Origin of the sequence: Tunturibacter gelidoferens (genome assembly GCF_040358255.1) — a bacterium.
Taxonomy (GTDB): Bacteria; Acidobacteriota; Terriglobia; order Terriglobales; family Acidobacteriaceae; genus Edaphobacter; species Edaphobacter gelidiferens.
Genome location: NZ_CP132937.1, coordinates 1 through 115,343, shown reverse-complemented (window position 1 = coordinate 115,343; position 115,343 = coordinate 1). Strand labels below are relative to the sequence as shown.

The window sequence follows — 115,343 nt, the reverse complement described above, 5'->3', positions numbered from 1 at the left end:
GGAGGAACGGACCCGACGGACTGGTTCTATGCGCAACACGGGCCGAGTTTCTTTAGCACCAATACGACGGGCGTGTTTGAGCTGGGAGCGATGGACAATGGCGATGACCGCCAGTTTCCGGCCGGAGTCATGTGCGGGGTTGGCGGAGTCGCCCCCTGTCTGTATTCGACGGCGTCGGTACTGCAGGTGAATGAGTCTGGTATGTCGGCAAGCTTGTTGAAACGCTATGTTCCGCCGGGTTCGATATATAGCTTCTTCGGCGGTAACGTCAATCCACTGGCCGACGGCGATTTGGAGGTGAATTTCTGCGGGGCTACCACAGGCACGTTAGTTCAGGAGTTGCGAGAGGAGGATGGAATCGAAGAGGTCGTGTGGCAGGCCGTGACGAAGGGAACCAACCAGTATCGTGCGGATCGGCTGCCCAGCTTGTATCCAGGAGTTCAGTGGTAACCGTTTCAACCGGGAGCGGATGCCGACTGATGGACAGGATTGTCAGCGCAAGGGTACGGGTCTAACATATGCCGCGTATTGACCCCGCCACTTCCAGTTCTATCGCGTTGGCAACCAGGTCGCCGGTTCAGAGTGCCGATCAGGGCCAGAAATCTTATTGAAGATCAACAACGGCATCTTGCAAGCAACGTACTGTCTCTTGGGTATTATCAATTCATTTTCAATTACTTGGCCAATTTTTGCCCTATCCTTGTACGTCGCTACTAAAGGTAATTCGTCGCTTTAAGACCTCGATGTCAAGATGGAGAGTCAGAAATGCTCAAAGGATCATGGGTCAGCCTGGCGATGTTTCTAACACTGGGATCTTATGGGCAGACAATTGCACCTATCAATAGCGGAACAGTCTGGGTTCCCGCACTTGTCGAATTAAAGTCGGGAAAGATCGCGTACGATCTCTCCGTGGATGATTTTTCCATCAAAGACAACGGCATTGAGCAGCAAATCGTCTTGCAGTCTGATATGGGTGCTCAACCAATTTCTCTTCTCTTTGTGATTCAGACTGGTCACAACTCGGCCACCCAATTAGGAAAAATTTCACGCCTCCCCGATTTGCTGGATAGCATTCTGACCAGCCCGCAGGACCAGATTGCAATCGTAACCTTCGACAGCAGCCCGCATTTTCTCCAAGCCTTCACCGCGAACTCAGACACAGTTTCCAGTTCTTTCGCATCGATTTTGCCAGGAAACTCGGCCGCTGCGTTATTCGATGCCATGCACATGGCTATTAGTTCTCTTTCTAAAGCAGCTCCGGAGAATCACAAAGTCATTGTCCTGATATCCGGCGAGCATGACCATGGCAGCGTTGGCTCCGATAGCGGCTCTCTCATTCGCGAGGTCTCATCCAGCAACGCGTCGGTGTACAGTTTGTCATTTACGCCAGGCAGAAAGGAGCTCTTTGGTAAGCTTCGATCGCTCAATCCGCTGGCGGTGACAGGAGGCGTCATGCAACGGAACGCTGGCGAAGCATTGGCGCAACTCACGGGTGGAGATTTTTTCCGCTTCGACAACGAACGGGATTTTGAAGATCGCATCGGTGACATCGGGAATCATATTCACAACCGGTACAACCTTGCCTTTCAACCAAGCAATCCGCGGCCGGGTTTCCATTCTTTACAGGTCGAAGTACGGCAGTCGAGAGTTAACATTATCTCGGCGCGAGGAGGCTATTGGGCGTCGGACGATAGCCGCTTTGGAAGCGCAGGCGGATCAAAATGAGGCTGCGATCGAAATACGCGATCAAAGACCTTGTTGCAGGTTTTGGCATTGACTCCATCGTCCAGATGACAGTGCAGGGCGAAGATCAGGGCGCCAGAAGCCATCGGGGTTGGCGCTGTATCGTGCGGCCTTTCAGTCTCGGTCTTGTCGGATTGGCCGTCGCGGTATTTTTATGGGGCCTGGCATACAAGCTGTCTCTGTATCACTCTCAACAGAACAACGGGGCACGGACAATAGTCGCAAAAATGTGGGTAGGCCCGCGGCCAAACCTGGTTGCCCCAAGAAGCGAGAGGTCCTCCGATCGGCCAACGTCAAATCCGCAGCTGATCCTAATCGTGGCGAGCCAACCATTTCCCCGCACTCACACCACAGCCTACGCTGCGGCCGTGCTTCCTATTGACAGCAGGTCTCGCCACCTACTGACTGCGCTTCGCTCGCCTCCTCCGCAATCTATCGAAGTAGGTCTATGACCTACTTTCTGGTTCCGTTGGATTCTCGTCCCTCGGAGCCGCCAAACTATCGATTGGATTTGCCCCACGGAGGTTCAGCGATGCTCTTCATTTTGATATTTTTTGCGATGCCCGTTCTAGCTCTTTCCTATACTGTCTACGTGATCAGCAGAGAGGGCAAAGCGAAGCTGCCCCTTTACGTCACGCCGCTACCACCGGGGACCTTCTACTCGACGGCCAACTTTGCACCGTATAGCCAGAGAAGACGTGAGATTAAATGGATCTCGACGAAAGAGTTCGAGGCTCTTCTCCGAAGCTCCGACGAAGTCATCTTCATCGATCTTAGACCTCAGGCAAAAAAAGAGCCTCTTCCATTCACCCTAACTCATGTCATCCAAGTTGACTCGAGCGAAGTTCTGGAAATATTGAAGTGGCTTCCTGCTGCAAGCAGTGCTGTTTTGTATGGGACGTCTGATTTGTGCGCTTCTGTACTTTGGACAGCTCGTAATATTTCGGGGTTCGCGCCTTTCTATATTCTCACAGAGGTTCCGATGCACTCCGAGGTGACTTGAATGGTCCGCATAATGAAGATGAGGCTCCTAAGATGAATCTGTTCACCCATGTAATTGCTTTCAACTTATCTAAGACGGCGCATATGCGTTACAGCCATTTCTAGGGGAATTCGGACGTGCTGATAGTCGTAAAGAGCTATCGCGAGGTTTGAGGGGTGGTCGCCCCGATAGGTACGCGTCTTGTTCGCCGCCCCCGTGGCTTGTGGGCTGCTGGATGCGCCTGCGCCTGGAAGAAGAGACCGTTTCAGGCAGGCACGCGCCGCAGCCATGCGAGTGGCAAGTCCGGCATTCATCCCGCGCAATCACGTTGTAAAGCACTTAGACCTGACAGCCACATCAGAATTCGTAATCGAGCGAGAACTGAAGTCTTCTCGCGGTTGAAGCAGCGACCGGTCGTCCAAAACCGGGTTGCGCAGCGGTGCCTGACCCAAAAGCCGTGTTGAGCAGGGAAATGTTGGGGTGATTGAGCAGGTTGAAGGATTCCGCGACGATATCCAGATGGCCGGTTCGGATGGGAACCATCTTCAGGACACGAAAATCAAGGTTGATGTTTGGGGGAGTGGAGAGACCATTGCGCCAGTAGCCCTGGGGGCGGGCGGCAAAGGGGTAGATATGTTCTCGATTACTGTCGAGCCCGGTAAGGGGGTTTGCTCTGAAGCCGCTCGTGAGACTGAAAATGGGCGCAAACTCCAGGCCTGTAAGCAGGCGCATCAGCGTCGGTGGATTTGCATTTGCGGCTGCGTCTTGGGGGTCGTTGAGGTCGGGGCCTATCAGCCACAGGCCGCTCAGCGTGAGTCGATGCCTCTGATCCTGAAGGGATAGTGCTCTTTCGTCTTGCAGCGCGAAAGGATTTTGGGGCTGCTCCAAATCGAAGGAGCCGTTATCGATGGTCTTTGAATACGTATATCCGGCAAGGATCTGAAAGTCGTCTGTGAACTGCCGGTTCAGCGTCACTGTGGCTCCGCTGTAAACGGAGTTTGCGGAGGTTGCGAACTGATTGATCGAGTCGTACGCCGGGTTTGCCCGTTGCGGTGAGAAGACGGGACGGCCCAACTGCTGCGGGGCAGGGAAGCTGACACCCAGGGACGCCGCGTTCTGGGTGGTGAGCACGACTGGAGGCAGGAGATTCGTGTTGCTAGTCCGTCCCAGACGGACACCGTGGACGTACTGGTACTCGCCTTTAAGTGTGGTCTGGAGGGGCAACGCCTGCTCGATGCTGAACGACGCTACTTCGCTATACGGGTTGTGGAATCCGGGCTGAGCCTTCCAGATGCTTGGGGCCACCGTTGCGAGCGGCCGTGCAAGGCTGCTGCCACTACGGTAAAGTGCCGTAGCGGCGGCATCCTCCACGATTTGGGTGAAGCCTCGCGTTCCGTCCAGTTCGAAGAGACGATTGACCGTCGAAAGCAGATACCGGTCGTAGAAGATGCCGAAGCCGGAGCGGAGGATGAGCGATGGGACCGGCGTCCAGGCGACTCCAAGGCGCGGGCTGAAGTTCAGCGGATGCTGCGGCAGGGGAGCAGGAAGCCGGTTGTAGTCGTAACGCAGCCCATAGTCGATGGCTAAACTACGAATCGGAGTCCAGTGGTCCTGGACGTACCCGTTGATGCGTTCTTCGGCAAAGTTCACATTGGGATTACTGAAGAAGGATTGTGTATAGAAGTCCGGTGCTTTGGCTGTCAGCGCAGCCAGCGTCGGAAACACAAACAGTCCGCGTCGGCCGTCGAGGACATGGGAACGAAGAGGAACGTAATCGAGACCCGCGCCCGCCTGCAAAAGGTGGCTCTTTTTCTGAACAAGTAGCCCATCTTCGAATTCCAGATGTGTTTCGAAGCGGCGGCTGTTGCCCTCATAGGGTGTGCCGAAAAGGACTACTCCCGGAATGAGGGCTCCGGGAGACGTTGCATCGCCAGTACGTTCCACCGCTCTGCGCTGCGCCAGTTCGAAGCTGAACTTGTTGATTGTGCCCGTGCTCACTGTCGAGCTGAGTGTCCCATTGAAGCTGTTGTCGCTGATGAATGAGGAGCCTCGCGCCGTCCGGTCGGAGAGGTCGTCGTTATTGAATGCGTCGTTGACGTTGCGAGTATTGGTGAAGGCGTACCGCAGCATCACCGCTTGGCTCGGCGTTAGATTACGATCCAACCGGCCCGACAGCTCGGTCTCCTGGTCGCTCGTCGGAAAGAAGCCGCTTTGGAGTGTTACACCGTGCAGAGGTCCGGGCTGCTGCGTTGCGCTGTTGATCTGAGTAAGAGTCGCCGGCCTCAGGTCGTTAGTGTCCTGGCCATGGGCGATCTCCTGTTCGGCTGCGACGTAGTAAAACGTCTTATCGCGCTGGAGTGCGCCGCCGATTGCGAGCCCGGCGCGAACGCGATTCTCGTCCGGCTTGTAGGGAGTGAATTCCAACGGAGGAGTTCCATTGAGCGCCCCATTCTGAATGAAGACAAAAGCGTCACCGTGAGGTTGGTTCAAGCCCGAGCGGGTTTGCACATCGATCGAGCCGCCAGCTCCTCCACCGGACTCCGCTGAAAAGCCATGGTTCACAATCTGGAAGTCATTGATGGCCTCGGGGGAAAGCTGAGTGCGGCTGCTTCCGGTGTACTCGTCATCATCGCCTACACCGTCGATGCGCACTGCGTTGCTGCTTGGCCGCAATCCTCCGAAACCAAAGCCCCCGCTCGATTGGGCAAGCGTGCGGGCCGAAAACGAAGGATTGGCTGGAACGGCCTGTGGTGAGAGAGCGACGAAACTGAGGTAGTTTCTATTTGGAATGGGGAGCTCCTCAACTCGATCCCGATCGATGTTGACCACAGATGAGGTTTGGGAGCTGTCGAAAGAGGACTGAGTGGCGGTGACGCTGACTGTCTCCTGGGTTCCTGCCACAGCAAGGGTGACGGTCAATTGCGTATTCCGGCCAACCGCTACAGGAACCGAGAGCTGCGTGAACGGAGCGAAGCCGGAAGCCGTGCTCTGGACCGTATAGGTTCCGCTCGGAAGGTTTACAAACGAGAAAGCACCATCAGGTGCGGATACGGTTGTCCGCGAGAAGCCGTCCGGTCCGGATGCCGTAATCTTTGCTCCTGAGACCTGAGAACCGTCGGAGGCTCTGGCAATTCCGGAGATACCTCCGCTAGAACCGAGCTGGGCGTGCAAGGAATGAAATGGTGAGCTGAATAGGCAAAGCATCGCGCCAAGGCGAAGGATTTTGCGGCAGAACATGGATAAGATCTCCGAAGTGCAAAGTGATTACGATCCGCCCCAAAAAGCGGGGGGATAGGTCAGCCGTGCGGAGACAGGAAAGGTCTGTCACCGGACTGCTTGCGCACTTCGGATAATCAGATTCGGAGAGGCGGGGAGATTTGGGGAACGATGGAGCTTAAAATAAGGCGCGTTTCCCGCCGCGGCGAACCACGACTTTGCCGCAATCCCTGCACAAGAACTAGGCTAATGAGCGTGGCCAGCGCGGCTGTAAGTTTGCACACGATCAAAACAAGGCAGAGCGCGAACAAGAGGCCGAAGACCGCCATTTCCGTATCATTGCTCGGGCCGGGGGGATCCCACCGATCAAAGAATTCGACCAGCGGTGTGAAAAATGCCGCCAGCAAGAGCATTAGGGTCCCGAGCTGGAGAAGGCGTCTCACTTGATGAGTATATCCTTAGCTCCCGAAGGCTAGATCCTGCTCCTCAGGACACTTGGCTTGCGGATACGCGAACAACATGTGCCTCAGATAAAGGAGATGGAATCGGTAAGACTTGCGTGCGAGTCAAACTGCTATTGCTGCTCCGTTAGTAGTTGTTTGATTCGGGCACGAAATACCGTCTCGTCTAGGCGCGGGCCCTTTTCAGACGTCTGGTGCATAAAAAAATCCGGCGTTGGAGGAAGACTCCCTGTCCACTTTGTTTTGGTGCCATAGAGAAGGTAGACATCCCAGGCATTGCCGCTCCATCCCAGCACCTGCCTGTATTGCTCTCCCAAGAGATCGCTACCATCCCAATATTGGTGTGCCCAGGACGCGCCAACGACTTGGGTTGCGGAGGAAACATCTTTTTCGTGCGCACCGAGCCGCGGGACCCACACCACATACACCGCAGCATCTTTGCCGTGCTCGATGTTCAAGAGCTGCTCTGAAACTTCAGACGCTCCGTTCAAGCAAGCGCCGCAGGTCGGAGATACCAACATTAACACTCTAACCTTACCTTCATCAGCATTGAACGCAGTTCGCACAGCAGCCGGGGTATTGCCCAGCACCTGGTAAGAGCTTGCCGGGCCTAACCGCTTACATGCGGCAAGACTCATAAGCAATGCGATCGCTGCAATGAGGAAAGATTTGTTCATAGCTGTCTCCCGCATTATGAGGTGAGTTTGCCAAGCATTGTTACCCACGCACGAAGTTGGGAAGAAGGATGGCTGCTCCTGTAATGAAAGCGGCAAACCACAGAAGGAATCGAGTGATCTTAGCGGTTGGCGTGGTGCAGGTCTTTCCAATGCATCCGCCTTGCGGACGATAGGCCATCCAGAATCCCAAGGCCAACAACAGCAGAGAGCCGATGACGAAATAAGGCCGATACGGTGCGAGTCTTGCGGCTGCCAGAGCGCCGCCTGTGCCCAGAATCGCAAAGACAGCGGGACCAACGCAACACAGAGTAGTGGCAGCCGCAACTAAACTCGAGCCCACCGCGCTGAGCGATGAGCCAATCACAACAGGTGTCTTATTCATTGCGCTTGCCTCCAATTGCCAATGCTGACCGGACAGGGATGGCGTTAGAAACGGTTGGAAGCGGCACTCTACTTTACGCTTTTGACGGGTTGCGATGGAAAGCCAATGTCAGACGTAGCTTTCATAATGGAAGCCTCGCTCGTTTTCGTGTCGTCGAAGGTGACCGCTATTTCTTTCTGCTCATAGTTCACGTCGATCTTCGAGACGCCTGGGACTCTCTGCAAAGCCTTTTTGACAGTGATAGGGCAGGTGGGGCAGGTCATACCCGGGACTTTCAGGGTGGTGGTTTGGGTGGCCGCCCAGATGGGCGTGGTGAAAAGAGCGACTACGAAGGCAGCGGTAACAATTCGTTTCATGGAAAGCTCCTTGTTGAGTTGCTTCTTGAGTTGGGGTTAGAGGATCAATAGAAGAATCGAGCGACGTAGGGAAATGCGAGCGCTACGACGACCAAGACCGCGACGATCCCGAAGAGCACTTTGTAAGCGCGACGCGTCGCCGGCAGCGCGCAGACCTCTCCAGGGGCACAGGCTTCTGCCTTGCGAAAGATGCGCCGACCCGCGAAGAACAAGGCGATCAGCGCAGCGGCGATGAACAAGGGGCGATACGGTTCGAGTACGGCGAGATTTCCGATCCACGCGCCACTGAAACCGAGTGCGACCAGGATCAGAGGACCGAGGCAGCACGTAGATGCCAGAACCGCCGCTATGCCCCCGGCTACTAAGACTCCCGATTCCCCTCTCTTTTGATGAACCGCAGACTGCTCGCCCCGCGTGGGTGCAGCATCGGGAGCCACGGAAGTTGCCGGTCTCTCCTCAAGGGCGCGCCGGATGAGTTCAACTGATGGGAGGCCTGACCGACTGCCATTCTCTGCGTAGGAGCGGCACCCCAAACCGAAGTGCTGAACCCCTGCGTCTGGTTCTACATCAAGGCCATTCACCCGAACGGTTGGTGATCCCAGAAATCGCAGTGCCTCAGCCTCTGCGTTAGTACAGACTTCCACTTCCTGAACCGTCTGGGGCATACCCGTACTTCGTAATACCTCACGCACGCGATCGACAACCGGTGTGTGGTTGGGGCAATCCGCGATGTAAAGCACCTCGATCTTCACTGAACCTCCTTGCGGCTGCTGGCGATTTCCTCAATGACGGGGCAGCTCCCGGTGCATTCTTTCGCCGCCGCCAGATCGCACCGCTTCCTCGCGCTCTTGAGTTGACTTTCCAGCTTCTTCAAGTCCGCAATCTTCTGTTGAACAGCGGCGAGCTTGTGGTCGAGCAGATCGTGTACATGGGTGCAGGCTTCTGCTCCGGCATCCTGGAGCAGGAGCAGCTCCCGGATCTCCACTAGCGAGAAGCCCAGCGCTTGAGCCCGTCCCACGAAGCTCAAGCGGTCAAGATCCCTGTCGTCGTAAAGACGAAAGCCGCCCGCGCTGCGATGAGGCTTAGCCACAAGTCCCTGTTTTTCATAGAAGCGGATCGTGTCGACCGTGAGACCGCTACGAACGGCGACAGTTCCGATTTGGAGGCCGGTCTCAAGCTTTGTATTCACAAATCGAGAATACAATCTGGAGTCGACTCCAGAGTCAAGCACCATCTAGAAACGAATTCGTCTCTGGGTTGAACTCAGACTCAACTAGCGCCCAGCCGACTATACATAAGCTGCATTATCGGACATAAGTGTTTTGTTATCAATAGTATAACATTTGTGGATGTATTTCGCCTTTTATTCGCTTAGTGTTAGGCATGGGCGGCGAGCGCAGTTCTACAACCCGGATGCGGCTTGCTGGAAAGATCTGCTGCTTTTGCGGGCGCTATCTTGACGCTATGCTCTGGCAACCGCCTGGCGAGCGAGCCTGCGATTCGTGCGCAGCCCAACGCGCACCGGCTCCGAAACTCCGCCGCATCCATATGTCCTTCGTTCTTCGAGAGCGATGGCATTGCACCTTCATGGAGGAGGACCTCCGCACTAAGGCAGCTCCCCCGCGTACCTTCACAAATCCCGACAACATGATCGAGATGATTCGCCGCGGCAACGGATTCCGCGACCTCGCTTCTAAGCAGGCGGTGGAACATGCCATCATGGCTGGGCGTGGCAATGTCGATCTCTTGCTGACATCGGAACAATATGAACGGCTGGTGGGGTAGAGATGGTCGATTCTGCGATCAATTGGCTGTTTGTCGATCTCAACTCCTATTTCGCCTCGATCGAACAGGAACTTTGCCCCGAACTGCGCGGCCAGCCCATCGCCATCGTGCCCATTCGTGTTGAAGCCCAAACGGGCTGCTGTATTGCTGTCAGCTACCAGGCCAAGGCTTATGGCGTAAAAACCGGCTTCAGTGTTGCGGACGCCAAGCTGCTCTGCCCCTATATCATCCTGGTCGAGGCTCGCCCCCGCCTATACGTCGAATACCACCACCGCATTGCCGCCGCGATTGAGCGCTGCATTCCCATCCAGCAGGTCATGTCCTGCGACGAATTCGCCTGCCAGCTCCTCGGCCGCGAGCGCACGTTGCTACGCGCCACCGCCATAGCCTACGAGATCAAGCGTGAGCTCCGCACGGTTGGCATTACGCTGCGCTGTTCCGTTGGCCTCGCACCTAACCGTCTGCTCGCCAAAATTGCTGGGGACATGCAGAAGCCGGACGGCCTTATGATCTTTGAGCGGCGCTACCTGCCACAGGCGCTCTACAGCCTCGAACTAGCCGACATTCCCGGCATCGGAAAGCGCATGGAGCAGCGCATTCACGCCGAAGGAATCGCCACCATGCGCGAGCTCTGTGCACTCACTCGCGAGCGGATGCACTCGATATGGGGAGGCGTTTTGGGGGACCGGCTGTGGCTTTGGCTACGCGGCGAGGACTTTCTTGAACCGCCAGCACGTCCGCTACAAACTCTTAGCCGTCAGCACATCTTGCCTCCAAACTGCCGAACACCGGATAAGGCCCGCGCCGTTGCGCTCAAACTACTACACTCCACGGCTCGCAAGATGCGCCGCAATGATCTCTGGGCCGGCGGCCTCTCCTTGCAGGTTGGCTTTTATGATCACGTCGCATTCGCCTGCAATGTACGTATCGAGCCATGCCACGATCCATACACGCTGCAGGAGCACTTAATTGCCGTATGGCCGCGCGTTCCCGCCTACACGCCCTCAGACATATCTGTGGCTCTTACTCATCTTGATCTAGCTCCGTCTCCGGACCTCTTCGGCATTGATCCGTTTAGCGAGCCGAATGCAAAACAGCGTGTGGTCACAGCCCTCGATACCATCAACGCCCGCTATGGCCTTAATACAGTGTATCTCGGCTCCATTCATCAGGTCCGCAAGGAAGCACCGACCCGTATTCCTTTCGGCCCACCGCCGCCGCTGGAGGAGTTCGACGACACCGCCGATAAATTGCGCACGCCGAGGGGTCCACGCGGCATCCGGGCATCGGATCTTCCCAGAGTGCAGCGGAAAATGCCAACGTCTGGTGGCTCTGTTTGAGTTCCTTCTGCCTGTAGGGGAACACCAATGGATTTCTCAATGAGTGACTCGCCCTGTTGCCATCATTCCAGAATTGAATTGAGCTTGTAGTCTTGACAATTGATGGTAGACGGACTACCATCGCATTCCATCGAGGGTCGAACGTCTTCTATGGTAGGACTGACACCGCAACGGTCGAACCTGCTCCAAGGCACGCTGGACATGCTTATCCTGCGGACGCTCCTTTACGGTCCAGCTCACGGACATCAAATCGGCAAGCACATTCAGCGCACCACTAACGACTTTTTACAAATGCAGCATGGCTCTCTCTATCCCGCGTTGCATCGCCTTGAGAAGCGCGGATGGGTGGTTTCCAAATGGGAAACCGCCCCGGACCGCAATCGGGAGTTCAAGTACTACCGGCTCACGGAAAAGGGCAAGAAGCAGTTGGTGGTCGAAGAGTCCCAGTGGAAGCAAATGGCCGAAGCTGTAGCGAGCGTGATGTGGCCAACTGCCGAGGAGAGCTGATATGCATTGGTGGCAGATCAGAAAGCGCGGTGCCGATCTCGAGCGCGAGTTGCGCTACGACCTGGAGCTCGAAGAAGAAGAGCAACGTGAGAAAGGCTTGTCGGCAGAAGAAGCGCGTTATGCGGCCCGCCGCGCATTCGGCAACCCTACGCTGATCCGGGAACAGACACACGAGGCGTGGGGGACGGCACAGTTTGAGCGTTTTTGGCAGGACGTTCACTACGCGCTGCGGCAGATGAGGCGTTCGCCGGGGTTCACGCTCGTCGTGGTGTTGACGATGGCACTGGGGATTGCGGCGACGACAACGATGTTCACGGTGGTGTATTCGACGCTGCTCAGGAGCCTGCCTTATCCACAGTCGGAGAGGATTGTCGCGATTCACGACACACGGATTGCCGGGCGGTCGGCTGGGGGGCTGATGACGGGTTCGCGATTCTATGACATTGAAGCGCGAAACCGGAGCTTCTCCAGTCTGGCAATCTTTTACTTCGACGAGAGCACCCTCATTGCGGGAAAGAAGTTGCCTATCTATGTGAAGGGAGCGGGAGCGAATGCAGGATTCTGGGATGTCTTCGACACAGCGCCGATGCTAGGGCGGATATTCAATGCGAGAGACGACGTGCCCCATGCCCCGCGAACCGTGGTGTTGAGCTATCCCGGATGGCAGCGGCTTTTCGGAGGCGATCCGAACATAATCGGAGAACAGGTGAAGCTGGATCAGCAGACGGCGACGATTGTGGGCGTGATGCCGCAAGGTTTTTCTGCGCCGGGAGGCGTGGACCTCTGGCACGCGGCGCAGTTTACTCCGAATAAGTGGGGCAATGATCGGGGCGACGGAGAGCGGGCCACCAATGTATTTGGGAGGTTGCGGTTGGGCGTGACCCTGGCGCAGGCTCAGGCCGATCTGGATCGGATCGGGGAGCAACTCAGGAGGGAGTATCCGTCGAGCGACGGCGCGTGGCGGTTCACGAGCGAGACGCTGCGCGAGGACCGGTACGGTCAGGTACAGTCGGCACTGGTGGTCTTGCTGATCGCGTCGGCGCTGCTGCTGCTGATCGCTTGCATCAATGTGGCCAACCTGCTCTTGTCTCGGGCGACAACTCGGCAGCGAGAGGTCGCTCTGCGGCGGGCGCTGGGTGCCTCGGGACGGCGCGTGGCTTTTCAGTTTTTTGTGGAGAGTGTGCTCCTTGCGTTGGCAGGCGGCGTTACGGGAATCCTCCTGGCATTCGTGCTGACTCGCATCGCCGCTACCAGCCTGCCGGGAATTCTGGGGCGGCCGGGCACGATTCACATGGACGGGATTGTTATTGGGGTCGCTCTGCTGATCTCGGTGGCAACTGGAATCGTGTTCGGAGTGGTTCCGGTGCTGGAGACACGGAAGGTGCAGCTGCATTCGGCGCTCAAGCAGGGTGGGACACGCCTCGGAGGATCATCGGGCAATTGGTTGCGCAGCGTCCTGGTGGGGGTGCAGGTAGGTCTGTCTCTCGTGCTGCTGGTGGGTGCGTCGCTGCTGGCGGAGTCGCTGTGGAACTTGATGAAGCAGCCACTGGGATTTGAGCCGGAACACCTGCTGACGGTTCGGGTGGCGCTGCCGTGGAACAAGAGGCCGGAAGCGGTACGCAATTTCTACAACGACGTGCAACAACGAATTGAAAATCTCCCTGGAGTAGAGGCTGCGGGACAGATCAGTTCACCACCTATGACCGACTTTCATGTGCGCGGCAGCTTCGACGCGGACTGGCTGCCGCAAGTTGCCAATCAGCCGGCAATCAGCGCGGAGAACCGGAATATCGCCGGAAATCTGCTGGTGGCGATCGGGACACCACTGCTAGCAGGGAGAGAGTTTTCCGCAGCGGACCAGGTCTCGACAGTGCCACCGGTACTGGTGAACGAGGCCTTGGTGCGGGAGTTTCTGCCGAAGGGAAATTCAATCGGACATCATCTGCTCCTGGATGGACAGGCGCACGAGATCGTGGGGGTGGTTGCTGATGTGCGAGGGGTATCAGGAGCGATCGCGGCGGAGCCTGGACCGGCTGTCTACTGGCCTGCGAACGCCAATGGCGGTTGGCATCGCTACTTTCTGGTGCGGACGAAGGTGCCGCCGGAACAAGTGGCACAGTCGATCCGCGAGCAGGTACACCAGTCAGACCCGCAGCAGTCGGTAGGCGAGATCGAGACGATGGATCAGCTACTAGGCGACGCTGTGGCGCAACCACGGCTGAACGCAGCGGTAGTTGCGTCATTTGCTGGGATCGCATTGTTGCTGGCCTGCGTTGGAATTTATGGAGTGGTATCGTATTTTGCTGCGCAGCGCACGCAGGAGATTGGCGTCCGGATGGCACTCGGAGCGACGCGGGGTGACATTACACGACTTTTCGTGCGGCGGGCGATGGTCCCGGCAGCGATAGGCCTGGCGACCGGTACTGTGGTCTCGCTGGCGGCGAACAGGCTGTTACGCAGTCAGTTGTACGGGGTGCAACCGGATGATCTGCGGCTTTACCTTGCATCCCTGCTGGTCCTGCTGGCGCCCCTGCTGGTGGCTACCCTCAGGCCGGCGATACGCGCAGGGAAGACAGAGCCGATGGAAGCGCTGAGAACGGAGTGAATACAGGGCCATCCCATGAAGGATCTAAAACGGAGGTTCGCTCGCATCCATAACCAAGGCACTCATCGAGGCTCGCTGGGCGTGTCATGGTTCGTCACCGATTGCTATTTCAAAATGATCACTGCTCAATGTCTACCTAAGTCTCCCTGACGACCCTTTTAGGGTCTTTGTCATCGCGAAGCGCAACGAATTTGGTATGTCTCAAATGGTTAGCACCAGTCCACTCCAGAAAAGCTATTTGAGCCACGGCCTCGGGCTCCAGCCAGACGCACTCTTTCATCTTCTCTGCGGTAAGACCGGCTCCCCATCGGCCATCCGAGAGTTCCGGAAGATTAGCGAAGGGGCACTTCGCCGCTTTGAGGTGCTTAATCTTCTCGAACACCGCCCGCCGTGTCGCCGGCACAAGACCCGCACGAACGCGCGCGGCGTAGATGAGTTCCCCACCCCGGTAAAAGCCCACAATTAAAGCGTCGAATCCATGTGTCCCAGGCGTGTATCCACCAATTACGAATTCCTGCCCGAGATTGACACGGTGCTTGGTCCATAGTCCAGTGCGAAGTCCAGGCTGATAGACGCTATCGCTACGCTTGGCGACAACGCCCTCAAGACCGTGGCTCTTTACGAATTTGAGCATCTCCGCTGCCGTCCGATCCGAGACCTCTGACAGAGCAACGTGATCGCTTGGTTTCAGCACCATCCGTAGCAGTGCGCGGCGCTCAGAAAGTGGTACGTGGGTTAGGTCACGACCTTTGTGCATCAACACATCGAACGCGTAGTAGGTGATGTGCGACTCGGCCGACTTGAAGTTCTGCAAAAGATTGAAATTTGGCTTTCCGTCGGGCCCCATGGCCACCAACTCACCATCGAGCACCGTGTCGGCGGGAAGATAGTCGAGCGCTTTGGCTATGTAGTGGAACTTATGATTCAGCACGTTCTGCCGGCGGGAGTAAAGTGTCGTCCCCCCGCCAGTGCGCACAACCTCGATTCTGTATCCATCGAGCTTGATCTCATACGTCCACTCACGACCCTCTGGGATCTTTGTAACGGGCAGGCACTCCATCGACTCGACAAATGTCGCTGTCTGATGCGGCGATAGGCTTTTCCTAGCCATAGTGTTTCGATGCACTTATTCGGGTGATACGCTTCTGGGATGGCGGAACCCTATAAACTGACGGCCACCCCGTTCCTCTTACTCGAAGGCGAGGACAAAGGACATTTGGAGACAGTCACCTTTATAGCCACTTCCGAACGCGATACGCAAAAGTGGTGGTCTGTGAACGTGGGTAGCTATGAGACTGACTTTTGTAAGCTTGTCCATTCATCGGCCGCCAAAGAGATCGTCACACGCCTTCGGTCTGGAGAGACAGTCGAGTTTCCTGGTCGCTATGAACTAAGCCAGCTAAAGGGTTTCGGCGGTAGCTGGGGAGATTAGACCAATGTGTGGCCGATACTACCGTCGATCAGACAAGCAACGCATCGCCGAGGCTTTCAAAGTCGGCAAGCTTCCGCCAGGCTTCGAGCTCCCGCCCGACTACAACATAGCTCCAAGTACCTATCAGCCCATCATTCGACCTGACCACGAAACAGGGGAACGGGAGATGGTGATGATGCGTTGGGGGCTCGTGCCAGCCAAGGTGGCGGACCCTGACAGCTTCAAGATATTCTCCACCACAAACGCCCGCGCCGAGAGCATCCTGGAAAAGCCGATATGGCGAGGCCCTTTCCAGCACACCCGATGCCTAGTCCCGGTCGATGGGTTTTACGAGTGGCTGCAACGCCCTTCCTTGCCCCAACCTCCCCCAATCGAACCCGGTGAACACGGCCTCTTTGGAGATCTACCAGTGTCACAGAAGAAGTCTCCCAAACCGAAGGCAGGGTCCAGACCCGTCTACAAATTTGAAATGCCGGACGGCGCACCTTACGCCCTTGCTGGTCTCTACTCCGAGTGGCGCCCACGCAAAGGAAACTCCCATCCCCCGCTAGACACCTTCTCCATCATCACAACCTCCGCGAACGAACTGACGGATCCGATCCACGATCGCATGCCCGTTATCCTGCACTCGCGGGACTTCGACCGATGGCTCAACGACTACGATGAGTCTCGGCCGCCTATCGATCTGCTGCGCCCGTTTGAATCAGACAAAATGCGCATGACGCCGGCCAACAGACTCGTTGGGAATGTACGCAACAACGGTCCTGAGATGCTGAATAGTGCTTGATACACGGTAGCGTCAATGGGATGCCTAGTTGGAGTAGCCAGCATCCTTTTCGGCTATGCAGATCCGGCCCTCTGCCGAGTTCTTCCACGCTGTGTCTGCCTTCATCGCTTCTTTGCATTGTGAAGCGATGTTGCGCGCAACATCTGAGTGCTTCGTTAGCCAGATTTGAAGCCCAGCCACATCAGCCCTGCTCAGGTCTCCAGCACCGGCATCTTCAACCTGTTGCACGATCGTCCGCTGCTGAACGATTGAGGGCTTCGGCTCAGATTTACAGCCAGCTAGACAAATCAAGATCGCTAGAGCTACATAAGAACGGTTCAAGGCACTCTCCTTTTGCTATTCAAGTTTATAGAAATGAGAAAGGGGTAAAAAGCTTTCTGGCTTTTTCAACCCTGGTTTTAGTGCTATAGGCCAATTCCGAAGCCCTCTTGCTCAATTGAGGGGCCTGACGGTTCTGGTCCGCTACTGAGACTCGAATCATTGGAAAGCGCCACGTTTGAAAGCTCTGGTTCTTTACCAATGCCGTTGTCTCTCTGCAAGAGATTTGTCCTGTCGGATGTGTAGATTGCGAGGTCGTGAATATTGGGATTCAGCTTCGTGAGGGCGACTTGCTGTTCCGCGAGTTGGCTGCTCTCGCCGGTTATCAAAACCCGGTCTGCAGAGACGTACTTCGCTGTCTCCACGCTGTAGCCGTGCTCGATGTGGCGGGCCTTTTCGGGGCTAAGCTCAATGTCCTTTCCGTTGTCCAGGCGAACGGAAAGAGCGTTGTCCTCACCGATCCTTTCGACGGTAGCCAAGTCGCCGGAGTGGATGCGGTTTTCCCGGTCGGGCACGGTGAACTGGATGCGATCTCCTACAGCTAGGTCGCGCTCCTCGGCCCGGTAGACGGTGCTCTGCCCCGTCTGCTGTTTTAGGAGCGCCGGATTGTAAGAAGCCTGCTCACCGCTGAGTGTTTCTACAGTGAGGAGATTCTTGGAAATATCGACTGCTATAACAGTGGCCGTGCTGTTGTGAATGATGCCATGCTCCTCCGGGCTTCCCTTCTTGTAGTGGATCTCATCTCCCGGCGAGTAGTTCGCAGCGAGACGGGGATTGCCAAATTCCTGTTCGACCAAGACCGACACTGAGCGGCTTTCGGCGAGTCGGCCCTGTGCGTGTAAATCGTCGCGGATGAGTTGGGTAAGTTCGTGCCGATCGGCTGGATCGGCGACGACGATGACGGCGCGATCCGGCTGTGCTGCGTAATCCAAGGCAACGGCGGCTAGGCGATGATCTGGGTTCGCGTATTCGTAAATCCTGCCCTGCTGCTGTAGCAGTTCGGTCGCTGTGGCTGGGTCGTTGTTGCGGAATGCCTCAACGGCTAGCCGGGTCTGTTCACTGGAACTCGGTTGTCTGAAATCGAGAGCGGCGGTCTTGCTGATGTCCGTTGCAAGCCGCTCTCCTAGCGTCTCCGCGTTGTTCGTGTAAATGCGAGCGTCTTCTGACGCGCGGGAGATGGCCACATACGCAAGTCGTGTATTGATAAGGCTGTTTGATGATTCTGTATCAATGTTTGCGATGACTCGGCCCGCAGTGAGACCTTGAGAGCTGTGAGAGGTAACGGCGTAGCCGTGATCGAATTGCCGGAACTCCGCGGCGTCGAATGTGACGGTACGCTTGGCTTTGCCGTCGAGTCGAACGATCATTTTTTCGTCCTCGAGGCCGAGGACTGTTCCAAGATCGCGGTTCGCAAGCCCGAGGTCTTTGTTGGGTGCGGTGAACTGGATGCGGTCGCCGGTTGCGAACACACGCTCGGTCTCTCGAAAGACATTCACTCCTCGGAGCCGTCGCGGGTCATAGGTAACGCTCGATCCATTTTCCAGCTCGACGGTAAGAGTATTGGCGCGTGCATCAACAGAGCGAACGGTAGCGAAACTATCGCGCTCAATGCCTTCGGCCTTACTGCCAGTGGTGTATTGCAGTACCTCGCCCACGTTATATCGCGCTGCCCAAGTACGGTCTGCGCCAGTCATATCGGAGCGGTGAGCAAGGATGCTGAACTTCTGGCCGTCGTCGGCCAGCGTGCCCTGCTGTAGCAGCTCGCCGCGCACGGCTTCATTGATCTGTTGGCGGCTCTTGTTGTCGGGTGACACGATAATCGTGTTTTCGGGCCGCGTAGCATAATCCTTTGCGATAGCGTTGATACGTTCCTGGCCGTTCGTAATCTCCGAAACGCGGCCTTGCTCGGCCAACATCGCAATTCCCTTCTCCGTCTCATTGTTCGCGAGATGCTGGACGGCCTTTAGCAGCTCCGGGTCTTTTTGCCGCATGATTTTATCCAAATGCGAGGTCTGCATCCCGGCCTCTTGCATCTGTTGGAAGGGTCTGCCCGCATCCACACCCTGATGCTGCCGCGTGTCTCCAATTACTAAGACACGGTCGTCTGGATTGAGCTTGTCCAGAAACGCCCGCATCTGCCGGGTGCTGGCAAGGCTGGACTCATCGAGCAAGTAAAGGTGCTTGATTTCGGGATTGGCGCTTGGGTGATTTTCCCCACGCGCAAGGAAGCTCTGGAGCGTGTTAGCGTCGATCCCGGCCTCGCGGAGCTGCCCTGCCGCCTTTGAGGACGGGGCAAAGCCCTCGACCGTGTAGCTGTTCTTTTCTGCGCCCTCGCGTATGACCTCAAGCGTCGTCGTTTTGCCGGTTCCTGCCAGTCCTTGCAAACCGTGGATTCGGTCGGAAGAGTTTAGAATTTCTTCGATAGCCTTCCGCTGGGAGTCATTGAGGAAGTCGCGGGTGTTGGCCTGCTCTCGGGCTTGCTCTGCACCCATAATCGGCGTGACAGTGTTCCGGCCGTCAAGGACGTGCCGCACGTTGGCACGTTCGGCGGCGATGGTTTCGGGCGTGGTGAAGCTCCGCCCTGAGCTGTACTTCTCTCCTTGAACTGATCGGAAGTCTCCGGCCTCACGTCGTCTGTCGAACTCGGACCGAATCTCTCCGTATGTCGCCTCACCCATACCGCGACGGAGCGCGTCCCGAAGTATGGCTCGCTCGTCAGCTACGGCCTCGCGCTCGAAGATGCTCTCGCGGGCGAAGGTAATGGCCTCCTTCGCTTGCGTGCTGTTCTCCTGGCGAAGCTCCTGCTGCTCGGCCCGCTCGCGGGCGGCGGCGACGACCTTCTGCGGCTGGTTGCCAAAATCAGCGGCCATGTCTTTGTGCGCCGTAAGAACTTCCTCGGGAGTGAGCGTTTGCTTGCGGTCGCGGGTGGAGTGCGCTGCAATCTGCGCTGCCTCCGGGCCGCTGTGTCCTGTTTTCTCCAATTGATCCTTGATTTGCTGAGAGCGGGGGCTTGAGGCATCAAGGTATTCCCTGGAGTAGCCTTTGATCTCGGGTGCTCCGCTCTTCCCTGCCTCGATTTCATATCCGAGATTGCGGAGCTGATAGGTGAGCGCTGATTGGTAAACGGCGGTCGCATACTGCTGGCTTTCAAAGAAAGCTCGCTCCTGTAATGCACGAGTGGAACCATCAGCCCTTTCCGTCACATTGAAAATGACCGCGTGAGTGTGGAGCTGTGGTGCAGCGTAACCGTCCACTGGGCGAGCTGTATCATGCTCGAACTTTGCAGCTATGAATTTACCCGTCTGCTCAGCGGGGTTGTTGCCGCCAATCCGCGCATGTGTGTAACGCTCCAGCTCGTCCAAGGCAGTTGCGACGGCGGCACGGTGAGCATCTCGCACGCGCTCATCACCCCCGACCAGGGCGGTAAGCGAAACGGATTTGGGTGCTGAAAAGGTTGCATCCCATCCGGCTCGATGTTCGACCGCCTTGGTAGTTGTCCCGTCCTCGTTCGTATACTCCTGCGCGAGACGGTGTTTGACCATCTGCTCCTCAGTCTGTGGATGCATTCCTTCGGAGAGGCGGTGGAACTCCGACGGCGAGACTTCGCCGCTGAGTCCAAGCGATGCGGCGAGCTTTCCTTGCCACTCGCCTTTCACCGTATCGCCCTGCTTGTAGTAATTCTGTGCGTCAGACGTGAACTCTAGCTTGTGATAGCTTTGCGCCTGACTCGAAGAAAGCGCTTTGGAAATAGTGAGCATGGGCGTTATGGCCTCAACTCGAAGGCGGGGCCTTCCAACTCAGGGGTGCCGTTGGCTACCATGATCTGCTCGGCTGTTTCAGCTTGGCTTGTTGTATCGGCTTCTGCTGCTGGCGCGAGTGTAGAGGTAGGCGCGAGCCGGTTCTTCTCGTCGGCGCGGGCTGGTTCAAATTCGTTTTCCTTTGGCCAAGGGATAGGCCGCTGTTTTAGCGCGTGAGCGATCGGAGCGCCGCTGGAACTGTCCGCCGTTGGCTGAGTTGCCGTGCTCTCTGGCTCGGTTTCGGCCGTCTCGTCGTCGTCTTCTACTTCAGTGTTCAGGTATGCAGCGCGGCGTGGTTCTAAGGTGTCGGGATCAAAACCCATCCCTCCGTCCGCGTACTTCCGTGGCAAGAATCCCGGCGTCGGAGTCGGCAGGTCTAGGTAGTCAAAATCAAAGCGGGCGACGTTGTTTCCCAGCTTCAAATACGCATGTCGGTCGTCCAGTCCGCTAATCTCAGACCCCATGACAAGCGGTTCAATCTGGCGATCAAGACTGAAATTATGTCCTGATCGGGTGCCGTCGTACTTAGTCTCTTTGAGCCGTTCGATTTCGACTTTGCCTATCGCTTCAGAGATCCACTCGGCTGCTTTTGGCTCGGCAGTCTTCATGAATATTTTGGTCGCGGGCTGGGACAGCATGACCTCGGCCAGATGGCCATAGATTACTTCGAGCTGGGCTTTCCCTTGGAAGCCCAGAACGAGCGGATTTTTGCTCTTACGGTTCTCGGTGATTGCCGTGTGGAGTTGGGGAAGCTTCTGGAGGCTGGCCAACTCGTCGATCACAAACCAGACCTGTTTCTGTCCGGGCTGTGGGGCGCTCAGCAGGCGCATAACAAGCAAATCTATCCAAAGCGAGTGGAGCGGGCGGAGCGTTTCACGCTCGGGCGGGCGCGAAGTGATGAAGATCCAGCCTCTGCGCTCCTGTGACCAGGTGCGGGCATTCCACGTCCGTTTTGCTTGGTCTCGCTCTGGCAACAAGCGGAAGGATTTTGCTACCAGTCCGAGCGAGGCGAGTACGCCTGCTCGCTGTGGTCCGGCCTTGCGGTCAATATAGAAGCTCATCTCCGTACCCGCTACTAGCCTCTCCAGCGTCGTGCCATCTGCCAGCCATTCGGCAAGCTGATGCGGAGACGGACCTTTCTTTAGGAGGTGAGCGAAAATCTGCGCCGGAGTCTGATGAAAGAACTCGTCCTTGCTGTCCGTAGTGGGCTGATAAAGTGATGCCGCGATTGCATCGGCTTCAGCATTTGTGGCCATCTCTTGCGCTGGACCCCAATATGGGCAGCGCTCGTCCAACGGGTTCAGAATGATGTCGCCGCGCGCCTCATCGTAGAACCGCTGGATGTACTCGCAAGCCGGATCATAGACGATGGCCGAGTCACCACGGCCTCTGATCTGTCGAAGAATTTGCATGATGAGCTGGGTTTTTCCAACACCGGTGTCGCCCATAATCTGAAAGTGCTGTGCCTCCTTTCGTTCTGGAATACGCATCATCTTTCCCAACTCTGTCGTTTTGAAACCGATGCCATCTCCCTTTGCCGCTCTATTGAAGTCGGCGGGCGTTAGCATGACAGGGCCGCGCAGAACGCGACCGTATTTCATCTGCCGGAAGCGTTTCAGGTCTTTGGGAATCGCAAAGGTTAGCATAGCGACTAGGCACACGCCGCTCTCGATCATGCTCACCCGAAACAGTTCAAAGAAACCTTTGTCGTTGTAGACTGCGCCCCTTAGCCAGCGGTGCATCGCGCCGTCTGTGAGCTTCTGAGATGGGCCACGATAGAACCAGCTATAGCCTTGTGCCTGGGCCAGCTCGGAAAGTCCGATCGGGACACTCTCACCGCTTGGAAGGGCTGTTTTACCATCAGTGAGGTCAACGGGAAGGGCGAGTCGTGGCTTCACTTTTGCGCCAGCCAGGTATACAAGTCGATAGTTCCCGTGAGAGTTGAAAGCTGACCCAGCCTGCGACGATACATACTCCATGATGTAGCTCTGCTGAAGCGGCGACATGGAGAAATTCAGGTGCTCCCACATGAAAAACAGCGTGCAGAGCAACGCCATTGCGAGCGCGGAATAGCTCATAATGGGCGCGTGCGGTGGCCAGATGATCGTTTCTTTACGTCCCCATTGCGATGCCATGTTTATCGTCCTCCTGCGTTCTCTTCGCTGTATTGCCGGCGCACTTCCTGCGCGGCTTTCCGTTTCTCTTTGCGTACAGCCGCCATAACTTCAGTGACCCATTCCGGCGATACTGGCTTGCCTGTGATGAGCGGCTTGAAGAGGTTCACCATTAGCATTCGTGTGGCTACCAACTCCGTAAAAAGGGCGTCAGCATCATCTCGTCGCGCCTCGCGTAGAAGAAATTCACGCGCCCACTCGCGCACCGTCGTGCCCTGGGCCGATGCCACATCTTCAAGCTCTCGTGCTTCATCCTCTGTGAAGCGTATGGCGATGCTGCGGACACGCGACGGTCGCCCGATTCTCTGTCTAAGGCGCTCCTGCATATCGAGAATTGCTTCGGCCACTGGAACCTCCTATGTGAATGTTTCCGCCCGGAAACACAATGATTCCGCCCGGAAACGTCGTCTCTGTAAGTGGTTGCTGCGACAGACGTTTCCGGCGGGAAACATCTGTCGCTCTCCACACCACCCTCCAAGGGATGGAGTGTCATCATTCCTCATGTGCGGAGCACATCCGCCCTCGTCGTTGCTGTTGTTGTTGCATTTGTTGTTGCTGTTGTTTGTTGTCTCTACGAAGTGCAACGAAGTGATGCAGAACTGGAGACGTGAAGGAGACGCACCCTGCGGGTGCTGCTACTTTGCGTCGGAAGCGACGCTCTTAGCGCCGTTTCGATTGCCGTTTTTCATCGCGGTAGGAGTGCTCGGAGCCTTCTTGATTCGCAACGATGCTGGCACATGAACATCAGGCTGCTTATCAAGGTGTTGCTGAAAGTCTTTGTCTTTGGTAAATATGTATTCCATTCCCTTGTCCACCACTTCATCAGCAGAAACATTGAGGAAAGCCGCATAGCGGTCAATCATTTTTGCGGTTGACTCTTCAAGTTTTAGGGTGGCGTCGATCTTCTTTGAAGCTTTCACAGTGAGCAATGCCATGCGTTTGTCTCCTTGGGTTTATGCAGCGTTTGGAGTTGAAGCGCTGTAGATGACTTCCGTCTCGAAGCGCTGTTCGTTGTAGTCGTAGCCGTTGACAGTGATAAGCTCTCGAACCTGACGGCGACCGTTGGCAGCCCGTTCGCAGTAAAGAGTGAAATCGATTGCCTCAGCCGTCTCGCTACGCATGAAAGCGTGATTGAGATTAGGTCTCGCACTGAGAGCTAGGTTGGCGAGACGGTTCAAAGCATCCCATGCTGACTTCGCATGGATCGTTGACAATGTTCCGCCGTGCCCTGTGTTCATCGCTTGGAGGAGGTCATAGCCGCACTCGTTGCGAATCTCACCAATGATGATTCGGTCGGGCCGGTGACGCAGAGCTGCCGCCAGCAGCTCGCTAGGTGTGACGGCCACCTGACCGGGAATTGCTTCAACTGCCTCCCACCGAATTGCGTTTGGCTGTAGAACTTTCAACTCTGCAGGCTGCTCGATGATGCACAACCTCTCACTTGGGGGAATATGATCGAGTAGCGCTTTCATGAGGGTTGTTTTACCGCTGCCTGTGCCGCCAGCAATGATGCCGTTCTTGCGCTGCATCATAAGACCGACGACTGTATCCCTCACCTCTACGGGCATACTCCCTGAGGCAATAAGCTCGTCCGACGTGAACCACTTGTTGAACTTTCGGATGGTGAGGGTAGGACCATTGATCGAAGATGGCGGGCCTACGACAGCGACGCGGGAACCATCGGGGAGCCTTGTATTGAGAATGGGGTTCTGCGTTGTGAGGTCTTGACCCAAGATTCGAGCCACACGCTCAATCGCTGCAGTTAGTCTCTCGTTGGTGTATGGAGTTGAGAGTGTGATCTGTTCGACAACACCGCCTTTATCCGCATACACCCCGGTCGTTCCGTTGATCATCAAGTCAGAGATTGTTGGATCTAGGAGAAGCACACGAATCTCTTCTGGAAAGAACGGGAGAATGAGGTCGTAGCTCACCGAATTGCTCCTGATCCTGCCCCAGGAATGGTGGGCGCTGTTATCGCGCCAGGCACAAGGGTCTGGGCTACTGGCCGCGGGGTTGCGGTCGAATCTGTAATCGGCTCTACACCGATTCGGTTCTCGTGAAATTCGGTGATGGTCATGCCGAGAGGGTTGATCGTCTCGAATTGAGGAAAGACACGGGACTGGTCACTTACCTGCTTGGGATTGAGGTAGTAGGTGACCGAAAGCATCCAATGCTCTGTACGTGGTTCGTGCGAGTTTCGGACGGAATAGAGTTTGTCGATGTTGACCAAGGCCGTTCCCTTGGACATGCGAACGCCCTGAATCTGTTCCTCTGACATGCTGGTGATCGTGACATTTCGCACTTCCACATCGCTCTGTTCGATCTGTCCGGCCATGACCTGAGAGACAAAGTGGTTTCGGTTGTCATCGCTCATCAACTGAGTCGAGAGCTGCTGTGAGAAAAAGAAATAGTTGAGCGGGTACTTTTTGGTGATTGTTTCTCTGTTGATGGTGAAGCGATAGTTAGCCCAATCAGTGAGGTACGTGCGAACCTCACCCTCGCGTGGGCTGTAGTTCAAATCTGTGTATTGGATCGCCTGCGCCCTCCCCATCTCATCTATGCGGATGTAGCGGTTCTGAATTGGTTTGTGAGCGAGCGAGACCATAGCTCCAAAGGAGCCAAGCAGCAAGACGGACATGGTGACGATTACGAACCGGCTCATCTTTCGCTCGGCATAGTGCGAGGCGTAGACCTCGTTCGCAATCTCGTCAGTAAGTAACGCTTCCTTGGGAGTCCAGGCAGCGTCAGTGATTGGGGTTGCTTGTGTGGCGGCCATGAGCGGGTGTCCTTTCGATTTGGTGTTCTGCCTTGATAAAGCCGAGTGTGGTGAATATGACTGAGCCAATGAGAATGAGGATCAGACAGGTTCGGAAGATGTAGACCAGAAAGCGCGGAGGAGTAAACGGGATTGTAAAAACAACATTCATGGTGAACCTCACTTACCGCCCCGGAATTTAGCCAGGGCGACTCGCGTTACAAGATTTTGAGCGGAGCCGGTTGCTCCGGCGCCGCCGCCGAAGATAGCTTGGGTCATCGTCGGGATAAAGAGCATGTTGATGATGAACGCGGCGAAAACCATAATGACGGGGATGAGGTTCGCCAACCACATGCCGATGGAATAGTCCCCGTTGAAGGTCTTTTGTAGGAAGGTATTCATAAACCCTTCCCAGACGAAAATGAACGCCGAAGCAACGGCGCGGATCATCGCAAAGCTGAGTAGCACTTCAACGAATGAGTAGAACTTGCCTCGCAAACTGTCAGTCATGTACAGCGGGATAAAGAGAGGGCCAAACAGTGCTGTCACTGAGTAGAAGATGAATGAGCTGACGTTGATCACGAACAGGATGCCAGCAGCGAGGCCGAGAATGATCTGCACAAGGTAGTAGCAAACCTGTTCGCTGACAGACAGCAGCGAAGGCGAACCTGTCTTCGAGGCGGCGTCGCTGAGGAGCTGAGTGAAGTTTGAGAGCGAGTTCTGATCGAGCACGCTCACGATTGATTGTGCGAGTGCGGAGAACAGGTGGTTGAGGCCGAAACCTGCGCCGGGTAGTGGGTTGACCCAGTAGGTCTCTAGCAGACAGCAGACGGTGAGCCGGAGAAGGAATCGGACGATTTCTCCTGCCTCCAACGGAGTTGGATTGAGGCTGAACGTCATATTGGACGTACTAAAGCTGACAACCATATTCACTAGCTGAAAGAACGCTATGGTGCTCAGCAACGTGATCCCTAGATTCGTGAGCGCTCCGCCATTGGCCGTTGTTAGGGCGGTAAGGTTGTTCGTGAACTGATAAAGCCAATCGGTGCCCGGCAGAGCCAGCGCCAATGCCGAAAAGGTTGTTAGGTGCATCATCATGGCGTCCATTCCGTGGTTTGAGCTGTACTGCGCTAAAACTGGCTGAAGTCGTCTCGTGGAAATGAGGGGTCAAGTTTCATGTGGATGGATTGGCCCCAATGCTGAAGCGAATGATTGGCTCCACAAACCTCCATAAGGAGTCCGAGGGCCAGGGCGCAGGCAGTGAAGGCGAGTAGCGCCGCAATTGGCGGCGCTACATCGGTCGCAAGGCGTTTGAACATCGGCAGTTTCATCGAGGTCAATCCTTTAGGGGAGATAGGTTGTCCACGTGCCGGAATCGGCCACGTTGAGGGTTGGGTTCGCTGTGTGCTGGGCTTGGACGAAACCCCACGTATTCAGATCCTGCGCAGCGGCGTTTCGCTGTTGCATGTTCTGAATGGTCATTTGCTGCGCGAGACAAGCGTGTAGAACGCCCTGCGCTTGCTGTTCGTTGAGCTGTTGCGCTTGGGCTGCGTTGAGGAGATTGAGTTGTTCAACCTCACTGTTGGTAGATGAAGACCCGTCGAGCTGGGCAGACTGAAGGCTTGCCTGAGCTGTGGCGGCGTCATTGCGGGCCTGACGGTAGGAACCCACGGCATTGAGGCAATCGGGTGAAGCGGTGTCCGATGCCTCGATCATCGCGAGCTGTGTCAGGTTTGAACTATTCCCTACCGTCTGTGTGCTAAGAATGCCGCTGGTTTCTGGAGTCAAACCAATTTTGGAATTGGTCCAGGCCATGAGTGCGGCGCTCTGATTGTTGAGGTTGAGAGCATTCGTAAAACCGTTTGTTTCCCCGTAGGTATTGGGGACCGACACGAATTTGATCTTGTTCAGTTCCGTCTGCCAGATGGCCTTGGCAGAAAAGTTCTGAACATTGCTCTTGATCGTGTTGTATTGGCTTTGTGCTGTGGTGAGCATTTTGGCCAAAGTTGAGAGCTGCGACACAAGTTGGCCGTAGCTGCTCGGGTCGAAAACGATATCCCCAAACCCGAAAAGGGCAAAGCTGGGGGTAGCGGTTCCGAGTATGACAACGCCTGCAACAATCCACTTGCGGCGTTTTGTGAGCGTAAGGTTCATACGTCCTCCTGATTTCGGGAACGGCTGTTACAGCGCTGAATCGACGCGATGTTCTGCGTAGGACGGAATCAATATGTCTTGGTTGATGTAAACGCGGGCGCGAGAACCCTCCTTTACTGTGATCACGGGCAGACGATTGAGGAAGTGATTCAATATCTGCTCGGCCTCCATAGCGGACTGCTCGGAGATTCCGTTGCGTATCTGCGTGTCGGCTGTGAGGACGCTACCGTTGTTGCCGATCTGCGCGAGGCCGCCCATACCGCCAATTGCGGCGGCGGCGGCAAATGAGCTGAGGAGGTGGTTGTTGACGTTGGTAGCTAGGCCGGTCGTTCCAATGGGATCGAGACCGATGTACTTATTGAGATCGAGTGAGAATCCATCCGGGCAGATTGCGCGATTGAAGACTACGATTAGTTTTCGCTGCTGCTGGCTTCCCACACTCTGCACATTCCCGATGAGGCGGGTCCCCTGCGGTAGCAAAAGCTGTTGATGGTCGTGGGAGTAGTAGTCGGTCGTCAGCATGACAATGATTGGGCCAGGAAGGCCGCCGTCTACGTGGTTGGTCACAACTCCCTCGAAGACTGTTCCCTCAAAAACGCGGTAGAGCCGCCCTTGATACCCGTCGAAGTCGTACGCGGCCATCGGGTCTTTCTTCTGTGATTGCTGTGCGGCGACGTTTTTGAGACCGGCTGGGCGTTGCTGCAGCGCTCCTGGACCTCCGTTGTTTGTATCTGGCGCAGCGCTACCGCTGCCGGCCTCGCCAGAAGCCGCTAGCGGTACGTTTTCTCCAGTGCTGGCCGATTGAGGTTCATTAGTGTTGGCCGCGAGCGTAGTTGTGCCGTTGGCTGCCGTTCCTCCATGTGCAAAGTCGATGGCTACTGTGTCGCTATTGAGAGCGTCTTGGTGCTGCTTCTCACGGGCGAGCTGTCGCTGCTTTGCTTCGGCCTGCTCCTGCGAAGTGTTCGAGGTGTATTTAGGAGCGTTCGGACTATCGCCGTAGATGGCCTGACGCTGTGCCGCCGTCATGGGAGCCGTGTTGGGCGATTCGGGGCCAGGTATAGCTTGCTCTTGCTGAAGCTGAGCCATTTGCGCGGCGAGCTGCTGTTGACGGACTCGATCGGCCTCGTCACGCTGGGCAAGAAGCCGCTGCTGAGCCTCGAAACTCGTAACCTGCTGAGCATTGGGTGATGCAGGACGCATCGGAAGCGCACTCCGCGGTGCTTCCTTTGCGCCGTGGTGCAAAAGGTTCCCTACATTGGCAAGCCCGATGATTAGGATGACTGCGGCCAACCCGATTATGATTGGCATCGACTTCTTGATTGCGGGCGTAGCCTCTGGCTGAGCAGGAACGGGGCCGGGATCGTTTACGGTTGGGGGAATCTGGTTTGGATCGGTCATGACGCTAGTTGCCTCCTGTGCGCTTGAACTCGACACGCTTTTTGCCGATGGTGAGATACCCGTCTGAAAGAGATTTGGGAATCGTGTAAAGTCCCTCGTCGAAATCGAAATTGATCAGACTTCCCTTCCCGTCTTTCAGCTCGTAAAGAGCAGGGGTCTCTTGGAAGTGACCACGTAAATAGGTGAATTTGTCATCACGCCACACTTGCTGTAGGCCAAGTTCATTACCCTTCTTTTGGTCCCAGATGTAGTCAAAGTGGAGCTGTCCGGGATATTGGCTGCGATACTGCTCAGCCTTAGCTGCTTCAGCCTTACGCTCGTTTGCCGCTTGTATCTCGGCTTCTTGGGCCTCCCGCTTCGCCTTGTCCAACTCAGCGGCGGGAACAAAAACAGGCATCGCTGCAAGCTTGTCTTTACCAGCCTGATCGCCTGGGGTGACAAAAACCTTGGAATCGAAATGAGGATCACCGTCGCTCGATACTTCTCTGAGCTGTAGGGTGTATTCGTTCCCGTGGTCGGAAACGATATGCACGTCAGTAGTCGTGTTTGCGACTTTTGGTTTGATCGAGATGAATCGGCTAGCGACGTGGCCGCCATCGAACACCCACGACACGGTATCGCCACCGAAAACAGTAGCAACTTTTTCCTCTGCCGGGAGCAGGATGAGAGTTGATTGAAGGAGTCCAGCCCGGATAACGGGCGGCGTCTCCGTCTCGTGTATGACAACAGTACGTGGTGCGCTGGGCAATAGGGTTGGCGACGTGGCCGCCTGGCTGGTTGTGGCTGAGCCAACCGCGAGGCCGGAACTTATAAGCAGGATTGAGATGGTCTTCATAGTGTTTTCCTTGTCGTGGAGTGGTGTGGCGCAGCGGTTAGACAGCCTCTCCTTGGGCAAACCGCTCGATGCCCTCGGTGAGTCCGTACTTCTCGATGAGTTTGGTCCGGCGTACCCGGTCCTTTGGTTTTGTGGAGAATTTGGCGTAGCTTCGCTTGTCGAGATTGAGCGTGACAACCTTAGTCAAGCCGTCGCGACGCACGTAGAGCCCTTCACGGTCCCGCAGGGACTCGAATAAATCGAGTTGCTGGTCGGTGAGCTTGAAGAGTTCGCCGTAATGCTTCCGGTTGAAAGTGGAATCCGGCAAAAAAAGGAAAGAGGTACAAGAGTTGACGATGCTGTCGGCGTTTTCTCCCAGGTCATTCGCTGACTGGCCAATCAAAGTCACGCCGCCGAGGTTTTTTCGAACGGTTTTGATAGAGGCGAGCGCCGAATCTAAGAGCTGCTTGTTCTTCATGCTGGAGAAAATCTCCTCGATGAGGACGTGCTTGGGGACGCCTAGATTTGCTGGGTTGTAGAGCACATCTTCAATGCGACGAAGTATCCAAACCATCAGCGGCTCGATGAGGTCGGCGTATTGACTGTTATTCACTCCTTGGAAGTCGAAGCACTGAAGGCGTCCAAGGGAAAGCTCGTCTTCTACGTTGTCGAAGATTGCGGCATAGACACCCTTCCCTACCCACTTGGCCATATAGCGATCAAGGTGCTTCGGGAGACCAAGATTTGAGAGACGGCGATTGTGAGGCTCTAGGTGGTAAATGCCTTGCACTGCTTTGTAGATCACATCGTCGTCTTCCGGGCTCAGCACCGCGCCGCCACTGGTGAGCAACAGCTTCTCGAACGAGTAAAGGAATTTGATATTGTTCTCTGTCGGTTCCAGCGAGAAAGGAGCGGCGCGGGGGCCATCCTTGCCAACTCGGGTCACTTTGCCACCGTATAGCTCTACCTGACTCTCGTATGAACCGCCGATATCAAAGATGTAAGAGAAACCGTCGTACTTCCGCTCCAACGCAAGCATCTGGTTAGCGTGGACTGACTTTCCGGTGCCGGTTGGTCCGATGATGAGCATGACGCGCACGCCGTTCACGTAGGCATCTTGGAAAAACGGGGTACGGGTCCGCGTCTCAAAGATGTTCAGGTATTCGGCGTCAAGGTCTTCCGAGTACGGGTGCCCGGTATGCGGGGCGAATACAGAGGACATTCGCGCATGGTGGTTCTCACCTAACCACAGCGGGAAGACATTGAACTTCTGGTTCCCCGGAAACATCGTGTAGAACGACGATAGGTTTCCAAGCGTCTCTTCCATCACTTGAGCGCGGGCATCAACGAATAGTCGGTGAACGGCTGGGATTGTGTCACGAAGCTGCTCTACGCTTTTGGCGGCGAGTAGCAATCGCATTGTGAATTCACCTTGCGCGGTCTTGTCGAGAGAGCGGATGACTTCACTAAGATCGTCCACGCTGGCTTCAGCGGCTTTGGCACCTGCCCCTGTCTCCAGCGAAGCAGTATCCCTACCGCTCATCACGCGGGCGATAACGCCAACCTTGAAAAAGGAGATGAACTTTTCTTGTGACGAAATCTCCGATCGCGCTGATGCTGCCGACTTCGGCCTCCAGCTCGTGCATAGAACACTGTCGCAGTCGAGCGTCATCAAGCCTGAAAACTGACACGGTCTTGAAATTTCTGGAGTATTCATCAGGGAGAACATCTGGACATAACGCTTCCCTACTCGGAGGTGGTCACTGTGCCACGACAGAGGGCTCTTTACAATCTGTCGGTCCACTCCGGTATCACGGATGAGACGGTCGTGTTCGCACCACAGCTCTAGGTTGAAGAGATACGAAAAGAATGGGAACGTCTCGGCTTTGTCGAGAAGCCGCAGGCCGACCGCTGAATTTAGATGTGATTCAAGGATCGTCGCGCTCTTTTGAAGACTCGACAGCATCCGCGCATGATCCTCGGCCTTCTCATTGGGCTTTCGGTCAAAAGGGTTTTTCTGCGACGGCTCGAAGGTGAGACACCAATGCAGGTCAATTCTGCGAAACCCTGCTGTCTGCTCTAGGAACGCGAGACGGTCGTTTACAAATGTCTCGGTGACGGGATTGCTGTACTTCTTTTGGCGCGGAATCTCAAAACCTGAGAGAACGCGGGCGTACTGATAGAGGCAGGAACCTTCAGGCAATCCGCGCAGTGCGCCCTCGATGGAACGCACTCGCGCTTCGAGTTCCTGATCGGTTAAGCTCTCCTCATCTATGCCGGTTAAAGAAAACAGGCATCCATAGCCGCCTGTTTTCAGGGCGAAGATGGTCGGGGTCACGAAACGAGAAATCGGCACGATGCTGCAACCGGCTCCAGCTTTCGCGTACCAGGGCGTATGGCGTCTGAGTTCAGTTTTCTTTTCGGGGGTCATAGTAGGGCTTCTGGAAAAGGCTGTGGCCCCAAAGCTCGAACATCTTCGGGTGCTTGCGGACGGTGAGCCACGCAGCAGCTACCAATACGGGGAAGCTGATGAGGGCCAGAATGCGAAAACCAACGAGGAAAACCGTTATCGAGACAAAGACAATAACCATCCACGTCGTCAGTTCCAGACCGGCTTTTGTTCTGGATCTGTTCATCGCCTGATTGATCGGTAACGGTTCCCCTCGTTTGGTCATGGTTGGGCTCCTTACTGGGTAACGGTCTGGCCGGTGAGAGAGCTGATCCAACCAGCGCCCCAGCCGAGAACGCCAGCACCGAAGAGTGCGCCGAAAAGACCGGGAATCGCATCTTGGAAGCGACCACTCATCATCCGAACGCCAGCGAAGATGAGACCTCCGAGGCAGATGACGGCTCCGGCGTACTCTGCGAACGTTTTGAAGGAGTTCATCGCGATCGTGGCACCGGAAAAATCAACCGTGCCTTGAGCGTGAGCAAGTGAGGTTAGTGAAATGGCGAACAGACTCGGTGCGATGCTTCGCCCGAATGTCCGCAGATTCTTCTTGGACAATTTCTGAACCCAGCGTCGCGCCAGGCGTGAGTCGATTGATTTGTTCAAAGTTTTCTCCTTGTGAAGCGAATTCGGGGTAAAGGAAATGGGTTGTGCTCTCAAAAGAGCCTTCATGTAGCGGTTTTTTGTCCTCCTTTCGTGTTGGGCTTTGCGGTCCACAGCCCTATCGCCACGCGGTACATTCCGCCGCCGTGTACACGTTGCTGTGTTACCACAAACTTGTGTCACCATGCACAACTTATAGCGAGTCTCCCGCATCGTGTCAACACACTTTTCATATCCACAATTTTGTGTACAAGACACAATAAGGCATCTCCACATTTGTGTGTGTGCTTTGGAGGTTGCTAAGATTTTGCAGAGATCGCTATACCGGGAGGTTGCGGTGTGCTCTTATCATCTTGCGCGAGGTCCACATCGACACCGATTCCATGCTGCGATACGACTACAAAAAGTTCTCAGCGGCTTTAGGTAAGCGAGTCAAACAGTTGCGCAAGGAGCGCGGGCTGACCTTGCGCGCACTTGTTGTTCAGCATGGCTTTCACTTGACGCAGATACAACGTATTGAGAAAGGCGATGGTCTCTCAGTCCCGACTCTGCTTCGGATTGCCGAGGTTTTTCAAATACCAATCGAAGAACTGGTCGCCGGTCTAGGCTTGGTCGAGGGCGGCGAATCGCGATCAAAATCGTCAAAGAAATAGCTCTCGCTTTCCACTGAGTCTGCAACTCGATGTTGGCAGTCAGTTACAGAGACGTAGTAAATTTGACTTCTACCCTCTAAGCGAGATGAGCGGGACAGATTTTGACACCATTGAGCAGTTTTTTTGCAGAGATGACTTGCCAATGATTCGGGCTCACTTACATCTCGTGGACACAAATGGAACCGTTGTTTGTGCAGAGGTCGAAGCCGCCGTGGAGCGGTCGTTCCATTGGGTACTGAGGGATTACCCTCAAGTCGATCCGGCGATGATTGCGAACTGGGCTGAAGAAGTAGCTCACAGCATGCAAGAGCGAGCAGCAATCCTTATTTCACCGCAACGCTACGCATACTCCGCACTCAAAGGTAAAGTTCGCGACTGGATGAGGAGTGGAGCGGCCAGAGAGCAAGTCGCCGGGATTGGGCGCGACCTTGAAAGTATTGGCGGCCTGAGTGGTTCTTTTCAGGGCGCTATCGACCGTAAAATACTCTTTGAACAACTAAAAGCAACCCTGAATGAACGGGACAGGTATATTCTCGTTCTGCTCCTGCAAGATAAAACGAGCCCGGCTACTGTCGCGAATGCGTTGGGAACGACTTACTCCGCAGCCGCGAAAGCCATCCAGCGCGTCAAAGAGCGCTTAGCTTCCACATTGACTGGTGCTCGCAAAATAGATGATCCGGGCCACGGCTCACCACAATTTTGCGAGACGAAAGGGTAGATCGTCATTGAACCCGGATCTGATGAAGGACTTCCTTCTTGAGACATTTCCGAATCCCGAGCGAAAAGGCTGTCCTGACGACAAAACGCTAGAAGCCCTGGCTGAGGATAGGCTGCCGGCAGAGCATCCGGCCCGCCTTCATGTTGGATCTTGTTCTGAGTGTTATGCCGAGTATCGGCATTACCGCTTGGATTGGGAAGAATCGAATGCCGTCGCCTCTACGCCCAACTCCGAAGCCATTTCTGGCCCCGTCGAGGTTACGCCTTCCAACTCTTCGCGAGTCCCAAAAACCTCGCGCCTGAGGGCTGTTCCTTTGGCCTTGGCGGCCTCTCTGATTGTGATGTGTAGCGGCGGTTATGTGGCATTTAGGCACTACCATTCAGCGGACGCTCCGAACGTCCAGGTTGCCTCTGCTCAGCCTGTAAGCGCTACGGTTGATCTTTTCAATAGCGGCACTCTGAGAGGGGCTGAAGATGAGACAACCCCGTTGAAAGAGGTCTCATTGCCTGCCGCGATCGTCCACCTCTCGGTTGTGCTTCCCCGCTTCAGCGAAGTGGGCAGCTATAACGTGAATGTGTCCAAAGACAAGACTGGAAGCCAAATCATCGCAACGGGGGCCGGGAATGCCGTTGAAAGAGACGGAGGAAAGGTTTCGGTGAACGTAATGCTCGATCTGCGAGCTGCCAAGCCAGGAGCCTACTTCCTCGCGACAGTGCGCGGCACTGACAACGGAACGTACTACTATCCGCTGAAGATTAATTAGCTCTGGTTGCGGCATCATATGTGTGTGGATATGAATACTCCCCCTAGCCGTGAATCGGGCCTGACTGGCAAAGCGAAACATGAAGTTCTTGAGCGTGTTCTCAAGGCTCTGGAATCCAAGTTCTACAAACCGGAACTCCTCGGGCATGATTGGCAGAGTGCGGTCAGGATTCATCGTGCCGCAATTGAATCTGCTGCGACGCCGGACGCTTTCGAGCAAGCGATGACAGAGCTGCTCCAGGTGCTCAAAACCTCCCATCTTGGGTTCTTTCATGGAACTGCGCGGCGAGCTTCAAGCCGTGCGGCCCTTAGCGCAACTTACCTCTTCGACGAAACGCCTTACGGCTCACGATGGATATTTCAAGATGTGCATGACGGAGGAGCGGCGGCACTCGCCGGAATAGAACCAGGGAACATCCTACTTCGGGTAGACGGTAAAGAGATTGTGCCGCCTGAGCACCCCGTCTTTCCTATGGGATTAACTTCAACCCTCAACATCGTTGCAAACGATGGAAACGAGCGAACCGTCTCCGTCAATGTGTCGCAACCGAAAGGTAAGAAGCTACAGTTTGTGGAGCCGACGCTTGTTCAATCAAAGAAGCTGGGCGAACGTCTCGGCTACCTCAAAGTTGCGATGTTTCCGGGCATGATCGGTGTTGAGGTCTCAAACGCAATGTCCGATGCCGTTGCGAAGCTAGGAAATATCGGGAGGCTCATCGTAGACCTACGTGGAAATACAGGCGGTGGCGCTGGCGCTCTCCGCCTGATGAGCTTGATTACTCCTAACCGAGTACCGGTCGGCTATGCTCCCAACAAACGTTGGGCTAAGCGTGATCTGGCCACACTGAAAGCCAGGTTCCCGCGCTTGGGCAAGATTCCAACGTCGAAGGGCGCACTCTGGCTGCTGGGTCTGCGTTTTCTGCCAGCACTCATCACCAAGTCACCGATTGTGTTGGAATCGGAAGGCTTGGGGCCGAAACCCTATGACGGAAGAATCGTGTTGCTCGTGGATCGTCATACAGCGAGTGCAGCCGAGATGGTCACGATTTTTGCGAAGGAAAATAAGCTCGCAACGATTGTTGGTGAAAAAACGGCCGGACGCCTACTTTCGGCTACATCGGTGAAGGTCGGCCACGGTTTCCGGTTGGCGTTTCCCACCGGAGCTTATTACACCTGGAATGGAACGGCACTCGAAGGAAGTCCAATCGAGCCTGATGTAGCTGCAGATTTCTCATGGCAGGAGCGGAGAAATGGTGTTGACGGGCAGCTTCAAAAGGCGCTCGAACTGATGGCAGGATGAAGCGCAGAACAGAAATCCGTGCGCAAATGATCGTTTCTGCATGAGAATGGGAGACAGCGCGCCATTGTCTGTCGGCCATTGGAGCATTCACGCCCTTTCGATCCGATCATTCGTGACGCAATGCGTTGATCGGATCGATAGCAGCCGCTCTGAAACTCGGAATCAAACAAGCCGCAATCGTAGCCGCCAGCAATAACATCGGGACCATCGCAAACGTAGCCGGATCGAGTGCCGGCACTCCATATAAAAACCCGGTCAGCAGCCGCGTACACGCCAATGCAACAGCTAAACCGATCACCAGTCCAATTCCAAGCAACGTAAGTCCTTCTCGCAATATCAGCCGCACCACTCCGTTCTTTGATGAACCAAGCGCCAGCCGAATGCCAATCTCGCCCGTCCTCTGTCGCACTGAATAAGTCAACAACCCATACACGCCCACCATCGCCAGCAACATCGCTGTAACCGAGAAGACCGTCAGCAGCGTAGTCTGAAACCGCCTGCGCGCCGTAACCGAAGAAACTAACTCACTCATCGTATGCACATCTGCTACAGCCAGACTTGGATCGATTCCCTTAACCGCTGTCCGAATCTCAGCAACGACACCATCCTGCGGTAGCGATGAACGCACCGCAACATACGCACCGACGATATTCGATTCGTTCCACTCCATCTGCCAGAAGGATCTGTACACCTGCGGGACCGGGGCAGCCTCGAGGCTCATGTACCGAACATCCTTCGCAACTCCAACCACCGTAACCCACGGGCCGCTTTCGCCCTCGCCGGTGCGAATGCGGTGGCCAATCGCATCTCCATTCGCAAAGTATTTCTTCACAAAGGCCTGATTCACTACGGCCACCAACCGATTTCCGGCGGCATCTTCGTCGGAGATATCCCGGCCCTCGACTAATGGAGTTTGCATCGCCGAAAGATAATTCTGCGTAATACCACGCTCTTCCACGAGCTGTTGTTTAGTGTTCGGATAGCCCTCTACGAATAGAGACGCGAGACTCTCCGAGTTACTAAGAGGCAGCTCGTTCACGACTCCCACAGCCTGCATGCCCGGGATCGAGTTTATTCGCTCGATGAGGCCCCCAAAGAAGGCGCGGCGCTTATGCGCGTTGCCGTACTGCGAACTCATCTGTACACTCGCCGTGACAGTTGTAGCAGAGAACCCCGTCGGCACCGAAAGCACGTTTGCATAGCTCCGCAATAGAAGCCCGGTACCCGTGAGCAACACAACCAAAAGAGCGATCTGAGCCACTGCCAGCCCATGTCTCACCCGTTTCCGGTCACCTGCAACTCCACGCATCCCGCTGCTCTTCAAAAACTCCACGAGGTTGATCCGAGTGGCCGACAACGAAGGCAACATCCCGAAAATCACACTCGTTAGCATGGTCACAAAGACGGCGAATCCCATCACACGCAGGTCGATCAGTGCATCGTCCATCCTCGGAATATCGCCTGGATTGAGCTTCAACAACGCATGCAGAAACAGCCACGCGAGCCCGACACCAACCGTTCCCGCTGCCGCGCTTAACATCAACGACTCCGTCAACATCTGACGCATCAACCGGCTCCGCCTTGCTCCCAACGTTGCACGCACACCCAACTCATGCGAACGGGCAGCCGCACGCGCCAGAAGCAGATTCGCTGCATTTCCACATGCGATTAGCATTACAAATCCGACAGTACCCATCAGAAGCCACATCAAAGGCCGCACCTGTCCCAGTGCACTATCTCGGAACGGCTTCACGAAGGCACCCCATCCACGCGTGTCCGGGTTGTGCAGCAGGTTGAGATGCGACATGATCGTGTCCATCTCCGCCTGCGCCTCGCGCACTGATACGCCAGGCCTCAGCCGTGCCAGAGCATAACCGTTTGAGGCTTCTCTGTCGGCCTTCTGTCGAGGCGTCAAAGCCGAAGGAACCCATACATCAGTCGTCTCGACATGCCCATTCCCGTAGGCAAGATCACTCTTCTGCGGGTACCTAAATTCCTCTGGCATCATACCTATGACTTGGTAAGAAACACCGTCGAGGCTTAACGTGCTACCGAGAACATCGGCATGCCCACCCAGCACGGTCAGCCAAAGCGCATGACTGATAACAGCGACATGATCGTTTCCAGGCTGCTCATCCCTCTGGTCGAAGCCACGGCCAAGCTCAGGAGCCACCTCCAGCGTCCGAAAAAAATCAGCGTCCACCTCGGCGGCGCCCACCCTCTCCGCACGATCATTCCCCGCAAGGTTGTAGGTGGTTTGAGCAAACAAAGTCGTTGCCGAAAAAGACCTACTCTGTTTCTTCAGATCAAAGAAATCGGCATCGCTTGGCCCAAAAACCTCTCCCGGGAGATTCCACAGAGGATTAGGCGTAAACGCATATACAAGACGATCCGGCTCCCCGTAAGGTAACGACTGAATCAGCACCGCATTCACCAGGCTGAAGATCGCCGTGCAAGCCCCAATCCCCAACGCAAGCGTAAATACCGTCACCACTGTAAACGAGCGATACTTTACCATCGCTCGTAGACCGTAGCGGACATCCTGCGCAAGATCGTCGAGCCACGCTACACCTCGCGCTTCGTAACATTCCTCGATGGCTGTGGGAAGGTCTCCAAAACTGGCTTTCGCCGCCGACCGCGCTTCCTTCGGCGACATTCCGTGTGCAATATTCTCCTCTGTTTGCCGCTCCAGATGGAATTGCAGTTCTTCGCCTAACTGGACATTGCTCGAATTCTTATCCAAGTAAGACCGCAGGCGCCGACGCAGGCTCTGAAATAAGCGCATTGTTAACCCCTTCAGATGGTTTTCAGGACGACCTGGACCGCCGCTGACAGCCGGTCCCATGATTGCTCTTCCGCCTTCAGCCGCGCACGTCCCGCTTTCGTCAGAGAGTAGTACTTCGCTCGCCGATTGTTCTCAGACTCGCCCCATTCCGCTTCAATCCATGCCTGATGTTCGAGCCTGTGCAAAGCGGGATACAAGGCGCTTTGGTTCACCCGCAGAACTTCCTTTGAGAGTTGGTTGATCCTTTGCGCAATAGCCCAGCCGTGCATCGGCTCCAGGCTCAACACCTTCAGGATGAGTAAATCGACAGTGCCTTGGAGCAATTCGGTGGACTTGGTCATGCATTCCCCTCAATGACTGACAGGAGAATACAAAAAACATGTCTTCGCGGCAAGAGCCGTGCCCTCAGGCCAACGACAATTCTGTCATTGAGGCGCGATGGACGGATTGTCGGTCGCCCTAATCAGATTGTCCCGTTTGGGTCTCCGACAACTTGGAAGCTGGCCCAATAGTACGGCGGCACGCCCTTGTCCAGCAGCTCCATTTGAGCAGCACGGAGGGCATCCACCTTTCTTTGGTGGCTTGCGAGCTGTGAGTAGAACTGCGCCATCAGGTGTTCGGTGGTGTGGTCCTCCAACTCCCATAGCGTGGACACAACGGAGTCGGCCCCTGCCTCGATAAAGGCATTCACAAGGTTTGCTACACCCGCTTCTCCAACCGGCCCGACACCGGTATTGCAGGCTGAGAGAGTGACCAATTTCGCTTTCAAATGGAGGCCGCGGATCTCGCGCACCTGCAACAAGCCATCCTCTGTGCTGGTTGTTTGTTCCGGCGCGAATACCAACGCTGATCGGTCGGGATAGTCCAGGTCGGCGTACCCATGAAGCGCAAGGTGTACAACCTCCGTAGTCTCCATCGAGACTTGCTTGAAACGCGATTCCGTCGCGTCTGCCCCTAAGAGGATCGTGCTTGGATGTGGTAGGTCGCCCGCAATTGTTTCCACTTCTTTCTTACTGTCTGGGAGCGGGATAAGCTGGCTGCGTTGAGGTCCGTTTACAGCTCGTAAAACGGGATTCCGAGTGTCGGCAGGCTGAGTCCAGGCAGCGACACCGATGTATGGCATGGCAACCGCTTCCCTGCTTTCGCTGCGTCTCGATAGCAGCTCGTAGACCGTGGATGATGGTGCTACGTCCACCGTATGTGTCTTGAGGACGTAAGCGGTGTTATCAGCAAGCGCCGAAAAAGGCAGAAGATGAAGTGAGCCATCGGGAACAATCACAAGATCTGCTTTTTCTCTGTACTGCTTGATTGGCTCCATTAGCTCCGAAAAGAGATGCTGTGCGAGAGCTCGATCTTCCTTCTGCTCGTGAATTTCCTTCCTGTAGCGGTTGGCGTCTGCTTCAATCACGCTCTTGGAAGGCAGGCGGTAAGGCGTCACAGTCTCGCGTGTGATGGCGAAAGCATAGGAGTTGGGTTCTGCAAGCACGTATTCGATCAGTAGGGCGTTTGCCGATAGGCTGTGCTGCAACTCCGACAAACGAACTGGATGCGCGATGGTCTGCTGCGTTAGCGCGCTGGGGCTGATCCTCAGCTCAGTGTTGTAGATCGCGCTCGTGAGCGCTTCCCTTCTAGCGGGGTCGTCGGTGTTGATAAGGGCGACGTTTAGCTCCGTCAGTTCCCTCTCTTCCGGCGTGAGCGCGTGAACGGGTTGGCTCGTGTGGTGTTCAAGTGCCTCTGTTTCGATACGCCCCCGCACTTTCTCTAGCATCTGTAATGCTTCGTCGTAGTGCTTTTGAGCGCAAAGAGAAGCGAAGTAGCCCGAGTAAACATCGCTCATCTCCGCAAGTAAGTATCGTTCAATGTTCGTTGTCGCGGCGTGCTGGATCATTTCATCGACCAGGGCGATACTCTTTCGATAAAGAGTGTCTGCTTCCTGGGCGTGGCCCATCTTCTCAGTAATCTCAGCCTTGATTGCGAGATTGCGCGGAACTAGGTAAAGCTCGTCGGCAATGTGGGTGTTCGCTGCAATGGCCGCGTCGATCGCGCCTAAAGCTGCGGTAAGGTCGCCGGTGTGCTCGTAGGCTTGAGCAAGCAACCCTCCTGCATCCGTTACCCCGCGATAGTTGTCGGTTTTTTCTGAAATCGTGACTGCTTGCTTGTAATCCGGGATCGCAGCGTTCCACTCTCCTCGCTCTCGGTTGATGGAGCCACGAGAGATGTAAACCTGCGCCTTATGCTGTTCGTAAATGGTTCCCTGAAGCCGCGAGAGAGATGCGTCGGCAAGAGCCAAAGCTGAATCGTACTGTTTCAATCCCGCAAGCGCGTCGATCTTCGCGTAAACAGCTATCGTTGGGTATGCGAGAGCTGGATTCGACTCTGCAATCTTGATTGCCTGATCGAGCGGAGTAAGCGCCTCTTTAAAGCGGCGAAGCTGCACGAGTCCAGCTCCGAAGACGCTTGCATAGCGGACGGTCGCGGCGGGATCGTGTTCGACTTTTGAAAGTCCCCACGCTCGCACAACCTGCTTCTTAGCTGTATCGGTGTCGCCAAGGATAAAAGCCGCGATGCCCTGCTCGCCTTCAGCTCGTGATGCAAGTTCGAAATGGCGTTGCTTCAATGCCAGCGCCTTTACTTCCTCCCATGTAGACCGTGCCTGTCCCGCGTCGTAATTCGTCTCCAGCATTCCCCGGATTGTGAGAATACGGAGTCTGGTTTCGGCCTCCTGAGCTGCAGGGCTTCCCAGGTCTTGGGTCAGTTGGAAGATTTTGCCCGGAACACTTCCCGATTCGTCTGGTGGGACCTGGCTCACTTCGGCATACAGCGCTTTGGAGCGTTGCTTTTGAGCGTCGAACAGATGCTGCGCTCTCGCGTACAAAGGCTGTGCATCCGCCCAGCGATTCCCCCATGCTAAGGTATCGGCCCTGTCGAGCAAGCCTTCTGCTGACTCAGGGGGAGCGGAGCTGTGGTGCGGTGAGATCAGGTAAAAGTAAGTGCTTCCAAGGACTACGAGGGTGACACCGATAACTGCAAGAATCCTTTTGCCCCAGCTGGCTCGCGACATGGCATCATCTTATCGAAGATGTACACATATTTGTGTGTAGGAAGCTCCCTTGTCCTCAGTGCCTGCTGCGAAATCACGTATCACTCGTTCTTCGTTGTGCCAGCCAACCTCTCTAGGTGGAATCAAGGCGATTAATAGAGAGGTTGACTGGCACGCCCACGACCTAAATGATTTGTTTGCATCATTTCCGTTGCATTTTCCACACCTACCCTTCAGTGTTTTTGCCAGCGTACCTCTCGCCCAGTTGAAATTCGCTGAATTGGGGTGTCAAAACTTCCGAATTAGAGAGGTTGGCTGGCAAAAAGTGGGTCTTGAGGTGCCCTAGACGGGTTCCGATTGGATTTGGGAACACCATAGAGAGGTCCGCTGGCAGCCAGAACAGCGTAGAGAGGTCCGCTGGCAGCAAATAGAGAGGCTCGCTGGCAGAATAGAGAGGTCTGCTGGCATTAAGCGAGAGGAACGCTGGCACAGGTTGTGAGATGTGTGTTGGCAGCCCTAGAGAGGTGCGTTGGCAAAGATAGAGAGGTGCGCTGGCAAAGATTAGGGTATAAACGTAGGCACAACAGCCACTTGCGAAAGCCTACAGTACTTAAAGCGTTTTAAAGTATTTGCTTTTCTTATAGTATTCACCAAGCAACAACAGTTCACACGATGTCAAAATCACTGGCCCACAAAACGGAACGTTCAGCACCGTTGTTGCCTGTTGCTGTTGATCCTGATTTGGTTCGTTTCGAAAAGAATCTCCTGTCGATCGGATTCTTTGGCGCCAATGACTCACGCGACAAGAATCGCACATCACGGCGCATCGAGCAGGTCGTTTTCCGAAATGGGCACAAAGTCAAAGTTGCGGCTGAATTCCGCGGTTCGGAGCAGCTCGGACTTCCTTCTACGACAGATCGAGACAAGTTCATTGCTTTGCTGAAGATACTCAGTGAAGAGCGCATCAAAACTGGCCAGATTGCGAATCCGATCCGCTTTAGCGGCTATCGCATGATTCAGGAGCTGGGCCTGTCGCGCAACGGAGAAATCTACGAAGAAATTGTGCGCTGGGGTAAGCGCATGACCGATACCACGATTACTTCGGAAAAGGTGGTCTATCGCGCTGCGAAGAAGGTCTACTCGGATGAAGTGCTGCACGTTTTCCGCTCGTTTAAGCGCACCGGGGAGAGCAATCTCAACGGAACGGATAGGCAGGAACATTACGAGGTGATGCTCGAAGAGTGGTTGATCGAGAACCTCAATCAGCGGTACGTCATCCCCGAAGATTTCAATGCGTACAAGATGCTCACGCGGCCGACTGCGAAGGGTATCTTTGGCAACCTGCATCTCTGGTTTCATGCTAGCCAGGGGAGGCAGGTCGAAAAAGACTATGCCGAGCTGTGCAATCTGCTCAACGTGCAGGTCTACCCTCATCTGTCGAAGATCAAATCGACCATGGGTCTCGCGCTGAATGAGCTCGTGAACATCAAGTACCTCGACAAATGGGACGTGCAGCCCATGTCCAGCAAAGATGGGTACAAAATCGTACTTGCGCCTGGTCCTGCGTTGATGCGCGTTCTACGTGAGTCATATCCGGAGCAGCAAGAATTGCCAGCGGCTAAATCAGAAGTGTCGAAGCTTCCCTCCTCTCCGGAAGATGAGGCAATCCAGCTCTTGAAGAGACACGGCATCTTGCCCGCGAAGTGCTTGGCGTTAGTCGAGCGCTTCGGCGCTGACTTGGTCTGCGATACGGTCGAGTACCTCGAATCGCAGATGAATTCTGGTAAACGAAACGGCGTCGAGAACCCTGCCGGACTTATCATCTACTCGCTGGAGAAAGATCTTCCCGTCCCTGCTGGGTTCATCAGCAGCCGCCGGCGCGAAGTGATGCGGCAAGCCGCTGAACGCGACCGTGCTAAGGAAGAGGCCCGACAGGCTTTGGAAGCGGCCTACATGCGCTGGGTAGACGGCAAGCGTCAAGAAGCATTGGCGGAACGCTATTCAGGCGACGAACTCGAAGCTAAACTCTCCGAAGTCATCAAGAAAAACAGCAAAGGCGACACGTTCTTCCGGCGTGTACTTCCTGCCCAGCATCGGAACCTCGCACTGCAGCTCATCATGAAAGAGATCCGCGACGGTCTCGTTCTTCCCTCTTTCGAGGAATGGAAGTCGCAAAACGGACAAATTGACCTCTTCCAAGCAAATTGAGCTAAATTCCTAGTTTCCCCTCCCAAATCTCCTTGCAACAAGCGATATAGCTGCGACAAAGTTGCGATAAGCAATATCGCAAACTAGGGTAACGCTTTGTATACTGCTAGTTGTGATACGAAATGTTGCTGCGATATAGCTGCGTCGCTGCGATATAGTTGCAATATCGCAGCGACAATCAATGTCGCAAGAAAGAGTGATTATGCCTGTAATTGCAGTTTCAAATCCGAAGGGTGGAGCCGGGAAGAGCACTACAACACTACTGCTTGCAACTTATCTCGCACAAAGCGGAGCGTCGGTGTGTGTTCTCGATGCAGATCCGAATCAACCGATCATGGATTGGAAGACGAACGGGCTATCGAAAACTACTTTGAAGGTCATCGGTGGGATCAAAGAGTCGAACCTAATGGAGGTACTTGACGCGCAAAACGATCAATTCGTTTTCATCGACCTGGAAGGAACCGCCAGTGTTCTCGTGTCCCGTTCGATTGCGATGTCGGATTTCGTGATTATCCCAGTTCAGGCCAGCGCCGTCGACGTGAGGCAAGCCGGCAAGGCCATACGGGCCGTTAAGGATGAAGAGAAGGTAGCTCAACGATCAAACATGCTGAGGAAGATTCCTTACCGAGTGCTGATGACGCGCACTCCTGCGCCTGGTGCTCCTGTCTCATCAGTACAACGACAATTAGAGTCTGAATTGGTGGACGCGAAGGTGCCACGCTTCCGTATAAGCCTTGCGGAACGTCTCGCGTACAAGGCGATCTTCGTTGAGAGGCTTACCCTCGCGGAGTTGGGTGAGCATAAGGTCGGAAATCTCGAAGCTGCCTATCAAAATGTTCATGAATTGGTAGAGGAACTGGTCGAGACACTCCGCGAGCTCGACAGAAAGAGGTATCCAAATGAGCAGTAAATTTGGCCTCATCGATGATGCTGACGACGTTGTAGAGCATTCAGAGGGAAAGATTGACCTGTCGGGGTTTGCGCCGGTTCAGAAAAGATCTCCTATTGATTTGGCGGAGGTGGATGCGGCCGCGGCTCCGCATGGCTTTGTGAGCCGCGAGGCTGCTCCTGTAATCACAGAACCCGCTACGCATGGCCGCCGCCGCCGCGCAGTGCCGTCGGAGCCTACACGTCATCTGGCGGTGCGTATGGTGCAGTCCCAGTACGATCGGTTCGTCGGCTACGCTGATCGATACAAGCTGACCTATCACGACGCCATTACGAAGCTGTTGGACGCTGCAGGGGAGTAGCACTGTTGCCGCGAGTGGCCTCCAGGTTGGAAAGCTCCTCCAGCATAGCCTCGAACTCGGATCGTTTAGGGCTGCCGTCATCTGCAACCTCTTGAACCTCGTATCTCTTTGCCAACTCGTCACCGTCCGTCTCGATTGCGCGAGCGAGGCTATACATCGCCTGGGCGAGATCCTCGATCGTGCGAAAGCTCACAATCATTTGGCCGGGAATGAACTCAATATTTGCAGGCAGGGAATCGAGCTGCAGTGGTTCAACGTCACGGCGGACAAGGGTGCGGAGCTTCTTGCGTGAGACTTCTCCGCCCTGGGCACGGATGAGCTCCAGTTCAGCCGAAGGATCATTGGCCTTATGGATGCGATCGAGGAACTCGGCAAGTACCTGACGTTCTACTAGCCGCGACCGGCCGATGGCTGTGGTTGGGAGCATCTCCAGTAAGAGTTGGGCGGCGCGGGGTTGCACCTGGAAGAGCGACTCGATTTCCTTACGCTCGTAGTGGGAACGGACGGAAGAGGCCACCGCCCGTCGGATTTCGTGTAGTCGAGTGATCCATGAGATGGGTCGTGGCATCGTCCCTCCTTGGAAGATTCCTTTACGTATTAGGAGTTTAGGATGATTTCCAAGAGAAGGGAATAGCTGCGCATATGCGCATTAACTGTTGTGAGGCTTCTGGATTTATTACCTACGATAATGGCAATTGTCTTAGTAAACTTTTGTGCTAGGCTAAATGCGTGCCAAAAAGCCTCCAGCTGCCCTCCGGCTACCACGAGCTCCTGCAGGAGCTCAAAGGACGTATCCGTACCGCCCAGGTTCGCGCCGGCCTCGCTGTCAGCCGGGAGCTGGTGCTCCTCTATTGGTCGATCGGCCGGGATCTCAGCCAGCGGTTTGCGACCGAGGGGTGGGGAAGCAAGATCAATGAGCGCTTAGCGAGTGACCTGCAGGCTGAGTTCCCCGGTGTCGAAGGCTTCAGCCCTCGGAACTTCCGCTATATGCGTGCTTTGGCCGAGGCCTGGCCGGAGCCGGAGATTTTGCAATCGCTCATTGCCAAATTGCCCTGGGGCCACAATCTGAGGGTTCTGGACCGGATCAAGGATCGTCCCACCCGAGAGTGGTACCTGCGGGCCGCGCTCGAATACGGCTGGAGTCAGGATGTCCTGGTGCTTCAGATCAAGAGCCGGCTGCACGAGAGGGAAGGGAAGGCCCTGACCAATTTCCAGCGTGAGTTGCCCCCTCCAGAGTCGGATATGGCGGAGCAGATCCTCAAAGACCCCTACAACTTCGATTTCCTGACTGTGACCGAGGCTGCGAAGGAGCGGGAGATCGAGCGGGGACTCTTGATCCATCTTCGCGACCTTCTCCTGGAGCTGGGCCGCGGCTTCTCCTTCGTGGGCAGCCAAGTCCCGCTAACGGTGGACGGGCAGACCTTTTACATCGACCTGCTCTTCTACCACGTCCGCCTCCACCGCTACTTCGTCTTCGAGTTAAAAGTGGGAGCCTTCCAGCCTGAACATGCCGGCAAGCTGGGCTTCTATCTTGTGGCGGTGAACCGCACGATGCGAACCCCGGTCGAAGGACCGAGCATCGGAGTTCTGCTATGCGAGAGCCGGAGCGGTCCCATCGTGGAGTTCGCTCTGGAGACCATCAATCAGCCGATCGGCGTCTCGACGTATCACGTGACTCGCGAGCTTCCGGCGCCCATGCAGGAGGAGCTGCCCACCGTCGAGGACCTCGAGGAGGTCGTCAACAAGCTCCGCACAGAGATAGAGACGTTGCGGAGGGAGCCGAGCGATGAGGGATAAATCCTTCTGTATCAATAGAAAACGTGGGATCGTCCGGTCCGGTCAATTTGGCAATGGCCCATTGCCAAATTGGGATTTGAACACTCATCGCCCTGATGAAACCTTTCGCACCCGCGCCGGGGGACTGGTATGAGTGCCTCGCTGGCGCTGATGCACGCGGCGGATGCGTCTCCGCTCGACCGCGCGGCGGCGTTCCAGGAGTTGCGGGAGATGGTGCTGAACTCCGTTGCGTCTGAACACTCGAAGCGCAACTATGCCAAGGCGCTGGATGAGGTCTTCGCCTTGTGTGAGGCGCGTCAGCAGCCACTATCGCGCGCTCTCTTGATGGAGTACCGTGCCGCCATGCTGGAGAAGAAGCTGGGCGCGTCGACCGTGAACGTTCGTTTGTCCGCCGTGCGCAAGCTGATCGGCGAGGCGCAGCGCAATGGAATCATCGGCGTGGAGGAGGCCGCCAATCTCTCCGGCGTTCCCAACCTCTCCCAGAAGGGAACCAGGGTGGGGAACTGGCTCACGCGCGAACAGGCCAAGGAGTTGCTCACGGTCCCTGACCGCTCCAAGATCAAAGGCAAGCGCGACTATGCGATTTTGGCGCTGCTGCTGGGCTGCGCTCTGCGGCGGCAGGAGCTGGCCAGTCTGGACGTTGAAGGTATCGAGATGCGGGAGGGCCGATGGGTCTTGCCCGATCTTTGTGGGAAGGGCGGCCGACTCCGCACCGTGGCGATTCCACTCTGGGTCAAGCACGGAATCGACGCCTGGATGATCGCGGCCAAGATCGAGGACGGCCGCCTGCTGCGGCCGCTTTCCAAGAGTGGGAAGTTGATTGGGGAGGAGCTGGGCGACTGGGCGATCTGGTCGGTGGTCGAGCAAACGGCAAAGCAGATTGGGATCGAACGATTCGGGGCCCATGATCTGCGCCGGACCTGCGCAAAGCTCTGTCGCAAGAACGGCGGCGATTTGGAACAGATTAAGTTTTTGCTTGGGCATAGCTCCATTCAAACGACGGAGCGATATCTTGGTTCGGAGCAGGACCTTGCCGTTGCTGTAAACGATAATTTAGGACTGTGAGTCAGTGAGGACTATGGAAGACCCCGTTGTCGCAGCTGCTCAACTCGCATTCTCGGTGCGAATAAAAAACTCTAGTGATGTTTCCGAAAATACCAAGAACGCACAGGCCATTGCGAAAGGCTGGCGCAGGGCGGTCCATGAACTTGACCCCGACCGGTTTCACATTGAGGCTCTAGTCGACCCTGAACTTGATCAGAAGATCGACGTGGTGGATAGAGAGACATCTTGCGCATATGAATTCAAGGTGTCGGGGAAAAATGCGGCGTCGGAATTCTATAAGGATGTGGTGAAGGTCATCATCTGGAACAAGGGCCGCAAAAAAAAGTTGTCGAGCCTCGTGTTTATTACCGAGGAAAAATACGGCCGACCGTACCTCGATGCTCCTATGCCGAAGGCGTACATAAAACACCTGGCGCACGAAGGGTTAACTGTTAGCGTTGCATATGTGCGTCATGAGTAGGTCGATCTCGATGCGTCCAAACCTCCATGCCTAATCTGTCACCAGAATCCGCAAAAGCATTCTCGGACCAGTTTCGCGCTGCGCGGTTGGCTGCCCTTGCCGATGCTGAGGCCTTCGACGGGATTATCCACGTGGTTGAACGGCTGGGGAGCTATCTCACAAAAGAACGGCTAGGCGACAAAGGAGACCACGGCGGTCTCCACGAATATAAAGATGAACTCTGTGAATTCGCGAAAATGTCGAGTGCAAATTGTCCTAACCGTGGGGACCGTAAGCACCTTTTAACGCCGTTTGAGACTCTTTTCAAATTAGTGAAGGACGGCCGGAATGACGCATTGCATCAGGGCGCTTTTGCTCGCCACCTAACAAAGCACGCAATCGAACTTGCCATCATATTGGAGGACGCCTTGAGTACTGAAATGAACCCAATCGTCATGGATTTCCTGGTTCAGAACCCGGTTTGCGGAGAGCTCTGGCAGCCAGTTGCATTTGTCCGTCAGCAGATGTTGGCAAACTCGTTTTCGTATATACCAGTGCTTATTAGCGCAAATGATTGGCGCGTTGTTTCCGACGCTGGAATAGCGAGGTTTTTAGGCGGGAGCAGGGGTGGAAAACCTCGCACCCGTCTTCTATCTAAGACCGTCGAAGAGGCCTTTGACGCATCTCAAAAGCCGCTTGGATTTGCGCCCGCAATATCAGTTGCAGCGACGGCGACTCTTGAGAGCGCTTTAGAGCTTCTGGAAAAATCATCAATCCTGGTCGTCCCGAATCCTTCGGGAACCGGGCTTCTGGGTATTTTGACGGCCTTCGATCTTTTATAGGGGTCCCGTCAGAATTCGAATTCTAAAGCACGTTAAGACGCCACATGCCAATAGAATGTGCCGTAAGCGGATAAAGGCACCGCTTGAGAACGAGGATCGAATGTCTACGCTAGAAGCAGCATTGCAACGGTTCGAGGCGACCGAAGCCAATCTCGAAAAGTTAGAAAAACTTTGGGAGAAGATTTTTGCCCTCATTCCGAGTGGACCGGCTTTCGGTGCGCCCGCCGATTACGACGAACTATGCTTAGCATTCCAGGGTATCTTGCCGGCTTTGCCGGCAATCGGCGGTGTGCGTGTAGAGGATCGGCTTTTCGACTATGACGATATTGGCCGAATGCGTATTGATGTCCTTGAAATAGGCGAGATCGATGCGCAAGTTTCTGTCGAAAATTCTTTAGAAGAACAAGGAAAGAAGTTGCGCGAGTATCGCTTCCTACTCAATGCAAAACGCCGGGAGCTAGTGCGGGGACGTCTCCTGGCTCTAATCGATGAGGTAGACGAGATTCTAAGACTACTCATCCCAAGCGTGGACGGCGCACCCATCAATCAACACGTTCAGGAGCCAAACTGGTCTCGTTTGAAGGAGGCGATTGAGGAGATCGCTACGCTTCTCGGTAGCAATCCTAAACCACCCCGCTGGAACGAACTTTCACGACATCTGTATTTCGGGATGATAGGAGACCTGACCGACATTCACACAATGGACTGGCCCGCCGTTAAGGGAGGCTTGCGGGTTGGGGTTTATGGCGAACACGATCCTGTGCCGGTCGGAGTTGCCGACCTTGACGATATCGTGGCGGCGCGTCCGCAAGGACCCGTTACCTCGCGATTGAATTGGTCTGCGCTCACCGACGAAGAATTTGAGAGGCTGATGTATTCTCTTATCGGCGAGACGCCCGGCTATGAAAATCCGCAATGGCTGCAACAAACGCACGCGGCGGATCGAGGCAGGGACTTGTCTGTTGTAAGGGTCGAAATAGACCCCTTAGAAGGTGTTCGCCGCCACCGGATCATCATCCAATGCAAACACTGGCAATCGCGAAGCGTAGCAGTTGGGGATGTTAGCGATGTGCGGAGTCAGATGGAGCTATGGCAACCGCCGCGCGTCGATGGCTTAATCATCGCCACGACAGGGCGATTCACTGCGGACGCCATTGCGCTGATTGAGCAACACAATCAAGCCGACCGGGCCCTGCACATAAGCATGTGGCCGGACAGTCATTTGGAAAGATTGCTGGCCGCGCGCCCGCATTTGATTGGTGAATTTCGGTTACGACAGGCCAGGTAACCACCGGCTTATCCTCGGGTGTCCGGAGTCGTGTTCTGCGACCCCCGCCTCCTAATCACTAAGCAACTTCAGCAATCAATGCGGACGGATCGAATGTCACTAAAGCATCTTTGGTAATGCGGGCTCCCTGATCGCCTTCTTCGAACGTATAGGCAATCAACGATTGGCCTTCCCGACTCGGATGAAGCTGTCGTCTCAGAAATTGGTAAACAGACTGATCGTGTAAGCCAACAACTATCTGCCAACCGAGGACATCCTTCAAGAACTTAAGCACGTTACCGAACTCTTCAATGTGAATTTCATCCATATTCTGAACGGGGTCATCTAGCAGCAAGAGCTGCAGTCCTCCAGAATGAGATGTTGCCAGGGCAAGGAAAAAAGCAATAGCGCATGAGTTGAGCTCACCTTGACTGAACACTGCTTCGCCTGGAAAGCTATGGTCACCATACCGAGCGCACCAATCTACTTCTGGCTTGTGACGTTTCATCCTAACGTCTGAGACCGTGACATCGAAAAATGGGTTTTTCGCTAGGCGTCTAAACAATTCTTCAAAAGTGTCCTTGGCCCTGCCAAGAACAAAAGTTTTTATGATATCGTCTATTCCTGAACTGAGCCTCCTGCGAACCTCTTGTGTCGTCTCAATGAACAAATTCAGGCGTTGGTGAGCGTTCTGCGCAGCTCCTAATCTCCCAGTTATAACGGCGACGCGCTCTTGCGCTGTCTTCAATTGTGTACGTAAATTAACAGATCTGATTTGACTTGCAGATATGGAGGCCCGGACTTCGCCGAAGGCATCCGACAGCACTTTTAGCCCTTCGATTTCATTCGCTGCAGAACGCTCACGGTCGCTAGTAATTTGGGCAATTGCATTGAGTGAATCAGTGTCAGTGACCTTGCCCTTGAATGGTTCGATGAACGAAGCTAGTTCTGTCTCGAACTGGAGAACTTCTGTCTTTCGACTTTCAAGTTTTGAGTTCAATTCTTCAAGTGCTCGAACGCGAGAACGTTTTTCTGACACTCGCAGCTCCAATTCTTTTTGGAGGCCACGCGCCGCTTCCTGCACTGACGATTGTTCCGCCCGAAGCGAGGCAATCTTATCTGAAATGTGATTATTCAGGTTCACAAATGATTGGTCGCAGACCGGACAAACATTGAGATCCTCGACTCTCTGGAGATGTTCTAACGCTGTTATCAATCCCAATCGAGCATCAGACTTTGTACTTGCAAAGTTTGGGTCGTTCAATCTCTCTCTCAATGCGGAGATTGCGAGATCAGAATCTACGTTCTGCTTCTCAGCAGCGATCTTTTGGGACTCAAGATCGCTTTGCAACGCTGCTGAACTGTCAATGGAGCTTTTTCGAGCGACGAATCGAGCACATCGCGTAGCCATATCTTCGGCGTCTTGTTTATCTGTGAATGCAGCCTTAAGTTTCTGCTGAAGTTCCACGTCAAGCTTTTGGATAGCTTGCTCATTTTGTAGATCGATCGGAACTTCCAGCTTGGCTGCAACCTTCGTCAGTACTATGTTCCACTCTGCGAAGTCGGGTGCTGTCGAGTCTATAGCGTTGATTTGTGATTGTAGAGATTCGATTGTTCCTTTAAGCTGCCGATCCTCTTCCTCCAGCATTTCGACACGGCGTGTCACGAGGGAATATTCCCGAGAAGACCGAGAAATCGCAGCCTGCCCCAAGGCCTGCTCCAGCCTAAACACATTCTCATCCAATGCGAGCGAACGAATGACCTCGCCTAATCCAGCTGAATCGCTAGTGACCAACCTTCTAATGTCTGATTGCTGCAGGTATGTGGCGTGCTGAAATAGATCGGTTTCGGAGCGAGTCAGGCCTCTATTTATTGTAGCGACTTTATGACTTTCTAAAATCGCCTCTGCGAATCGCGGACGCGACCCCGATCTAAATTCGAGATTTATCCGCGCTGGTAGTATTGAATTCCTTGCGTTGACTAAAACAGATGCTAGGTCCGGGACATGCTGAATACGACGGATCGAACCTGTCAATAAGAGTTCAATCGCGTCATAGATACTAGTTTTTCCCGATGCATTGCGACCATAGAATAGGATGACGTCGTGGTCGAGGTCCATCGGCTGCACCTCATTTACGAACCCCCGGAAGTTATCGAGGTTAAGTTTTGTCAATCGCATGATCTACCTCCGCAACAAACCTCTGCATTTCGTCCAAAAGCCTGCTAACCAAATCTTCCGGAGAGCTAGACTTTTCGGTCATCGAAATTAGTGAGCCAGCGTCGTAGCCTTGAAGTATTGTTGCAAGATCACCTGTTGCAGATGCTTGGTCTTTGCTTCGGATGAGTGTGGGATTACTAAGAAGTGACAGATGTTTCTCGACTTCCGTCATTTGCATGGTTTCAGCAATGACAAACAGGCGAGCCGTTCCACTCAGTTCATTTTCAATCGAGCTCAGGACTTCAGCTGAAATGATTTCGGGGACAAGAAGGACCAAACTTAGAAGAGCAAGTTTGTTATGCGAATGCAAGGACCAGACGAAACTCTGAGCTTTTCGAATACTCACGCGAAGACCTTTAGCAGTCGTCGTGGTCCGACGCTCGACAGCGACGACTGATAGAGGATCTGAACCCACTAAAATCGCGTCGAATTCCACCGTAAACATCCGACTATCAAGAGAAAATTGCTTAAGACCACACCGACTTTCGAGGAAATTGATTATCTCTGGGACGGTCCTCCCGAACTGCTCCATTTTAGACCCCCAGCTCTGAGCGCAACCGCGAAATTAGGTCGGCAAAATCGCTCGCGCCGAATATTACATCGGGATTTACGAAAGTTCGTATTGCAGTTGCGATTCCCGGGAGGTGCTTTGCTAAGACCGGCCTCGGCGCGAATGATGGGATAGTGCCCACTTTGTACTCCGAACACGGGATGATCAAAACTTCAAAAGAAGGAAGCGGACCAAGCGACGCCTCAAGGTCGTTTAGATAGCTTGTCACCATTGGAACAACAGCCGGAGCGTATGTTCCATAGACAAAACATACCGTTCGTACCGCACCGGTACTCTCTATGAAGTTTAGCCCAGCAATCTCGTTATTGAGCGACAGCGATAAAGCCCTACCTGCCTTAAGCTCGACAAAGGCGGCTATCAAAGTCAACAACACCAGATCCTTAATACGGTCGAATCTGAAGGGACGGTACAAATTCGGGTGCTGAACTCGACCCTCAATGAACATTTCCCTAAGTTCCGACAGTCGGACTGGTATCGTGCCAACACTTTCGTCGTAGGTACGTAGACCAGGAAGACCAATTGCGTCGTCTAGAAGTGACGGAAGATCGACTTCCAACAGATGGTGAAGCCTCCGCACCAGTTCATCCCATTCGGCATCACTCCATCGCGTAAAAGCCCGCTCGGGTCGAGTTTGTTGCCCGGCTAGCTCAACGGCTTGCTTGAAGCGAGTTCGCAAGGCTGCGAAATAAAGCGATGTAAAAGTGTCATTTGCGTACATTCGCAGATGATGATCGGGTCGATCTCCGCTCAGTTGTAGTGCTCCAGCGGTAAGGTCTTTATCCTCTGCAACAAAATACCGAGCTGCAGGGAGTGCATTTGCTTTTCTAAGAACATCGATCACTTTTGTCGGGACCATGAGCGTGTAGTCAGAACCGGAATAACCCGAAAACAAAGTCGGTCCGCTCAAAAACTCGGTCACTGCGTCTTGTCGCCATCCGTTTGCAGCCGCGACCTGCAATTCGGGCGTCGTGATCACAATCTGTTCACATTGAGTCGGGTATTGAGTCGCGCAACCATGCACTTTGGCTAAAACTGCCGTGTTTCGCTCACCCCTCTGTAACCATGTTGCGTCATCCTTTGCGACCGTGAGGAAATCATTAGTCGGTTTTGAAGTGGAAACCGCGACCGCCTTTTCGATCAAGCGATCCCAATTCGTAGTTAAGACCCGCGAAATATTACCCTCAATTAAGAGATAGGCGATGTAAAAATGAGAAACATCCGGGACTGCACGTTCAAACTGTTCAATGTCGATAGCCTCCAATAACTCTCGCTTTGAACCATATACACTCTCTACGTCTCTGAATACATCGCCATAGGTGTTGATTAATTCGTTGCAAATATCTGCTTGTACAGCGTCGGCCAGTCCGCGAAATTCATCTAGTGTGCAAGGTTGTGCGGTGGTGATTCCCATATCAGCGAGTCGGAGATGAAATACCTGTCCACGGCTGACCGCCAAAAACAATTGGTCTGCTTGCGCAGTATGGGGCAGGTTGCGAAACGCGGATGCAATCAGTTGAGCAAGTAGGGGAAGTTTTCTTCTTGAGATACCCGAACCCAAACAGAGGGCCAGTCGCCCCGTGCCTTCAAGAGCTCTGTCCGCGCTGTCGAGTTGTTCAGTGAATCGAAGAGCCACGGTCTCTGGCCTTGCCTTGTGAGACGATCAAATTGAATATTACCAGTAGAATCAAACATTTAGCGACAAAGTAAAATGCAAGGGAAAATTACCGCGATATGTCGATCTTCTCTGAGCCGGGACGCATGAGCTGCAACGTCGCTTCAGGCCAGGTGCTGAAATCGTCTAGGATTCAACAGCTCAGTCATTGCGGGACGTTGCCAAGCTGCTTCGATCTGGTACATCAAAGGCATAGTGCGCACAAATATGCGGGCCCATGAATCTGAGCCGGGGGTTTAATCGTTACTTCGCCAGCGCTGATGTACTCTATGATCCGTAATAGCTCCTGAGAACAACACGAATGCAGATAGGTTGGGTTAAACCACCAACGCCGATTTCCGGCCTCGATCATCTCGGGACACAATCACCATGCACATTGATCTATGCGCAGTTACTGCCTGGCATCACGAATGTTACGGATCGAGCCCGTTATTATTCACTCTACCCATGGATAGTCCGTTCGCTCGATCTGCGCTATAAGGGTGACTCTCTTGACCTGTACGTCGATCTTTATCGCCGCGCGGATTGTCTGCTCACCTTGATCTCCGAGCGGCATGCACGCCAGCTTAAAGATGAGCATCACGGTCAGTCGATGATCGGCCGGCTCCGACTGGTGCCCGCATTAACGAGGCTTGAGGGCGGCGAGCCGCTTCGACTCTCAACCTACGCTACCCGCTCGGATGACTCGAATGACAGATACTTTCAGAATCGGCTCGGAGGACTTGGTCAGTATTATATGGGCCAATTAGCAGAGCTTCGCATCCTGGATACATCGCGTGGTCCATGGGTGACATACACGCCCAATGGCGGAACACCACTGGCAAAGACCTTGGACGAGTTACAGGGCGCCGATCAGTTCTGGCAGACCGTTGTCGAGGATCTCGTTACCCTGCAGGATCTCGATGACTTGGTGCAGTTCTGTATATGCGGAGCTTCCCACCATGAAAAAGAGCACAGACAGTTGATGGATCTCTTCTTCGTAAGAACGCCGTTCTATGCAGAGCGAACAGCACTTGGAGATTATGATCCAGTCTTTCGCCGCGATTCGCTGCGCCTGCTCTTGCACCTCGCGGGCGCCCTTTCAAAAGAGAGTCCAATTCGAATTAGCGAGGATAGCTTCCGCGCTGCCGTGTACAGCGGAACTCTATTCGAAGATCGACCATGGCAACTCCCGGCTGATCTCGTAAAGACGCGCACCCTTTGGTCCATCTACGAACGAAATGATCAACTCTCGATGGCTTGCCTGTGCGTGTTTTCATCTGCTCTCCAGGCTCTTGAGGTCGAAGCGAGGCTCGGACAGACCTTTCGCACAGTCGAGAAGTTCGCGGCTTACTTGTCGCGTCAACCGGCCCTATCAGAGAGCCTCACCGACTTGTTGAGCTTGGGAAGCGGCCCGGCATTAGGACCTGGCGCCACGTTTTCCGACCTTGTCGAATACGTGCGGAAGACACATCCTCCCGTTGAGCGCTGGCAAGACGAAAACCATGAGATCAATCTGGCAGCGGGCCTGGTCTCGGATCCTCCGACGGCCGAGACGTATCCTCAAACGCTAGTCTCTGCGCTCAGGGTGCTTGCTCTTTTGGTAAGCCACGAGTCCTCGTTTCCGGCCGGTTATGGCGACTTGCTGTTAAGGACTTCCGATCTTGAAAACTATCCGATCCATCTCGTTTCCTTTGTAAAACGCGTCGAACACTGGCGCAGTCTTTCCTTGACTGAAGTAATTGAGGATTTGATTGTCTGGTGTCTGAACACACATCTTTCTGTAGCTCTTCGAAAGCTACGTCAAACACGACAGTGCAGCTTCCATCTGCAACCCTCCGAGTCGGGTCTGGAGACGCTCGGAACAATCCCGCATCCGGTGTCCACCTTGCCGCGAATCTGGCAGGCGCTACAGATACTCACTGATCTCGGCGCATTGGCGCCCTCTGGATCCTCGGTTACCGACGCATCTCACGGACTTGAGATCACTCCTTTCGGCCGTTCGATCCTGGAGGGTACTGATGCCTGAGCCCCCCTCTCATTCGCCCATACAGGCACAGGTGTCTCTCAGCGAGCTGATCGATCGAGGAGGGTTCGAAGCCTCGCTCATCACCACATTCAATGCAAACTTGCCATTCTATGAAGAGTTTGTGCTCCGCCGTCTGCAGGCGAAGAACTGCCGGCGAAACTTTGTCCTAATGGACGCTGCCCAATGTGCTTCTGCCTGGCATTCAGAAGCCAGCCGACCTCGCCATGCCGGATTCGAATACACGCTGATTCCGATGCACACGAAGGGAGCGTTCCATCCGAAGATTGTGTTTCTCCTGGGGCCTAAAAAAGCTGCTATTTCTGTCGGCAGCCACAATCTTACCCTTTCCGGGTTCGGCATCAATCGGGAGGTCACAGGCCTCGTCGAATTCTCAAATGCTGACCCGAAGGATGCGCAGTTCATTCGAGCCGCGTGGATTGAGCTCTCGCGTTGGATACAGAACGAAGGCGCCCATACGCCTCGTGAGCTGATCGACTTCGCCCTCGAGCTGAGCCGCTTCATTCCGGAAAGCGCCATGGCGATAAACGAAGAAACTGCGCCTCGATTCCTCGCCCAGTCGGACCAGCAGAGTTCTTTGTTTAGCGCTCTGCGGAACTCGATTCGCTTTGTACCACACCGCATTACAGTTGTAGGAGCCTTCTTCGACAGCGAACTTGAGTTTCTCATACGTCTACGCAGCGTCTGGCCCCTCGCCGACATAAAAGTAGGCGTCGATCCATCGACCGTCTACCTGCCGAACTTAACCCAAGACCCCAAAGTTGCCTTTGTGGACGCGTCGCAGGTTCTGAATTCCTCACCCCATCATTATCTTCACGCAAAGGCTCTCTACTTCGAAGGCGAGCGGGCAGAAGATGCAGCATGGCTCAGTGGCAGCGCCAATCCCAGTGCGCCGGGATGGGGACTTCGCGCACCCAATGTGGAAGCAGTTGTGCTTGTCCGCGGGGCGCTGGCTCGCGGCACCGCGACAGAAATGGGTTTTCTCAAACTGTTTGATCTTCACGAGCTTTCACGAGAGGCATTGGAGATCGTCGTTTCGCGTACGGCGGAGAAACATCAGGTAGAAGGGGATCAACACGAAATATTACTGGTTGGAATCGCTTCTGAAGCGGAGCCAGAGATCATCATTGACCTCTCGTTCGCCAAGGCGAACTCCGTTCAAGAGTTGACTGACTCCGACTCCTGGTCAGTGCAGATTGAAGAGCCGTTGAAGGATCTCGTTCCCGTTGGGCTCCTGTCGACTGTCCGTGAAGACCAACGTCTCATCCTTCATTTCTCTACTACGCCGCGGACGGTCCGTTCTCTTGAACTTTATCGCAATGGAGGATTTGTTGCCCGAGTTCTGGTTCACCACCCGGCAATCGTAAAGAAGCAGTCGAGTTCATCGACGCAACGGCAAGTCCGTGATGCCATCGGGGCGCTCGATAGCGGTTCCGCGGATCTCTCAAGTTTGATTGCCATAGTCAGCAAGGTGATTTTTTCGGAGAGTACCGAAAAGCTCCTGAGCGGTACTGACGGGCAAGGGCATTCACGCGCCCATAAGAATGACGGCAAGGAGCGGGAGATTTCTCGACCGGAATCTTTGGAAATGGCTTTTCCTGCCTCGCGTGAGAAGCGGAAGAAGGCGCGGATGTTGTCGCATGGCGACCTGGTGGAGCTCATCGACGCGCTCATTCACAAACTTTACGTCGCGCCACTGGTCTCTGTAGAGCAGAAGGCTGACGGCACAGGAGGGCCCGAAGACGGAAACGGAAATGGAGCCGAAGGGAACCCCGTTGAACCAAATGAACCCCGGCAAGAATTATCCGATAAGGTGATCGCAGCGGCAGTCACATCCAAGGCAAAGACACTCATGAACCGCATGATCAACCGCCAGAAGGCGGTATCTGTCGAGGCAGCAAAGAAAGATGCTTCCTCGGAGTCCAGCGTTTCTGCCGCTGCAAAGACCGTCATCATGCAGCTGACGGCCGTCATAGCCCTTCTTCGCGAACTCCGCCGGATCGAGAACAGTGCCAGGTGGTCCGCCAGGGGGCTAAAGCTCCTCGATAAAACATGGCTCACACGGCTTTTTGAAGCGTCGATGCCATACCTCTTTGCGAAAGACAAGGGTCTAGCCATGCGAGCACAATCCGGAATCGAATCCTACGCTGAGCTCGATGATCTCTATGTCCTGCTGACGTGGCTGGCCTGGGTTTGTGGGTTTGATTTCCGGGCTCCGGTTCGGCCGCGCTGGGATCTTGGCGCCGAGGAACACACGTTCCAGTTGCACGGAAATGGATACCTGACCCGGCTGATGCCGCTCGTCGTCGAATCAGAAAGTGTCGATCAACTTTGGGCAGGGATTGAGAACTCAATCTCGAGGTCGGCGATCGCAAAGGCCGAGGCACAAGCATGGCTGAACCGAAATGCGCGACACGGTGAAAAGCTACTCGACGTGCTCACAGCACCATCAAGAGCACTGCTGACCTCGAAACGAAAGCTCGCTGAAGGTGATCTCGCATGGCTTCCAGGCCTCGGGGATCACTTGGTTGTCATCACCGAGATCAATGACGCCTCGCTCAAGCTGTGGGACTTCGAGCGCGAGCACGGGTACAGTCCATCGTTTGTGAGAACCTATATTCCATAGGCGCGCCCTGACTTGACGCTCAAGGCGTAGGCTATTTTCTTGCGTCGACAATCCGGAGCAAATGGTTGGCAAGCATGATGATTTCCACTGCTTCAGCAGGGTCGGCCAGGTTCACGTCGCGGTGGGAATGCGGGTTCTTATAGGAACCTATGGCTCCTGCGAACAACGCCGAACGCGCCTCCTTCTCTCCATCTTCCGCCAATGGGTCAGTCAGCGGTCCGTTGCCCGGATCGAACGCCTTGCGCATAAGTTTTGTTCCGAGAAGGTCATTTGGAAGACCGGACGCATCGCGTACTGCAACTTCCACCGCCTTCATTGCCTGAAACGCCGCTACGTCGAATTCGCTCCGCATAAATGCAGACCACACTTTATCGGCAAGCCGGGGATGTAAGCACTCCTTTGGAAGCATCCGGCTGACGGCAAAGCTCGCAAAGTCCGTCTCGTTCTGGAATTGAAGAGCCCGGCGACTGAGAACGCGAGTATCAGAACCTCCCCCTGCATTCGGCGCGGGCACAAGGAGAGCCTGCGCAATCAGCCAGGCCCATGCTTCTGCGATTGCAAGGTTGATCTGATTCCTAAATTGCTCATCGTATGGCGGCCGATAGTTCGGCAGATAATTTTGAGGCCAGAGCTCATCAATGAGATTCGAGAATATAAAACCGTCAATCCCACGATTCTCACAGCGTTTGCGCATGAGGAAGATCATCTTGCCGCCGAGCTCCTCTGCCCGCAGACTAAGGAGAACCTGTAGATCCGGAATCGCGCCTGGGAGTTCGTGCATATTTGCCTCTATAGCGATGATAGGCGATTGCTCACCAGGAGTATTAGAGATTGGTGGATGAGGCGATGTTCTCGCCTCACCCACGGAGCCGACGATTACTCGTCGCCGGCACCGTCCGAAGGATCATCAGCGGCCTCGATCTTTGAGAGCCGCTTCATGCTGTCGGCATGGACCTCGGCTATGCGGTGTTTGAACGTAGTGCCTTCGACCTCGTCTTCGACCTCGCGATACCGCAATGTGCCTTCAAGAGTGATGAGCTGCCCCTTCTGGAGCGTCTTGGCGAACTTCGAGAGGTTCCTCCAGGCGAAGACGCGGTGCCATTCGGTGCGGGTTTCGTATTCGCCTTTATCGTTCTTCCAGCTTTCCTGGGTTGCGATGTTGAGGACGACGTACTCTTTGTTGTTCTGAGCGGTTTTGGCTTCTGCGTTCTGCCCGAGGCGGCCGATGAGGATGACTTTGTTGAACATGGTGTTTAGCTCCGTTTCTTTTGGTTTGTCCGCTGTCTGCGGTACATGCTTGCCCGGAGGGTGTGCCGTGCGACCCACTCCCAAGGCGACTGGATGGAATCTACGGAAAGGGACCCCAGCTTGCCTGGGGCAAGGAGTCCGCACCTCTTGAGAGGCGCGTAGCGGATTTTGGGAAGGAGAGCGTGCGTCCGAAGGGCGGGGGTGTCTTGAGCGCGGCACGCTGAACGCAGATAGAAAGGCAAACCGGAAGGGAGCCGCCTGTTCAACGGCCTCTCTCATGGCGCGAGTTGCAAAAGCCAGCTCAGAAACTAGAAGAGTCATCCCACGCGCGGGAGGAAGAACGAAAAGGGCAAACGCAGCACCGATGCTCATCGTCCGGTCCATCTCCTCGCCTTCTCCATCGTCCTGCGAATGTAGGCAGCTCGTTTTGTAGGGCTGGGATCGCGGGAGAGATAGTCGTCTTCAAGGGCACGTTCAATCCGTTCCTCACTCATGCCATTGGCATAAGCGGCGACACAGAAAGCGATGTCAGCGGCGGCGGGACGGTCCTGGTACTTGATCGAAGTTCGGAATCGTTCAAGGGACAGACTCGATAACCTCGGCCCCCTATGCGGAGAAAGAGAACTTTGCAGCCGTTTCGCCTCGCGTTCCTGCTCTTGGGCCTCGTATAACTTCGTTATCTCTTGCTCGAAGGCCTGCGCCATCGGGTATTGCTGTCCGGTGTAGCTGTGCAGATGAACGAAAGGGAAGAGTCCGTCAGGCTTGCGGTATTTGGACTTGCAATTCGTAAAGCCGGGAAGCCGCCCGAACCGCCTCCAGTCAGCCGCGCTGGGATCGGCATCATATCGCCCCGCCAATGTCTGCGCCGCGAAGCTTCCGAGGACTTTCGGGAATACCCGTGAGTGCTTGAGCCACGCCTGGAAATTGCCGGCGCTGGTCTCGATCAGGGCACACGGATTGAAGCCGTCTGCCGAGAGCCTGGCGAGCGAGGTCTCGTTAAGATCGTCGAGCGCGGTGAAGCGATGCTCACCCGATGGACGAATGTAGATGTGCGAGCCGTGGGCATTGCGGTACTTGAGCAGAGAAAGCCTGTCGAGGACCGCCGCGGCCGAGATGCGGTCGAGTCTCGGAAGCATTCCACGCTCACTCAGGACACCGACATCGTAGAGTGGTGCCTCAATCGCCGTGAGCAAATTGCGAACTGTGGATTCTGTTCTATCCATCGACGTCATCCTTGAGATTTGTTTCACCGTGGAGGGGAGGGAAAGGCCCCGCCGCCCGCCTCTGGTGGGCGAAGTTCATACCATCTACCCTTTAAGCGAGATGAGAGGGGCACTTTGTGACACCACTGCGCATTGTTTTTTGCGAAGAGAAGGGCTGTTAGCGCGGATTAGAGAGGTTGGCTTCCAAACGGAGGTTCTTTCTGTCCAGGTGCGTTCGTTCTGCTGCGTGGCTGACGTACGTGAGACCACGGTGTCGCTCTTCGCAAAAACTCCAGATGTGCGGCATCAAGCGATAGCCTCGCCTGATGTAGATCAAAGAGAGAGAAGCAAGTAGAGCATCCACCCTTGATTCCGCCGCGTCCGTCCCGCTCCGGGTTGTAACGTGGATGCCGTTCGCACTTCGCCTTCACTCGCTCGGCGACCCTGAGTTTGTAGTTGAACTGAAACATGATCTCCTCCTTTTGGAAAAAGAGCGGGAGCCGATTAGCCGACTCCCGCTGCGGGTTAGGCTGCAACTTGCTTCTTAGTCGTCTTCTTCTTCGCTGCGGCCTTCTGAGCGGCTTTGATCGACGTGGGTGTCTTCGCTTTCTTGGTGGCTGTCTTCTTGGGTTGTGGGGGAGCAAAAGCGGTTTCGGCCTCGGTTAAAAAGTCGATTTCGCTTTCGCGCGGAATGGGTATATGTGCGGTGAGGACGAGACGGAGGGCAAACCTGGTGAGCTTGTCATCCGGTAGTCCGTCGATGGTCGAAAGCAGAATCTCCTCTGAGGTCTGCTGGTTGTTCTCGTCGTTAGCGGCAAGTTGCTCCGCTACGTCATCAAACGCGTAAGGGTCGATAGCGGCGAGGGCGCGGAGAAACACTCTCAATTGCGCTGCGCTGAACATGGCCGGGGCTTTGTCGAGAATCCGGTCGAACTTGGATATACGCGCCTTATGCAACTTCTCTCTGCGAGCGCGTTCGGCTTCATGCTCCTTCTGTTCCCGCTCGAACTGCTGTTTACGCTCTTCGGCTTTCCGCTCCTGCTCCTGCTCGTACTCCTTTCGTTGTTGGTCGTAGTTGCGCTGGCGTTCCTCGGCCTCTTCCTGTGTCTCGGCTTCTGCCGCAGGCGCCATTGTCGGGGCGGGATTGGCGGCTTGTTCTTCTGCTGCTCGTGGGTCGTGTACGGGGCAATCGTCGTCTGTGCATACGGTGAGAGTGGTTCCTACGCGCTTGCCATAGACGATAATTGCGGGTTTAGCGGCTGCACACGGCGCGACTGGCTCGGCGTCCAGGTTCTCGACTACCGTTTCGATCTCGCGGAAGCGCCCGCGTTGGACGGCTCCGGGCTTCTGCTCTCGTGCGTTCCGCCAGCCGTTCTCGATCTGGATAAGCTCGGGATGCGCTGCAATCTCACGGTCGATATGTGCGGTGAGCTTGATTTGATAGCAGGGTCCTGAGAGACACTGGTCGCCGTCCGTTACGTCCGAAAAGAGGGAAGTGTTGTATCCGCTGCGACGTGGGCAAGTGACGCAAGCTCCGGCTGCGGGGTTGAGGTTGGGGTTTTCGCGGTCGAACGGTGCATCCGCAAGCGCGAGATAGAGGTTGTTCTGAATCCAAGCGGATACGTGCTTGGCGGGTAGCAGGTGCGGCTCCGAATCCTGCCAATCCTCACGCCAGCACTGCTCGAAGGCCTCGGCCTGTGACTCCTGCGGCAAACGGGCGATGAGGTTGGCGTGGCTCGCGGTGATGCGCTCTTGAGTGAATGCCTCGGCCACTTCAGCGATGAGTTGCAGAAGAGACAACCGAGCGTAGATGTGGCTTGCACTCTTGCCTGACTTCTCGACCAACGTTGCAACGTCGTAGCCAGGCAGGTCAAGCAAGCGTTGGAACCCCTGAGCCTCCTCGTAAGGATGGATATCGGCGCGTTGTGCGTTTTCGACTAATTGCCATTCGAGAGCCTGTGTATCGTCGATTTCGACAATGCGGGCGGGGATGGAAAACAGCTCAGCCAGTTGCGCCGCACGGTAACGTCGCGCTCCTGCGATCAACTCGAAGCCTTCCGAGTTAGGGCGTACAGTGACGGGCTGAATGAGGCCGTGATGCTTGATGCTCTCGGCAAGCTCCAGCAGCTTGCCTTCGTCAAAAGTGCGACGTGGGTTCGTGGTGGACTCATGGATGGTGTCGAGGGCGAGGTACTGGAATGCGCTGCTATTCTGCATGACTGCCTCCTTGGGCGGGTTGGGACGTGCGGGGTGGTTGGAGCGGGACGACCTGAGCCGTCCGCCCTCGTGGGAGAAAATTCGTTAGCTGGCTTGCGCCAGTGCGGGTTCGGCTTCGGCCTCGCTCTGCTCCGCTGTGGCGGCGGGTGTCTCGATGGCGGAAAGAATCAAGGCTGACGTGCGCTGAATGACTTCCAGGCTCTCGGCCAGAAGTGCGGCGTCGCCGTGATACAGGTGGATGTAGTCGGCGGAGGCGCGGCCAGCATCAAGGCCGATGGTCTGCGAAACAACGAAGGCGATAGCCTCGGCCTCCGTTTCGCGGACGGTTTTGGTTGTAACTGTTCTCCGCTCTGCTTTGTGGAGCATTTCGTGCGCGAGTTCATGGACAAGGGTGCTGAACTCCTCGGCTGCGGCCTGTCCGGGAAGGATAGCGATGCGGCCTCCGTAGCTCATGCCAAGCGCCGGGGCGATGCTTTCCTTGAATTCAAGCTCGATACCCTGCGCCATCAGAAAGTCGATAAGGCGTTCGCGGTACTCGCCTACTTCGCCCTTCACCCGCTCTGAGAGATCGGGGAGCGGTGCGCCCTCGGTCTGGCTCACATCGAAAACGTAGGCCGAACGAAAGCCGACGAGGACGGGCTGGTTCTGCTTGGTAATGTCTTTCTCGGCTTCCTTGTCCTTCTTGCGGCGAATTCCGATCATCGGAGCGAGAATGCGGATGCCCTTCTGCCCCTTGATGACTTTGCGGCCTAGCTGGTTCCACGCATACATCCCGGCAACGCGGGTTGCGTCCGGCTTCTGTCGTGCGATTTCGAGAATGTTCCCGAAGCTGTAGTTATGGAAACGGCCCATTGCGGTGAGGTAGGCAGTGAGTCCTTCGCTGTGGCCTGCCTCAAGCTGTTCGATGAGGAGCTTTACATTGGCGGCAATAACTTCTTTGGCCGTCTGCGCTTTGGAGGTCGAGGGAAGGGAAGTAACGTTGCTGGTTTCGTTCGTGGTGGCGTTGCTGCTCATTGGGGGTGAATCCTCCGTTTTTGAATGGCCTGGCTGTGTTTGCTGACAAACACGCCTTGGCCCTGGCCCACGCCAGCGAGGGCGGCAAGTGCAGGGTGTGGGAAAAGTGGCCGACAGGCCAGCCACAGGCCGGAGGAAGCGAATACCTGGAGCTGCACGGAGCTTTTTCCATCACCTTGCGCGCGCCAGGAGCAGCGCTCCTCAGGAAGGTTTGGTTTCCTTGCAGGGCGCGGAGCGCAGGACATTGCGTTTGCCGTTGTTTTTGCTCTTGGCGGAGGGGCGTGCGGGAGGGTGGACCTCATCGCTCCGGTGGGTAACGGAAGACGGCAGTTCTTCGCCGGCTGCAGCAGGGGGGAGACCTTCTCCCTCATCGGTTGGTTCGTAGTTTGTGCTTACAGTTGTTTAGAGCTATCGAAGAGGGTTGCTTCTCTCACAGGGACGACGGTCCCGGGTCAGCACAGGTTGCTGTCATCGCTTCAGCATGTAGGGTCGCAGAAAATCGAGAGGAAACGCCGTAATCCGAACCGCGGATCGGTTCCGCTATGCCGACTTTGCACGGCTAATCTTCCACTGCATAGACGGTATTATCCAGCTTGCTATGTCACGGTCTCTAACCTAGAAAACCTTTCAAAACCCAAAATATAAGATGCGTTTTTTGAACTTCCTTCGAATGCCGCGAGTCTTGTAACCGCTCCGCCCTCAAAGCGAGTAACCTCCGCCAGTGGTCCGCGCTTGTCCCAGTGCAACGAGTGTAGTGAGTATTTCGCTTATGCGGGTACGGCTGGCTGGGCGGAATGCTGAGGCAATCTGCTGCGGAGTCTGTGCGGGTGCGCCGCGTAGAACCTCCTTGATGGCGCGGACCTGCTCGGGGAGGGTACCGGGCCAGGGCTGTTTGCGGCGGGCGGCAGCGGCCGGAGATTCCTCGACAAAACCTTCGAGGGTGCGCGCGACGGGAATGGTAGTTGGGGTCTGGAATTCGGGGCGGAGCCATCGGATGAGGCCGGAGGTCTCCTCTGCGTGGCGCTCGGCATTGAGGGCGACGACGCGGGCGAGGATTCCGTCAGTAGTGAGTTCGTGGGGCCAGCCGTAGGCGTCGAAGACAGCGCGATCGAGCTCATCGTGCAGCTCTCGGAGAATGCCAATGAGGCCAACGTCGTAGAGGGCGTGTTCCTGCGGAGTAAGCTCCTCGTTGGCGCGGAGCTTTTCGAGGATGTTGTACATGTCCGTCAGGGTGAGGTTGGGATGGAGTTGCTGCTGGCACTTGCGGTGGGCATCGAGGCGCTCGGCTTCGTCGCGGATCGCTTGCTGCTGGGCTTCGGTCGCAGCAGGAAATGGAAAGGGCTCGAAGCAAGTCGTTTTTGAATAAACGAGATCGTCGCCGACACCATTTCGTCCGCCCGCAGCAGAGGCCCATTGGGTGTGTACGATGCTGGAAAGGACACCCAATACATAAGCGTCGTCCGATCCGAAGATCACCAGCTTGTGTTCCGGGCGGGTGTCTGCGCCCAAAAAGCTAAAGATTCGAAACTTGCTTGTTTCAACTGTGACGATGTAGCGCGCGAGTCCGCGGATCGAGTTACGAAGCTGTTCGTTAGATCTCCTGGGCAGCCACCAATGCTCTCGTAGAGTTGCGGACCGATTAGTCTGACGGTCAATCGCTACAGTTTCAAGTAGATGCTGATAAATTTCAGGTGCCTGAGCCCGCAGATCGTGTTGCGTCCAGCCGACTGTATCGATTACGAATCTGTCTCTGAAATTAGCGTTGACATTTTGCCCGTTCACCAATGGGAAGATCAGGCCCGACTCTGGACTGAGATGCGTCAATCTGTCGGCTTTCTCCGAATCAAGTACAAATCCCTGGCTGCCAAGAATAAGACCCATGCTCGAGAGATTTTCATTTGCTTCAAGCGATGTCGCCGAGGATACGTTCGGTCCTATCCGAAGGTCATCGTGAATCTTCCCGCGTTTGATATCGAAGGTGACTTCGAATTCACCTTCTTCTAGAGGTGTTTCCTCCAACACGAGGGTGAGAGTTCCGTCGCCTTTGCCTTTTGTGAGCGCAGTTAGTGCCACTCTGACTTGAGCGCCGCTTGTCGCATCTATCCATGGATGATTCGGGATCGCGAAAGAAAATGAGCAGCTCTCCAGAAATGGCGCAACTACTCGACGATTCATCGTCTGGCTAAGACTCTTGGTTGTGATTAAGCCCATCGAGCGGCACCGACCTGTTCGGATGAACGCGGCTGCCTTCCACCACCAGAACATGACCAAGTCACTACCAATTGAAACTCGGCCGTCGAACACCTGCTGTAGGGCCTCGACATAACCGTCACCGAGATCGTTACGCATCCGCTCACCCTTGCCGATGTACGGGGGATTCCCAATGATGAACTCCGCCTCTGGCCAAGTTGCTTCCTGAGGATTGAGATATCGATAAACAGGCTTTGTTGCGCTTGGGTCCTTGATTCTTCTTCCGGTTAGGGAATCTGTGATCCAACTCTTACCGTCCCACTGGACTCTTGGACTCCCCGCTCGGTCTGTTGCCAGAACTCGACTGCTCCAGGTCATGAGGGCGTCGCGACATTCGATGTTGTGGAAGTTGCTAATCACCGGGATGGGCGGGTTGGACTCACCGCGGGTGCGGAAGTGCCACTGGAGGTAGCCGATCCAAAGGACGAGATCGGCGACGGCGGTGGCGCGCGGGTTGATGTCGATGCCGAGAAGCTGATGTGGGTTGACGGTGAGCCCGGTGTGTTCGAGAGCCTGTTGGGTTTCGCCAAGCGTAGCGAGAGATTCGAGGATTTCCCCTTCGAGGCGCTTGAGGTGTTCGAGCGCGACGTATAGGAAGTTGCCCGATCCACAGGCGGGATCGAGCACACGAGTGTTGCAGAGGCGGCGGTGGAAGTCGCGAAGGATCTCGATGGCGTCGGCAGCATGACCTGAGGCGACGAGCTCGGAGACGGCCGCGATGACGTCGGCCCAGTCGGCGCGGAGAGGCTCGACGATGGTTGGGATGACGAGTCGCTCGACGTAAGCGCGCGGGGTATAGTGAGCGCCGAGTTGATGGCGCTCTTCCGCATCGAGAGCACGCTCAAGAAGTGTGCCGAAGATCGCGGGCTCGACATCTCTCCAGTTGGAGTCGGCGGCATCGATCAGCAAGCCGAGCTGATCGTTGGTGAGGGGCAAAGCTTCGGTGGATTCGAAGAGGCCGCCGTTGAACTTGAGAATATGGGCCATGAGGATTGGGGAGAAGCCGCCAGCGTTCATAGTGTCCCAGAGGGAACTGGCCATCTCGGGGAAAACGGCTACATTGTCCGAATCACGAAGATCGCAGAGAAGCTTGAACCAGCTTTTTTCGGGAAGGAGCTTTACATCTTCTGCGAAGGAGGTGAAGATGCAGCGGGTGAGGAACTCGGCGACCTGCTTGGGCGAGTAGCTCTGCTCGAGGGTGCGGGCGAGGACGGCGAGCTTGGCGGCAACTTCACGTGTGACTTTGGCGGCATGACGAGCAGGGTTAAGCGCGTGCGGGTCCAACCAGACGCAGCGAAGACGTTCGCGGATATCCGGGTTGGAGAGGTCGCTGAGTAGGATGCGATAACTGCGCGCGTCAGGGAAAGGCAGATAGGCTTTGCCGGTGACTGAAAAGTCGGCGAAGAGCTCGATGGAATGGCCTACATCGACTGTGACGAGAAACGGTGGCCAGCCTTCGATAGCGGGAAGGGCTTTAGCGTAACGCTCAGCCTGGTTGTAGGCATTGAGCATGGCTTCATCCCAGCCGTGCGTACCGCGCACGGCGGTGCCGCGGCGCTGGCGGGCCGGTCGCGGCGGAGGAGGAGTAAGGAGAAGATCACCAGTCTCGTGATTGGTTTGCAGCTCCGGCGGGTTGCTGCCCTGTTTGGCCTCGAGTACGAAATAGCCTCGACGGTAGAGGTCGATGCGGCCTTGAGAGGTTGTGTCGTCGAGATTGTAGAAAGTGACGGGTTTTTCGAAGACGTAGGTGTTGAGGTGGTCTTCAGGGCGGGTGGGATCAGGGCGCGGGACGTCGAGGAAGTCGCAGAGCTCGGAAAGGAAGAGCTGAAAGTTGGCTCGTTCAGCCGCGGCAGACTGCTGCCAGCGCTCGATGAAACTCGAAATCGATAAGGTCACTTTCAAATCTTTTCATAAAAAGACAAGGATCTACTATCCATCGTGCGCTTCTTTCCCTTACCTATCGCAGCTGATTATGACTATGTGCTGTACTGGTAACTCCTGAAAAACGCGCTTGTAGCCAAAATCTACTTGATCGACGCCGCGGTGCGAAGGGGAACGGTCGATTTCGTGATGGGTACGTCGTATCCGTATTGTTTCAGGAGGATTTCGATCGGTTCGGTGCTTTCTACCAAAGGTCCGACTTTGACACGAGTGATGGGCAGCTTCTCGCTGAAGAGGTTGTGCGCGATATAAGGGATCGCATTGTTCGGTCCGCGATGAAGAATCTCCACATGCTTCATTGGAGCTCCTTTGGTATGGGGCAGAGATAGACGCCATTCCGCCTCTTGGTGGAAGGCGTGATCTTTGCAGTGGCTCGCTATGCGCAACAGGTCGAAGGATGTGCGAGTCAAGGCGGCGTGCAATTGCTCATGGAACTGCTCGTTGTTGCTCTTGAGAAGGGCTTGTTGATCGAAGGGAATGCAATAGATGCGATCCACCAACGTCCAATTTGCTAGCTGTTCTCCGGCCCACTGCTTGCTTTGCGTCTTGTGGTGAAGATCGGCCACGGTGTTCCGCCAGTCCGACATGGCGTCGTCGAGCATCTGTTCCTTGTCGGCGGTTCGATAGAGGCAAGGTGCGAAGGTTACGGCGGAGGCCATCTCTTTTGGGGGACGAACATGGCGAAGGTCGAAGGCCATGCTGACGCCACGTCCCGCATCGGCATACTCCATCCATTGGCTTTTGAGGTCTTCCGTGGCGCAGAATGAGGCAACGAAGATTTCTGTCTTCGACTGGGAGAGGGGGCCCCGGTCGAAGGCGTGAGCTAACGTATCCAGGGCGGCCTGCTTGGCGCGGGCGGTGTTGTCGTCTTGAGGCTCAAACTTCTCCAGAAACTGCCGCGCAACTTCACGTGCGTGGACGAACTCAGTTTCGTCCGTCGTGAAGTGGGCTTCCGTAGCCCACACTCGACCGGATGCGAGGATGCCTTCAAAACCGGCAACGTTGGTGTAATGCCACACCTCGGCCGGAATCGGTGTACTTAGGAATTCATCGACCACTTTCCCCATAGAACGAGAGTAGGCCATCTCTTCGGTCTGTGAAGTAGTTCCTCCTCTACCGGCGCTTCTATCTGAGCGAGTGGAGAGCCATTCTTGCAATACGACCTGGAAGGTCGGATTCGTACAATGAAGTGTGAGGGCGCCATGGTCGGCAAGTGCAGGCTTTGTTTGCAGGACGGGGTGATATTGAAGCGAAGTCACTATCTTCCTGCGGGAGTTTACCGACTCTTGCGTGACACCACGGGCCTTTCGAATCCCAACCCCTATCAGTTGACTGGAAGAGGCTCGGTTCAGACCTCGAAGCAGCAGCGCGAATTCTTGCTCTGCAACGATTGCGAACAGCGGCTGTGCAAGCAAGGTGAAAACTGGGTGCTAGCGCACGCGAAACAGCCTACGGGGGCTTTTGCTTTGGAATCCATTCTGAGCAAGGCCACCCCTTCAGTCTACGAGCTTGGCAATCCGACCAAGCTTTACGAGACCGCTCTCATTCCGGAGGTGAACCGCGATGCACTTTTGTACTTCGCTGCTTCGGTGTTCTGGCGTGGTTCTATCCATGGCTGGAACGACGACGGCTCCGTGCCGGTGAATTTGTATTCCTACAAAGAGCAGTTCCGCCGGTTCCTTATGGGAGACCTTCCTTTTCCGAGGTCAGCGAGTCTATGGGTCATCGTGAGAGACGGTGAAGAAATCAGTCAGCTCACGTATGCCCCGAGCGGGCTCTCTCGCTTCGGCATTACAATGTACCGATTCACGATACCAGGCTTTGTTTTCATGTTGAGCGTTGGACGTAAAATCCCGGAACGCCTCCGGCAATATTGCATCTTGCGAGGAGCTGGAAATCCAGTCGTGCAGACGACGATCGCTGAGCCTTGGTTGATGGCCGAAGCAAGGGAGAAGCTCCAGCAGGGGATGAAGGCGCGGCAGAACCGCCAGGGTGGTCGATGATACCGTCTGATGAGGACAGTGCTGAACCATGGAAAGAAGTTTGGATGCGCTCTCGACAACTTGCGGCGCGTATCCGAGATATGAAGTGCCGGCTAGATCACCGATAGTCCTGCAATGGGTGACAGGAGACCGTCTTCAGCCTTGTGTACAACTCGCCAGACGACAACAGGATGTCCGAACTCACGTGTCTGGACGTCCTTTAGGGAGAAGAGATGGGTGCGGGAGTACAGCAATCGCGTAGGTCGCCGAACGAAAGCACTAGACTCTAATCAACGTTCCACAGGGCTAGGGCACTGAGCCTTTCCCACCCGTACACCCTCTCAACTGAATGCCAGTGACAGGCTTTGGTCTGAAATGCGACGAAACGATTTTGATGAGGAGCGATAGATGTAGAGGGCGTACTGTCATCTTCTGACATGAACAAGTGCAATCGGCCGCCGTATTCCTGCACCCAGCCGCTACTTAGATACAAGAAAGACGCAATCGAATCTTCGGTCGATACGAAGTCGTTATGCAGAGGGAACTCGGGTGTGTCCGCGTTCATTCGTCTGAGCTGGATCCAATTGTCCCGGCTTAGCGCCACTGGAACTTCGAACGCCGCAGATAACAAATGGATCGTTCGCCTAGAATAAAGAGCTGTCCACAGAGTCCTGCTCTTAAGCAGTGAGTACTCGATCCGACCACTGCCCCTTTTTTCTATATCAAAGCTGTACGTATCAGAATTGATCTCGGTAAGAGACTTCGCCAACACCGACCTTGTGAGAAAGTTGTCAACGATCAGATGTGGCCAGGGGTATGCGATGAGCCTGGCTGCCTGCAATTCGTCACTTGATCGAGGAGTGCCGGACATGCACAGAATCTCCCTCACGGGTGGTTTCTTTCCGCCCGATAGGCACAATCTAGGGCAGGGGCTAGGGTGCCGGGGTCAGGAGTTTCTGTATTTTTACCTGCATGCTTTTCAAGATGCGCACGTCGATAGGTCCCTCGACCTTTTTGTCAAGTTGCTTTACGAGTTCAGCGACGTCCTTCGATATGCTTTGTATGTCTACAGTTTTAGCTACTCCCGTAGATCCTTTCTCTGGCATGAGTGGCCTCCTTTAAGGCTTAGTCGAAAACAGTACAACAAAGTGGAATCAGTGGCAAGGAGCCTGTTCCAGAATTCCGTCCCTGAGCACCTTACACAAGAGGTGTAGTCTACTTTACATTTACCCCACCAGTGAGAGTCTCCCATGCAATTTGAAAAAATCGCGCCCTATCTCAAAGATCCGCTCGTTCTTATCGGCTTCTTCTTGTTCTTGGGTTTTCTCTTTTGCCGCTACGTCATCAAGCAAGGCATCATCCCTACGCTGCCCGCTACCCTAGGTTTCAGAATCCTTCGCACGATCCTTCTTTATGGTTTCATCATCGGTCTGCTGCTTTCCGCCTTGGGATTTGCCCTGAAGTACCAGCAGATCCAGGCCGAAGCGCACGCGAAGGCCGTCGATGCGGCTGAAAGAAAGCGAAAGGACGACGCTGACATAGCCGACCGGCTTAAGCAGGAACAACTGGCTCAGCAGCGGGACATTGAAGAACAAAGAGCTCAAGTGGCGCGCCTCAATGTTGAGTTGAAGCGAAATCTCGCGGTTGCGGATCAGCTCCGCAAAAATACGATCGTTATGCTTGGAGAGTTTAACTCCCTATCGCAGGTAGTGCGGACGCCCGGGATCAAGATCCTTCCCATTCTGTTTCCAGAGAAGAATCTGGACATAAAAATTCCTGACAGCAACGCTACAGCTTTTGCTGACGATGCGATGGATAGATTACGCGATTCAGGGCTGCTCTCCAACCAGCTTGAAGTACAGAAGGTAACCGCAGCGGCGACTGCAATCGCGCAGACAATCGACACAACCCTCTCTACGATTGAATCGCTGCGAGACCCAAGCAGGCAACGCTATGTTTTTTCTGAGAATGTATGGGATACCGAGCGAGCGAAAATCGAGAAGGTAGTGGTCGCGGATCTTAGTCCCTACCAAACGAGTTATGGCAACCTTGTACTGCTGCGGGCCAACTACGATGTCCTAACGCAACATTATGTGGAGTACCTTGGGGAGCTTCGGGCATTTTTCGATCCTGCCAAACACCAAATCACACGCGACGGGCTTCGGAAGATCCTTGCGAAAGAGCGGTACACTTACAGCCTTCTTGTTACCTACAGCAAAGGGCTCTCAGATCAGATGGGACAGTTGAAGTCCCTGAGTGACCAGCTTCAAAACAGTTCTCGCCCTGCTTAAAAGACAGAATCGGCAGACCTGCGCAGAAATCGCTCTGTGAGAAGCGGTCCATGCTGGTGGCGATTGCGGCCGTCAGCGCGGGCTCGCTCCCATTCGGGCTGATCTTGCTGCTCAATTGTGCGCCGACGACATCCCAAAAGCTATACGTAAGATGCGTTATCAGGCCAGTGCCCGCGATCTGAATCAAAACTCGCCTATCTAAAAAGCATCCGTCCCGATCACCAAACCTATTCAGTGCGTAACCTCGGATTCGGAGTTGTTGGCCGAAACCCTTTGTTCCCCATCATCTCGAGTTCGGCGGCTTGCTCGCGAGGTGTTCGGCATCTGCAAGAGAAACTCGAGCCGCAGCATAACAAGCCGATGGTAGGATCAAGTTGATGGCTCCGGTCAAGGTCGACCTCGACAAAGTTCGCGAATTCAAGGACGTCCAGAGTTTTTACAAGTGGCTCGGCAAACATTACGACAAGGAAAATGAGCTCTGGATCAAGATCCACAAGGTGGATTCGGGCCTCAAATCGATCACCCCCAAGGAGGCCATCGACGTCGCGCTCTGCTGGGGCTGGATCGACGCGGTACGCAAGCCGTTCGACGACAAGAGCTATCTGCAGCGCTACACGCCGCGCGGCAAGAAAAGCACCTGGAGCCAGATCAATGTCGACAACGTCGCCCGGCTGATCAAGGAAAGCCGGATGACCGAGCACGGGATCGAGGAGGTCGAGGCGGCAAAGTCCGATGGGCGCTGGGACCGCGCCTACAAGGGTGGCAAGGACATGAAAATCCCCGACGATCTTCAGGCCGCCATCGACGCCGAGCCCAAGGCCAAGGGAATGCTGGAGAAACTCAGCGCGCAGAATCGCTTCGCGCTGGCCTTCCGCATCCACAACATGAAGACCGAAGCCGGGAGGAAGAAGAAGATCGAGACCTTCATCGAGATGCTCAAGCGCGGCGAGACGATCTACCCGCAGGGGAAGAAATGAGCCTTTGGGTCGCGTTTCTGTGTGAGTAAATCCGGGCAGGCGGCAGGTGAAGAGCGTTGACGTCAAGGCCTGTTGCGAGGAGCTGGCCTTACCGAGGCCGGCACATAATCAGATTCTCGCACTGAGTTCTCTCTGACGGCTCAACGTAGACCGATTAAGCTTTGGAAGTCAGATTGCCGGAATGGCGCTCTTTCCGAGTGGATCGACGGCAACGTGAAGTGATTCATCGGGAAGTGATCCATTGAGCGAAGTGGCAGCTGGGGATTGATGTCGGGGTGGGGTATAGCCCAACCCGACGTCCGACGTCCGGCGAAATCATGTCGTAGTAGAGTCTCTTTCGGGGTTATCGTACAGGTCGGGACGAAGGTCAAAGAGTCTATTCATACATGCGTCCACGGCGAACCTCGCATGTTCGCAAGATCCAAAAAAATGACCGAGGGGTCAGACTATTCCTCGTCCGATATGGGCTGGTAAGGGCCGCCGGGGACACCCCAACTCCAAGCAGGCATAGGAGAGTCGATAACAGGAGTCTCGGCAGGGAGGGCGGAATTGATAACGGCCAGACGAGAACCCCACTCCAGATAGGCAACGAGAGCTGAACGAAACTCGGGGTCGGACGGGAGCAGGAGTTCATCGGCTGTTTCGAGTAGCAGGTTCATCCAACGCTGGCGCTGCTGATCGGTAATGTGTCGGTTTAGGTGATGGCGAATCATCTCAGCGTGTCCGCCGTGATGAGTGGAGTAGTCGGAAGGGCCGCCCAACACCTCGGCAATAAACTGCGCCACGTGTTGAAAATGTTCGGGTGACATGTGAGCGAAGACGGGAGCAAGGATCGGGTCGGCGGGAACTTTCTGATAAAAGCGGCCAATCAGTTGTTTGAGGGGTTCTGCGCCCCCAATCCACTCGTAAAGCGACGGAATGTTCTTAGCCATGATTCGGATTTTAGTACGTATAGAGAAAGTGCTTGACCCCGGAACCCATTCGGAGGTGGATACTGTTTGGGATGTCGGCTAAAGACTCAGAACGGGGCCTTCAATCGGGCGAACTCGCTCGATCGGCGGGTGTGAGCCCCGACACGCTAAGACACTACGAACGTCTGGGCGTCCTCAAAGAGCCTCCGCGAACAGAGGCCGGTTATCGTTTGTATCCACCCGATGCCCTCAGCCGTGTACTGCTGATCCGAAATGCGCTTGCTGTCGGGTTTTCGTTGGATGAACTGACTCGCATTCTGCGGTTACGTGATTCGGGCCAAGCGCCTTGCAAGGAGGTGGCTGAAATGGCGCTGGAGAAGGTTAGTGCCCTCGATTTGCAAATCGAGCAACTAATTCAGCTCAGGGATTCGCTGAAGGTGACTGTGAAGCAGTGGGAGCGACGCTTGAAGAATACGCCCGCTGGCAACCGCGCGGGGCTATTGGAATCCCTGCCTCAACGCAAAGATCATAGGACGACCGAAAAGAAAAGGAGAACGCCATGAAAGCTCTATCAGTCATACTCGCGGTGATAGTTCCAGCTGTCGCACACGGGCAGGCCACAATGTCATGCCCCATGCATGAACAGCACGAGGGCTCTTCTCATCATGCCGCCGACGTGGATACACGGGGAGATAAGGCAATGGGTTTCTCGCATGAGAAATCAGCTCACCACTTCGAGCTACTGACTAATGGCGGCATCATCGAAGTGGGCGCGAATGACAAGACAGACACGGCTACTCTTGATGAGATAAGAGGCCATTTGTCCCATGTTGCTCAAATGTTTACTGAGGGGGACTTTCAGCTTCCGATGTTCATTCATGACACAGTCCCGCCCGGCGTCCCTGTGATGAAGTCGAAACGCACCGCGATCACTTACACGTTCGAGAGCACGTCCACCGGCGGCAGAGTACGGATCACCACATCTGACCCAGACGCCTTGAATGCAGTGCATCAGTTCCTAACATTCCAGATTGATGACCATAGAACCAGTGATCCAAACACCGTGAAACCGCCAGCCTGAAGAGGCACTGTTGGTTAGGTCGTAATATCTAATCATGTCAGGAGTTCAAACACTGTGGCTGATGGTCATTTTCTTTGCGACCAGCTCGATTAGTGTTGTTACCGGCAGTACATCGCTTGTCACTGTTCCTGCGATGTTTCAATTTCATATCGACCCTAGAACGGCAGTAGCTACGAATATGTTTGCTCTGACGTTCATGAGCATAGGCGGCACGCTCCCATTCCTGAAAGGGCGGAGCGTCAATCGCAAGCGTCTGCCTGCGCTAATCTCGCTGACACTACTCGGATCCCTCATAGGTGCGTTCCTGCTGCTTCTGATCCCTTCTCGCTCGGTGCCTATTGTGGTATCGGTGTCGGTCATGGCGGTTGCAATATTCGCTCTGATTTACCGAAAATCGGGTGTGGAGCGATCCACAATACAACCGTCTGCTGGGGCCGAACTAGTTGGATACGTCTTTACATTCCTCCTAGGGATATATGGAGGGTTCTTCAGCGGCGGGTACATCACGATTCTGACTGCGGTTTACGTGGCGTTCTTTCGCTCGTCATTCCTAGAAGCGATAGCAACGACAAAGCTGATAAATGTCTTCTCATCTGCAATTGCAACGGGCGTCTTTATGTGGCACGGACTCGTTGACTACCGACTCGGTCTGATTCTCGGCGTCACGGCGTTCGTGGGTGCCCTGGTCGGTGCCCGGCTCGCAACCAGGGTAGGAAACGAGTGGCTCAGGCGCATCTTCTATACTGCGGTTTCGCTACTTGGACTGAAGGTTCTCCTCTTTGACCTGCTTGGATATCGAGCGGGCTGCAATGCATCGGGACAAGTTAGTGAATGATGGGCGTATCCAGCGTTGCTGAATTGCTCCCAGAACACGGGCAAACGGAAATCAACCGCACGATCCTGATGCGAGATGCTTCTTTCGTGATCCGGCCACACACGGCGGCAAGCACCTCGAACATTGCGAACGCCTTCGCGCTTGTGGGAGAACTGGGCCGGAAAACAGGAATTATCCGAATCGCTCGATCATCGGCAGCGGTTGGAGTTGAATCGGTGCCAGCGACTGATGAGCTATGGGCAAGGTCTCGGTAGGGTCACAAGGGCGCTAAACAATCAAAAGAAACGCGAGATCGATCCAACAGCACCTGCTTTCGCTCCTACTCCCGCGATGCACCAGGTTGTTCGATAGTATGAGTTTTAGGCTCAATCATCAGGTTCTCTATGAAGAGACAGATCTGCTCCTACGATATGGTCGCTGTTCCTTCGGGCTCCTACACGGTTACGGACGCGGAAGGAGACATGTACCTGTGCAACTCGCGATGTCTTTGCATCTGGGCGGTGATGCTCGCGACGAAACATAATTTGCCGGAAAGCGAGAGAGACCGCTCATTTGTGGTCACTGGTCCCGTTGGCAAAAAGCGCAGCTTCGACAAACTGATGGATCTTGCTCAATGGGCCGCTGCCAACGCATTGGGCAAACCTAAAAGCGAGTGGTTGATGAACGGGCGCGATGTCGAATAACTGGATTTGGTGGAAGTATAGAAGCCGCTGCAAGGGTTTATCTTTATAAAACTAGAGCAAGTGGAGATGGTGCATGATTCATCCGGGACTCGCGGCTTTAGAAAAATGGGACACCATCGAATACGCAGCAGGCTATCGGGCACGTTTGGCTGCGATACCGGATTCGGAGATCGCACATCACTGTTGGCGTTGTGGCTGGGAAGACGCTGATACGGAAGCTCTTGAATTGGATCGGCACAAACGTGTCCTGGCCGATGGCGGGGAAGATGATTACGCAGAGACAGGGGGCCCGCTGTTCGATGCCGGCGGCGATGCCCGGGCGAATGGAGTTCCGTTCGATGAGGGGCGTACGCAACCCTGGAAAGAAGGCTGGATCGCCGCGGACATCAACGTTGGGCTGGCAGGCTTTGAAGACTAAGCCTTCGAAGACCGGAGTACAGCGGGCGCTGCATTGCCGATGCGGACGCGAGAAGATCCTTGCGCTCGGTCTTTGTGCCACCTGCTACACCTTGAAACGGCAAGATGACGAATACTTTGGTGGGTTGCGAGAGCAGGTCCTGGAGCGGGATGGCTATTGCTGCCGTGTTTGCGGAGCTTCAGGGCGACGCAAACGTTCCATCGTTGTTCATCATCGCGTACCAGGACAATCCGTACTCCATCTTATGATTTCGCTTTGCCCTGGGTGTCATGCGAAAGTGGGTCGCACAAAAGTCGTTCTTTCACAGATGCCACAGCTTCTGCTCGAATTGTGGCGCGAACAACACCCGCTCGGCCATGAGCAAACCGCATTAGACTTCAAGGCAAATTTCCCAGCAGCTAAGAGCGCGCCTCTATTCAGAGAAATCGCTCCACGCGAAACCGTCTCGTCATAGCTTGGCGAACAGTCACGCTGCCTCCTTTTCCAATCCCTCGGCCTGAATGAGGTCTGCAACACGAACCTTGATATTGTCGCGCACCGCACGAACCTCATCCATGGGACGGCCTTTCGGATCGGGCAATGGCCAGTCATCTCGGCGAAGGCCCGGAACATAGGGGCATTTGTCGCCGCACCCCATGGTGATGAGCAGGCCGGCGTCATTTGCAAGCTCCTGGGTCAGCTTTTGTGGTGTGGCGGCGCTGAGATCAATGCCAATCTCCTGCATGACGGCAAGAACCTCTGGATGCACTCGCAATCCTGGCTCGGTGCCGGCCGATACAGCTTCCGCTTTGGTTCTGTCGGCAAGCTGGTTGAAGAATGCAGCGGCCATCTGTGAGCGGCCGGCATTATGCACGCAGGCGAAAATTACCTTTAGCATCGTGTCTCCAAGGGCTTAATCGTGGAATCGCATCGCCGAACGTCTACCGCTTCCCAATATTGTCGATTTCCTTCTGCAGGGAGAACGTATCGAGCGTCGCGAGTGGAAGACAAAGAAACAGGCTGATGCGTCGGTCGAGCATACTGAAAGTCTGACTAAAAGCATGCTCGATCTCTTCTGGCATTCCCTGAACGGCAGCGGGGTCGGGGATACCCCAATGCGCCGTCATGGGCTGACCCGGCCACAAAGGGCAGACCTCGTTCGCTGCGTTATCGCAGACCGTGAAGACGAAATCAAGCGAGGGAGAATCCGGCTGAGAGAACTCCTCCCAGGACTTGCTCCGGAAGTTCTCAGTGCTCAAACCCGCGTTCTCGATCTGACTGAGGGCCTCGGGGCGCACCGAACCGGAAGGGTGACTTCCGGCACTGTAGGCGGTGAAGATCGGCATCCCCTTCCGGTTCATGATTGCCTCGGCCATGATCGAACGAGCGGAATTTCCTGTGCAGAGGAACAAGACGTTGTAATGTGGCATTGTTCAAATTCCTTTCGGTGACCAGCGGAGCGCAAGCATTGTGCGATCATCGCTTGGTTTCGCATCATTGGTGAAGCCAATGAGGGTGCGTTGGATTGTTTCCAACAGCTCAGATGGAAGCAGGTTTCTCGATTGAAGAAGTGTTTCGGCAAGGCGGTTCTGGTCAAACTCGTCTCCGGTTCCATCGGTTGATTCTGTAATCCCGTCCGAATACAGGAACAGCGTGCTCTCTGGGCTTACACTTCGTCTTACGCTCGTGAAATCAGTCGAGCAAAACATTCCGAGAGGAAGACTCGCAGCCGCAATAATCTCAACTTCAGCGCCTTCGACAAGTAGGACTGGGTTGTGACCTGCGTTAACCAACTCTACATTCCCGCTGCGATCTGCTTTGCCCAGCACTAATGTCGCAAATTGAGCAGGAAGTGCGCTCTGACAGAAGGTGCCGCTCGCGGTGGTCACTACTTCCTCGATCGTCCTGTTTGAAGGCAGCAATGTCCGCAGCGTGGCATGCAAATGAGACATCAGCATCGACGCTGCCACTCCTTTGCCCGACACATCGCCTAGAGCAAAATAGAACACGTCGGCTCCCGCGGGGATCAAATCGACATAGTCCCCGCTTACATATCCAGCAGATTCGTAGGAAAACGCTACCTCCCAGTCGCTAAAGCAGCAGCGCCGGTCCGGAAGTAAGCGCAGCTGAACCTGCCGGGCCAGTTCCAACTGAGCCTGCAATCCGGCGTCGGTTTGAAGGGCGATGGTCACCGTGCCGCCGTTGGAGCGCAGCAAGTCGGGCCACAGCAAGCCCTTTGAGCAGTCTCGACTGGCTTTACGGCATATACCTTGACGCTGGCTGCCGCGTCGTTCACGTCATATTGCGAGAGAAGCGTCGTCAACTCTTCGTGCAACGATGGCTCGCTGGCTGCCGGGGTGCAGCAAGCCGCCTCGATCACTTGGAACGGACTGCCAGCTTCCATGCTGGGAGAGCAGCAAGCCGCCTGATTTTCTACCTTGGCGTATGCGCTTAAGTCCGCCCCGCTATCCACGATCTCGACGTGCTGAAATCCTGCTGCGAGCAACCCTGCGCGGTAGTCGTCTATGAGGATGGCTCCTGCGATGCAGCCGACATACGCCGCCATGCTTTGAGCAACGGCTTCCGGCAACTCGTGCTTCAGTGCAATATCACTGAGGGCGACTCGGCCACCTGGCTTCAAGACGCGCGCGATCTCGCGGAAGACAGCAGGCTTGTCCGGCGCCAGATTCACCACGCAGTTCGAAATGACGCAATCGACTGATGCATCCGGAAGCGGAATCTGGTCGATGGTGGACTGGTAAAACTCCACATTGCTGTAGCCGCCCTGCTGCGCGTTCTCACGCGAGCGCTCGATCATAGCGGTGGTCATATCGATGCCGATCGCGCGGCCCTCTGGCCCAACCATCTTCGACGCTAGAAAAACGTCAAGACCGCCGCCTGAGCCAAGATCGACCACAACTTCCCCGGCTCTCAGGTGGGCTGTAGCTGTGGGATTGCCGCAGGAGAGACCCATATTAGCCCCTGCCGGAATTGAAGTGAGCTCTTCGGCGCTGTAGCCAAAGGCTTCCGCAACCGCCTTCACACCCGCGTGGTCGTTTGATAATGTGCTCTCCGCTACCGCGCCGTACTTCGACTTCACCGAATCCAATAGCTGCTCTGACATATTGCCTCCAAACATTCGCTTAGGCGACTATATGTCTTGCTTTCGCATACGTCAAGGCGTATACAGAAATATATGGCAGCGAAACAGACCTTCAACGTGGAACGGTTCTTTCAGGCTCTCGGGGATAACACCCGGCTCCGGATACTGAATCTCATTGGCGACCAGGAGATTTGTGTTTGCTATTTTGTTGAGATCCTGGGCGGCCCTCAACCGAAGATCTCGCGTCACCTGGCTTACCTCCGCAGCGCCGGTATCGTCGCGGGGCGACGGGAGGGGAAGTGGATGCATTATCGGATCGTGATGCCTTCGCATATCGGAGCGGCACAGATCCTGCGACAGACGCTCGGCTGGCTGAAAGAAGAAAAGACAATGCAGGCTGACAGGGCGCGGCTGACAAAGGCGTGTTGTTCCCCGGCGAAGTACGCCCTGCTCGAGGGCGCACCATTGCCCACAACGATCCAAGAAACATCCTGCGAGGCCTGCTAATGTCTGCAGCTCAACTCACTCAAGGCCGCGTCTGTACCCCTGCCGCTCGAAAGAAGCTCTCATTTCTCGACAGATTCCTGACGCTCTGGATCTTTCTTGCTATGGCGATAGGCGTTGCCATCGGCCACTTCATTCCATCGTCTGCCAGCTTCGTCAACCACTTTCAGACGGGGACAACAAACATCCCTATCGCCATCGGCCTAATCATTATGATGTTTCCGCCTCTGGCGAAGGTGCGATACGAAAAGCTGGGAGAGGTCTTCCGCAACAAGCGAGTTCTCGGGCTGTCGCTCGTGCAGAACTGGCTTATTGGCCCGGTGCTGATGTTCCTCCTGGCCATAGTTTTTCTACGGGGCGAGCCTGCCTATATGCGCGGGCTGATCCTGATCGGCATAGCCCGCTGCATCGCAATGGTCCTGGTCTGGAATGAACTTGCGGAAGGCGACGCGGATTACGTTGCTGGGCTCGTTGCCATCAACAGCGTCTTTCAGGTGCTCTTCTACAGCCTCTATGCCTGGGTCTTCCTGACGTTCCTGCCGAAATGGTTCGGGCTTGAGGGAAGCATTGTTCCTATCGGCATCGGCCAGATTGCGAAGAGTGTAGGACTTTATCTGGGGGTGCCATTTGTCGCTGGTTTCATCACTCGTTACCTGCTGATCCGCGCAAAGGGCGAGGAGTGGTACCGGACCCGCTTTATTCCGCGCATCAGTCCACTGACCCTTGTCGCGCTGCTGTTCACGATTCTCGTCATGTTTTCCCTCAAGGGCGACCTGATCGTGCGATTGCCGCTCGATGTGGTCAAGATAGCGATCCCGCTCGTCATCTACTTCCTCATCATGTTCCTGGTCAGCTTTTGGATGGGCAAGAAGCTGGGCGCGGACTACGCGCAATCCGCAACGCTATCCTTCACAGCTGCGGGCAACAATTTCGAGTTGGCGATAGCGGTAGCCGTGGCCGTCTTCGGATTGAAATCGGGCGAGGCCTTCGTCGGCGTCGTTGGGCCGCTAATCGAAGTTCCAGCACTCATTGGGCTCGTCAATGTGGCGTTCTGGATGAGGCGGCGGTATTTCAGCTCAGAGATGAAGGAGTTCCATGCTTATCCGGTCGAGGATACCCCGTAGCAATATGCTGCGGCGGGGACGCTCTCATATAATCGGTGGATCAGCATCGTGAGCGGGAATCGGGAAATTTAGTTCGGTACATTCTTCTGTGGCTCATACAGTCCAAACTCATTCCAGCAGTGTGAACTTAGCCTGTTCCCCGCCTACGAACACGGCACGCCAAGTAGCCTGGCTGCAGGTCGTCACGCTGGCATGGATGTTGATTGAGTGCGGGGTGTCTGTCTATGGAGCCATCTCAGCGCATAGCTCCGCGTTGCTGGCATTCGGCGCAGATAGCTTTGTAGAATTGCTGTCTGCAACCGTGGTTCTGCTAGCGATTGTTCCGTCGTTTCCGCTCACAAGAGACCGTGCCGCACGGCTGACTGGAATCCTGCTTTTTGTCCTTGCAGGAGCAGTGGCGCTCGTGACGTTCCTTGCGTTCGTGTCTGGTGTCACTCCAAAGACGAGCTGCAGTGGCATAGTCATCACACTTGCTGCCCTTGTCGTGATGCCCGTCCTGGCCTGGGCAAAGCGTAAAACGGCGCGGCTTACAAACAACCGAGCCTTGGCTGCGGATGCGGTGCAGTCAGCGACCTGTGCCTACCTGGCCGCTGTGACTTTGGCGGGACTAGCCATCAATGCCATTTGGCACATACATTGGGTGGATTCAGCCGCGGCGCTCCTTGCGTTGCCCATCCTGGTCATCGAGGGACGGCGGGCTTTACGCGGTGAGAGTTGTGGTTGCTGATGAATCCGCGGTGGTGGGACCGACTCTAAGATTTGGCAGCCGCTATCGAGTCCACCGTGATTGTCTTTCCATCTACCTTTCCTTTGATGGTCACGTTCTGTCCGGCCAGCTTATCGAACTGGCTCTTGTCGCCCTTCAGCGTATACACCTGGCCGCCGCTGACAAGGGCAAAGTCCGCCCCTTGCTTGACGCACTCGCGGGTGCATTGTGCAGGAGTCTTTCCCTGCATCATGTGGTGTGCACCACACATCGCATCGCTCACCGTACCGGTGAAGGTCTGGTTCGATTGAGCGGAAGCGGCAACAGTAGATAGAGCAAGGGAAAGGAATAGAGCCGAGATTCGTAAACGCATTAGAGTTCTCCTTGAATTACTGGTTGAAGGGGTTGAGTTTGATCGGTGATTTGGTTCTTCGCGTGGAGGCGTCCTTTCCGTAATGCTCGTTCCTTCATCATGACGAAGAAGACGGGAACCAAAATCAGGACGTGGATGGTGGAAGTAATCATGCCGCCGACGATAGGTGCTGCAATCGGCTTCATCACATCGGAGCCAATGCCGGATTCCCAGAGGATCGGAACCAGGCTGGCGAGAACGGCGCAGACTGTCATGAGCTTTGGCCTCAAACGATGAACAGCGCCTTCAATGGCCGCCTCCTCGATATCGGCATTCGTCAACGTCTTCCCGGATTGCAGCTTATGTTCGAGCGCTTCATGGAGATAAACCACCATGACGACGCCGGTCTCCACTGCGATGCCAAAGAGGGCAATGTAACCGACCGCCACTGCGACGCTGAAGTTGTAGTGGAGAAACCATTGCAGGAGTAACCCTCCACTCATCGCATAGATGGTTGGAAAGATAAGAACAAGGGCTTCAGCGACTGAGTGAAAGACCAGGTACAGCAGCATGAAAATCACAAAAAAGACTACCGGAAGAATCAGTTGCAGACGTTGTTTGGCGCGGAGTTCGAGTTCATATTCTCCAGACCACTGAAAGGTGTAGTTTGCTGGCAACGCGAGTTTACTGTGAATGAGTTTGTTTGCCTGTGCAACGAAGCCACCGTAGTCGGAGTTCTTGAGATCAATGTAGATGTATCCCGTCAGCGCACCGTCTTCGTCCCGGATCATGGCCGGGCCGTGCGTGAAGGAGATCTTCGCTACCTGACCTAACGGGATCTGCGCGCCGGACGGCGTCCCGATCAGCACCCCACGCATCTTTTCAACATTGTCGCGGAAGTCTCTCTGGTAGCGAACATTGATCGGATAACGCTCGCGCCCTTCGATATTTTCTGCAATATTCTGTCCACCGATGCCGGATGAAACCGCTGTCTGTACATCCGCGATCGTGAGACCGTAGCGGGCCGCCTCCTCTCGTTTGACCTCGACATTAACGTAGAAACCTTGCGCGACCTTTTCAGCGAAGACAGATCGCACCTGCGGCAGTCCTGAGAGAACAGTCTGAAGTTGCGAAGCCAACTGCTGAATGCCATCCACATTTGGCCCCTGCACCTTCATGCCCAACGGTGTCTTGATGCCGGTTAGCTCCATGTCCAGACGGTTTTCGACCGGACTTGTCCAGGTATTCGAGAGCCCCGGAAACTGAAGCTTCTCATCCATCTGCTGAATAAGCTTTTCGTAGGTCATCCCAGCGGGCCATTCCTCCCGCGGCTTGAGCATCAGTGTGGTGTCATACATATCCAGTGGTGCATTATCGGTTGCGCTGTCTGATCTACCGACCGCACCAAACACACTGGCCACTTCCGGGAAGCTGCGAAGAATCCGGTCCTGCTGCTGCAGGAGACCCTTCGCCTGTTCAATGGAGATGCCGGGAAGAGCAGTCGGCATATAGAGGGCGGAGCCTTCAAAGAGAGCCGGCATGAACTGGCTGCCCAAACGGGATGCAAGTGGAAAGGTGACCAGCAGGAAGATCAGATTGACCACAATGGTGAGCCAGCGATGTCGCAGGCAGAATTTCAGGATTGGCAGGTAAATCGCCTGCGTGACACGCGAAATTGGATTGGCACGTTCTGGCCGCAAACGGCCCCGAATCAGCATCACCATCAGTACCGGCACGAGTGTGATGGCAAGGATGGAGGAAGAGCCGACTGCAAGGGTCTTGGTCCATGCCAGTGGGCGAAACATGCGTCCTTCCTGCGCTTCGAGCAGGAAGACCGGCATAAACGATACGACGATGATAATCAGTGAAAAAAAGAGCGCTGGGCCAACCTGCTTGGCTGCGTTGATAAGAATGGTGTGCCGCTCGGGTTCCGATACTGGGCTGGCATCGTTTTCCTGCCGCTCCGATAGATGGCGATAGCCATTTTCGACCATCACAATCGAGGCATCGACGAGCACGCCAACCGCTAAGGCGATGCCGCCCAGAGACATGATGTTTGAACTCACTCCCAGCCAGTACATCGGGATGAAAGACATCAACACCGCGATAGGCAAGGCAAGAATTGCAATGAGCGCAGAGCGGAAATGAAACAGGAAGACAATAATTACCAGGCTGACGATAATGGCTTCTTCGAGCAGATCGCGCTGGAGGGTTTTGATCGACGCATCGATCAAATCGGAACGATCGTATCCCGTCATGATCTGGACGCCGGGTGGCAGCGAGGGCGCAATCTCACGCAGCTTCTGCTTCACTCCGTTGATGACGTTCAACGCATTCATGCCTTGGCGCATGACAATGATCCCGCCGACCGTTTCTCCGTCTCCATTCCACTCGGCAACTCCTTCGCGGATATCAGGGCCGAAGGTCACCGTTCCCAAATCGCGCATCAGGACAGGGGTTCCATTCTTGCTGCCGACGGCAACCGAAGCGAGATCATCCAGGGAGCGCAGATAGCCCAGACCGCGGATCATGTAGTCCGCGCCGCTCAAGTTAAGAACGCGACCGCCAACTTCATTCGTGCTCATCTTTACTTTGTCGATGACGGTAGACAGCGGAATGCCATAGGCGCGTAACTTGTTGGGATCGAGCTGCACCTGATACTGCCGGACGAAGCCACCAATGCTAGCGACCTCAGCAACTCCCGGCACGGTCTCCAGCGCATAGCGCAGATGCCAGTCCTGCAAGCTGCGCAAGTCGGCAAGACTGTGTTTGCCGCTCTTGTCGACGATGGCGTACTCATACACCCAACCTGCGCCCGTCGCATCGGGGCCAATCGAAGGATGCACGTTCTCCGGGAGACGCCCGCTGATCTGTTGCAGATATTCGATGACCCGCGAACGCGCCCAGTAGAGGTCCGTGCCGTCCTCAAACACTACATAAACGTAAGAGTCCCCTAACATGGTCTGCGCGCGGACAGCCTTGACATGCGGGGCAGCCAACAGGCTTGTGACGATGGGGTAAGTCACCTGGTCTTCGATGACATCGGGGGGCTCGCCCGCCCAGCCCGTATGAACGATCACCTGCACGTCCGAGATGTCCGGCAGTGCGTCCAGCGGTACATGCTGCAACGACCAGATGCCAGCAAGTGTGAGCAGCAAGACTGCGGTGAAGACCAGGAAGCGATTGCGTGCGCAAACGTCAATTATTCTGGAAAGCATTACATGCCTCCTGTTGCGTTCACGCGTAACTGCTTCGTAGCGATCACTTGACCGTTCTTCTGAGCGGAGATGGTGACTTGATATGTGCCCCCGGAGCCTAGCGAACCGCTTCCTTCATACATGCCATTGCCTTTGTCGTTAAGCTTGGTCTTCGTGGTCATTGCCGCCATCCCCATCGCCGGCATACCAGCCATATAAAACGTGACCGTAACATCAGCCGCGGTTGTAGGAGTTCCATCTGCACTGGTGAGCTTCACCCGAAAGACATTGCTGCCCTTTTGCGGCGGATTGGGATCAGTAGTGAAATCGAGATTCGCCTGTGCCGCAGAGGGCGCATTCGCTGATGGAGCGTTGCCCCCGGCACCCGGTGGAGGTGGTACGAAGGAACCTGCCGCAGCCTGCAACTGGCTTTCTGAATCAATGAGGAAGCTGGCTGATGTCACGATGGATTCGTGTGCTTTCAACCCCTTCAGAACGACGAAATCATCGCCGACGCGGGGACCAACAGTGATCTCTTTTGGCTCAAGACTGCCGTTGCCGTGATCGAGGAACACCAATTGCCGTGTGCCGGATTGGAAGACCGCCGAAGCCGGCACAACGAGCTGACGCCCCAGACTGGTTTTGAGGTCGACGTTCACAAACATACCCGGTTTCAGTTTGAGTCCAGGATTCGCCATCACCAGACGCACACGAACTGTGCGCGTCGCCATATCTACTTGAGGCAGAATGTCTTCGATTTGACCGGAGAACGTGCGGCCCGGATAAGAGTCGACGGTAATCTGCGCCGTATCGCCAGGTTTGATTCGGCCCACATCGTCCTGGAAAACTTGGGCATACACCCACACACGCGACAGATCCGCAACGGTATAGAGCTTGGTCGAAGGTTCGGCATACATATTGGGCAGAGCACTTCGCTCCGTAATGTATCCCTCAACCGGTGAGTTGATGGTAAGGTCGGTAACCGGTTTGCCAGTTTCCTTCAGCTTTGCGATTTCACTGTCAGGTATATCCCACTGCTTTAATCGCTGTTCCGCTGCGGTCGAAAGAGTGGCCGCACCATCGGCAACCCCATCGATTGTGCTTCCGCTCATGGTCTTCTGGTTCTGCCGCGCGAGCAGATACTCTTGTTGTGTCGCCACGAGGTCAGGGCTGTAGATGGTGAAGAGTGGCTCGCCTTTTCTCACATATTGATACGTGGCATTGGCAAAGACTTTGCGGATATAGCCCGCAAAGCGCACCTGCACGTAAGAAAGAAGACGTTCGTTGATGTCAACCGTGCCAGTCGCGCGTATGTCATCGCTCAGTTGTTTGTATTCAACTGTGCCAGTCTGCACACCGATGCTCTGCATTCTCTCGGGTGTGAGTTGTATCGGAACGAGCTGAGCATCCATCTTCGTATCTGGCATCGATGGTTTTGGCTCATTCGCACCAGCAGGAGGACCAGAGGCTACAGGCTGCATTTCCCCTGACATCGGCGTCTTCGTTGCCGTTGGCAGCTTGATGGCGTGAGTGCGGTAGGCCCATATCCCTGCGATCGCTGCCAGGACGATGATCCAAACGAGTGAAGTCCTCCAGATATATTTGTTCATCGCAGGGTCGCTCCAGTCAGAGTTTCGAGATGGGCCAAAGCAGCTTCGTGATCCACGAGGGTCTGCGCATATTCGAGTTTCAGACTCAAAAGGTCGGTGAAGTATGAGAGGACATGAATGAACTGCTCACGATTGGAGGCATAGGCGTTCAGTGTCGCCCGATACGCTGCATCCGATTGTGGGACCAGCCCTTCCCGATATTCCTTCAACAACTCTTCATCGCTGGTTGCTTTTACATACCCTTCCTGCACCTCGGCGAGTTGCTGTTGCAGATGCGCATTGAGGGTCTGTTGTGATTCGGAGCGCCTCTCCGTGGCCTCTGCGATCTCCGCATTCACCCGCGTCTTGCGAGGAAAGCGCACATCGAAGGTGAACACGTAGTAGTCCCGATACTTGCGATCGGTGTTCTGGTACATATAACCAAGTTCAAAGTCCGGTTTCCCTTCGCGTTTCGCAGACGCTAATTGCGCATCCTGCTTGCGAACGGAACTCGCATCGACCTGGATCTGAGGGTTGCTTTGCCGGACCATTGCAAGAAGTTCGGCGGAGGAGCGCTTCAGCGGGCTTTCGATCAAATCTTCCGTAACAATGTCCGGCGACGCTTGGTCCCGACTGAGCAAACCTTTGAGGTGTGCCTGCATCTGCTCCATCTGTTGATGGTTCATCGTGATCTCTTTCACGATCTTGGTTCGATTCACCTGGGCCTGCAGGACATCCTGCTGCATCCCCTGTCCGACCTGATAGTGCGCCGTTGCATCCTGAATGAGCTGGTCAAGCACGGCCTCATTTTGCCGCAGGATTCCGAGAGTCTGTTGCAGATAGGCCAGTTGGAGATAGTCGGCCTTTACCGCATCGGCGATGCTGGTTTTCGTGACTTCAACCTCGGCTTGCTTCGTGTCGGCGCTGCGCTCGGCTACCGCCCCGCGCGCCTGCAACTTTCCTGGATAGGGCAATTCCTGTGATGCTCCAACGCCGATATAAGCAAAGTCGCTGTTGGTGTATCCCGCGAACGGCTTCGGACTTCCCACACTCAACTGCTGGTAGGTAAATTTCGGGTCCGGCAATGTAGTCACCTGCGGTGCCATTTGCCGGGCCGCTCGTACGCCGTGATCGGCTGCGGAGATTTGTGGGTTGTTTGCCTTAGCCTCAGCGAGAAGCTGGGACAGGGGCGTGGGCGCGCTTACCACCGGCGTCTGCCCAGGGGCAGACAATGCAGTGGCCAGCACAAGCGTGGAGGTCAACAAAGAGACCACGTTCATACGGAAGCTCCAATCTCAAATGCAGTTCAAAGCATTCGCCAAGACACGCAGACAAACGTGCGCGCGCTCGGCAAAAGTAGAGTGCGAGAGTGGAGCTAACTAGATTCTTAGGATGGAAATTGTCGCAGGTGGGGACGTGGGAGGTGAGTAGTCGGGGTGTTCAACCCATCCGGTGACACCAGAGGTGGGATTCACCAGCTCGGAGGCAGCCAACCAGATAATAGGAACTACCACTGGATGAAACGCTACTACTTTTGTATCCAGCGCGTTATCGTGCACGCTCGGCGGAGTCTTTTGGCAGCAGCCATGCGATGCCGGCATCTCCATCTGCCCACATTGGTTCTTCATCATGCGGCAGCAGGCACGCTCTTGAGTGCTCATTTGCGCGTCGGGAATCATGCAGGCCATTGCTGGCGCCAGGCAGGTTACCAATAGCAGGACTAGTACACCGAATTGGCGAAAAGCACGCATTTCAGTTATTAGACTACGTCTCCCTGACGAACGGAGCAACAGTGATTCGGTGAGTACGCCAGTCTCTAATCTCCCTGACCGTGACCCATTCGCCTTTGAACCTGGGTAAAACCAACTACCTGAGTAGCGGATACTGCGATTATGACCGCTGTGAAGACAAAAACCCAGGGAAGGCGGCGCTTTTCGACCGGTTGATAAGCGATACCGTGAGCCGCTGTTAGCGCCAAAGCTGCGTAGGTCCATCTCTGGAGCGACTTCCAGCGACGAGTCCCCAGTGCGCGAAGTGAAATATCATTGGAGATCAGCAAGAGCATCAAGAAGAGCAGTGCAGCACCCAGTCCGACAAGGTTGGCGAAGCCGAATTGCGTATTTTGCAGTTTCAATGGATGTAGGCTCTTGAAAAAGTACATCCACATTCGTCCCCGAAGATGGACAGTCAAGCCAATTATTGTGTGCAGGATGGCGAGGATGCCCGTCCAAATACCTATATCCCGGCGCAGATCGAAGCTGACGGGGTTAGGCCGTCGTCGCAGGACATTCCACGGCCCAATCCATAGCGATACTGCAAGAAAGATCAGACCAGCATAGGCACTGGCCATGCTCAAGCGATGGCGAACGTCTGGCGGAGGCGTCGCAGCATACGCCACGCAGGTGAGCGCTATTGCTCCGGAAGCGAGAATCACATGGCGCTTGGATCGCCGCATCCAATAAGTAGCTCTAGACATGATCAAAGTTTAGCTGCCCACAGCCTTAGCGAGGTTCCCGATGACTGAGACTGAACTGAAGCTCATGGCTGCCGCCGTAATCATGGGATTCAGTGGCAATCCAAAAAAGGATACAGAGCACTCACCCCAAGCGGCACTCCAAGAGCGTTGTAGAAGAACGCGAAAGATGAGATTCTCACGAGCCGTAGCCTCTATGGGCCAACGATCATAGTGTTTCGCTGCTTGGCCACGAGATCGTCAACAGCAAAGCGGAGTCTTCGCGGGCTTCGATGTCGTGCGAGATCCCAGGTGCGAGCGTAAGTATTTGTCCAACGAGCAGCTGCTGCTGTTTGTCGTGTACGCGCAAGCTCAGAACACCCTGCAGAACATGGATTGTGGTCGTCCCATCCGTGTGATGTGCCTTCATCTCCGTCCTGGTGTTCAGAGCGATAAGAAGGACGCGAAGATCGTCTGCTTTGACGAGGAGCTTGGAATATAAGCCCGACTGCCAAGGCTTGTAGTGCGAGAAATGGAAGAGCTCTTCCTTTAGATCGTGCGTGACGCCGCAAAGAAGTTTGTTATCAACAAAACTATCGGATCCCATCGAGGTCGCTTCATGCTTCAAGAATGAATGAGTGAGTAAGTCCCTTCGGGACGGTCATAGTTTGATGCTTCGTAGTCTGAGTGCATTGGCGATTACGGAAACCGAGCTGAAGCTCATCGCCGCCGCCGCGATCATCGGGTTCAGCAGCAAGTGAAACACCGGATACAAAACTCCAGCTGCGAGCGGCACCCCGAGTGCGTTGTAGATGAAGGCAAAAAACAGATTCTGGCGGATGTTGCTCATGGTGCGCTGGCTCAACCGACGTGCCTTGACGATTCCGCGCAGGTCGCCCTTGACCAGTGTGATTCCGCCGGTTTCCATCGCCACATCTGTTCCCGTCCCCATGGCAATTCCTACCTGGGCCTGTGCCAGCGCCGGGGCATCATTCACTCCGTCTCCAGCCATCGCCACAGTAGCCCCTTGGGACTGGAGCTTCTTCACCACCTCGGCCTTCTTATCAGGCAGGACATCAGCCTCAAAGTCGATCCCCAACTTTTGGGCGACGGCGGCAGCAGTCGTGTGGTTGTCACCTGTAACCATGATGACCTTAATACCAGACTCTTTGAGTTCCCTGATCGCATCTCGCGCAGAGTCTTTGATAGGGTCAGCGACCGCGACAAGTCCGGCAAAGTGTCCGTCGGATGCGATAAACATGACCGTCTGGCCTTCCTTTTGGAGGCCCTCTGCCCGTTCCTTCAAAGATTCCACCTTCGCGCCGAGGTCCTGCATGAGAGAAGCATTGCCTATACTGAGGCGCTTACCCAGCAAGGTTCCATTGACGCCCTTACCCGTAATCGATTGAAAGTCTGCGACCGCGATCAATTCGATGTTCTTTTCTTTGGCTCCGGCGATGATGGCAGCCGCAAGTGGATGTTCGCTTGCTTTCTCTAGGCTGGCTACCGACTGCAGAAGTTGATTCTCGTCGAACCCTTCGGACGGAATGACCGCTGTGAGGCGCGGCTTGCCTTCGGTCAGAGTGCCGGTCTTGTCGACGACGAGGGTGTCTACCTTTTCAAAAATCTCAAGAGCCTCCGCGTTGCGGATGAGAATGCCCTCCCCCGCACCACGGCCCGTGCCGACCATGATGGACATCGGCGTTGCGAGTCCTAGGGCGCATGGACAGGCGATGATAAGCACAGCGACCGCATTCACGATGGCATGCGCGTAGTGTGGTTGAGGGCCAAAGATAGCCCACACCGCAAACGTGATCGCCGAAGAGACCAGAACTGCGGGAACGAAATAAGAAGCGACAGTATCCGCAAGTCGCTGAATCGGTGCTCGCGTCCTCTGCGCTTCGCTCACCATTTTTACGATCTGCGCCAGAAGCGTATCGGCTCCGACTCGCTCTGCTTTCATTACGAAGCTGCCGGTCGCGTTGATGGTTCCGCCGACCACCTTTGCATCGACAATTTTCTCGACTGGGATTGGTTCGCCGCTTACCATCGACTCGTCGACGGAACTGCGTCCTTCTGTCACAGAACCGTCTGTCGGCACCTTTTCGCCAGGGCGAACCCGGATGAGGTCTCCAACCTGAATCTCACTCAAAGCGACATCGGCTTCTTTTCCATCTGCCGAGATCCGGCGCGCTGTCTTCGGAGCAAGTCCGAGGAGGGCCTTGATGGCACTGCTTGTCTGGCTGCGGGCTTTCAACTCCAATACTTGACCGAGCAGAACAAGCACGGTGATGACCGCCGCCGCTTCAAAGTACAGTCCGAGGTTGCCGGACATATCGCGGAAGGTGGCAGGGAAGATGCCGGGCGCAACGACAGCGACGACACTGTAGAGGTAGGCCGAACCAGCGCCAATCGCGATCAACGTAAACATATTCGGGCTTCGGTGAACGACGGACTCCCAGCCTCGCTCGAAGAATGGCCAGCCTGCCCATAGGACCACTGGGGTCGCAATCGCGAACTCAAGCCATCCCAGCAGGCGCCCGGCCAGAAGATGCTGAAGCGGATGACCGGGCAAGATATCTGAAACCATGACGGCGAGCAGCGGCAGTGTAAGGGCGACGCTTATCCAGAAGCGTCTGGTCATATCGACCAGTTCGGGGTTGGTCTCATTGGCCACTACGTCGCGGGGTTCGAGGGCCATTCCACAAATGGGGCAGTTGCCCGGCCGATCTCGAACAATTTGCGGGTGCATGGGACAGGTATATTCTGTGCGCGGGGCTGGAGCGGTCGCCGTTGCAGGTTCGAGGGCCATGCCACACTTCGGGCAATTGCCCGGACCGGGTCGCTGCACGTCGGGGTGCATTGGACAGGTGTAGGCCGTTCTTTGCTCTTCTTTCTCTAGCACTTGCATAGGGGGGCCTCCTGCCTGCTGTGGAAGTTGTCTGGTTCAGCTCGAAACTTCATCGCGCAGCCTTGGCAGCAGAAATAAAACTTCGTTCCCTTGTGCTCCGCGGTTGCTGCGCTGGCAGGATCAACCTCCATGCCGCAGACCGGATCAGTTGCGAGCCGCTTCGACGGCTCAATTGTCATCCCACTAGCTGGATCTTTCATATCTTTGTTCTGTTTAGAGCAGCAGCACATATCGCCTCCTCGTTCCTGTACTGCTGCTGACGCAGGAGCAGGCACAGTCTTACAGTTGGCTTCGACGACAAGTGCAATCGAGACATTTGTGCTCGGCACAGGCACCGCACACCGTTGTCAGCATCTTTGCGACGGCTTTCCTCGCTCGGTGCAGGCGTACCGAAGCATTGTTGGCAGAAACCTGCTGAGACTGTGCAAAGGCCTGTACGGTGACACCACGGAGGTCAACTTGTTCAATCGCGGTGCGGTATTCGTTTTTGAGATCGTGAATCACATCTCCTATACAGGCACAAACCGTATTTGTAAGCTCCGGCTCATAACTCATAGGCGCTTCCACGGTGAAAGCTTCATAAGCTCTGGAACGTGCCCCGCCTCTCCGGTAGTGATCTGTGATCGCATTGCGAAGAATGCGATAGAACCACGCGACTGAGCTCTCAGCTTCGCGGATTTCGGAGCTATGTTCCATGGCCTTCAGGTACGCCGACTGCAGGATGTCTTCAGCAGCCGCCTTATCTTCTACGCGCGCAGATAGGAAGCCTAGAAACTTTGCGTGTTGCGTTGTAATGCGCTCCAACGAATCGGTTGATTGTTCCGGCATTCCTTTCACTTCATCGGTAGTCATATTGACTCCTTCCTGCGTCGGAAACCAACCGTCAGAGACGCTCTCGAAGAACATCTGTATTGCTTTGATGCGGCAATTGGTCTCGATCTCGGCAGGCCTGTGTCATTAGCCCTATAAGAGTTTAGCCACAGGCCACCGAGCAATCGCTTATTTCGGAGGAGTCGTTCCGTTGTCGTGATCCATCTTCATGCCGCCCATATCACCCGACATGCCGTTCATCTTCATTGCTCCCACCTTTACTTCAGCGGCGGTGAGTTGATCCCCCTTCTTCGTGGCGTGAATGACGATTTGGTCGCCAGCTTTGATGTCTTTCATGGCGATCACCTTGTCCATCCTGGTGTACTTTGTATCGGCTGTCGTAGCTATGGTCTGCGACTTTCCGTCCTTAGTGGTCACCGTGATTGAGTTGTCAGTGACGCTTGCAACGGTTCCCATGACATGTTCCATGCCATTGTGCGCGTAGGCGCTGCTTACCATGAGCACGATCGTGAAGAGAGTTGCGAGTACCTTTTTCATGTGTCTTCTCCGTGTATTAGTGATGGTGCATTGTGGTTGCCGGCGTAGCTGAATTAGCATCGCCCTTCAAAAAGTTCTCTTCGTCTTTCTCCTCCTGTATCTCATCGGGAGTCTTTGGATTGAGGTGCTGCATTTCTGTCTCTTCCTGTTCTGAAAGCTTCGGTAAGTGACGGATAAACGTGACAAGTTTCCATGTGTCTTGGTCATTGTCGACAGGTTCGCCGAAGGCTGGCATACCCGACATACGAATCCCGTATTGAATCGTGTAGTACAACTCACCGTCACTCATATTCTGCGTTTGGGCGAGTCGCATATCAGGCGGCTTTGGATAGAGGTTCCGTCCGATCGGGGTGTCACCGCCGCCGTTATTTGCGTGGCATTGCGCGCAATGATCCGCAAAGTGGGCGCGTGCATCGGCATATACTTCCGGCGAGGCGCTCACTGGATTGTTCATCCGGCGTGCTTTCGCGGGAATCGCCATATCGCGAGTTCTCTGCGCCACGAAAGCCTCGACTGTTGAAGGGCTGTCGCGAGTTGAAAAGCCACGACGGACCGTAACGGAAGCGTAAATGCAGACTACGACCAGCCCAACGAGGAGAGCGATCAGGGTTAGTTTCTTCGCCATTGATTATTACCTCGCTGTAGCGTTAGGGCTTTGGGTCGGTAGGGATGGAGTGGGGTTGTTCATGGTCGTGGTGGAATTCCACCACTGAGGGGGCTGGGTGCTGACAGTCCATCGGACAGCGTGTATCCCTGTATAGCCGTGGCGTTCATCCAGACAGTTTCCAGAGCCCGGATATAGTCCACCTGCAATTGAAAGAGCGTTCTCTGTGAGATCAAGACCTGGGGATAAGCCGCTGCCATATTTTCATAGCTTGTCTTGTACAGGTCATATGCCTTCTGTGCTCGCGGTAACATGCTCGTGCGATAACGTTCAGCACTGGTTCGCGCCATACCATAGTCACGGAAAATTGTGCTCATCTGCCTGCGGAGTTCAAGCTGTACCCGTTGAACTTCCTGTTGACTGCGTTCGATGTCAGCCTTCGCCCTTTCAACATTGCCCTGGTTGTGGTTGAAGATCGGCAGTTGCATCCCTATCTGAGCACCGCTCACAATTCCGACCCTATGTGTTGTTGGCTCCAGGGGTTCATTGTCCTGCGAGACGTTGGCGCTGATCTGCAGGTCGGGAATCGAAACCTTCTTTGCTTCAACAAGAGAAGCTTTCGCGCGTTCGGCGTCTTGCTGAGCGGATTTCACCTGCGGGCTTTCGCTCAAGAGTTTAGTCATCCACTCCTGCTCATTGAGCTGAGGAATGTCTTCGAGATTTCCTTCCAGCGGACTCATCGGAAGATCGGGATTGCCAACCACGGCACCTAAGGTGCGCCACACCGATTGTTGATCTTGTTGGGCGGATTCCAGGTCGAGCTTCGCTTGGTCACCTTCGACCTCAGACTGGAGAACGTCGGGACGGTCTGCCTGTCCCACGTTGCCCAACTGGTAGGAGGTCTGTACGGCATCGTTGGCTAGGATCAGCAATTGCCGCCGAAGGGAAACCAGCCGTTGTGCCGTGAGCGCTTCGTAATAAAGGGTTCGCACATCGGTCAAAACACGATAACGTTGTGAGTCGATACCGGTGAGAGCTAGAAGCCTATCCTGCTCCGCAGTCCGCCGCGCAGCGCCAAGTTTTCCGCCGAATACGATGGTCTGGTTTACGAAAGCGCCTTGTTTTCCCGAGTGATACGATCCACCACGAATTTCATCGCCGTAATATCCTGCGGTCGGATTTGGATATAGCCCAGCCTGTCTCTTCGCTCCCTCGGCCGCCCGCAAATTAGCGTTGGCTTGCGATATTGTTGGATTTCGACTGAGCGCCATCTGTTCCAGGTCGCTGAGTTTGAGGGTTGGACCTTGCATCTGAGACTTCATGCCCTGGTCGTCCATTTGCATATCAGGCATTTCTTTGTTCATCTTCATGTCCGGCATAGTCTGCATGTCGTGTGGTTGAGTTGCGGGAGGCTTTTGGTCCGCTGGCATTTGCATTCCAGGCATATTCTGCATGTCTGGTGATGATGGAGCTGGACTCTGCGCGAACGTCAGTGTGGGAATCAATAACGTGCTCGCCAGTAAGAGTTGACGTGTCTTATAGACCATTTTTGCCTCCCATCCCGGGCATGTTTTTCATTGTGTCTGGTGTCTGCTTTTTCTTGAGATCCAAGTAGCGGTCGTACTGATCGGGTGGCATGACGCGAATGAGCGTCATCATGCCGCCCATATACCCGCTCCATCCTTCGGGCAGACCGATGGTCTCCGGCTTCTCAACCATCTTGTCCATCGCCATTTGCGGTCCTTCCATATAGGCGTCTTGCGGAAATCCAGGAACTTTATTGGCGTTCGCGGGCAAGCCTTCCGGCGTCATTTGCATGCCTCCCATGTCAGGCTTCTGTTTCATTCCGGGCATGGGACTCTGAGGTCCGTTCGGAGTCGCATTTTCGGACGTATTGCCAACTCCCATGCCACGTCCCAAACTCGGACCGCGATCACCAGAAGTCGCATTTCCGGAGCCTGTCAGCATTCCCATTCCTGACTCCATGTCCTCGCCAGCCTGCATGCCCCGTGACCGCGTCAACTTACCGACGTTGGAGGACATCTGATTCATCATGTGGTGCGGCATATGGCAATGCAGCATCCACGACCCGGGATACTTTGCGTCAAACTCGATATCCTGCGCCTGTGCCACACCGACCAGCACCGTGTTTCGCCTCGGCCAGATATGCTCCGGCTGGCGCGCGCCTTCGTGCCCGGTAATCCAGAAGGTATTGCCGTGCAGATGGATCGGGTGATGATCCATGCCAAGATTGATCAGACGGACCCGCACGCGATCCCCTAGACGGACCACGATCGGAGTGATTGCTGGTGCAACCTTGCCATTGAAGGCCAGCCAGTTGTATTCCATGTTCATACTGTTCGGCACCGTGTTGTTCGGCAATACGGCATATTCCTGAAGAATGATGACGCTATCGCTTGCCACAGCCGGCGAATAAGCCTCTTTCGGATGCAGGATGAACGCGCCGATCATGCCGATCATTTCCTGCATTGCCATGTGCGAGTGATAGAAAAATGTTCCATTCTGATTGAGAGTGAACTCATACGTAAACTTCCCGCCGGGTTGAACCGGTAACTGTCCAATGCCAGGTACGCCGTCCATCGCTTCAGAGATTTCAAAGCCATGCCAATGGACTGCCGTTGCTTCGGGCAGATGATTTTCGAAGAGGATGCGCACTCTGTCGCCCTCGACTGCCTGAATGGTCGGTCCCGGAGCGGAGCCGTTATAGCCCCATAGGTCAATCACTTTGCCGGGCATGATTTCCTGCTTGACGGGTTCCGCAATCAACCGAAATACCTTGACCCCGTTGTCCATGGTGTACGGGAGATCCGCAACGTCGGGAGTATTGATCCGAACTGGATGTTCCGCAGACATTCCAGATTTGTGGGAATTGGCCATCGCGCGGTGGTCAACTCCAAATAACTCTGGTGCCGTAGTCAGCCCTGCCCCTAAGGCAAAAGCACTTTGAAGAAAATTGCGCCTGTTACTCATTGGAATCCTCGTAGAAAGCGGAGAGTTGAACGTGAATGACCAGTGACGGGCGTCTCAAAGCGCGCGCGATTGCACGGCCAAGACGTCCGAGGTCACACCGATAAGGCGGTTCTAAACGAGGAGGTAAATCAGATACGGAGGATTGTAGGCATTCGATGGACCTGCCACTGTACGCCTGCCGCAGCCCTATCGGGCGGGCGCGCGTTTACTATCGGGCAGCTAATCATTGGATGTGGAGCGGGAAGAGCGGAAATCGGAGAGAGAAGTTGATAGGGAATCGCTGGGCTGTTCGCTGAGGCGTGATCCAGCTTGCATTCGGAGCGTGAAAGAGGGCAAACACAATTGCCGTTTTCGCTCGATAAATGAGCGGTTTGCGTGCTCACTTGAGTTTGATCCGGCATTGAAGACATATCCATCGTCGGATCCATCGAAGAGGCAGCGGCCGTAGCTGCCACATCGGCATGTACACCGTGATGATGATGATATCCAGGCGCTGTCCCTAACTCACAGGACGTTTCGCAGGCAAGACCAAACGCGTTCACGGCGGTGAATACCAAGACCAAAGCAAGCGAGATCGCGGATCGAATCTTCATGCAACCTTTAGGTTAATGGTCAGCGTGTACAACAGTATGCCCAAACTACACATCAAACCGTAAGTAGCCTTCGTTAGATGATAATGGTTCCGCCGACGTTGTACAGTCTGTGCTCTTTCGCTCAGGCTTGGCATTCCGGCCCAAATACATTCTACGTCAAATGATCGCTGGCCTGGCGGTCTCCCCGCGTTCGCCTCGCTACACGAGGTTCCACATGTCCATCCGTATTAAGTACGCTTCGAACGCCGTGAGCGTGATGGCTGTCCTGGCCGTCTTTTCCGGACTTGCGTTGAACGCAATCCGCTCTGATGGGCAAATGCCGTTCCTCTCCTCGCAGTCTCCATCTCAAAGAGATGCCTCTCAGCAAGCGCAGGGGAAACAGGAAACATGGACCGGAGAGATCACAACGGCCATGTGCAAAGGAACGCGCAGTTCCATGGGACATGACTGCATCCTCAACTGCGTCAAGGCCGGCGAGAAGCTTGTGCTGCTTACAAAGGGACGCGTAGAGGACATCAGCAATCAGGACTTCAGCGACCTCAAAGAACATGCTGGACATCATGTGAAACTAACCGGCTATCTCGCACCGGATGGGAAATCCATCACGGTCACCAGAATCGAGATGACTAATACGGCAAGCAGTTCTCATCCGTAACGTCTCTAGGCCTCTGACTGATGAGGAAGAAGTGCCCGCAGTTGCCGTGACGGGCGTCACAGACTTTGTCGTTCTTCACCCTTAAACTTGGCGACACTAACGTTTAGCCAACCGCGTCATGAAGCGAGGAAACATATGTACATTACTACTCACTATGCAAAGAACATTGCGAATGCAATCGCGAACCTCGCACTCTACTCCGCACTTGCGCTCAGCCCCCTCGCTGCTGTCGGGCAAATGCCGATGCCATCCGCCCAGCCCGCTCCAGCTCAGACACGAGCGGACGCGGCGGTTCAACCCCAAGATACGCAAGCCCAGATTACGCAGCTAAAGCAACAGGTAGCCCAACTTCAGGTCGCGCTGCAGCAAAGCAGAGTGAAGAAGACCAACCCGTCGAAGAGCACTATGAATTCGGCGAACCCAGCAATGGGAAAGGGAGATGACTCAGGTGAAATGGGCGGCATCTCTTCAGGTGCTGCAACGCCGCCGATGGCTCCCATGAAAGATGACAGCGGAGAGATGAGCGCTATGGCGCCCACTGGAGGTGCGATGAAGAGCGGGGATGCAAAGCCTATGCGCGGCTCGGGATGCTGCGGTATGAGCATGGGCAAACCAATGCCCAAGGCAGGTGGAATGGCAGGCGACAAGATGGGTGGCATGTCCGGCGGCAGCATGCCATCGAAAAACGCTAAAGACATGTCTGGAGCGACGACTACAGAAGCCTCCCCTCTCCTTCACGTGGGAGCTAAAGACTTCTTTCTCGATCACGCCAAGCATCTCAACTTGACGCCCGACCAGAAGATGAGCCTGGAAATGATTAAGTCGAGCGCTCTGAAGCATCAGTCAACTACGGAAATGCAAGTCGCTCAAGCGCAGCAGGAGCTGTGGCAACTTACTAGCGCGGAACAGCCCGTGTCGGCACAGATCGACGGGAAGGTGTGGGAGATCGCAAAGCTGAATGCGGATGAACAGATAGCGTTCATTCATTCCGTCTCCGCGAGTTCGGCGGTGCTAACGGCAGATCAACAGGCCGAAGCGATCAAGTCAATGTCTTCGCCGATGAATCCGAAGAGCAAGATGCAAAAGTCCGCTGAAACCGCACCGATGAAGATGGAGTAAGAAACGGTTTTCGTCTTCTCAGCTTCAAATTGTTAGGAGGAATGATGAAGATCTTTAGTTTGGTATTTCCGGGTTTGTTGATGGTCGTCCTCGCTGGCTGCAATACCAAGAGTTCGCCCGTGGAGTCGCAGTCGGCCAAGAGCACCCCAGGGGGCGGCGCGGTCTCTGCGGCAACAGATGCCACTGTCAATTCCGACGTGAAGGCCAAGCTTGCAGCGGACGAGACAGTCGGTCCGATGGCGCTCGACGCCCAAACGCAAAACAAGGTTGTAACGTTGACCGGAACTGTAGACTCTCAAGCAACTAAAGATAAAGCTATGATGGTGGCCCGCCAAGTCAACGGTGTATCGAGCGTTGTTGACCAGATGACGGTCGGACCAGCTGGGTGCTGTAACCACAAAGCCCATCCCATGCCGGGCCACGGAGACGGCATGGGAATGCAGCCTAGCCCCTCGCACTGAAGCTAGAGACTATTCTTTTAGCTCACAATTCAGATCCGAATGTGAGGAAGGTGGGTTGAATGGCCGCGCTCATTGCTCCGCGATCCGTACTTGTTGGGCTTTTATTCCTCTGCGTTGCGAACCAACCCGCATCGGGACAGATGTCAGCGGCAGAACACGCAAGCCACCATCAAGCGCCACCGGTCGCTGATCCAAACGCGCAACCTACGTCGGGCATGACTGCCAATCCAGCGCAAAGCGCACAACCGGCATCGGCAATGCCCAACAATTCGGTTCCTGTCGTCAATAGCCCCACCACACCGCTGAGTGCTGTGCCTCCAGCAGTTGTAGGAGGGATGGCGATGGGTCCTGCGGAGATGGTCAAGATGATGCAGCCTGCCTGTTGTGGGGCCGCGACTAACAATCCCTTGTTCCCAGCACTGATGGCGCTGCCGCCTCTGTCTCCGCCCGAACGCGCGCGGGTTGAACAGCTAGCACGCGACCGCATGACGCAGGGCACCGATATATTAGCCAAAGGTCTCGATCAACTCGCAAATTCGACCGCTGCAAATGACTATCCCGCGATGCAGTCGGCCTCCGCTCACATGCGAGAAGGCATGGATTCGTTTCAGAGCGGCCTAGCTGCCGAACGTGCCTTGCAGGAAAACCAGAACCCGCAGGTCGTCGCCTTGCGCTGGTTTCGCGGAGAACTCAATTTGCCCGATCAAGACGGTTTACAGCCCGGCCTATCGCCGTTCCACTGGTTCATCATGATCGCGCTGACGGCCTTTGCGGTCGCGATGATCTGGATGTATTTCAATAAAATGCGCAGAGCAGCGGCACTTTTCGGGAGGTTCGACCCTGACAACAGGCCGCCATCGGACGGATCGTCCAACCCGCCCGGAGGGACACCGCCGTCTTCTGGACCGAAAGGGCCTGCTCCCCCTGCGTCACTGCCTGCCGAGCCGAACTCGCCTGTCACGCCCGCGACCTCAACACCTAACGCAGCGGCTACATCGCCCGAGAAGTCATCCCCCGGTTCCATTCCGGGTGGAGAACACCCAAGTACAGGGAATAGGTTGCCAGCCCCGCCTGCGACAGGAGAGTCCCCGGTCTCGACCGCCAGACCGCCGGTCGTTTTGGGAGCGACCTTGGCATCAGCAGTCACTGCGAACTGGCGAGGGCAGCTTCGCGTAGGAAGCATTGTCATGGAGACGCCAACCGTGAAGACCTTCCGGTTGCTGCCTTCGTCCGACGACCGCTTCCTCCCTTTTACGTTCGTACCGGGTCAGTTCCTCAACGTCGCCTTCTGGATCGGGGGTGCGAAGATGAACCGCTCGTACTCCATCTCTTCTTCACCGAATGAGCGCGAATTCGTCGACCTCACCATTCGTCGCGAACCACGGGGCGCGGTTTCCCGTCACATAGATGACCTTCTCAAGGTGGGGGACCTGATCGAATCAGGAGGCCCTGTCGGAAAGTTCACCTTTACCGGAAAGGAAGCTGACAGCATCGTTCTTCTATCTGGTGGCGTGGGTATCACGCCAATGATGAGCATCTCTCGTTACCTTACGGAGCGCTCATGGCCTGGAGACATCTTTTTTATTTATAGCTGTCGTACCCCGGCCGATTTCATTTTCGCGGACAAAATACCCGTGCTCCAGCGCCTCAACCCGAAGTTGCACGTCACGGTCACAATGTCCAAGCCGGACGGGACAGACTGGAAGGGGGCGCGCGGCCGCATCACGAAGGAATGGCTCACGCAGTTGGTTCCCGATCTTGCCTCGCGGAGATGTCACCTGTGCGGGCCGCCAGCGATGATGGACTCGGTCAAGGCCATATTTGCTGAGCTTGGGATTCCTTCGGATCACCTGAAGACGGAGACATTCGGTGCAGTCAAGCCTATCCCGGCGATCGCGGGGACCACCGCCAAACCGACTGCTCCTGCGACAGGCCCTTTGGTCACGTTTTCGAAGAACAGCAAGTCGGCCAAAGTTCGGATGGATCTCAAGGTAGGCGATAGCCCACCCAGGCAGAGCATTCTGGAACTCTCGGAAGAACTCGGCATCGGGATCGAATTCTCTTGCCGTGTCGGAACGTGCGGCATCTGCAAGGTTAAGATGACCTCAGGGGACGTCGACATGGAAGTCCAGGACGCTCTTGATGCCAACGACAAAGCCACGAACATTATTCTCGCCTGCCAAGCAAAGCCCAAAAGCGATGTCGCGGTGGCGGCTTAGCCATGAAGGAGCGCGAGCGTATTGTCGTCAGCGGAACAGCCTGCGTCTTACTTGTGACCTGGCTCGGTTTTCTCTTCCATCGCTCACCGCGCTTCGCAGGAAGCGAAGCAGGCGTTGCCTTCGGAATAGCGGGTGCCGTACTCATGCTCGTCCCGCTCGCATACCCCATCGTTAAGCGAATTCCTTTTATCCATAATCGAATCACGCAGCATGTTTCAATGCAGACCTTACTTGCCGCCCATGTTTACTCGGGCATCTTCGGTCCCGTCCTGGCGATCATTCACACCGGTCACAAGTTCGACAGTTTGCTTGGAATCTGGCTGACGGCGGTGATGCTGCTCGTCGTCGTGAGTGGGTTTGTGGTTCGTTATCTGCTCACCTACGTCAACCAAGATATTCAAGACAAATTGCTTCTTCTACAGACGGCCAGAGGTGACCTTGATAGTGCCTGGGGAGTGCTCGAAAACTCTCCAGCCGAGTTGAAAGGTCTTCCGAGAGAACCGGTCATGGCGGCGGGCCTCGCGTCGGTAGGTATTAGGCTGTCATTCAGCGGCCCAGCGGGTGAAGTAATCCGCACTGCAGAAAGCGTGGCCGACCTGGAGTACGCAATCCGCACGGACGATCTATTCAAACTCTGGTTCAGCCGGTCTCTGAAGCTGCACATCGTCCTCTCTGTCCTGCTCTACCTCTTGCTTGCACTGCATATCGTCTCCGGAATCCACTTCGGCTTGCGGTGGCTCGCATGAGCAAACTCATCACGATCCTCATCACTCTCTCGGTGGTTGCGGTTCTATATGTGACGTTTGGGCCACATGCTGCAACCAACAAGCTGGGTTGGGAGCGGTGGGTAGAGCCGGGAAAACTTTCCAGTGGACATGCTTCGCTGGAGAATAACTGCGCTGCATGTCACACTTCTTCGTCTGGAGTGTCTGCGACGAAGTGCATTCTCTGTCATGCTAACGACACTGAGTTGCTGCAACGTCAGCCCACTGCATTTCACGCCAACGTAGGGGCTTGCAGCTCGTGTCACATCGAACACCAAGGGCTTGCGGCCCGGGCTGCGACGATGGATCATGAGGCCTTCAGCACGATCAGCCTAAAGCAGCTGCGGCGCGGAGCCTCCGGCGATCTGGAAGCTGAACACAAGCTGAAAGTATGGCTGGGCGTGCTTACACAACCCGGTCATAAGAGTTCGGTCTATCCCCTGGCAGGCGCGAAGGAAGCGTCTCTCAACTGCGCTTCCTGTCATTCCAACCAAGATCCTCACTTTGCCTACTTCGGTACTGACTGCGTTCAGTGCCACGCCACGACCGAATGGACTGTAGCCGGATATCAACACCCTTCGCCGCGTTCGACACTGTGTAACGAGTGTCATAAGCCGCCGCCAAGCCATCTTATGGGTCACTTCACCATGATGGATCAGGGGGTGACAGGGCAGAAAGATGCCAAACTAAGCGAATGTTTTAAGTGTCACCAAACAAACTCGTGGAACGACATCAAGGGCGTGGGCTGGTTCAAGATGCATTGAGAAAGAGAGAAGCAACGCATCTAGGAGGAATAAATGAGACCCAACAACCGCAGATTCGCATGGAACTTTGGCACTATAGCGGTCATCATCTTCGGTCTGCTTTTCATGACCTTCGCATCTGGACAGACAGGGACAAACACGACGCCCCCTGCTATCCACAAGAAACTCTCACACAGGGAAATCAAGAGTCTGATCGCAACCGCCAAGACGCGCGAGGATCATTTGAGGATCGCTGACTACTACCGCGGAGAAGCAACCCATCTACGCAAAGAGGCAGCAGAGCATGAGGATCTCGCCACCGCTTACGCAAATGGCACGATCTGGGTACCATCGAAACTTGGACTATTGCAACACTGCAAAGAGTTCGCTCAAAGCTTTGCACGGGCGGCAGAGGAAGCCGATGCATTGGCGTCCGACCATCAGACGATAGCAAACCAAATCAAGCAATAGCCAAGCATGGAAGAAACATGCAAGCCGGTTAGAGCGCCATGCGCTCCCCATTTTGATGATGCGATTCCGATGTTTTGAGACACTGAGCGTATAAGTCGCATATTCGAACGGTGCTGCGAGATGATCTACCGCGAAACCAATACTTCAAGCAACAAATTATCTCCGTTCCGCACTAGAAGCTTTTTCGCTGCCCGAGTCAACGTAATCGTCCCCCCAGCGGACTGCAATGAAGTTCCCTCATCAAAACCATACAGGCCCGTCGCCGTGGTGGAGAAGACCCCCATCGCGTGAGGAAACGAAGGTTCGCCTTTGATAGTCGACGTGGCTGGCAGACTATACACTCCGTAGTAATCCGCGTACCCGACCTTCCGCATTCTTTCATCACAAACATTTCCAACCCAACCCGATCTGGATACCTCATCTCCTCCCACCTGCCTGGTAGTCCAGCTTGCCTCACTTGCGTTTCCGCGGTCGGGGCCGCCCGTGGCAGGTAGAAATGTATCGTCTACATCTGTAAAGTTGGCGATTGCAACAGCCTTCGTTCTCACCGGAATGCTCTGCCTTCCGTAACGCAACAAGGTGAATTGAATGGTTAGTGCCGATGATTGTGAGGTGGTCCCATCGCCCGCAATTGATGTGACGACCTCGCCGTACAACGCAGCACCCCGCTTGAGATAAAGGTGTTCCCCCACGGGCACTCGCTGCGTCGTCTTCGCAACGAACTTGCTTCCGGCTGATACTTTGCCGGCACGGAGCGTCCTCGTCAATTGCACTGGCAAAGTAACACCGGCCGGCAAGGGCTGCAAAGGCTCCGACTTTAAAAGGGGAACGCTTCGTTGCGCATTCCCGGACGCACATCCAAACAATACGAGGATTGTTAGCAGAAGCCCTCGTCTGAGAATGGGGTCTAAAACTGCTTTTCTAGAGACATTGTTCCTCATAGATATATCTCCGCAACTGAAAACTAAGTTGCAGGTATTGATTGTCAGCGTTCGAGCAATTCGATGCCTCCATAAACAAGGTGAGTCTTGGCCGTTGCTCCTCAAATAAGGAGCGTCTTGACCAGTTATTCGACGGCCTATATGCAAGCCAATAGAATCAAGACGAAACTCTCATGATCATCTTTGGATTCTTAGCTCTTGCGGTATATCTCACACCTCTTCGACTCACTTGGAATGAGCTGTTTTCTTAGGGTTGTTCTCGGACAGAGGCTCCGGCACGGAACCCAAGGAGTCTAGACCTCAGACTCCAAGAGTCTTCGCTGAGTCTTGCGAGCGTATCGAGAAGCTCTTTTGACTGAATCCGATGGCTCACAGCCTCATCGTAAAGATAGTCTTCCAGCGCCGCCCGTGCGTTTCCCAAGATGAGGATGCGCGCAGAGGGCCACTGCCTCCTGACGAACTCAGCGGCGGCGCGAAGAGCCAGTTCTCCCAAGCTGTCATTCAGAACTGCAAGACGGAATCCTATTTCGCTGCGCAAACCAAAGATTTCGCGATAGCTGCTGGCTGGGCAACGGTGTAGTTGAATCTGAATAGCAGCAAAGACCGAGCCGCAAGCACCTCCGAATCTGGTTCAACCAAAAGTACCCTTAGGCGCGCGAACTTATCGGCAGAATTGTTCGGACTAGTAGGATTCACGGAGTTCATGACGCCACCATTCTGATCGAGCTCAAATCGTGAGGGAGGCCTTCTATGAGGAAAAGGTCCCGGTCTGTGTGTAGCGCGCCTACCTCTTTCAGCAAGGAGGGTCCGAATCCGTCCGGGCTGCAAATGTAGATCTTGCTGTCACCCGGTACCCAAGGGATACATTTTTCCAACTCGCGTAGCGTAATGCCCACCCGTTGCGGCGACGTGTCGCCCTTTTCTTTGACTGCTTGAGAATCCTGAAGTCGGAACAGAACCTGATGCGAATCCCATTCATACAAGTCAGCAAACTGCTTTCTGTCCACGAAGTGAAGGTGGGGGGTCTTGGAGCGATCCCTGCCATCCACCTTAGTGTCTTTCGTGTTGTTGGCATTCCTCGTTGCGCAGTAAGAACCAAAGAGCGCAGTGACTATCGAGAGCGTCAGTAATATTCCTAGAAAGTTCATTGGGTCTCTCCGGAGATCGCTCGAGATAACTCGAGATTTCCTTTCGGAACCGGATGCGGAAAGCAGTCCGGCTCTGGCCAGCAACTATGCCCAAATACCGGGCAAGAGGGCTAAGCAAAGGAAGGGGATGGAGGCGGCCGGAAGAACAAGAATGCGTAATGATGGCGGAGCAGAAAGCCAGCCCGAGCAAAGCCTCTCTGGTGGTTATGTCGCAAGTCAGCGGACGCAGATTGGAACGTCAAGAAAAATAGTAGAGCCGCGGCCGTCTCGATTGCATTCGCCCTTATCGACCGCTTTCGTTGAGGCAGGATTGCCTTAGCGGAACTATCGCCAACGGACAGCTTAGTCATCGCCAGCAATACTACGGGGGATGCAGGTTCGTAGAGAGATAACTTCGCATGGAGACCGAGTGCAACCACCGTGAACGCAAGCAACACAATAGGAAGTTGTGTCCAGCATTGAATGAATTCCCCGGCGAGTTTCCTAAACTGAGCGTCCATTGGAACACTCCCACACGAAACTCAAAAATTGTAAAAGAAACGAAGGCTTTAAGCAGTTCAATTTAGTTCATCTAGGAGAAGAGCCGACGCGAAATGCGCTCACCGCGAAAGTTATTGCAAATCACAAAAAACGAGAAATATGCACCCCCACGACAAAGGGGATAGGTTCGTACAAAACTAACCGGTGTTTAGAAGCGGGAACTGGCGGCAAAGGGGCAATCGAGGGACGCAGGTCATGGTTGATAGGTTGAACCAGAAGCAACCGTTATAACAGGGCACTTGGCTCTAACGATGATGGGAAATACCCCAGAAGTCCGGTTTTGCATGCCGAGATGCGTGTTTCTCCTGAGCCCTAGAACCAGCAAGTCGATCTCTCGTTCACTGACGTGATTCAGAATCTCGGTATACGGTTGTCCCACACTGACGAAAGTATGCGGCTCGCAAACCTGTCCCGCGTTATGCGGCATGATTGCGTCGACCGCCCCGTAAAAGTGCTCCTGAAGCCGACGAAGTTGCTCAGGATGATCGATCTCCCGAGAGCGGACGACATTCAGCACATCGAGTTCAGCGGCGAATGCGTCGGCCAGCGCCACGGCGACCGGGGCCGCATGAGCCGCTTCGGCAGTGCAGTCGGTAGCATAGAGGATTCGCCGAATATTAAGAGCTCCCGCTCGAAGGATGTTCACGTTCGGACCCACCGTGAGTGCCGGTCCACTGGAATGACGCAGGATTCCTTCGGCGGTCGAACCTAGAACGAAGCGATCGATCGATCCGCCGCCATGTGTGCCCAATACGATCAGCGCAGGGCTTCTACGTTGCGCTAGTACAGGAATTACTTTGCGCGGATCGCCATCAACAAGAACATATTCCGTTGTTCCTTTGCCTGAATCGAGTATCTCCGCCGTCAGTGCCAGTTCATGTTTAAGAGTGGTTCTTTGTTGGCTCGCAAGCGGTTTCTCGGCTTCCACTTCGAGTGCCGCTTGGACTAGAGTGAAGGCGTGGGCTATCACGAGACCGGTGCCGAAATGGACAGAAACGGCTGAAGCGTACAAGCCTGCGTTCTGCGATGCAGGTGAGAAATCCGTTGCAAAAATGATGGAGTCAAGCCGGATCGCCGAACTCTTGCCGATAGTGGGCATTAGCGCCCTCCTTGAATCAAGCTATAGATCAAAATCACAAGTACGGATGAACTGATGACGATGTAGAGATGGTCCTTCTGGCGCGCGAAGCCCACGATACAAAATGCAACTCGTGCCACGGGTGTTGCAATGAGAAATAAAAGCCCGAGTTGGATGACACTGTTGGCATCAAGATGCACTGCACCGCGCAGCACTCCGGCGACACCTTGAAGCGAAGTACTCTCCGCGAGAAAATGGTTGTATTTAGGCGCAGACCTCAAGGGGTGTTGTAGATAGAGGACACCACCGAGAGATACGAGAACAGCCGAAAAGATGGCTCCAAACCGAAGCAGCTTGCCGATGGCGAGGTCCATTTGCTTGTCCGTGAATACCTGCATTCATATCCTCCCTGTCACACCGCTGAAGATCATTTCCAGTCCCAAGACGAGGATGACGAGACAAAAAGTTACTTTTAGGGTCGCTACGTGCGCCCTGACCAAGAGCTTTGAGCCAAGGAGCGATCCGACAAGCACGCCAAGCATTACCGGCATCGCAATACCGGCGTCGATGTATCCTTTGGCGAGATAGATACCCGCGCTTGCGGCAGCCGTCACCCCGATCATGAAGTTGCTCGTGGTGGTCGAGATCTTGAAGGGAAGGCCCATCGTCTGGTCCATTGCCAGGACCTTGACCGCACCTGACCCTATCCCAAGCAGACCAGAGAGTGTCCCTGCGCCAAACATGATGCCAAAGCCCAGAGGGACGCGCCGGGCACTGTATCGCTCCGGCTTCGACAACGAGGAATAGGTCCCGCAGAGCTTGAGTCTGACCGCCAGGGGATCCCTTCTCGTCATCTGCACGTCCTGGAACCGGCCGCGATAAGATGCATAAGCCGAGTAAAGCAGCACAATGCCGAAGACGACTGCGATCGAGTGACTAGATATCCTTGCGGTAAGATACGCTCCGAGGAGAGCGCCAAGGGTTGTCGCTATCTCCAGGAACATTCCGATGCGTATGTTCGATAATCCCTCGCTAACATAGGCCGCCGCCGCACCTGAGGATGTGGCGATCACCGAGATGAGCGACGCACCGATGGCGTATCGGAGATCAACCTTGAACAGGAGAACCAAAACGGGCACGATGACGACTCCGCCACCCAGTCCAGTGAGCGCACCGAGGAGGCCTGCAAGCAGGGAAGCTCCAAAGAGCAACGCAGTGAACAGAAGGACACTCATGTCGACTTACCGACCGCCTTCGCGGCTCTTCTGGTCTTGTTCTTCGCTGACGGGCTTACGAGCCGCAGCAACCCGATCAGGTCCTGAAGCGGACCTTCCCTGACGGGACCACCGAGCAGCGCGAAGCTGAGTTGCCTTCTGATTGGCCCATTTTCAAGGGAGACGATCTTGATGCTGTCGGCCAGTTTGGCCTTATCAAGCGCCATCACAGGAACAAAACCGATACCGAGACCCGCCTCAACCGCTGAGATAATTGCCTCCGTCGAATTCATATCGACATTCGTGTGCAGTTGTTGGCTGAGAACCCCATTTTTCTCCAGGTATTCTTCGACGAATCGACGCATTCCCGAACCCGATTCCCGCAAAAGAATCGGCTCCTGCACAATTTCCGCCGCACGGAGAGTCGTCTTCTTTGCCCATCGATGAGAGGGAGGAAGAATCAGACTGAGTTCGTCCTCCGAAAACGCCTCAATCTTGAGATCGGGTCGATGCCCAGGAGCTTCGATCAGACCGATTGATACCTGATGCGTCGCCAAAGCACTTAGAATCTCGGTAGTGCTTCCGCTCACGACGTGGATGCGCAGCTTAGGCCAGTCGCGTACAAGCATTGGCAGCAGCTTGGGTAAAAGATAGACACCGATGGTGTGAGAAGCTCCGATATTCAACTCAACGCCTTCTTGCACTCCAAACGGAGCGAGGGCTGCTAAGGCATCGCATGTCAGGGTTTCAATCTGACGCACGTAGGGGAGAAGAGTCGTACCGGCGGGAGTCAGTGTTGCGTTCCGCCCCACTCGATCGAAGAGTGCGATACCGAGACCTTCTTCCAGACTCCGCACTTGGGATGTGACAGCAGGTTGAGAAAGATGCAGTTCCTCGGCGGCTTTGCTGAAGTTGAGTGTGTCGGCAACAACGCGAAATACATGTAGTTTGAAGTTTTCAATCATGGCTGCACTCCCGTCTGGAAGCGAATTGTTGAGATCGCGAAGTTGTATTGGGATCGCGCGTTGGCGTTGCCGATGGCCGCTTCTGTCTGTTGCAGTTCAGCTTGGCTCAATTCGACAATCGAGCTTAGTCCAAGGTCATACCTCGTCTTTGCCAGATCTAGCGCTGTGTTGGCCTGCTTGAGCAGTTCAGTCGTCACTGTCACGCGTTGCACGGCGGTATTGGCATTGAGCCATGCGGCTCGGACATCACTCACAACCTGATTTCGGAGCGCGCGCGTCTGTTCCGAGGCTGATTGTGCCTGAAGGGCAGCTTCGGAGGCTTGTGCCGTCAACCGGAATCCACTGAAGATTGGAATGCTTACGTTGCCGCCCACCGCACCATACCAGTCGGTAGTGAAGTATTGAGAAGAGCCGGCAGGAGTGCCGCCCACGACTCCAAGAGCACTGATGGTCGGAAGCAACTGCTCATGCTGCGCCTTGCTGAACTTCTGTGCGGCCTGTTCATTGAACTTTAACGATTGAAGATCGGGTCGATTTTGAATCGCGTCTGCGATCAGGACATCGGGGTCTGGGGGAAGGGAAGGCAGAGGGCCAGCATCATCAACAAGCTGAAAGTTCATCTGTTTGTCGTAGCCCAGCACGGCGCTCAGAACTGCCTTTGCCGAGTCGAGATCGTTCTGTGCGTTGAGCTGCAGCAGCATTGCTTGGGACAGATTGACCTGAGCGAAGCTCAGATCCAGATCCGACCTCAACTTGGATGACGTGAGAGCACTTACCTGATCGGTAAGAGTCTGCCGCGCGGAGACGGTCTGAGTTGCAACCTTCAAAGTCTCCTGAGCTTCGATGACCGCGTAGAAGACTTGATCAGTCGCAAGATCAATATCTTCTCGGCTCGCTTCGGCATCGGCTAGGCGTGCCCTCTCTTGTAACTTGGCCGCAGCGACGAGATTCGGCGTGCGCCCAAAGTCCGTTATCAGCTGACTGACCTGAACACCCATCCCGGCATGGACAAGAAGTCGCGAGGCCGTAAGAGAACCGCTGGAGATTCTGCTTCCATCGTTCGCCTCGACTGCGGTAAGGTTTCCGTTCATATTGGGAAGTTCATCTGCTCGACGTTCCCGAACCGCCTGATGCTGAACTCTGGCGATCAATTGGCTGATGTGAATGCGCGGGTTGTTCGCCAATGCGATCTTTTCAGCTTCTGGACGCGTAAGGAGAGTTGGAGTTCCTTCTGTCGCTGCAGCCACCGGCGACGCACCGGTTGGTGCCGACTGAGCGGATGCGACGAGAAGCAATTGCGCATCTGGGGCATTTGGCAGAGTGGGCGGCGGACTCTGTGCAAGCGTCCGGAGACCGATCCAAACGATTGGAAGAAATGCAATGCTGATCTTATGATTCGCTCTCATGGCTAAGCCTCACCTTCCGCTGTTGAGTGCTCTTCTTTCCGATGAATGAGCAAGTACGCTGTTGGAACTAAAAAGACGGTGACAAGACCCGATACTGTCAGGCCTCCAAGGATGGCGCGGGCCAGCGGTGCATACTGCTCGCTGCCGGGTTCAAGCGCAAGAGCCATTGGAATAAGCCCCAGAATCGTGGCCATGGTGGTCATCAGAATCGGCCGCAGCCGTACTTTGCAGGCTTCCGTCAAAGCTTGTTTCAAAGCCATTCCCTCGTGTCGGAGAGTTCCAACGAATTCCACAATCAGGATGCTGTCTGAGACAGCAATACCCGTCATCATGACGACACCCATCAGGGACATCACATTCAAGGTGGTTCCCGTGAGCAACAGAAAGATCAGCACTCCTGACAGGCCAGGGGGCACTGCCAGCAGGATGACGAACGGATCCGAAAGAGATGCAAACTGCGCCATTAAGATGAGGTAGACCAAGACCACCGCCAGGATGAGCCCGATACCAAAGCTGTGGAAAGACTGTTCCATGTCTCGAATAGAACCTCGTACCTTGACAGTGACCCCATTCGGTTTTTGGATCTGCCCGACGATGGTTTCTACCTGCTCATTCACCCGGCTGAGATCTTCCTTCTTCGGCATGACGTAGATATCGAACTCGCGGCGTAGTTGATAGTGGTCCACTTCTGTTGGTGTATTGATCTGCTTGATGTCGGCGCCCGATTGCAGCGGCGTCGTATTCAAGCCATTTGGCGATCGGAGGGGGATCTGCTTGAAGTCGGTCATGGTTTTGATCTGTGACTCGGGGTACTGCACGGTCAACATATAGCTGTTACCCGTCTTTGGATCGACCCAGAAACTCGGGGCGATCATGCCGTCCGAGGTGAGTGCAGTGATTACATTGTCAACAATGTTTCTGGGCGAAATCCCTAGAAGTCCGGCCTGAACGCGGCTGATATTCAGCTCCAAACCCGGATAGTTGAGATCTTGAGGAATAAGAACATCGTTGACCGAGTTGAGTTTCTTTAGTTTCGCGGCTGTGGCCTGCGCAATCTCGTAGGCCTGCTGTAGGTCATTACCTCCGATCTGAATATCGATCGGAGCAGGCTTCCTTGATTCA

The 115,343-nt window shown here is 55.1% G+C and carries 106 protein-coding genes and 1 pseudogene (1 of these 107 running past the window's edge); 40 read left to right on the top strand and 67 right to left on the bottom strand.

The features are described from left to right. The 3 genes from RBB81_RS00530 to RBB81_RS00520 all read left to right on the top strand — a co-directional run. Positions 1–450, top strand: partial view of an aryl-sulfate sulfotransferase gene (locus tag RBB81_RS00530; RefSeq protein WP_353070795.1) — the 3' portion only. It extends 1,416 nt beyond the left edge of the window; the window shows 450 of its 1,866 coding nt (coding positions 1,417–1,866); the start codon falls outside the window, past its left edge; the stop codon is at positions 448–450. 315 nt (positions 451–765) lie between these two features. Beyond that, positions 766–1,725, top strand: coding sequence for a VWA domain-containing protein (locus RBB81_RS00525; protein WP_353070794.1), 960 nt, complete (start codon positions 766–768; stop codon positions 1,723–1,725). Positions 1,726–2,275: 550 nt separating this feature from the next. After that, on the top strand, positions 2,276–2,746 hold the full coding sequence (locus tag RBB81_RS00520; RefSeq protein ID WP_353070793.1) for a hypothetical protein: 471 nt from the start codon (positions 2,276–2,278) through the stop codon (positions 2,744–2,746). A 336-nt stretch (positions 2,747–3,082) separates the two neighbouring features. Here RBB81_RS00520 and RBB81_RS00515 read toward each other — a convergent pair whose 3' ends face one another. The 7 genes and pseudogenes from RBB81_RS00515 to RBB81_RS00490 form a co-directional block, all read right to left on the bottom strand. Then, the gene (locus tag RBB81_RS00515) at positions 3,083–5,962 is read right to left on the bottom strand and encodes a TonB-dependent receptor (RefSeq protein WP_353070792.1); all 2,880 of its coding nucleotides are present in this window, start codon (positions 5,960–5,962) and stop codon (positions 3,083–3,085) included. Between the two features lie 553 nt (positions 5,963–6,515). Next, positions 6,516–7,079, bottom strand: a complete 564-nt coding sequence (locus RBB81_RS00510; RefSeq protein ID WP_353070791.1) for a hypothetical protein — start codon at positions 7,077–7,079, stop codon at positions 6,516–6,518. A gap of 40 nt (positions 7,080–7,119) precedes the next feature. Next, positions 7,120–7,461, bottom strand: a complete 342-nt coding sequence (locus tag RBB81_RS00505) for a mercuric transporter MerT family protein (RefSeq protein WP_353070790.1) — start codon at positions 7,459–7,461, stop codon at positions 7,120–7,122. 68 nt (positions 7,462–7,529) lie between these two features. Further along, entirely contained in the window at positions 7,530–7,817 is a 288-nt protein-coding gene (gene merP / locus RBB81_RS00500) for a mercury resistance system periplasmic binding protein MerP (protein ID WP_353070789.1), read from the bottom strand. 44 nt (positions 7,818–7,861) lie between these two features. Then, entirely contained in the window at positions 7,862–8,254 is a 393-nt protein-coding gene (gene merT, locus RBB81_RS00495) for a mercuric ion transporter MerT (RefSeq protein ID WP_353070805.1), read from the bottom strand. A 36-nt stretch (positions 8,255–8,290) separates the two neighbouring features. After that, positions 8,291–8,557 (bottom strand): annotated as a pseudogene (locus tag RBB81_RS23440) (DF family (seleno)protein); the annotation flags it as partial. A gap of 8 nt (positions 8,558–8,565) precedes the next feature. Continuing rightward, complete coding sequence (locus RBB81_RS00490) at positions 8,566–9,006, bottom strand: heavy metal-responsive transcriptional regulator (RefSeq protein ID WP_353070788.1); 441 nt, start codon at positions 9,004–9,006, stop codon at positions 8,566–8,568. A gap of 359 nt (positions 9,007–9,365) precedes the next feature. Between RBB81_RS00490 and RBB81_RS00485 the strand changes: the two genes are divergently transcribed. The 4 genes from RBB81_RS00485 to RBB81_RS00470 all read left to right on the top strand — a co-directional run bounded on the left by RBB81_RS00485 (position 9,366) and on the right by RBB81_RS00470 (position 14,054). After that, positions 9,366–9,602 carry a hypothetical protein gene (locus RBB81_RS00485; RefSeq protein ID WP_353070787.1) on the top strand — a complete coding sequence of 79 codons (237 nt, stop codon included), beginning with the start codon at positions 9,366–9,368 and terminating at the stop codon, positions 9,600–9,602. Between the two features lie 2 nt (positions 9,603–9,604). Continuing rightward, positions 9,605–10,942, top strand: a complete 1,338-nt coding sequence (locus RBB81_RS00480) for a DNA polymerase thumb domain-containing protein (protein WP_353070786.1) — start codon at positions 9,605–9,607, stop codon at positions 10,940–10,942. Positions 10,943–11,092: 150 nt separating this feature from the next. Next, the gene (locus RBB81_RS00475; RefSeq protein WP_353070785.1) at positions 11,093–11,449 is read left to right on the top strand and encodes a PadR family transcriptional regulator; all 357 of its coding nucleotides are present in this window, start codon (positions 11,093–11,095) and stop codon (positions 11,447–11,449) included. A gap of 1 nt (position 11,450) precedes the next feature. Then, positions 11,451–14,054 carry an ABC transporter permease gene (locus RBB81_RS00470; RefSeq protein ID WP_353070784.1) on the top strand — a complete coding sequence of 868 codons (2,604 nt, stop codon included), beginning with the start codon at positions 11,451–11,453 and terminating at the stop codon, positions 14,052–14,054. 136 nt (positions 14,055–14,190) lie between these two features. Here RBB81_RS00470 and ligD read toward each other — a convergent pair whose 3' ends face one another. Next, complete coding sequence (gene ligD, locus RBB81_RS00465; RefSeq protein ID WP_353070783.1) at positions 14,191–15,165, bottom strand: non-homologous end-joining DNA ligase; 975 nt, start codon at positions 15,163–15,165, stop codon at positions 14,191–14,193. 325 nt (positions 15,166–15,490) lie between these two features. Here ligD and RBB81_RS00460 point away from each other — a divergent pair, with 325 nt between their 5' ends. After that, positions 15,491–16,273 (top strand): SOS response-associated peptidase, encoded by a 783-nt coding sequence (locus RBB81_RS00460; protein WP_353070782.1) that lies wholly within the window; start codon positions 15,491–15,493, stop codon positions 16,271–16,273. Between the two features lie 24 nt (positions 16,274–16,297). On the opposite strand, the gene RBB81_RS00455 is transcribed toward RBB81_RS00460, so the two are convergent. The 15 genes from RBB81_RS00455 to RBB81_RS00385 all read right to left on the bottom strand — a co-directional run bounded on the left by RBB81_RS00455 (position 16,298) and on the right by RBB81_RS00385 (position 32,804). Next, positions 16,298–16,501 (bottom strand): hypothetical protein, encoded by a 204-nt coding sequence (locus RBB81_RS00455; RefSeq protein ID WP_183793061.1) that lies wholly within the window; start codon positions 16,499–16,501, stop codon positions 16,298–16,300. Positions 16,502–16,677: 176 nt separating this feature from the next. Next, positions 16,678–20,349 (bottom strand): MobF family relaxase, encoded by a 3,672-nt coding sequence (mobF, locus tag RBB81_RS00450; protein WP_353070781.1) that lies wholly within the window; start codon positions 20,347–20,349, stop codon positions 16,678–16,680. A gap of 5 nt (positions 20,350–20,354) precedes the next feature. Then, positions 20,355–22,523 (bottom strand): type IV secretion system DNA-binding domain-containing protein, encoded by a 2,169-nt coding sequence (locus RBB81_RS00445; RefSeq protein ID WP_353070780.1) that lies wholly within the window; start codon positions 22,521–22,523, stop codon positions 20,355–20,357. Positions 22,524–22,525: 2 nt separating this feature from the next. Then, entirely contained in the window at positions 22,526–22,909 is a 384-nt protein-coding gene (locus tag RBB81_RS00440) for a hypothetical protein (RefSeq protein WP_353070779.1), read from the bottom strand. 288 nt (positions 22,910–23,197) lie between these two features. Beyond that, complete coding sequence (locus RBB81_RS00435) at positions 23,198–23,497, bottom strand: hypothetical protein (RefSeq protein ID WP_353070778.1); 300 nt, start codon at positions 23,495–23,497, stop codon at positions 23,198–23,200. An 18-nt stretch (positions 23,498–23,515) separates the two neighbouring features. Beyond that, positions 23,516–24,493 carry a CpaF family protein gene (locus RBB81_RS00430; protein ID WP_353070777.1) on the bottom strand — a complete coding sequence of 326 codons (978 nt, stop codon included), beginning with the start codon at positions 24,491–24,493 and terminating at the stop codon, positions 23,516–23,518. Then, a complete protein-coding gene (locus RBB81_RS00425) occupies positions 24,490–25,338 on the bottom strand; it encodes a VirB8/TrbF family protein (protein WP_353070776.1) in 849 nt (282 codons plus the stop codon). The genes RBB81_RS00430 and RBB81_RS00425 overlap by 4 nt, the downstream gene beginning before the upstream one ends. A 159-nt stretch (positions 25,339–25,497) precedes the next feature. Beyond that, positions 25,498–26,424: a type IV secretion system protein gene (locus RBB81_RS00420; protein ID WP_353070775.1), complete on the bottom strand. Its 927-nt coding sequence runs from the start codon at positions 26,422–26,424 to the stop codon at positions 25,498–25,500. Positions 26,425–26,447: 23 nt separating this feature from the next. Next, positions 26,448–26,648 (bottom strand): hypothetical protein, encoded by a 201-nt coding sequence (locus RBB81_RS00415; protein ID WP_353070774.1) that lies wholly within the window; start codon positions 26,646–26,648, stop codon positions 26,448–26,450. A gap of 13 nt (positions 26,649–26,661) precedes the next feature. Continuing rightward, positions 26,662–27,471 carry a hypothetical protein gene (locus RBB81_RS00410; protein ID WP_353070773.1) on the bottom strand — a complete coding sequence of 270 codons (810 nt, stop codon included), beginning with the start codon at positions 27,469–27,471 and terminating at the stop codon, positions 26,662–26,664. A gap of 27 nt (positions 27,472–27,498) precedes the next feature. After that, positions 27,499–28,869: a TrbI/VirB10 family protein gene (locus tag RBB81_RS00405; RefSeq protein ID WP_353070772.1), complete on the bottom strand. Its 1,371-nt coding sequence runs from the start codon at positions 28,867–28,869 to the stop codon at positions 27,499–27,501. Between the two features lie 4 nt (positions 28,870–28,873). Then, positions 28,874–29,704, bottom strand: a complete 831-nt coding sequence (locus tag RBB81_RS00400; protein WP_353070771.1) for a TrbG/VirB9 family P-type conjugative transfer protein — start codon at positions 29,702–29,704, stop codon at positions 28,874–28,876. Between the two features lie 37 nt (positions 29,705–29,741). Next, the gene (locus RBB81_RS00395; protein ID WP_353070770.1) at positions 29,742–32,114 is read right to left on the bottom strand and encodes a VirB4 family type IV secretion system protein; all 2,373 of its coding nucleotides are present in this window, start codon (positions 32,112–32,114) and stop codon (positions 29,742–29,744) included. Further along, positions 32,092–32,358: a VirB3 family type IV secretion system protein gene (locus RBB81_RS00390; protein WP_183816635.1), complete on the bottom strand. Its 267-nt coding sequence runs from the start codon at positions 32,356–32,358 to the stop codon at positions 32,092–32,094. Before RBB81_RS00390 ends, RBB81_RS00395 begins: the two co-directional genes overlap by 23 nt. Before the next feature lie 11 nt (positions 32,359–32,369). Then, entirely contained in the window at positions 32,370–32,804 is a 435-nt protein-coding gene (locus RBB81_RS00385; RefSeq protein WP_353070769.1) for a hypothetical protein, read from the bottom strand. A gap of 314 nt (positions 32,805–33,118) precedes the next feature. On the opposite strand from RBB81_RS00385, the gene RBB81_RS00380 reads away from it, so the two are divergent. The 4 genes from RBB81_RS00380 (at position 33,119) to RBB81_RS00365 (ending at position 36,168) form a co-directional block, all read left to right on the top strand. Next, the gene (locus RBB81_RS00380) at positions 33,119–33,388 is read left to right on the top strand and encodes a helix-turn-helix domain-containing protein (RefSeq protein ID WP_353070768.1); all 270 of its coding nucleotides are present in this window, start codon (positions 33,119–33,121) and stop codon (positions 33,386–33,388) included. Between the two features lie 85 nt (positions 33,389–33,473). Beyond that, a complete protein-coding gene (locus RBB81_RS00375) occupies positions 33,474–34,106 on the top strand; it encodes a sigma-70 family RNA polymerase sigma factor (protein ID WP_353070766.1) in 633 nt (210 codons plus the stop codon). 487 nt (positions 34,107–34,593) lie between these two features. Beyond that, positions 34,594–34,869 (top strand): hypothetical protein, encoded by a 276-nt coding sequence (locus RBB81_RS00370; protein ID WP_353070765.1) that lies wholly within the window; start codon positions 34,594–34,596, stop codon positions 34,867–34,869. 30 nt (positions 34,870–34,899) lie between these two features. Beyond that, positions 34,900–36,168, top strand: coding sequence for a S41 family peptidase (locus RBB81_RS00365; RefSeq protein WP_353070763.1), 1,269 nt, complete (start codon positions 34,900–34,902; stop codon positions 36,166–36,168). A 106-nt stretch (positions 36,169–36,274) separates the two neighbouring features. Here RBB81_RS00365 and RBB81_RS00360 read toward each other — a convergent pair whose 3' ends face one another. From RBB81_RS00360 to RBB81_RS00350, 3 genes are all read right to left on the bottom strand, one after another. Beyond that, a complete protein-coding gene (locus RBB81_RS00360) occupies positions 36,275–38,953 on the bottom strand; it encodes an ABC transporter permease (RefSeq protein WP_353070762.1) in 2,679 nt (892 codons plus the stop codon). Positions 38,954–38,964: 11 nt separating this feature from the next. Beyond that, a complete protein-coding gene (locus RBB81_RS00355) occupies positions 38,965–39,294 on the bottom strand; it encodes a PadR family transcriptional regulator (RefSeq protein ID WP_353070761.1) in 330 nt (109 codons plus the stop codon). A gap of 122 nt (positions 39,295–39,416) precedes the next feature. Next, positions 39,417–41,828 carry a CHAT domain-containing protein gene (locus RBB81_RS00350; protein ID WP_353070760.1) on the bottom strand — a complete coding sequence of 804 codons (2,412 nt, stop codon included), beginning with the start codon at positions 41,826–41,828 and terminating at the stop codon, positions 39,417–39,419. An 837-nt stretch (positions 41,829–42,665) separates the two neighbouring features. Between RBB81_RS00350 and RBB81_RS00345 the strand changes: the two genes are divergently transcribed. The 3 genes from RBB81_RS00345 to RBB81_RS00335 all read left to right on the top strand — a co-directional run bounded on the left by RBB81_RS00345 (position 42,666) and on the right by RBB81_RS00335 (position 45,451). After that, positions 42,666–44,201, top strand: coding sequence for a replication initiator protein A (locus tag RBB81_RS00345; protein ID WP_353070759.1), 1,536 nt, complete (start codon positions 42,666–42,668; stop codon positions 44,199–44,201). A gap of 202 nt (positions 44,202–44,403) precedes the next feature. Further along, on the top strand, positions 44,404–45,111 hold the full coding sequence (locus RBB81_RS00340; RefSeq protein ID WP_183793099.1) for a ParA family protein: 708 nt from the start codon (positions 44,404–44,406) through the stop codon (positions 45,109–45,111). Continuing rightward, a complete protein-coding gene (locus RBB81_RS00335; protein ID WP_353070758.1) occupies positions 45,101–45,451 on the top strand; it encodes a hypothetical protein in 351 nt (116 codons plus the stop codon). Before RBB81_RS00340 ends, RBB81_RS00335 begins: the two co-directional genes overlap by 11 nt. Here the strand turns inward: RBB81_RS00335 and RBB81_RS00330 are convergent. Then, the gene (locus RBB81_RS00330; RefSeq protein ID WP_353070757.1) at positions 45,420–46,019 is read right to left on the bottom strand and encodes a hypothetical protein; all 600 of its coding nucleotides are present in this window, start codon (positions 46,017–46,019) and stop codon (positions 45,420–45,422) included. The two genes, RBB81_RS00335 and RBB81_RS00330, sit on opposite strands and share 32 nt — an antisense overlap. A 161-nt stretch (positions 46,020–46,180) precedes the next feature. Here RBB81_RS00330 and RBB81_RS00325 point away from each other — a divergent pair, with 161 nt between their 5' ends. The 5 genes from RBB81_RS00325 to RBB81_RS00305 all read left to right on the top strand — a co-directional run bounded on the left by RBB81_RS00325 (position 46,181) and on the right by RBB81_RS00305 (position 50,882). Then, positions 46,181–47,248, top strand: a complete 1,068-nt coding sequence (locus RBB81_RS00325) for a PDDEXK nuclease domain-containing protein (RefSeq protein ID WP_353070756.1) — start codon at positions 46,181–46,183, stop codon at positions 47,246–47,248. A 129-nt stretch (positions 47,249–47,377) separates the two neighbouring features. Beyond that, positions 47,378–48,313 carry a tyrosine-type recombinase/integrase gene (locus tag RBB81_RS00320; protein WP_353070755.1) on the top strand — a complete coding sequence of 312 codons (936 nt, stop codon included), beginning with the start codon at positions 47,378–47,380 and terminating at the stop codon, positions 48,311–48,313. A gap of 13 nt (positions 48,314–48,326) precedes the next feature. Further along, positions 48,327–48,773: a hypothetical protein gene (locus RBB81_RS00315; protein ID WP_353070754.1), complete on the top strand. Its 447-nt coding sequence runs from the start codon at positions 48,327–48,329 to the stop codon at positions 48,771–48,773. A 26-nt stretch (positions 48,774–48,799) separates the two neighbouring features. Further along, positions 48,800–49,594 (top strand): CBS domain-containing protein, encoded by a 795-nt coding sequence (locus RBB81_RS00310; protein ID WP_353070752.1) that lies wholly within the window; start codon positions 48,800–48,802, stop codon positions 49,592–49,594. Positions 49,595–49,694: 100 nt separating this feature from the next. Then, positions 49,695–50,882, top strand: a complete 1,188-nt coding sequence (locus RBB81_RS00305) for a restriction endonuclease (RefSeq protein ID WP_353070751.1) — start codon at positions 49,695–49,697, stop codon at positions 50,880–50,882. 58 nt (positions 50,883–50,940) lie between these two features. Here the strand turns inward: RBB81_RS00305 and RBB81_RS00300 are convergent, their stop codons facing one another. From RBB81_RS00300 to RBB81_RS00290, 3 genes are all read right to left on the bottom strand, one after another. Further along, positions 50,941–53,040: an AAA family ATPase gene (locus tag RBB81_RS00300; protein WP_353070750.1), complete on the bottom strand. Its 2,100-nt coding sequence runs from the start codon at positions 53,038–53,040 to the stop codon at positions 50,941–50,943. Further along, positions 53,021–53,524, bottom strand: coding sequence for a hypothetical protein (locus RBB81_RS00295; RefSeq protein ID WP_353070749.1), 504 nt, complete (start codon positions 53,522–53,524; stop codon positions 53,021–53,023). Before RBB81_RS00295 ends, RBB81_RS00300 begins: the two co-directional genes overlap by 20 nt. 88 nt (positions 53,525–53,612) lie before the next feature. Beyond that, positions 53,613–55,283 (bottom strand): SIR2 family protein, encoded by a 1,671-nt coding sequence (locus tag RBB81_RS00290; protein WP_353070748.1) that lies wholly within the window; start codon positions 55,281–55,283, stop codon positions 53,613–53,615. 340 nt (positions 55,284–55,623) lie between these two features. Between RBB81_RS00290 and RBB81_RS00285 the strand changes: the two genes are divergently transcribed. Both RBB81_RS00285 and RBB81_RS00280 read left to right on the top strand, forming a co-directional pair. Beyond that, the gene (locus tag RBB81_RS00285) at positions 55,624–57,330 is read left to right on the top strand and encodes a hypothetical protein (protein WP_353070747.1); all 1,707 of its coding nucleotides are present in this window, start codon (positions 55,624–55,626) and stop codon (positions 57,328–57,330) included. Positions 57,331–58,267: 937 nt separating this feature from the next. After that, positions 58,268–59,974, top strand: a complete 1,707-nt coding sequence (locus RBB81_RS00280) for a hypothetical protein (protein ID WP_353070746.1) — start codon at positions 58,268–58,270, stop codon at positions 59,972–59,974. 31 nt (positions 59,975–60,005) lie between these two features. Here RBB81_RS00280 and RBB81_RS00275 read toward each other — a convergent pair whose 3' ends face one another. From RBB81_RS00275 to RBB81_RS00245, 7 genes are all read right to left on the bottom strand, one after another. Further along, positions 60,006–60,755 carry a TIGR02391 family protein gene (locus RBB81_RS00275; protein WP_353070745.1) on the bottom strand — a complete coding sequence of 250 codons (750 nt, stop codon included), beginning with the start codon at positions 60,753–60,755 and terminating at the stop codon, positions 60,006–60,008. A gap of 95 nt (positions 60,756–60,850) precedes the next feature. Beyond that, a complete protein-coding gene (locus RBB81_RS00270; protein WP_353070743.1) occupies positions 60,851–61,222 on the bottom strand; it encodes a single-stranded DNA-binding protein in 372 nt (123 codons plus the stop codon). A gap of 368 nt (positions 61,223–61,590) precedes the next feature. Further along, positions 61,591–62,445: a RepB family DNA primase gene (locus RBB81_RS00265; RefSeq protein ID WP_353070742.1), complete on the bottom strand. Its 855-nt coding sequence runs from the start codon at positions 62,443–62,445 to the stop codon at positions 61,591–61,593. A gap of 504 nt (positions 62,446–62,949) precedes the next feature. Then, a complete protein-coding gene (locus tag RBB81_RS00260; protein ID WP_353070741.1) occupies positions 62,950–64,641 on the bottom strand; it encodes a ParB/RepB/Spo0J family partition protein in 1,692 nt (563 codons plus the stop codon). A gap of 84 nt (positions 64,642–64,725) precedes the next feature. After that, positions 64,726–65,655, bottom strand: coding sequence for an ArdC family protein (locus RBB81_RS00255; RefSeq protein WP_353070740.1), 930 nt, complete (start codon positions 65,653–65,655; stop codon positions 64,726–64,728). Between the two features lie 699 nt (positions 65,656–66,354). Further along, the gene (locus RBB81_RS00250; protein ID WP_353070739.1) at positions 66,355–69,801 is read right to left on the bottom strand and encodes a class I SAM-dependent DNA methyltransferase; all 3,447 of its coding nucleotides are present in this window, start codon (positions 69,799–69,801) and stop codon (positions 66,355–66,357) included. A gap of 128 nt (positions 69,802–69,929) precedes the next feature. Next, complete coding sequence (locus RBB81_RS00245; protein WP_353070737.1) at positions 69,930–70,913, bottom strand: DUF2971 domain-containing protein; 984 nt, start codon at positions 70,911–70,913, stop codon at positions 69,930–69,932. A gap of 84 nt (positions 70,914–70,997) precedes the next feature. Between RBB81_RS00245 and RBB81_RS00240 the strand changes: the two genes are divergently transcribed. Continuing rightward, on the top strand, positions 70,998–71,849 hold the full coding sequence (locus RBB81_RS00240) for a hypothetical protein (protein WP_353070736.1): 852 nt from the start codon (positions 70,998–71,000) through the stop codon (positions 71,847–71,849). A gap of 265 nt (positions 71,850–72,114) precedes the next feature. Here the strand turns inward: RBB81_RS00240 and RBB81_RS00235 are convergent, their stop codons facing one another. Together RBB81_RS00235 and RBB81_RS00230 are read right to left on the bottom strand one after the other, a co-directional pair. Beyond that, positions 72,115–72,393: a 2OG-Fe(II) oxygenase gene (locus tag RBB81_RS00235; protein ID WP_353070804.1), complete on the bottom strand. Its 279-nt coding sequence runs from the start codon at positions 72,391–72,393 to the stop codon at positions 72,115–72,117. Between the two features lie 367 nt (positions 72,394–72,760). After that, positions 72,761–72,934: a hypothetical protein gene (locus tag RBB81_RS00230; RefSeq protein WP_353070735.1), complete on the bottom strand. Its 174-nt coding sequence runs from the start codon at positions 72,932–72,934 to the stop codon at positions 72,761–72,763. A gap of 144 nt (positions 72,935–73,078) precedes the next feature. On the opposite strand from RBB81_RS00230, the gene RBB81_RS00225 reads away from it, so the two are divergent. Beyond that, entirely contained in the window at positions 73,079–74,119 is a 1,041-nt protein-coding gene (locus RBB81_RS00225; protein WP_353070734.1) for a hypothetical protein, read from the top strand. Positions 74,120–74,496: 377 nt separating this feature from the next. Next, positions 74,497–75,096 carry a YdeI/OmpD-associated family protein gene (locus RBB81_RS00220; RefSeq protein WP_353070733.1) on the top strand — a complete coding sequence of 200 codons (600 nt, stop codon included), beginning with the start codon at positions 74,497–74,499 and terminating at the stop codon, positions 75,094–75,096. Positions 75,097–75,542: 446 nt separating this feature from the next. On the opposite strand, the gene RBB81_RS00215 is transcribed toward RBB81_RS00220, so the two are convergent. After that, a complete protein-coding gene (locus RBB81_RS00215) occupies positions 75,543–76,028 on the bottom strand; it encodes a group II truncated hemoglobin (protein WP_353070732.1) in 486 nt (161 codons plus the stop codon). A 71-nt stretch (positions 76,029–76,099) separates the two neighbouring features. Between RBB81_RS00215 and RBB81_RS00210 the strand changes: the two genes are divergently transcribed. The 5 genes from RBB81_RS00210 to RBB81_RS00190 all read left to right on the top strand — a co-directional run bounded on the left by RBB81_RS00210 (position 76,100) and on the right by RBB81_RS00190 (position 79,024). Continuing rightward, the gene (locus RBB81_RS00210) at positions 76,100–76,570 is read left to right on the top strand and encodes a heavy metal-responsive transcriptional regulator (protein ID WP_353070731.1); all 471 of its coding nucleotides are present in this window, start codon (positions 76,100–76,102) and stop codon (positions 76,568–76,570) included. After that, complete coding sequence (locus RBB81_RS00205) at positions 76,567–77,088, top strand: hypothetical protein (protein ID WP_353070730.1); 522 nt, start codon at positions 76,567–76,569, stop codon at positions 77,086–77,088. Before RBB81_RS00210 ends, RBB81_RS00205 begins: the two co-directional genes overlap by 4 nt. Before the next feature lie 34 nt (positions 77,089–77,122). Continuing rightward, positions 77,123–77,923: a sulfite exporter TauE/SafE family protein gene (locus RBB81_RS00200; RefSeq protein ID WP_353070729.1), complete on the top strand. Its 801-nt coding sequence runs from the start codon at positions 77,123–77,125 to the stop codon at positions 77,921–77,923. A gap of 383 nt (positions 77,924–78,306) precedes the next feature. Continuing rightward, entirely contained in the window at positions 78,307–78,606 is a 300-nt protein-coding gene (locus RBB81_RS00195) for a hypothetical protein (RefSeq protein WP_353070728.1), read from the top strand. A 73-nt stretch (positions 78,607–78,679) separates the two neighbouring features. Then, on the top strand, positions 78,680–79,024 hold the full coding sequence (locus tag RBB81_RS00190) for a hypothetical protein (RefSeq protein ID WP_353070726.1): 345 nt from the start codon (positions 78,680–78,682) through the stop codon (positions 79,022–79,024). Positions 79,025–79,490: 466 nt separating this feature from the next. On the opposite strand, the gene RBB81_RS00185 is transcribed toward RBB81_RS00190, so the two are convergent. From RBB81_RS00185 to arsM, 4 genes are read right to left on the bottom strand one after another with little or no spacing between them, the layout of a single operon-like run. Next, the gene (locus RBB81_RS00185; protein ID WP_353070725.1) at positions 79,491–79,901 is read right to left on the bottom strand and encodes an arsenate reductase ArsC; all 411 of its coding nucleotides are present in this window, start codon (positions 79,899–79,901) and stop codon (positions 79,491–79,493) included. Between the two features lie 43 nt (positions 79,902–79,944). Beyond that, entirely contained in the window at positions 79,945–80,433 is a 489-nt protein-coding gene (locus RBB81_RS00180) for an arsenate reductase ArsC (RefSeq protein WP_353070723.1), read from the bottom strand. A 3-nt stretch (positions 80,434–80,436) separates the two neighbouring features. Next, positions 80,437–81,195 (bottom strand): PP2C family protein-serine/threonine phosphatase, encoded by a 759-nt coding sequence (locus RBB81_RS00175; protein WP_353070722.1) that lies wholly within the window; start codon positions 81,193–81,195, stop codon positions 80,437–80,439. Continuing rightward, the gene (gene arsM / locus RBB81_RS00170) at positions 81,192–82,127 is read right to left on the bottom strand and encodes an arsenite methyltransferase (RefSeq protein WP_353070720.1); all 936 of its coding nucleotides are present in this window, start codon (positions 82,125–82,127) and stop codon (positions 81,192–81,194) included. Before arsM ends, RBB81_RS00175 begins: the two co-directional genes overlap by 4 nt. Positions 82,128–82,199: 72 nt before the next feature. Here arsM and RBB81_RS00165 point away from each other — a divergent pair, with 72 nt between their 5' ends. The 3 genes from RBB81_RS00165 to RBB81_RS00155 all read left to right on the top strand — a co-directional run bounded on the left by RBB81_RS00165 (position 82,200) and on the right by RBB81_RS00155 (position 84,461). Beyond that, complete coding sequence (locus RBB81_RS00165) at positions 82,200–82,613, top strand: ArsR/SmtB family transcription factor (RefSeq protein ID WP_353070719.1); 414 nt, start codon at positions 82,200–82,202, stop codon at positions 82,611–82,613. Beyond that, the gene (arsB, locus tag RBB81_RS00160) at positions 82,613–83,734 is read left to right on the top strand and encodes an ACR3 family arsenite efflux transporter (protein WP_353070803.1); all 1,122 of its coding nucleotides are present in this window, start codon (positions 82,613–82,615) and stop codon (positions 83,732–83,734) included. The genes RBB81_RS00165 and arsB overlap by 1 nt, the downstream gene beginning before the upstream one ends. A 121-nt stretch (positions 83,735–83,855) precedes the next feature. Beyond that, positions 83,856–84,461, top strand: a complete 606-nt coding sequence (locus RBB81_RS00155; RefSeq protein ID WP_353070718.1) for a cation transporter — start codon at positions 83,856–83,858, stop codon at positions 84,459–84,461. Between the two features lie 25 nt (positions 84,462–84,486). On the opposite strand, the gene RBB81_RS00150 is transcribed toward RBB81_RS00155, so the two are convergent. The 13 genes from RBB81_RS00150 to RBB81_RS00090 all read right to left on the bottom strand — a co-directional run bounded on the left by RBB81_RS00150 (position 84,487) and on the right by RBB81_RS00090 (position 99,904). Continuing rightward, complete coding sequence (locus RBB81_RS00150) at positions 84,487–84,813, bottom strand: hypothetical protein (protein WP_353070717.1); 327 nt, start codon at positions 84,811–84,813, stop codon at positions 84,487–84,489. Next, a complete protein-coding gene (locus RBB81_RS00145) occupies positions 84,813–88,010 on the bottom strand; it encodes an efflux RND transporter permease subunit (protein WP_353070716.1) in 3,198 nt (1,065 codons plus the stop codon). Before RBB81_RS00145 ends, RBB81_RS00150 begins: the two co-directional genes overlap by 1 nt. Beyond that, positions 88,010–89,599 (bottom strand): efflux RND transporter periplasmic adaptor subunit, encoded by a 1,590-nt coding sequence (locus RBB81_RS00140; RefSeq protein WP_353070715.1) that lies wholly within the window; start codon positions 89,597–89,599, stop codon positions 88,010–88,012. The genes RBB81_RS00145 and RBB81_RS00140 overlap by 1 nt, the downstream gene beginning before the upstream one ends. Next, entirely contained in the window at positions 89,596–90,858 is a 1,263-nt protein-coding gene (locus tag RBB81_RS00135; protein WP_353070714.1) for a TolC family protein, read from the bottom strand. Before RBB81_RS00135 ends, RBB81_RS00140 begins: the two co-directional genes overlap by 4 nt. Positions 90,859–91,394: 536 nt before the next feature. Continuing rightward, positions 91,395–91,928, bottom strand: coding sequence for a hypothetical protein (locus RBB81_RS00130; protein ID WP_353070713.1), 534 nt, complete (start codon positions 91,926–91,928; stop codon positions 91,395–91,397). Positions 91,929–92,259: 331 nt separating this feature from the next. Next, positions 92,260–92,637, bottom strand: a complete 378-nt coding sequence (locus tag RBB81_RS00125) for an AraC family ligand binding domain-containing protein (protein WP_353070712.1) — start codon at positions 92,635–92,637, stop codon at positions 92,260–92,262. Positions 92,638–92,691: 54 nt separating this feature from the next. Continuing rightward, a complete protein-coding gene (locus RBB81_RS00120) occupies positions 92,692–94,893 on the bottom strand; it encodes a copper-transporting P-type ATPase (RefSeq protein ID WP_423248015.1) in 2,202 nt (733 codons plus the stop codon). 35 nt (positions 94,894–94,928) lie between these two features. Continuing rightward, positions 94,929–95,072, bottom strand: a complete 144-nt coding sequence (locus tag RBB81_RS00115; RefSeq protein ID WP_353070802.1) for a YHS domain-containing protein — start codon at positions 95,070–95,072, stop codon at positions 94,929–94,931. Positions 95,073–95,220: 148 nt separating this feature from the next. Then, positions 95,221–95,793, bottom strand: coding sequence for an RNA polymerase sigma factor (locus tag RBB81_RS00110; RefSeq protein ID WP_353070710.1), 573 nt, complete (start codon positions 95,791–95,793; stop codon positions 95,221–95,223). Between the two features lie 147 nt (positions 95,794–95,940). Continuing rightward, complete coding sequence (locus tag RBB81_RS00105) at positions 95,941–96,309, bottom strand: DUF5666 domain-containing protein (RefSeq protein ID WP_353070709.1); 369 nt, start codon at positions 96,307–96,309, stop codon at positions 95,941–95,943. A 16-nt stretch (positions 96,310–96,325) separates the two neighbouring features. After that, complete coding sequence (locus RBB81_RS00100; protein WP_353070708.1) at positions 96,326–96,934, bottom strand: c-type cytochrome; 609 nt, start codon at positions 96,932–96,934, stop codon at positions 96,326–96,328. 59 nt (positions 96,935–96,993) lie between these two features. Further along, entirely contained in the window at positions 96,994–98,460 is a 1,467-nt protein-coding gene (locus RBB81_RS00095; protein ID WP_353070707.1) for a TolC family protein, read from the bottom strand. Further along, positions 98,450–99,904: a multicopper oxidase family protein gene (locus RBB81_RS00090; RefSeq protein ID WP_353070706.1), complete on the bottom strand. Its 1,455-nt coding sequence runs from the start codon at positions 99,902–99,904 to the stop codon at positions 98,450–98,452. The genes RBB81_RS00095 and RBB81_RS00090 overlap by 11 nt, the downstream gene beginning before the upstream one ends. Positions 99,905–100,711: 807 nt before the next feature. Here RBB81_RS00090 and RBB81_RS00085 point away from each other — a divergent pair. The 3 genes from RBB81_RS00085 to RBB81_RS00075 all read left to right on the top strand — a co-directional run bounded on the left by RBB81_RS00085 (position 100,712) and on the right by RBB81_RS00075 (position 102,732). Next, positions 100,712–101,152 carry a hypothetical protein gene (locus RBB81_RS00085; protein WP_353070705.1) on the top strand — a complete coding sequence of 147 codons (441 nt, stop codon included), beginning with the start codon at positions 100,712–100,714 and terminating at the stop codon, positions 101,150–101,152. A gap of 135 nt (positions 101,153–101,287) precedes the next feature. Continuing rightward, entirely contained in the window at positions 101,288–102,271 is a 984-nt protein-coding gene (locus RBB81_RS00080) for a hypothetical protein (RefSeq protein ID WP_353070704.1), read from the top strand. Between the two features lie 41 nt (positions 102,272–102,312). Then, positions 102,313–102,732, top strand: a complete 420-nt coding sequence (locus RBB81_RS00075) for a BON domain-containing protein (RefSeq protein ID WP_353070703.1) — start codon at positions 102,313–102,315, stop codon at positions 102,730–102,732. Positions 102,733–102,901: 169 nt separating this feature from the next. On the opposite strand, the gene RBB81_RS00070 is transcribed toward RBB81_RS00075, so the two are convergent. Continuing rightward, positions 102,902–103,135: a hypothetical protein gene (locus tag RBB81_RS00070; protein WP_353070702.1), complete on the bottom strand. Its 234-nt coding sequence runs from the start codon at positions 103,133–103,135 to the stop codon at positions 102,902–102,904. 300 nt (positions 103,136–103,435) lie between these two features. Then, the gene (locus RBB81_RS00065; RefSeq protein WP_353070701.1) at positions 103,436–103,921 is read right to left on the bottom strand and encodes a hypothetical protein; all 486 of its coding nucleotides are present in this window, start codon (positions 103,919–103,921) and stop codon (positions 103,436–103,438) included. Between RBB81_RS00065 and RBB81_RS00060 the strand changes: the two genes are divergently transcribed. From RBB81_RS00060 to RBB81_RS00045, 4 genes are read left to right on the top strand one after another with little or no spacing between them, the layout of a single operon-like run. Next, positions 103,920–104,951 carry a 2Fe-2S iron-sulfur cluster-binding protein gene (locus RBB81_RS00060; protein ID WP_353070700.1) on the top strand — a complete coding sequence of 344 codons (1,032 nt, stop codon included), beginning with the start codon at positions 103,920–103,922 and terminating at the stop codon, positions 104,949–104,951. The genes RBB81_RS00065 and RBB81_RS00060 overlap by 2 nt on opposite strands. A gap of 2 nt (positions 104,952–104,953) precedes the next feature. Further along, positions 104,954–105,697, top strand: a complete 744-nt coding sequence (locus RBB81_RS00055) for a hypothetical protein (RefSeq protein ID WP_353070699.1) — start codon at positions 104,954–104,956, stop codon at positions 105,695–105,697. Next, on the top strand, positions 105,694–106,479 hold the full coding sequence (locus RBB81_RS00050; protein ID WP_353070698.1) for a hypothetical protein: 786 nt from the start codon (positions 105,694–105,696) through the stop codon (positions 106,477–106,479). Before RBB81_RS00055 ends, RBB81_RS00050 begins: the two co-directional genes overlap by 4 nt. 33 nt (positions 106,480–106,512) lie before the next feature. Then, a complete protein-coding gene (locus RBB81_RS00045; RefSeq protein WP_353070697.1) occupies positions 106,513–106,929 on the top strand; it encodes a hypothetical protein in 417 nt (138 codons plus the stop codon). A gap of 125 nt (positions 106,930–107,054) precedes the next feature. Here RBB81_RS00045 and RBB81_RS00040 read toward each other — a convergent pair whose 3' ends face one another. The 8 genes from RBB81_RS00040 to RBB81_RS00005 form a co-directional block, all read right to left on the bottom strand. Then, entirely contained in the window at positions 107,055–107,696 is a 642-nt protein-coding gene (locus tag RBB81_RS00040) for a hypothetical protein (protein WP_353070696.1), read from the bottom strand. A gap of 875 nt (positions 107,697–108,571) precedes the next feature. Next, positions 108,572–109,018, bottom strand: a complete 447-nt coding sequence (locus tag RBB81_RS00035) for a hypothetical protein (protein ID WP_353070695.1) — start codon at positions 109,016–109,018, stop codon at positions 108,572–108,574. A gap of 733 nt (positions 109,019–109,751) precedes the next feature. After that, entirely contained in the window at positions 109,752–110,657 is a 906-nt protein-coding gene (locus tag RBB81_RS00030; protein ID WP_353070694.1) for a universal stress protein, read from the bottom strand. Beyond that, positions 110,657–111,010 carry a DUF1634 domain-containing protein gene (locus RBB81_RS00025; RefSeq protein WP_353070693.1) on the bottom strand — a complete coding sequence of 118 codons (354 nt, stop codon included), beginning with the start codon at positions 111,008–111,010 and terminating at the stop codon, positions 110,657–110,659. The genes RBB81_RS00030 and RBB81_RS00025 overlap by 1 nt, the downstream gene beginning before the upstream one ends. Positions 111,011–111,034: 24 nt before the next feature. Continuing rightward, the gene (locus RBB81_RS00020) at positions 111,035–111,871 is read right to left on the bottom strand and encodes a sulfite exporter TauE/SafE family protein (protein WP_353070692.1); all 837 of its coding nucleotides are present in this window, start codon (positions 111,869–111,871) and stop codon (positions 111,035–111,037) included. Continuing rightward, positions 111,868–112,815 (bottom strand): LysR family transcriptional regulator, encoded by a 948-nt coding sequence (locus tag RBB81_RS00015; protein WP_353070691.1) that lies wholly within the window; start codon positions 112,813–112,815, stop codon positions 111,868–111,870. The genes RBB81_RS00020 and RBB81_RS00015 overlap by 4 nt, the downstream gene beginning before the upstream one ends. Continuing rightward, positions 112,812–114,221, bottom strand: coding sequence for a TolC family protein (locus RBB81_RS00010; protein WP_353070690.1), 1,410 nt, complete (start codon positions 114,219–114,221; stop codon positions 112,812–112,814). The genes RBB81_RS00015 and RBB81_RS00010 overlap by 4 nt, the downstream gene beginning before the upstream one ends. A 2-nt stretch (positions 114,222–114,223) precedes the next feature. Beyond that, positions 114,224–115,343 (bottom strand): efflux RND transporter permease subunit (locus RBB81_RS00005; RefSeq protein ID WP_353070689.1); only part of this gene is annotated, 1,120 nt, incomplete at its 5' end.

Bases quoted from the DNA above. Each gene is read 5' to 3' on its own strand.
- RBB81_RS00525 (WP_353070794.1), top strand. From the start codon at position 766: ATGCTCAAAGGATCATGGGTCAGCCTGGCGATGTTTCTAACACTGGGA.
- RBB81_RS00520 (WP_353070793.1), top strand. From the start codon at position 2,276: ATGCTCTTCATTTTGATATTTTTTGCGATGCCCGTTCTAGCTCTTTCC.
- RBB81_RS00515 (WP_353070792.1), bottom strand. From the start codon at position 5,962: ATGTTCTGCCGCAAAATCCTTCGCCTTGGCGCGATGCTTTGCCTATTC.
- RBB81_RS00510 (WP_353070791.1), bottom strand. From the start codon at position 7,079: ATGAACAAATCTTTCCTCATTGCAGCGATCGCATTGCTTATGAGTCTT.
- RBB81_RS00505 (WP_353070790.1), bottom strand. From the start codon at position 7,461: ATGAATAAGACACCTGTTGTGATTGGCTCATCGCTCAGCGCGGTGGGC.
- merP (WP_353070789.1), bottom strand. From the start codon at position 7,817: ATGAAACGAATTGTTACCGCTGCCTTCGTAGTCGCTCTTTTCACCACG.
- RBB81_RS00485 (WP_353070787.1), top strand. From the start codon at position 9,366: ATGTCCTTCGTTCTTCGAGAGCGATGGCATTGCACCTTCATGGAGGAG.
- RBB81_RS00480 (WP_353070786.1), top strand. From the start codon at position 9,605: ATGGTCGATTCTGCGATCAATTGGCTGTTTGTCGATCTCAACTCCTAT.
- RBB81_RS00475 (WP_353070785.1), top strand. From the start codon at position 11,093: ATGGTAGGACTGACACCGCAACGGTCGAACCTGCTCCAAGGCACGCTG.
- RBB81_RS00470 (WP_353070784.1), top strand. From the start codon at position 11,451: ATGCATTGGTGGCAGATCAGAAAGCGCGGTGCCGATCTCGAGCGCGAG.
- ligD (WP_353070783.1), bottom strand. From the start codon at position 15,165: ATGGCTAGGAAAAGCCTATCGCCGCATCAGACAGCGACATTTGTCGAG.
- RBB81_RS00460 (WP_353070782.1), top strand. From the start codon at position 15,491: ATGTGTGGCCGATACTACCGTCGATCAGACAAGCAACGCATCGCCGAG.
- mobF (WP_353070781.1), bottom strand. From the start codon at position 20,349: ATGCTCACTATTTCCAAAGCGCTTTCTTCGAGTCAGGCGCAAAGCTAT.
- RBB81_RS00445 (WP_353070780.1), bottom strand. From the start codon at position 22,523: ATGGCATCGCAATGGGGACGTAAAGAAACGATCATCTGGCCACCGCAC.
- RBB81_RS00435 (WP_353070778.1), bottom strand. From the start codon at position 23,497: ATGGCATTGCTCACTGTGAAAGCTTCAAAGAAGATCGACGCCACCCTA.
- RBB81_RS00425 (WP_353070776.1), bottom strand. From the start codon at position 25,338: ATGGCCGCCACACAAGCAACCCCAATCACTGACGCTGCCTGGACTCCC.
- RBB81_RS00420 (WP_353070775.1), bottom strand. From the start codon at position 26,424: ATGGACGCCATGATGATGCACCTAACAACCTTTTCGGCATTGGCGCTG.
- RBB81_RS00415 (WP_353070774.1), bottom strand. From the start codon at position 26,648: ATGAAACTGCCGATGTTCAAACGCCTTGCGACCGATGTAGCGCCGCCA.
- RBB81_RS00410 (WP_353070773.1), bottom strand. From the start codon at position 27,471: ATGAACCTTACGCTCACAAAACGCCGCAAGTGGATTGTTGCAGGCGTT.
- RBB81_RS00405 (WP_353070772.1), bottom strand. From the start codon at position 28,869: ATGACCGATCCAAACCAGATTCCCCCAACCGTAAACGATCCCGGCCCC.
- RBB81_RS00400 (WP_353070771.1), bottom strand. From the start codon at position 29,704: ATGAAGACCATCTCAATCCTGCTTATAAGTTCCGGCCTCGCGGTTGGC.
- RBB81_RS00395 (WP_353070770.1), bottom strand. From the start codon at position 32,114: ATGACCCCCGAAAAGAAAACTGAACTCAGACGCCATACGCCCTGGTAC.
- RBB81_RS00390 (WP_183816635.1), bottom strand. From the start codon at position 32,358: ATGACCAAACGAGGGGAACCGTTACCGATCAATCAGGCGATGAACAGA.
- RBB81_RS00385 (WP_353070769.1), bottom strand. From the start codon at position 32,804: ATGAAGGCTCTTTTGAGAGCACAACCCATTTCCTTTACCCCGAATTCG.
- RBB81_RS00380 (WP_353070768.1), top strand. From the start codon at position 33,119: ATGCTGCGATACGACTACAAAAAGTTCTCAGCGGCTTTAGGTAAGCGA.
- RBB81_RS00375 (WP_353070766.1), top strand. From the start codon at position 33,474: ATGAGCGGGACAGATTTTGACACCATTGAGCAGTTTTTTTGCAGAGAT.
- RBB81_RS00365 (WP_353070763.1), top strand. From the start codon at position 34,900: ATGAATACTCCCCCTAGCCGTGAATCGGGCCTGACTGGCAAAGCGAAA.
- RBB81_RS00360 (WP_353070762.1), bottom strand. From the start codon at position 38,953: ATGCGCTTATTTCAGAGCCTGCGTCGGCGCCTGCGGTCTTACTTGGAT.
- RBB81_RS00355 (WP_353070761.1), bottom strand. From the start codon at position 39,294: ATGACCAAGTCCACCGAATTGCTCCAAGGCACTGTCGATTTACTCATC.
- RBB81_RS00345 (WP_353070759.1), top strand. From the start codon at position 42,666: ATGTCAAAATCACTGGCCCACAAAACGGAACGTTCAGCACCGTTGTTG.
- RBB81_RS00340 (WP_183793099.1), top strand. From the start codon at position 44,404: ATGCCTGTAATTGCAGTTTCAAATCCGAAGGGTGGAGCCGGGAAGAGC.
- RBB81_RS00335 (WP_353070758.1), top strand. From the start codon at position 45,101: ATGAGCAGTAAATTTGGCCTCATCGATGATGCTGACGACGTTGTAGAG.
- RBB81_RS00330 (WP_353070757.1), bottom strand. From the start codon at position 46,019: ATGCCACGACCCATCTCATGGATCACTCGACTACACGAAATCCGACGG.
- RBB81_RS00320 (WP_353070755.1), top strand. From the start codon at position 47,378: ATGAGTGCCTCGCTGGCGCTGATGCACGCGGCGGATGCGTCTCCGCTC.
- RBB81_RS00315 (WP_353070754.1), top strand. From the start codon at position 48,327: ATGGAAGACCCCGTTGTCGCAGCTGCTCAACTCGCATTCTCGGTGCGA.
- RBB81_RS00310 (WP_353070752.1), top strand. From the start codon at position 48,800: ATGCCTAATCTGTCACCAGAATCCGCAAAAGCATTCTCGGACCAGTTT.
- RBB81_RS00305 (WP_353070751.1), top strand. From the start codon at position 49,695: ATGTCTACGCTAGAAGCAGCATTGCAACGGTTCGAGGCGACCGAAGCC.
- RBB81_RS00300 (WP_353070750.1), bottom strand. From the start codon at position 53,040: ATGCGATTGACAAAACTTAACCTCGATAACTTCCGGGGGTTCGTAAAT.
- RBB81_RS00295 (WP_353070749.1), bottom strand. From the start codon at position 53,524: ATGTTTACGGTGGAATTCGACGCGATTTTAGTGGGTTCAGATCCTCTA.
- RBB81_RS00285 (WP_353070747.1), top strand. From the start codon at position 55,624: ATGCAGATAGGTTGGGTTAAACCACCAACGCCGATTTCCGGCCTCGAT.
- RBB81_RS00275 (WP_353070745.1), bottom strand. From the start codon at position 60,755: ATGCACGAACTCCCAGGCGCGATTCCGGATCTACAGGTTCTCCTTAGT.
- RBB81_RS00270 (WP_353070743.1), bottom strand. From the start codon at position 61,222: ATGTTCAACAAAGTCATCCTCATCGGCCGCCTCGGGCAGAACGCAGAA.
- RBB81_RS00265 (WP_353070742.1), bottom strand. From the start codon at position 62,445: ATGGATAGAACAGAATCCACAGTTCGCAATTTGCTCACGGCGATTGAG.
- RBB81_RS00260 (WP_353070741.1), bottom strand. From the start codon at position 64,641: ATGCAGAATAGCAGCGCATTCCAGTACCTCGCCCTCGACACCATCCAT.
- RBB81_RS00255 (WP_353070740.1), bottom strand. From the start codon at position 65,655: ATGAGCAGCAACGCCACCACGAACGAAACCAGCAACGTTACTTCCCTT.
- RBB81_RS00245 (WP_353070737.1), bottom strand. From the start codon at position 70,913: ATGGGGAAAGTGGTCGATGAATTCCTAAGTACACCGATTCCGGCCGAG.
- RBB81_RS00235 (WP_353070804.1), bottom strand. From the start codon at position 72,393: ATGAACGCGGACACACCCGAGTTCCCTCTGCATAACGACTTCGTATCG.
- RBB81_RS00230 (WP_353070735.1), bottom strand. From the start codon at position 72,934: ATGCCAGAGAAAGGATCTACGGGAGTAGCTAAAACTGTAGACATACAA.
- RBB81_RS00225 (WP_353070734.1), top strand. From the start codon at position 73,079: ATGCAATTTGAAAAAATCGCGCCCTATCTCAAAGATCCGCTCGTTCTT.
- RBB81_RS00220 (WP_353070733.1), top strand. From the start codon at position 74,497: ATGGCTCCGGTCAAGGTCGACCTCGACAAAGTTCGCGAATTCAAGGAC.
- RBB81_RS00215 (WP_353070732.1), bottom strand. From the start codon at position 76,028: ATGGCTAAGAACATTCCGTCGCTTTACGAGTGGATTGGGGGCGCAGAA.
- RBB81_RS00210 (WP_353070731.1), top strand. From the start codon at position 76,100: ATGTCGGCTAAAGACTCAGAACGGGGCCTTCAATCGGGCGAACTCGCT.
- RBB81_RS00205 (WP_353070730.1), top strand. From the start codon at position 76,567: ATGAAAGCTCTATCAGTCATACTCGCGGTGATAGTTCCAGCTGTCGCA.
- RBB81_RS00200 (WP_353070729.1), top strand. From the start codon at position 77,123: ATGTCAGGAGTTCAAACACTGTGGCTGATGGTCATTTTCTTTGCGACC.
- RBB81_RS00195 (WP_353070728.1), top strand. From the start codon at position 78,307: ATGAAGAGACAGATCTGCTCCTACGATATGGTCGCTGTTCCTTCGGGC.
- RBB81_RS00190 (WP_353070726.1), top strand. From the start codon at position 78,680: ATGATTCATCCGGGACTCGCGGCTTTAGAAAAATGGGACACCATCGAA.
- RBB81_RS00185 (WP_353070725.1), bottom strand. From the start codon at position 79,901: ATGCTAAAGGTAATTTTCGCCTGCGTGCATAATGCCGGCCGCTCACAG.
- RBB81_RS00180 (WP_353070723.1), bottom strand. From the start codon at position 80,433: ATGCCACATTACAACGTCTTGTTCCTCTGCACAGGAAATTCCGCTCGT.
- arsM (WP_353070720.1), bottom strand. From the start codon at position 82,127: ATGTCAGAGCAGCTATTGGATTCGGTGAAGTCGAAGTACGGCGCGGTA.
- RBB81_RS00165 (WP_353070719.1), top strand. From the start codon at position 82,200: ATGGCAGCGAAACAGACCTTCAACGTGGAACGGTTCTTTCAGGCTCTC.
- arsB (WP_353070803.1), top strand. From the start codon at position 82,613: ATGTCTGCAGCTCAACTCACTCAAGGCCGCGTCTGTACCCCTGCCGCT.
- RBB81_RS00150 (WP_353070717.1), bottom strand. From the start codon at position 84,813: ATGCGTTTACGAATCTCGGCTCTATTCCTTTCCCTTGCTCTATCTACT.
- RBB81_RS00145 (WP_353070716.1), bottom strand. From the start codon at position 88,010: ATGCTTTCCAGAATAATTGACGTTTGCGCACGCAATCGCTTCCTGGTC.
- RBB81_RS00140 (WP_353070715.1), bottom strand. From the start codon at position 89,599: ATGAACAAATATATCTGGAGGACTTCACTCGTTTGGATCATCGTCCTG.
- RBB81_RS00135 (WP_353070714.1), bottom strand. From the start codon at position 90,858: ATGAACGTGGTCTCTTTGTTGACCTCCACGCTTGTGCTGGCCACTGCA.
- RBB81_RS00130 (WP_353070713.1), bottom strand. From the start codon at position 91,928: ATGGCCAGTGCCTATGCTGGTCTGATCTTTCTTGCAGTATCGCTATGG.
- RBB81_RS00125 (WP_353070712.1), bottom strand. From the start codon at position 92,637: ATGGGATCCGATAGTTTTGTTGATAACAAACTTCTTTGCGGCGTCACG.
- RBB81_RS00120 (WP_423248015.1), bottom strand. From the start codon at position 94,893: ATGCACCCCGACGTGCAGCGACCCGGTCCGGGCAATTGCCCGAAGTGT.
- RBB81_RS00115 (WP_353070802.1), bottom strand. From the start codon at position 95,072: ATGGAGGTTGATCCTGCCAGCGCAGCAACCGCGGAGCACAAGGGAACG.
- RBB81_RS00110 (WP_353070710.1), bottom strand. From the start codon at position 95,793: ATGACTACCGATGAAGTGAAAGGAATGCCGGAACAATCAACCGATTCG.
- RBB81_RS00105 (WP_353070709.1), bottom strand. From the start codon at position 96,309: ATGAAAAAGGTACTCGCAACTCTCTTCACGATCGTGCTCATGGTAAGC.
- RBB81_RS00100 (WP_353070708.1), bottom strand. From the start codon at position 96,934: ATGGCGAAGAAACTAACCCTGATCGCTCTCCTCGTTGGGCTGGTCGTA.
- RBB81_RS00095 (WP_353070707.1), bottom strand. From the start codon at position 98,460: ATGGTCTATAAGACACGTCAACTCTTACTGGCGAGCACGTTATTGATT.
- RBB81_RS00090 (WP_353070706.1), bottom strand. From the start codon at position 99,904: ATGAGTAACAGGCGCAATTTTCTTCAAAGTGCTTTTGCCTTAGGGGCA.
- RBB81_RS00085 (WP_353070705.1), top strand. From the start codon at position 100,712: ATGTCCATCCGTATTAAGTACGCTTCGAACGCCGTGAGCGTGATGGCT.
- RBB81_RS00080 (WP_353070704.1), top strand. From the start codon at position 101,288: ATGTACATTACTACTCACTATGCAAAGAACATTGCGAATGCAATCGCG.
- RBB81_RS00075 (WP_353070703.1), top strand. From the start codon at position 102,313: ATGATGAAGATCTTTAGTTTGGTATTTCCGGGTTTGTTGATGGTCGTC.
- RBB81_RS00060 (WP_353070700.1), top strand. From the start codon at position 103,920: ATGGAGACGCCAACCGTGAAGACCTTCCGGTTGCTGCCTTCGTCCGAC.
- RBB81_RS00065 (WP_353070701.1), bottom strand. From the start codon at position 103,921: ATGACAATGCTTCCTACGCGAAGCTGCCCTCGCCAGTTCGCAGTGACT.
- RBB81_RS00055 (WP_353070699.1), top strand. From the start codon at position 104,954: ATGAAGGAGCGCGAGCGTATTGTCGTCAGCGGAACAGCCTGCGTCTTA.
- RBB81_RS00050 (WP_353070698.1), top strand. From the start codon at position 105,694: ATGAGCAAACTCATCACGATCCTCATCACTCTCTCGGTGGTTGCGGTT.
- RBB81_RS00045 (WP_353070697.1), top strand. From the start codon at position 106,513: ATGAGACCCAACAACCGCAGATTCGCATGGAACTTTGGCACTATAGCG.
- RBB81_RS00035 (WP_353070695.1), bottom strand. From the start codon at position 109,018: ATGAACTTTCTAGGAATATTACTGACGCTCTCGATAGTCACTGCGCTC.
- RBB81_RS00030 (WP_353070694.1), bottom strand. From the start codon at position 110,657: ATGCCCACTATCGGCAAGAGTTCGGCGATCCGGCTTGACTCCATCATT.
- RBB81_RS00025 (WP_353070693.1), bottom strand. From the start codon at position 111,010: ATGGACCTCGCCATCGGCAAGCTGCTTCGGTTTGGAGCCATCTTTTCG.
- RBB81_RS00020 (WP_353070692.1), bottom strand. From the start codon at position 111,871: ATGAGTGTCCTTCTGTTCACTGCGTTGCTCTTTGGAGCTTCCCTGCTT.
- RBB81_RS00015 (WP_353070691.1), bottom strand. From the start codon at position 112,815: ATGATTGAAAACTTCAAACTACATGTATTTCGCGTTGTTGCCGACACA.
- RBB81_RS00010 (WP_353070690.1), bottom strand. From the start codon at position 114,221: ATGAGAGCGAATCATAAGATCAGCATTGCATTTCTTCCAATCGTTTGG.